Annotated in this window: 77 protein-coding genes, 2 tRNA genes and 1 pseudogene; 27 read left to right on the top strand and 53 right to left on the bottom strand. The window is 72.8% G+C overall.

The window, feature by feature from the left end:
* Positions 1-243: 243 nt before the first annotated feature.
* Both SM573_RS21120 and SM573_RS21125 read left to right on the top strand, forming a co-directional pair.
* Positions 244-1,689 (top strand): alpha-amylase, encoded by a 1,446-nt coding sequence (locus SM573_RS21120; RefSeq protein WP_474616864.1) that lies wholly within the window; start codon positions 244-246, stop codon positions 1,687-1,689.
* A 102-nt stretch (positions 1,690-1,791) separates the two neighbouring features.
* On the top strand, positions 1,792-2,709 hold the full coding sequence (locus SM573_RS21125; RefSeq protein ID WP_474612970.1) for a L,D-transpeptidase: 918 nt from the start codon (positions 1,792-1,794) through the stop codon (positions 2,707-2,709).
* Positions 2,710-2,722: 13 nt separating this feature from the next.
* Here SM573_RS21125 and SM573_RS21130 read toward each other — a convergent pair whose 3' ends face one another.
* From SM573_RS21130 to SM573_RS21150, 5 genes are all read right to left on the bottom strand, one after another.
* A complete protein-coding gene (locus SM573_RS21130; RefSeq protein WP_474612969.1) occupies positions 2,723-3,346 on the bottom strand; it encodes a response regulator in 624 nt (207 codons plus the stop codon).
* Positions 3,343-4,476, bottom strand: coding sequence for a sensor histidine kinase (locus tag SM573_RS21135; protein ID WP_474616865.1), 1,134 nt, complete (start codon positions 4,474-4,476; stop codon positions 3,343-3,345). The genes SM573_RS21130 and SM573_RS21135 overlap by 4 nt, the downstream gene beginning before the upstream one ends.
* A gap of 20 nt (positions 4,477-4,496) precedes the next feature.
* Positions 4,497-5,297, bottom strand: coding sequence for an ABC transporter permease (locus SM573_RS21140; protein WP_474616866.1), 801 nt, complete (start codon positions 5,295-5,297; stop codon positions 4,497-4,499).
* A complete protein-coding gene (locus SM573_RS21145; RefSeq protein WP_474616867.1) occupies positions 5,294-6,199 on the bottom strand; it encodes an ABC transporter ATP-binding protein in 906 nt (301 codons plus the stop codon). Before SM573_RS21145 ends, SM573_RS21140 begins: the two co-directional genes overlap by 4 nt.
* A 107-nt stretch (positions 6,200-6,306) precedes the next feature.
* Positions 6,307-7,773 carry an MFS transporter gene (locus SM573_RS21150; protein ID WP_474616868.1) on the bottom strand — a complete coding sequence of 489 codons (1,467 nt, stop codon included), beginning with the start codon at positions 7,771-7,773 and terminating at the stop codon, positions 6,307-6,309.
* Positions 7,774-7,881: 108 nt separating this feature from the next.
* On the opposite strand from SM573_RS21150, the gene SM573_RS21155 reads away from it, so the two are divergent.
* From SM573_RS21155 to SM573_RS21165, 3 genes are all read left to right on the top strand, one after another.
* Positions 7,882-8,601 carry a TetR/AcrR family transcriptional regulator gene (locus SM573_RS21155; protein WP_474612964.1) on the top strand — a complete coding sequence of 240 codons (720 nt, stop codon included), beginning with the start codon at positions 7,882-7,884 and terminating at the stop codon, positions 8,599-8,601.
* A 115-nt stretch (positions 8,602-8,716) separates the two neighbouring features.
* Entirely contained in the window at positions 8,717-9,571 is an 855-nt protein-coding gene (locus tag SM573_RS21160) for an alpha/beta hydrolase (RefSeq protein ID WP_474616869.1), read from the top strand.
* Positions 9,572-9,639: 68 nt separating this feature from the next.
* Positions 9,640-10,782: a site-2 protease family protein gene (locus SM573_RS21165; protein WP_474612962.1), complete on the top strand. Its 1,143-nt coding sequence runs from the start codon at positions 9,640-9,642 to the stop codon at positions 10,780-10,782.
* Between the two features lie 15 nt (positions 10,783-10,797).
* Here SM573_RS21165 and SM573_RS21170 read toward each other — a convergent pair whose 3' ends face one another.
* The 7 genes from SM573_RS21170 to SM573_RS21200 form a co-directional block, all read right to left on the bottom strand.
* The gene (locus SM573_RS21170) at positions 10,798-11,508 is read right to left on the bottom strand and encodes an NUDIX hydrolase (protein ID WP_474616870.1); all 711 of its coding nucleotides are present in this window, start codon (positions 11,506-11,508) and stop codon (positions 10,798-10,800) included.
* Positions 11,501-13,003, bottom strand: a complete 1,503-nt coding sequence (locus SM573_RS21175; protein WP_474616871.1) for a hypothetical protein — start codon at positions 13,001-13,003, stop codon at positions 11,501-11,503. The genes SM573_RS21170 and SM573_RS21175 overlap by 8 nt, the downstream gene beginning before the upstream one ends.
* Before the next feature lie 131 nt (positions 13,004-13,134).
* Positions 13,135-14,373 carry a D-arabinono-1,4-lactone oxidase gene (locus tag SM573_RS21180; RefSeq protein WP_474613264.1) on the bottom strand — a complete coding sequence of 413 codons (1,239 nt, stop codon included), beginning with the start codon at positions 14,371-14,373 and terminating at the stop codon, positions 13,135-13,137.
* Between the two features lie 50 nt (positions 14,374-14,423).
* A complete protein-coding gene (locus SM573_RS21185) occupies positions 14,424-15,179 on the bottom strand; it encodes a hypothetical protein (RefSeq protein WP_474616872.1) in 756 nt (251 codons plus the stop codon).
* A 388-nt stretch (positions 15,180-15,567) separates the two neighbouring features.
* The gene (locus SM573_RS21190) at positions 15,568-16,497 is read right to left on the bottom strand and encodes an LLM class F420-dependent oxidoreductase (RefSeq protein WP_474612958.1); all 930 of its coding nucleotides are present in this window, start codon (positions 16,495-16,497) and stop codon (positions 15,568-15,570) included.
* Positions 16,498-16,681: 184 nt separating this feature from the next.
* Entirely contained in the window at positions 16,682-17,719 is a 1,038-nt protein-coding gene (locus SM573_RS21195; RefSeq protein ID WP_474612957.1) for a hypothetical protein, read from the bottom strand.
* Entirely contained in the window at positions 17,719-17,988 is a 270-nt protein-coding gene (locus SM573_RS21200) for a hypothetical protein (RefSeq protein WP_474612956.1), read from the bottom strand. Before SM573_RS21200 ends, SM573_RS21195 begins: the two co-directional genes overlap by 1 nt.
* 584 nt (positions 17,989-18,572) lie before the next feature.
* Between SM573_RS21200 and SM573_RS21205 the strand changes: the two genes are divergently transcribed.
* Positions 18,573-19,076 carry an SRPBCC family protein gene (locus SM573_RS21205; RefSeq protein WP_474612955.1) on the top strand — a complete coding sequence of 168 codons (504 nt, stop codon included), beginning with the start codon at positions 18,573-18,575 and terminating at the stop codon, positions 19,074-19,076.
* Here the strand turns inward: SM573_RS21205 and SM573_RS21210 are convergent.
* The 5 genes from SM573_RS21210 to SM573_RS21230 all read right to left on the bottom strand — a co-directional run bounded on the left by SM573_RS21210 (position 19,071) and on the right by SM573_RS21230 (position 24,017).
* Complete coding sequence (locus tag SM573_RS21210) at positions 19,071-19,667, bottom strand: class I SAM-dependent methyltransferase (protein ID WP_474612954.1); 597 nt, start codon at positions 19,665-19,667, stop codon at positions 19,071-19,073. The two genes, SM573_RS21205 and SM573_RS21210, sit on opposite strands and share 6 nt — an antisense overlap.
* A gap of 168 nt (positions 19,668-19,835) precedes the next feature.
* Positions 19,836-20,630, bottom strand: a complete 795-nt coding sequence (locus tag SM573_RS21215) for a class I SAM-dependent methyltransferase (protein ID WP_474612953.1) — start codon at positions 20,628-20,630, stop codon at positions 19,836-19,838.
* A gap of 197 nt (positions 20,631-20,827) precedes the next feature.
* A complete protein-coding gene (locus tag SM573_RS21220) occupies positions 20,828-22,243 on the bottom strand; it encodes an aldehyde dehydrogenase family protein (RefSeq protein WP_474616873.1) in 1,416 nt (471 codons plus the stop codon).
* 148 nt (positions 22,244-22,391) lie between these two features.
* Positions 22,392-22,841 carry a nitroreductase family deazaflavin-dependent oxidoreductase gene (locus tag SM573_RS21225; RefSeq protein ID WP_474612951.1) on the bottom strand — a complete coding sequence of 150 codons (450 nt, stop codon included), beginning with the start codon at positions 22,839-22,841 and terminating at the stop codon, positions 22,392-22,394.
* 270 nt (positions 22,842-23,111) lie between these two features.
* Complete coding sequence (locus SM573_RS21230) at positions 23,112-24,017, bottom strand: AraC family transcriptional regulator (protein WP_474612950.1); 906 nt, start codon at positions 24,015-24,017, stop codon at positions 23,112-23,114.
* Between the two features lie 387 nt (positions 24,018-24,404).
* Between SM573_RS21230 and SM573_RS21235 the strand changes: the two genes are divergently transcribed.
* Positions 24,405-24,887, top strand: a complete 483-nt coding sequence (locus tag SM573_RS21235) for a hypothetical protein (RefSeq protein ID WP_474616874.1) — start codon at positions 24,405-24,407, stop codon at positions 24,885-24,887.
* Between the two features lie 196 nt (positions 24,888-25,083).
* Here the strand turns inward: SM573_RS21235 and SM573_RS21240 are convergent, their stop codons facing one another.
* On the bottom strand, positions 25,084-25,428 hold the full coding sequence (locus SM573_RS21240) for a calponin homology domain-containing protein (protein WP_474616875.1): 345 nt from the start codon (positions 25,426-25,428) through the stop codon (positions 25,084-25,086).
* A 408-nt stretch (positions 25,429-25,836) separates the two neighbouring features.
* On the opposite strand from SM573_RS21240, the gene SM573_RS21245 reads away from it, so the two are divergent.
* The 10 genes from SM573_RS21245 to SM573_RS21290 all read left to right on the top strand — a co-directional run bounded on the left by SM573_RS21245 (position 25,837) and on the right by SM573_RS21290 (position 34,295).
* Entirely contained in the window at positions 25,837-26,148 is a 312-nt protein-coding gene (locus tag SM573_RS21245; RefSeq protein ID WP_474616876.1) for a putative quinol monooxygenase, read from the top strand.
* Positions 26,145-27,359 carry a helix-turn-helix domain-containing protein gene (locus SM573_RS21250; RefSeq protein ID WP_474616877.1) on the top strand — a complete coding sequence of 405 codons (1,215 nt, stop codon included), beginning with the start codon at positions 26,145-26,147 and terminating at the stop codon, positions 27,357-27,359. Before SM573_RS21245 ends, SM573_RS21250 begins: the two co-directional genes overlap by 4 nt.
* A gap of 220 nt (positions 27,360-27,579) precedes the next feature.
* A complete protein-coding gene (locus SM573_RS21255; protein ID WP_474616878.1) occupies positions 27,580-28,005 on the top strand; it encodes a hypothetical protein in 426 nt (141 codons plus the stop codon).
* Positions 28,006-28,093: 88 nt separating this feature from the next.
* On the top strand, positions 28,094-28,549 hold the full coding sequence (locus tag SM573_RS21260; RefSeq protein WP_474616879.1) for a hypothetical protein: 456 nt from the start codon (positions 28,094-28,096) through the stop codon (positions 28,547-28,549).
* A gap of 3 nt (positions 28,550-28,552) precedes the next feature.
* A complete protein-coding gene (locus SM573_RS21265) occupies positions 28,553-29,983 on the top strand; it encodes a P-loop NTPase family protein (RefSeq protein WP_474616880.1) in 1,431 nt (476 codons plus the stop codon).
* Complete coding sequence (locus SM573_RS21270) at positions 29,980-30,627, top strand: DUF2637 domain-containing protein (protein WP_474616881.1); 648 nt, start codon at positions 29,980-29,982, stop codon at positions 30,625-30,627. The genes SM573_RS21265 and SM573_RS21270 overlap by 4 nt, the downstream gene beginning before the upstream one ends.
* Entirely contained in the window at positions 30,624-31,268 is a 645-nt protein-coding gene (locus SM573_RS21275) for a GGDEF domain-containing protein (protein ID WP_474616882.1), read from the top strand. Before SM573_RS21270 ends, SM573_RS21275 begins: the two co-directional genes overlap by 4 nt.
* Positions 31,265-32,980, top strand: coding sequence for a replication initiator (locus SM573_RS21280; RefSeq protein WP_474616883.1), 1,716 nt, complete (start codon positions 31,265-31,267; stop codon positions 32,978-32,980). Before SM573_RS21275 ends, SM573_RS21280 begins: the two co-directional genes overlap by 4 nt.
* A complete protein-coding gene (locus SM573_RS21285) occupies positions 32,977-33,165 on the top strand; it encodes a helix-turn-helix domain-containing protein (protein ID WP_436675399.1) in 189 nt (62 codons plus the stop codon). The genes SM573_RS21280 and SM573_RS21285 overlap by 4 nt, the downstream gene beginning before the upstream one ends.
* Positions 33,162-34,295 (top strand): tyrosine-type recombinase/integrase, encoded by a 1,134-nt coding sequence (locus SM573_RS21290; protein ID WP_474616884.1) that lies wholly within the window; start codon positions 33,162-33,164, stop codon positions 34,293-34,295. The genes SM573_RS21285 and SM573_RS21290 overlap by 4 nt, the downstream gene beginning before the upstream one ends.
* A gap of 14 nt (positions 34,296-34,309) precedes the next feature.
* On the opposite strand, the gene SM573_RS21295 is transcribed toward SM573_RS21290, so the two are convergent.
* The 4 genes from SM573_RS21295 to SM573_RS21310 all read right to left on the bottom strand — a co-directional run bounded on the left by SM573_RS21295 (position 34,310) and on the right by SM573_RS21310 (position 38,192).
* Positions 34,310-34,386: transfer RNA gene (locus SM573_RS21295), tRNA-Ile, on the bottom strand.
* 194 nt (positions 34,387-34,580) lie between these two features.
* Positions 34,581-35,819 carry an NAD(P)/FAD-dependent oxidoreductase gene (locus SM573_RS21300; RefSeq protein ID WP_474616885.1) on the bottom strand — a complete coding sequence of 413 codons (1,239 nt, stop codon included), beginning with the start codon at positions 35,817-35,819 and terminating at the stop codon, positions 34,581-34,583.
* Positions 35,809-37,917: an MMPL family transporter gene (locus tag SM573_RS21305; RefSeq protein WP_474616886.1), complete on the bottom strand. Its 2,109-nt coding sequence runs from the start codon at positions 37,915-37,917 to the stop codon at positions 35,809-35,811. The genes SM573_RS21300 and SM573_RS21305 overlap by 11 nt, the downstream gene beginning before the upstream one ends.
* Before the next feature lie 199 nt (positions 37,918-38,116).
* Positions 38,117-38,192: transfer RNA gene (locus SM573_RS21310), tRNA-Asn, on the bottom strand.
* Between the two features lie 290 nt (positions 38,193-38,482).
* On the opposite strand from SM573_RS21310, the gene SM573_RS21315 reads away from it, so the two are divergent.
* The 4 genes from SM573_RS21315 to SM573_RS21330 all read left to right on the top strand — a co-directional run bounded on the left by SM573_RS21315 (position 38,483) and on the right by SM573_RS21330 (position 44,958).
* Positions 38,483-38,878 carry a hypothetical protein gene (locus SM573_RS21315; protein ID WP_474612947.1) on the top strand — a complete coding sequence of 132 codons (396 nt, stop codon included), beginning with the start codon at positions 38,483-38,485 and terminating at the stop codon, positions 38,876-38,878.
* Between the two features lie 293 nt (positions 38,879-39,171).
* Complete coding sequence (locus tag SM573_RS21320) at positions 39,172-42,516, top strand: ThuA domain-containing protein (RefSeq protein WP_474616887.1); 3,345 nt, start codon at positions 39,172-39,174, stop codon at positions 42,514-42,516.
* 80 nt (positions 42,517-42,596) lie between these two features.
* Positions 42,597-43,667 (top strand): sugar phosphate isomerase/epimerase family protein, encoded by a 1,071-nt coding sequence (locus tag SM573_RS21325; RefSeq protein ID WP_474616888.1) that lies wholly within the window; start codon positions 42,597-42,599, stop codon positions 43,665-43,667.
* A 106-nt stretch (positions 43,668-43,773) separates the two neighbouring features.
* Positions 43,774-44,958, top strand: coding sequence for an ROK family transcriptional regulator (locus SM573_RS21330; RefSeq protein ID WP_474616889.1), 1,185 nt, complete (start codon positions 43,774-43,776; stop codon positions 44,956-44,958).
* Positions 44,959-45,001: 43 nt separating this feature from the next.
* On the opposite strand, the gene SM573_RS21335 is transcribed toward SM573_RS21330, so the two are convergent.
* The 19 genes from SM573_RS21335 to SM573_RS21425 all read right to left on the bottom strand — a co-directional run bounded on the left by SM573_RS21335 (position 45,002) and on the right by SM573_RS21425 (position 70,570).
* Positions 45,002-46,009: a sugar phosphate isomerase/epimerase family protein gene (locus SM573_RS21335; RefSeq protein WP_474612943.1), complete on the bottom strand. Its 1,008-nt coding sequence runs from the start codon at positions 46,007-46,009 to the stop codon at positions 45,002-45,004.
* Positions 46,010-46,335: 326 nt separating this feature from the next.
* Positions 46,336-48,456, bottom strand: a complete 2,121-nt coding sequence (locus SM573_RS21340) for a ThuA domain-containing protein (protein WP_474616890.1) — start codon at positions 48,454-48,456, stop codon at positions 46,336-46,338.
* A gap of 76 nt (positions 48,457-48,532) precedes the next feature.
* Positions 48,533-51,409, bottom strand: coding sequence for a ricin-type beta-trefoil lectin domain protein (locus tag SM573_RS21345; RefSeq protein ID WP_474616891.1), 2,877 nt, complete (start codon positions 51,407-51,409; stop codon positions 48,533-48,535).
* Positions 51,410-51,736: 327 nt separating this feature from the next.
* Positions 51,737-52,804, bottom strand: a complete 1,068-nt coding sequence (locus SM573_RS21350) for a polyprenyl synthetase family protein (RefSeq protein ID WP_474612941.1) — start codon at positions 52,802-52,804, stop codon at positions 51,737-51,739.
* Complete coding sequence (locus tag SM573_RS21355) at positions 52,801-54,207, bottom strand: alkaline phosphatase family protein (protein WP_474612940.1); 1,407 nt, start codon at positions 54,205-54,207, stop codon at positions 52,801-52,803. Before SM573_RS21355 ends, SM573_RS21350 begins: the two co-directional genes overlap by 4 nt.
* Positions 54,204-55,454, bottom strand: a complete 1,251-nt coding sequence (gene eboE, locus SM573_RS21360; RefSeq protein ID WP_474612939.1) for a metabolite traffic protein EboE — start codon at positions 55,452-55,454, stop codon at positions 54,204-54,206. Before eboE ends, SM573_RS21355 begins: the two co-directional genes overlap by 4 nt.
* Positions 55,454-56,314, bottom strand: a complete 861-nt coding sequence (locus SM573_RS21365) for a TatD family hydrolase (RefSeq protein WP_474616892.1) — start codon at positions 56,312-56,314, stop codon at positions 55,454-55,456. Before SM573_RS21365 ends, eboE begins: the two co-directional genes overlap by 1 nt.
* Positions 56,314-56,934 carry an EboA domain-containing protein gene (locus tag SM573_RS21370; RefSeq protein WP_474616893.1) on the bottom strand — a complete coding sequence of 207 codons (621 nt, stop codon included), beginning with the start codon at positions 56,932-56,934 and terminating at the stop codon, positions 56,314-56,316. The genes SM573_RS21365 and SM573_RS21370 overlap by 1 nt, the downstream gene beginning before the upstream one ends.
* Before the next feature lie 232 nt (positions 56,935-57,166).
* Positions 57,167-58,318, bottom strand: a complete 1,152-nt coding sequence (locus SM573_RS21375) for a sugar phosphate isomerase/epimerase family protein (protein ID WP_474616894.1) — start codon at positions 58,316-58,318, stop codon at positions 57,167-57,169.
* On the bottom strand, positions 58,315-59,346 hold the full coding sequence (locus tag SM573_RS21380; protein WP_474612935.1) for an SCO3242 family prenyltransferase: 1,032 nt from the start codon (positions 59,344-59,346) through the stop codon (positions 58,315-58,317). Before SM573_RS21380 ends, SM573_RS21375 begins: the two co-directional genes overlap by 4 nt.
* The gene (locus SM573_RS21385; protein WP_474612934.1) at positions 59,330-60,496 is read right to left on the bottom strand and encodes an inositol-3-phosphate synthase; all 1,167 of its coding nucleotides are present in this window, start codon (positions 60,494-60,496) and stop codon (positions 59,330-59,332) included. The genes SM573_RS21380 and SM573_RS21385 overlap by 17 nt, the downstream gene beginning before the upstream one ends.
* Before the next feature lie 610 nt (positions 60,497-61,106).
* Positions 61,107-62,309, bottom strand: coding sequence for a Gfo/Idh/MocA family protein (locus tag SM573_RS21390; protein WP_474613262.1), 1,203 nt, complete (start codon positions 62,307-62,309; stop codon positions 61,107-61,109).
* 54 nt (positions 62,310-62,363) lie between these two features.
* Positions 62,364-63,425, bottom strand: coding sequence for a substrate-binding domain-containing protein (locus SM573_RS21395; RefSeq protein ID WP_474612933.1), 1,062 nt, complete (start codon positions 63,423-63,425; stop codon positions 62,364-62,366).
* Between the two features lie 95 nt (positions 63,426-63,520).
* Positions 63,521-64,627 carry an ABC transporter permease gene (locus tag SM573_RS21400; protein WP_474612932.1) on the bottom strand — a complete coding sequence of 369 codons (1,107 nt, stop codon included), beginning with the start codon at positions 64,625-64,627 and terminating at the stop codon, positions 63,521-63,523.
* 76 nt (positions 64,628-64,703) lie between these two features.
* Positions 64,704-66,218, bottom strand: a complete 1,515-nt coding sequence (locus SM573_RS21405; RefSeq protein WP_474613261.1) for a sugar ABC transporter ATP-binding protein — start codon at positions 66,216-66,218, stop codon at positions 64,704-64,706.
* Between the two features lie 271 nt (positions 66,219-66,489).
* A complete protein-coding gene (locus SM573_RS21410; RefSeq protein ID WP_474612931.1) occupies positions 66,490-67,668 on the bottom strand; it encodes an ROK family protein in 1,179 nt (392 codons plus the stop codon).
* Positions 67,669-67,831: 163 nt separating this feature from the next.
* A complete protein-coding gene (locus SM573_RS21415; protein WP_474616895.1) occupies positions 67,832-68,884 on the bottom strand; it encodes a YihY/virulence factor BrkB family protein in 1,053 nt (350 codons plus the stop codon).
* 62 nt (positions 68,885-68,946) lie between these two features.
* Positions 68,947-69,756: an ABC transporter permease gene (locus SM573_RS21420; protein WP_474616896.1), complete on the bottom strand. Its 810-nt coding sequence runs from the start codon at positions 69,754-69,756 to the stop codon at positions 68,947-68,949.
* A gap of 13 nt (positions 69,757-69,769) precedes the next feature.
* On the bottom strand, positions 69,770-70,570 hold the full coding sequence (locus tag SM573_RS21425) for an ABC transporter permease (RefSeq protein WP_474613260.1): 801 nt from the start codon (positions 70,568-70,570) through the stop codon (positions 69,770-69,772).
* Between the two features lie 179 nt (positions 70,571-70,749).
* On the opposite strand from SM573_RS21425, the gene SM573_RS21430 reads away from it, so the two are divergent.
* Together SM573_RS21430 and SM573_RS21435 are read left to right on the top strand one after the other, a co-directional pair.
* A complete protein-coding gene (locus SM573_RS21430; protein WP_474612928.1) occupies positions 70,750-71,064 on the top strand; it encodes a PadR family transcriptional regulator in 315 nt (104 codons plus the stop codon).
* Positions 71,061-71,402: a hypothetical protein gene (locus SM573_RS21435; protein ID WP_474612927.1), complete on the top strand. Its 342-nt coding sequence runs from the start codon at positions 71,061-71,063 to the stop codon at positions 71,400-71,402. Before SM573_RS21430 ends, SM573_RS21435 begins: the two co-directional genes overlap by 4 nt.
* 60 nt (positions 71,403-71,462) lie before the next feature.
* Here the strand turns inward: SM573_RS21435 and SM573_RS21440 are convergent, their stop codons facing one another.
* Together SM573_RS21440 and SM573_RS21445 are read right to left on the bottom strand one after the other, a co-directional pair.
* Positions 71,463-71,672 (bottom strand): hypothetical protein, encoded by a 210-nt coding sequence (locus tag SM573_RS21440; RefSeq protein ID WP_474616897.1) that lies wholly within the window; start codon positions 71,670-71,672, stop codon positions 71,463-71,465.
* 149 nt (positions 71,673-71,821) lie between these two features.
* Positions 71,822-72,754 (bottom strand): ABC transporter ATP-binding protein, encoded by a 933-nt coding sequence (locus tag SM573_RS21445; protein WP_474616898.1) that lies wholly within the window; start codon positions 72,752-72,754, stop codon positions 71,822-71,824.
* A gap of 94 nt (positions 72,755-72,848) precedes the next feature.
* Here SM573_RS21445 and SM573_RS21450 point away from each other — a divergent pair, with 94 nt between their 5' ends.
* On the top strand, positions 72,849-75,182 hold the full coding sequence (locus SM573_RS21450) for a TRAP transporter permease (RefSeq protein ID WP_474612924.1): 2,334 nt from the start codon (positions 72,849-72,851) through the stop codon (positions 75,180-75,182).
* Positions 75,179-76,198, top strand: a complete 1,020-nt coding sequence (locus SM573_RS21455; RefSeq protein ID WP_474612923.1) for a TAXI family TRAP transporter solute-binding subunit — start codon at positions 75,179-75,181, stop codon at positions 76,196-76,198. The genes SM573_RS21450 and SM573_RS21455 overlap by 4 nt, the downstream gene beginning before the upstream one ends.
* 224 nt (positions 76,199-76,422) lie before the next feature.
* Here SM573_RS21455 and SM573_RS21460 read toward each other — a convergent pair whose 3' ends face one another.
* A complete protein-coding gene (locus SM573_RS21460) occupies positions 76,423-76,953 on the bottom strand; it encodes a hypothetical protein (protein ID WP_474612922.1) in 531 nt (176 codons plus the stop codon).
* Positions 76,954-78,822, bottom strand: a complete 1,869-nt coding sequence (gene dnaG, locus SM573_RS21465) for a DNA primase (RefSeq protein WP_474612921.1) — start codon at positions 78,820-78,822, stop codon at positions 76,954-76,956. It lies immediately after the preceding gene.
* A 137-nt stretch (positions 78,823-78,959) separates the two neighbouring features.
* On the opposite strand from dnaG, the gene SM573_RS21470 reads away from it, so the two are divergent.
* A complete protein-coding gene (locus tag SM573_RS21470) occupies positions 78,960-80,171 on the top strand; it encodes a low temperature requirement protein A (RefSeq protein ID WP_474616899.1) in 1,212 nt (403 codons plus the stop codon).
* 62 nt (positions 80,172-80,233) lie between these two features.
* Here the strand turns inward: SM573_RS21470 and SM573_RS21475 are convergent, their stop codons facing one another.
* From SM573_RS21475 to ppdK, 8 genes are all read right to left on the bottom strand, one after another.
* Positions 80,234-80,485: a helix-turn-helix transcriptional regulator gene (locus tag SM573_RS21475; protein ID WP_474612919.1), complete on the bottom strand. Its 252-nt coding sequence runs from the start codon at positions 80,483-80,485 to the stop codon at positions 80,234-80,236.
* Positions 80,486-80,495: 10 nt separating this feature from the next.
* Positions 80,496-81,347: an ABC transporter permease gene (locus SM573_RS21480; protein ID WP_474612918.1), complete on the bottom strand. Its 852-nt coding sequence runs from the start codon at positions 81,345-81,347 to the stop codon at positions 80,496-80,498.
* The gene (locus tag SM573_RS21485) at positions 81,344-82,318 is read right to left on the bottom strand and encodes an ABC transporter ATP-binding protein (RefSeq protein WP_474612917.1); all 975 of its coding nucleotides are present in this window, start codon (positions 82,316-82,318) and stop codon (positions 81,344-81,346) included. The genes SM573_RS21480 and SM573_RS21485 overlap by 4 nt, the downstream gene beginning before the upstream one ends.
* A 91-nt stretch (positions 82,319-82,409) precedes the next feature.
* Positions 82,410-84,047: a BCCT family transporter gene (locus tag SM573_RS21490; RefSeq protein ID WP_474612916.1), complete on the bottom strand. Its 1,638-nt coding sequence runs from the start codon at positions 84,045-84,047 to the stop codon at positions 82,410-82,412.
* A 69-nt stretch (positions 84,048-84,116) separates the two neighbouring features.
* A complete protein-coding gene (locus SM573_RS21495) occupies positions 84,117-84,947 on the bottom strand; it encodes a siderophore-interacting protein (protein WP_474612915.1) in 831 nt (276 codons plus the stop codon).
* A 15-nt stretch (positions 84,948-84,962) separates the two neighbouring features.
* Positions 84,963-86,327 carry a deoxyguanosinetriphosphate triphosphohydrolase gene (locus SM573_RS21500; protein ID WP_474616900.1) on the bottom strand — a complete coding sequence of 455 codons (1,365 nt, stop codon included), beginning with the start codon at positions 86,325-86,327 and terminating at the stop codon, positions 84,963-84,965.
* A gap of 9 nt (positions 86,328-86,336) precedes the next feature.
* Positions 86,337-86,687: a VOC family protein gene (locus SM573_RS21505; RefSeq protein ID WP_474612913.1), complete on the bottom strand. Its 351-nt coding sequence runs from the start codon at positions 86,685-86,687 to the stop codon at positions 86,337-86,339.
* Between the two features lie 146 nt (positions 86,688-86,833).
* Positions 86,834-89,542, bottom strand: a complete 2,709-nt coding sequence (gene ppdK / locus SM573_RS21510; protein ID WP_474616901.1) for a pyruvate, phosphate dikinase — start codon at positions 89,540-89,542, stop codon at positions 86,834-86,836.
* A 287-nt stretch (positions 89,543-89,829) separates the two neighbouring features.
* On the opposite strand from ppdK, the pseudogene SM573_RS21515 reads away from it, so the two are divergent.
* A pseudogene (locus SM573_RS21515) lies at positions 89,830-91,649 on the top strand (beta-N-acetylhexosaminidase).
* Positions 91,650-92,247: the final 598 nt, after the last annotated feature.

Genomic DNA, 92,247 nt, shown 5'->3' on the forward strand with positions numbered 1-92,247 from the left:
ATCAGCGGCGGTGGAGAAATTTCCGGCCGGATCGAACCGACCGCCCGCACCGCGCGTGTGCCGGTCCCTTCGGGTCCGGACGGAACCGTCGAGGAGGGACAGTGACGCTTGTCCATGCGTTGACAGCCACTGCAACACGCTTGTAACCTTTCCGAAAATTTCAACGACGGTTGCAAGATTCAGTCAGCTCATCGGCTCTCTCCGCCGCACCGCTCCCGTCCCCCACCCCCGCCAGGAGTCGCGATGTCCCGACGTCGACGTCGATCGGCCGTCCTCGCCACCGGCCTGATCGCCAGCCTGCTCGTCCCCCTGGCCGCGACGGCACCCCCGGCCGCCGCGGCGCCCACCGGCACCAGGAAGGTCATCGTCCAGCTCTTCGAGTGGAACTGGCCGTCGGTCGCCGCCGAGTGCCAGAGCACCCTCGGACCGAAGGGCTACGGCTTCGTCCAGGTCTCCCCACCCCAGGAGCACGTCCGGGGCGCGCAGTGGTGGGTGGCGTACCAGCCGGTCAGCTACCGCGTCGAGTCGCGCAAGGGCACCCGCGCCCAGTTCCAGTCGATGGTGAACACCTGCCACGCGGCCGGCGTGAAGGTAATCGTCGACGCGGTCGTGAACCACATGTCCGGCCAGGACGCGGGCGGCACGGGCTGGGCCGGCTCGTCCTACGGCCACTACGACTACCCGGGCCTCTACCAGTCGCAGGACTTCCACCACTGCGGCCGCAACGGCAACGACGACATCGTGAACTACCACGACCGGTACGAGGTGCAGAACTGCGAGCTGGTCAACCTCGCCGACCTGCGGACGGAGTCGGACCACGTGCGCGGGCGTCTCGCCGCCTACCTCAACGACCTGCTCTCCCTCGGGGTGGACGGGTTCCGGATGGACGCCAGCAAACACATGCCGGCGGCCGACATCGCGGCCCTCAGGGCGCGACTCTCCCGCCCGGCGTACATCGTGCAGGAGGTCATCCACGGCGCGGGCGAGCCGATCCAGCCGGGCGAGTACACCGGCAACGGCGACGTGCACGAGTTCCGCTACGGCAAGGACCTGGCCCGGGTCTTCCGGTCGGAGAAGCTGGCGTACCTGCGCAACTTCGGCGAGGGCTGGGGTCACCTGCCCAGCGGCGTGGCGTCGGTGTTCGTGGACAACCACGACACACAGCGCGACGCGGGCGGGGTGCTGATTTACCGCGACCGGGGCATCTACGCGCTCGCCAACGCCTTCATGCTCGCCTGGCCGTACGGCTCCCCCACGGTGATGTCCAGCTACACCTTCGGCGACCGCGACCAGGGGCCACCCTCGGACGCCGGCAACCGGACGCTGAACACCACCTGCTACTCCGGCTGGGAGTGCGAGCACCGCTGGCCGGTCATCGCCAATATGGTCGGCTTCCGCAACGCCACGGAGGGCGCCGGCGTCGCCAACTGGTACGACAACGGCAACAACCACATCGCGTTCAGCCGGGCCGGCAAGGGTTACATCACGATCAACGACGAGGACCAGGCGATCAACGGTCGCTCGTACCACGCGGGGCTCCCCGCCGGCCGGTACTGCGACGTCATCCACGGCACCTGGAGCAACGGGTCGTGCAGTGGCCCGGTGATCACAGTGGACGCCAACGGCTGGTTCGCGGCGAACATCCCGGCGCACGACGCGGTCGCGATCCACATCGGCGCCCGGGTCTGACGCGGCAGGACGCGGGGCGGGCCGGCGACGACACCGGCCCGCCCCGGCGCGTTTCCGGGCGATCGGCGTTTTCGTCGCCTTGCGGAGTCGTAGAGTGTTTTCGTGCCGTTTGACCGAATGATCTCCCCTGGCCGTCGCCGCTGGCTCGTCGCCGGTGTCGGTGTCCCGACGTTGCTGGTCACCGCGCTGCTCACCGGCATCGCGCTGACCCCCCGGGCGGAGCCGGTCCGGCAGGCCGCACCGCTCACCTCACCGACGCCCGAGCCGGTGCCGAGCGACGTCGACCAGAGCGCGGAGGAGAGCGCCCTGCCCGCCGCGCCGGCCCCGCCGGGACTGCCCGTGGTCACGTACGACCCCGCTCCCGCCGGCTTCCCGGACGACCCGGACACCCTGGACACCACCCCCCTGACCGAGGGCCTGCACCCGACCCGGAAGATCGCCGCGTACGACGCGCCGGGCGGGCGGCCGATCGCGTTCCTCGCCCCCACCATCAGCGAGGTCGAGGTCACCATGCCCATCGCCGACCGGCACGCCGGCTGGACGGCGGTGCTGCTCCCCTCGGCCAACCGGAAGCTCGCCTGGCTGCCGCCCGGCGGATACGAGACGGTGCCGCTGCGCGACCAGATCGTCGTGGAGCGCCGGCACCACCGGCTCACCTGGTACCGCGCCGGCAACGCGGTGCGCTCCTGGGAGATCAGCCTCGGGCAGCGCGGGCAGGAGACCCCGCTGGGCCGAACCTTCATCCTCGGCCGCACCCCGCCGCCGCAGGACGTCTACGGCGGTGTGGACATCTTCGCCCTCGGCTCGGTGCCCGACGACCCCGACTCGGTGCCGACCGGGCTGCGGGGGGCGCACATCGGCCTGCACACCTGGTACCACGACGGGGAGCTGGGCGAGAACACCACGAACGGCTGCATCCGGTTGACCCGCAGCGGTCAGCGGGAGCTGCTCGCCGAGGTGCGCCCCGGCAGCAGCGTGGTGGTGGTCGAGGAGCTGCCCGCCCCGCCGCCCACCGCCTGAGCCGCCGGCCCGCTCAGTCGCCGAGCAGCCAGCCGTTCTGCTCCGCGATCCGCACCGCCTCGGCCCGGTTGCGGGCACCGGTCTTGCCGATCGCCGCGGAGAGGTGGTTGCGCACCGTCCCCTCCGACAGGTGCAGCGCCCGGGCCAGGTCCGCCGCCGTGCCGCCGCCGCGCGCCGCGCGCAGCACGTCGGTCTCCCGCTCGGTGAGCGGGCTCGCCCCGGTGGCCAGCGTCTCGGCCGCGAGCGTCGGGTCGACGACCCGCAGCCCGGCGTGCACCCGGCGGACCGCCTCGGCGAGCTGCCGCGCCGGGGTGTCCTTGACCACGAACCCGTTCGCGCCGGCCTCCATGGCCCGGCGCAGGTAGCCCGGCCGGCCGAAGGTCGTCACGACCAGCACCCGACACGTCGGCAGCGCCGACCGCAGCGCCGCGGTGGCGGAGATCCCGTCCAGCCCGGGCATCTCCACGTCGAGCAACGCCACGTCGGGGCCGGTCCGCCGGGCCTCCGGCACCACCTCGTCACCCCGACCGACCTCGGCCACCACGGACAGGTCCGGTTCGAGGGAGAGCAGCGCGGCCAGCGCGCCCCGCACCAGCGCCTGGTCGTCGGCGAGGAGCAGCCGGATCCGGTCACTCACCGCGCACCCGCCGGCAGGCTCACCCGGAGCAGGAACCCGGGCCCGTCCGGGCGCCGGCCGACCGTCACGATGGCGTCGAGCCGCTGCGCCCGCTCCCGCAGGCCCAGCAGGCCGTGGCCGGCCGCCTCGGCCCGCGCGCTCGGCCCCCGCCCGTCATCGGCGACCTCCACCGCGCCCGGCCGGACCCGGATCGCGCACTGGCGCGCCCCGCTGTGGCGTACCACGTTCGTCACCCCTTCCCGCACCGCCCACGCGAACAGCTCGTCGTGCGCGGGCGGCAGCTCCGGCAGGTCGGCCGGCACGTCGGCCGCGATGCCCGCGGCCATCAGCGCCGACCGGGCGCCCGCCAGCTCCTCGGCGAGACGGACCCCGCGGTACGCCCCGACGGTCCGTCGTACGTCGGCGAGCGCCGCCCGGGCCAGCTGCTCCACCTCGGCGATCTCCGCGGCCGCCCGGGGCGGGTCCACCTCGACCAGCCGGCCCGCGAGCTCGGCCTTGATCGCCACCACGGTCAGCGAGTGGCCGAGGATGTCGTGCAGGTCCCGCGCGGTCCGGGCCCGCTCCTCGGCGACCGCCAGCCGGCCGATCTCCTGCTGCGCCGCCCGCAGCTCGCCGTTGCGCTGGGCGAGCGCGGCCACCCCGAACATGGCGAACGACGCGAGCACCACCGCGAAGAAGACCGTGTCCTCCCCCGCCCAGCCCGGGACGAGGTGCCCCGCCACCACCGGCGTCAACGCGGCGAGGACCACGACGGCCAGCGCCCACCGGCCCGGGAGCAGGAACACCGCCGCCGCGGCCACGAAGACCAGCGTGGTCATCCAGTCCGCGCCGGTGCCGGGGCTGCCGAGCAGGCCGAGGGCGAGCAGCCCCAGCAGCAGGGCGGCGGCGCGGCCGCGCGGGACCGGCCTGCCGACCTGCCGGTGCGACCGCGCCCACTCGAAGAGCAGCACGTACGCCGCGCCGAACGCGACCAGGGTGCCGACCCCGAGCCACTTCCGCCACGGCTCGGCCTGGCGCAGGGCGGTCTCCAGCGGGACGTTGAGGAAGAAGAGCCAGACCGCGGCCAGCAGCCAGCCGGTGAGCCGCCACTTGCGACCCACCGGCGGGCGGCCCCCCGTGATCACGTCCATCGGGTCCACGCTATCGGCGGTCAGACCCGGGCGGTGTCCCGGCGGAACAGCCGCATCGCGCCGAGCGCGAAGAGGACCGTCCAGCCGACCAGGTTGACGACCGCGCCCGGGCTCACGCCGTCCCCGGTCAGCGGGGCACGGGCGATCTCGCCGACGCCGTACACCGGGGTGAAGCGCGCGACGTCGGCGAGCACGTCCGGCAGCACCTCCAGCGGGACGAAGAGCCCGCCGAACATCGCCAGCACCGCCAGGACCGGGCCGATGAACTGCATGACGTTCTCCGCCGGGGCGAGGTAGCCGACGAAGAGGCCGAAGGCCGCGAAGACCAGCGAGCCGAGCCATGCCCCGAGGCCGGCCAGCAGCCAGACGTGGGCGGGCATCCGGACGCCGGCCGCGGCGCCGACGCCGAACTCGACACCGACCGCGACCAGGCCGAGGGCCATGGCGGTGACGACCTTCGTGGCGACGTACGCCGTCGGGCGCAGCGGGGTGAGCCGCAGCTGCCGGCTCCAGCCCAGCGCCCGCTCGGTGGCGACCGCGGCGCCCGCGCTGGTGGTGGCCACCATGCCCGCGTACACGGCGAGGCTGACCATGATGTACGCGATCACGCTGCTGCCGCTGCCGAGCTGCTGGCCACGTTGGGGCACGCCGAAGATGAGGAAGAAGACCGCCGGCATGAACAGCGTGAACGCGAGGGTGCGGCGGTTGCGCAGCACCCGGCGCAGCTCGATGCGCAGCACCGCCGGGGAGAATCCGCCGAGAGCGGGAGGCCGGCGGGTGACGACGGCGGGATCGGCGGTGGCGGACAGGGTGGTGGTCATCGTGCGGCTCCGGCCTGGTCGGTGGTGAGGGCGAGGAAGGCGTCTTCGAGGTTGCGTGAGGTGATCTCGACGTCCCGGGCGGCGGTCCGGGTGAGCAGGTGCCGGGCGACCTGGTCGGAGTCGGCGGTGCGCACGAGGACGCTGTCGCCGCGCACCTCGACGGCGTCGACACCGGGCAGCGCGGCGAGCGCCGCCTGGTCGGCGCCGGGAAGGGTGGCCCGGACCAGCCGCCCGGCGGCCAGGTTCTTGATCTCGGCGGTGGTGCCGTCGGCGACGATCCGCCCCTGCCGGACCAGCACGATCCGGTCGGCGTACGCGTCGGCCTCGTCGAGGTAGTGGGTGGCGAAGATGACGGTGCGCCCGGCCCGGGCGTCGCGCCGCAGCGCCTGCCAGAACTCCCGCCGGCCCTCGACGTCCATGCCGGTCGTCGGCTCGTCGAGCACCATCAGGTCCGGGTCGGGCAGCAGGGCGAGCGCGAACCGCAGCCGCTGCTGCTGGCCGCCCGAGCAGCGCCCGACCACGCGGTCGGCGATGTCGGCGATCCCGGCCCGCTCCAGCACCTCCGCCGCGGGGCGGCTGTGCCGGTAGAAGTTCGCGGTCATCCGCACCGTCTCGCCGACGGTCAGGTCCTTGAGCAGTCCGCCGGTCTGGAGCACGGCGGCGACGCGGCCGAGGGCGACCGCGTCCGCCGGGCTGCCGCCGTGGATCCGCACCGACCCGGCGTCCGGCCGGGCCAGGCCGAGCAGCATGTCGATGGTGGTGGTCTTGCCGGCGCCGTTCGGGCCGAGGAACGCGACCACCTCGCCGGGCTCGACCCGCAGGCTCAGCCCGTCGACCGCGGTGACCGCGCCGAAGGTCTTGGTGAGGCCGCTCAGCTCGACGGCCGGGTGCGTACTGGTCATGACAGCCATGCTCCGGGGCGGACGGGCCCGGTGCCCCGAGCGCCCGTCACGTCCCGGGCATGACATTTGTCAGGGGCCGGGGCGCCTGTGCCGCCCCCGCCCGCGGGTCAGTGCTGTCCCGCCTCCGCCTCGCGCGCGCGCCGGGGCAGCAGGAACGCGGCCGCGACGGTGACCACGAGCAGCGCCGCCTCCACCCAGAGTGTGCTCCGGACGGCCGCGGCGGCACCCTCCCCCGGCAGCCGGGCGAAGAAGACCGTGCCGAGCAGGGCCACGCCCAACGCGCCGCCGAGCTGCTGCACGGCCGTCAGGGTGCCGGAAGCCGAGCCGGTCTCGGCCGGCTCCACGCCGGAGAGCACGATGTCGAAGAACGGGGCCATCACCAGGCCCATCCCGAAGCCGACCAGCAGCAGCGCCGGGACCAGCCGCCACGGCGTGACGTCCGGACCGGCGAGCCGCAGCGTGAGCAGCACGGCGCCGACGCCGGCCAGCACCACGACCAGGCCGGCGTGGATGAGCGTACGACCGAACCGCCGGGCCAGGCCAGCGCCCGCGATCACGAAGGCCGCGACCATGCCGACCGCCTGGGGTACGCCGGCCAGCCCGGCGCGCAGTGGCGAATAGCCGAGCCCGAGCTGGAGGTAGAGGCTGAAGACCAGCGAGAAGCCCGTGAGCGCGGTGAAGAACGCCAGCCCGGCGACGAGCCCGCCGGTGAACGCCCGGCGGTGGAACAACGTCGGCACCACCAGCGGATCCCGGCCGGCGCGGTGCCGGCGCACCTCGTAACGGGCGAAGATCGCGAAGACGGCGGCCGCGGCGGCCAGCATCGCGAACATCTCCCCCGGCCAGCCCTGCTCACGCCCCTGCACCAGCGGATAGACCAGCAGCACGGCGCCGAGCGCGACGAGCCCCACGCCGGGCAGGTCGAGCCGGGAGGCGTGCGTCGAGCGCGACTCCGGCAGAAAGCGCAGCGCGCCGAGCATCGCGAGCAGGCCGAGCGGCAGGTTGATCAGGAAGATCGCTCGCCAGCCGGTGCCGGCGAGGTTGGCGTCGACGAGCCAGCCGGCGAGGATCGGGCCGCCGACCGCGGATATCCCCATGACGGGGCCGAAGGCCCCGAACGCGGCCGCCAGTTCCCGGGGCGGGAAGACCTCCTTGATGATCCCGAGGCCCTGCGGGATGAGCACGGCGCCGAAGAGCCCCTGGGCCACCCGGGACGCGACGAGCATTCCGGGCGCGACGGAGAGGGCGCAGAGCGCCGAGGCGGCCGTGAAGCCGAGGAGACCGATCAGAAACATCCGGCGCCGGCCGTAGAGGTCGCCGAGGCGTCCGCCGGTGACCAGGCCGACGGCCATGGCGAGGGTGTAGCCGGCGCCGAGCCATTGGATGAGGCTGGCCGACCCACCGAGGTCGGCGCGGATCGCCGGACCGGCGAGGTTGGTGACCAGGGCGTCGAGGAGATCCATGACCTCCGCGGCGAGGATGACGGCGAGGGCGAGCCAGCGCCAGCGGTACGGCGCGACTCGGCTGGGTGCGGGCCGGGCGGCAGCGGCCTCGCCCACGGCGGCCTGGGACATCGGATCTCCTGACGCGAATCGAACGCTGTTCGTTAACGAACACCGTTCTATCAACGAACTGCGTTCGTCGGCAAGTACGATGGCGTCGTCCGCACCCGGAGGTGACTCGTGAACGACCTGCCCGACCCGCCCTGGCGCACCCCGGCCCGCCCCCGCGCCAACCGGCGCCCGCTGAGCCAGCAGGCGGTCGTCGACGCCGCGATGACCGTGCTGGGCCGGGAGGGTCTGGGTGGGCTGAGCATGCGGCGGGTGGCGCAGGAGCTGGGCACCGGCCCGGCCTCGCTCTACGCGCACGTGTCGGGCAAGGAGGAGCTGCTGGAGCTGCTGCTCGACCGGGTGAGCGCCGCGATCACCGTCCCCGAGCCGGACCCGCGACGCTGGACGGACCAGATCAAGGAGGTGGCCTGGCAGGCGTACCGGGCCTACGCGACGCACACCCACCTCGCGCTGGCCTCCCTGGCCACTATCCCCACCGGCCCGAACGCCCTACGGGTCACCGAGGGGATGCTGGCCATCCTCATCGCCGGCGGGGTGCCGCCCCAGCCGGCTGCCTGGTTCCTGGACCGGCTCTTCCTCTACATCGCCGGCGACGCCTACGAGGGGGCGCTCTTCGGCGAGAAGGTCCGCGCCTCGGGCAAGGACCTCGAGGGCTACTGGAGCGGGATGCTCGCCCAACTACGCGAGTACTACCTCAGCCTGCCCGCCGACCGGTTCCCGCACACCCTCGCCCACCTCGACGAGATGATGGCCGGCGGCGGCGACGAGCGCTTCGCGTTCGGCCTCGACCTGCTGGTGCAGGGCGTGGCTCGGTACGCCACGCCGGGCTGAGCCCTCGCGGGGGCGCGTCGGGCGGCCCATTCCGCGCCTCGCACCGCCGAGGAATTCCACCGCGCCAGCCGGGTAACCGCCGGGGTCCGTACGTCGCGACCGGGGAGGGACGCCGATGGGCAGCGCGCCGCAGGGGGACGTGGACACCGTCGTACTGATCCACGGGCTGTGGATGACGCCGCGGAGCTGGGAAGGGTGGGTCGACCGGTACTCGGCGCGTGGGCTGCGGGTGATCGCGCCGGCCTGGCCGGGCATGGACCGGGAGGTCGAGCAGTTGCGCGACGACCCGACACCCATCGCCGGGCAAAGGATTCCCGACATCGTCGACCACTACGCCCGGATCATCCGGAGCCTGCCCCGGCCTCCCGTCATCATGGGCCACTCCTTCGGCGGGCTCATCACCCAGCTCCTGGTGGACCGTGGGCTCGGCGCGGCCGCCGTCGGCGTCAGTCCCGCGCCGGTCAAGGGGGTGCTGAAGCTGCCGCTGAGCACCCTGCGCTCCGCGTTCTCGATCCTGCGCAACCCGGCGAACCGGCACAAGGCCGTCCCGTTCACCCAGGACGACTTCGCCTACGCGTTCGGCAACACGATGAGCCGGGCCGACTCCGACCGGGCCTGGGAGCGCTACGCCGTCCCCGGCGCCGGCCACGTGCTCTTCGAGGGCGCCTTCGCCAACCTCGACCCGAACTCGGCCGCCCACGTCGACACGCGCCGGGACGACCGGGCACCACTGCTGCTGATCGCCAGTGGCGCGGACCACGTGATCCCGCCCGGGGTGGTCCGCAGCAACGCCGCCCTCTACACGAAGTCCCGGGCGCTGACCGCCTACCACCCGTTCCCCGGCCGCTCCCACTTCACCGTCGGTGAGGACGGCTGGGAGCAGGTCGCCGACTACGCGCTGGACTGGGCGCTGCGAGCGGCCGCGATTCCCCGCGAGCAGACCATCACCAGCGAGAACCCGCGCCGCTGACGGTCCGATCCACAACACCGGCGGCCTCTGGGGAGCATGGCTGCGGGTGGCGGGGGTACCACCGGTCCATGAGGGCGAGTTTTCGGCTCGGCCGGGTCGCAGGTGTACCCGTGGGGGTCAACTGGAGTGTCCTGGTCATCTTCGCACTGATCTGGTGGGGCCTGTCCGCCAGCCAGTTCCCCCGCTCGTACCCCGACCGGCCGGTGATCCTGTACGTGCTCTCCGGGCTGGTCGCGGCGGTGGTCTTCTTCCTCGGCCTGCTGGCCCACGAGGTGTCCCACGCCATCGTGGCGAAGAACAACGGCCTCGAGGTCGGCGGCATCACCCTGTGGTTGTTCGGCGGGGTGGCGGAGCTGCGCGGTGAGGCGAAGGATCCCGGCGCGGAGCTGCGCATCGCCGGGATCGGCCCGCTGGTCAGCCTGATCATCGGGGTCGTCTTCGGCGCGTTCGCGATCATCCTCGCCCAGGTCGGCTACAGCGGGCTGCTGCTGGGCGTGCTGGCCTGGCTGGCCGGCATCAACATCCTGCTGGCGGTCTTCAACGTGCTGCCGGCGGCCCCGCTGGACGGCGGCCGGCTGCTGCGCGCGGGGGTCTGGCGCTGGACCGGCGACCGGACGAAGGCGTCGGTGGTCGCGGCCCGGGCCGGGTGGGTGCTCGGCGCCGTGCTGATCGCGCTCGGCCTGTGGCAGTTCCTCGCCGGTGTCGGCTTCGGCGGGCTCTGGCTGGCCCTGATCGGTTGGTTCCTGATCGGGGCGGCCGGGATGGAGGAGCGGCAGGCCCGCATGGGCAGCGCGCTGCGCGGCGTACGGGTCGCCGAGGTGATGACCCCGCAGCCGCAGACCGCCTCACCGGAGATGACCGTCGCCGACTTCGTCGACCACTACCTCTTCGCGTACCGGCACTCGGCGCTGCCGCTCACCGAGGACGGGCGGCCGATCGGCCTGGTCACCCTCGACCGGGTACGCGGCATCCCGCCGGACCGCCGCGACGGCACCACGCTGGCCGAGGTCGCGTGCCGGGAGGAGCAGCTGGTGCTCGCCTCGCCGGACGAGCAGCTCAACGAACTGCTCCCCCGGCTCAACGAGTGCGCCGACGGGCGGGCCCTGGTGGTGCGGGAGGGCCGCCTGGTGGGGATCATCTCGCCGAGCGACATCAGCCGGGCGGTGCAGCGGGGCAGCGTCCGGGAGCAGATGGCCGGCGACCGGCGGTGAGGCGGCCCACCTCCGTCACGCCGGGCCGCCGGCCGGACCGCCGAGCAGTCCGCGCAGGGTCGCCCGGGTCCACGCCGCGATGGTGAACGAATCGGTGATCACCCCGTCCCGGATCAGCTCGCCCACGTGCTCCGGCGCGTACGTCCGCACCGCCCGGATGCCCTCGTCGGCGCCGAGGGGCCCGAGCCCGGTGATCTCGGCCAGGTAGAGCCGCACCTCGTCGGTCGCCGTCCCGGTGTCCGGGTGCATCGACCCGAGGTCGACGAGCCGGGCCGGCGCGACCCCGATCTCTTCCCGCAGTTCCCGGGCCGCCTGGTCGGCGGGAGGCACACCCACCTCGCCGAACCCGCGAGGCGCCTCCAGGTGCCACCGGCGGGTCGCGTGCCGGAAGTGCTCGATCAGGACGACCGCGCCGTCCAGCACCGGCAGGAGCACGATGCCGTCCGCCCCGCCGCTGGGCAGCTTCCGGATGTACGTGCCCACACCGCCGTCGGGAAATCGGACGGGGTCGCGCACCAGCGTCAGGTACTCGTCCCGGTAGACCACACCCGTCCGGCTCCACTCGACCGGCAGTCCGCGGGCGCGCAGGAGGGCGGCCTTCGCCTGCTCCGCCGCCGCGACCTGCTCCTCGTCGTCCAGGATCCGGACGGCGGCGTCCGCCGGGTCGGCGAAGTATCCGGGCAGTCGCCTCCGCAGCTCCAGGTAGTCGTCCCAGGCGCTACTCACCGTCGTCCCCCTCCGGTCGGTCGATGTTGGCGTCCGAGTCGCGCTCGGCGCTCCCGCCGGTCACCGGGAAACCGACCTCCCGCAGGCGGCGGACGAGTTCGCGCCAATCCTCCCCCGCCCGGAGCAGGTGGACCCGCATCACGTCGATCCCGGTGCCCAGCTGCCGCTCGGCGCGCCGCTGGTCCCGCCCGACCACCGCGAACCGGACCACGGCGGTCGCGCCGCGGGCCGCCACCTCGGTGGCGACGTCACCGAGCAGCTCGATCCGCGGATCGCCGTCGAAGATGACGGAGGCGCTGGTGCCGAGCACCTCGACGGTGACCCGGATGACCGGCTCCCACGCCTGCGTCCGCTCCAGCCGGCGGTCCCCCACGATGCCGGCGAGGCGGCGGGCCAGGGCGACGTAGCGGTCGTAGACCCGCTGGCCCCGGGCGACGAAGTCGAGCGGGTCGTCGAGCAGCCCGTGGAGGCTGGTGACGTACTCGCGCCACTCGTCGGTCTCCCGCGCCTGGCGTACGTGGTGCAGGTCCAGGCCGGTGAGGTCGAGCCGCAGCGGCAGCTGGGCCAGGTCGAACGCGTTCGGGCGCAGCGCCCGCAGGAGCGCGAGCAGGTCGTCCATCCCCCGCTCGGGCGGCCGCTCCCGGCGGTACTCCTGCATCGCCGTACGCCGCAACGAGTCGGTGGGGATGAGCGCGTAGCCGTCGAGAGCGTCCGGGAGCGTGGTGTTGTACCTGAGGTCGACCAGCTGCTTGAGCTCGGCGACCAGCGGTAGGGTGCGGAACGCGCCGTCGGCCGGGTTGGTGCCGGGCTCGACCAGGAACTCACGGTAGAAGCCGTCGCGGTCGGCCTGCTCCGCGTCCAGCGCCCACTGGTTGACGTCGCGCAGCCGGCTCTTCAACACCGGCACCGCCTCGTCGTCCAGCCGCAGGTCCCGCTGGAGTTCGGCGAGGTTGAACGCGGGCAGTTGGAGCAGGAACTTGCGGAACTCGGCGAACATCAACCGTTCGGTGAGGCGCTCGTTCTCCGTGTCGTCCCAGGACAGCCGGATGCAGCGCAGCCGGTCCACCTCGTCGAGGACGCCGAGCCACGCCGGCCAGCCGGCCTCGTCGACCCCGAACCGGGGCGCCGCGTCCGGGCTCCGTTCGCGCAGCAGGAACGGCACGAGGACGCTCTCTGCCAGCAGTTCGCGGAACGCGTCCCGCTGCGGTCCGGTCCGGGTGAAGTCCTGGTAGACGACCGGGTTGTTGAAGAAGTACGCCCGGTTCACCACGACCTGCTCGGCGTTGAGGACCGAGCGCAGGTACTCCGCGCGCGCGTCCTGCCGGCGCCGGCGCTCGACGTCCCGGTAGGACTGCCGGCGCCGGAGCATCCGCGTGAGGAGGTCCTGTGTCACCCACTGGTTGTCCAGGCACTGGGCGACGACCGTGATCGGCGCGAGGTCACGGTTGTCGATCGGCACGAGCCGACCGCCGAGGCCGGAGATCTCCTGAGTCATGCGACTCCTCAATGGACACGGGCAGGGGACCCGGCCATCATGCCGACCCCGTCCACCGGAACGGAACTCGACCGGAAGGTCGCCCTCCCCCGCCCGGACGCGCGCCGGTCCGGATCGATCGGCCGGGGCGGTCAGCGCGGGAAGTAGCGGTCCAGCAGCTCGGTGCGGAAGGCCCCCCGAGGGTCCAGCCGGGTCAGCAGGGCGGCGAAGTCGGCGTACCGGGGGTAGGCGGCGGCCACCCGCTCCGGGGCCAGCCCGAAGACCTTCCCCCAGTGCGGGCGCGGCGCGAACGGCGCGAGCGCCTCCTCGACGGCGGCCACCACCGGCAGCACGGCCGCGGCGTCGTCGATCCAGGTGAAGTGCACGGCGAGGCTGTCCCGCCCGTGGTTGGGGCTCAGCCAGAGCCGATCGGCCGCCACCGTGCGCAGCTCGCAGATCTGCAGCACCGGGGCGATCCGGTCCGCGAGGGGGTCGAGCGCGGCGAGCACGTCGGCCGCCGCCGCGCGGGGCACGTGGTACTCCGACTGCAACTCGTCACCGCTGCTCGGGGTGAACCCGAGCCGGAAGTGCGGCAGCCGCTCGTGCCACGGCCCGGGCACGCCGAGCTGCGGGGTGCAGTTCTCCGCCGGCATCCCTGGCACCGGGTGCCGGGGAGCGTCCGCCGCCGTCGTCCCGAGCCAGCCCCGCGGCGGGGCGGGCTCGTCGGCCCGCTGCTTGCGCCACACCTGATTGATCCGGCGGGAGCGCCAGTCGGTGAAGAGGCTGACGCTGTACGCCGAGCCCAGCGCCGCGGCCACCTCCTCGCGCGGGAGGTCGAGCCGGACGTACTGCCGCAGCTCGAAGGTGGGCACCACGTCGAGCGTGACCCTGGTGACGACGCCGAGCGCGCCGAGACCGACCACCATGCCGGCGAAGGTGTCCCCGTCGGCGTCGCGGTCGACGCGGAGCACGTCGCCGCCGGCGGTGACCAGCTCCAGCGCGGCGACCGAGGTGGCCAGGTTGCCGTTGCGCTCACCGGAGCCGTGGGTGGCGGTGGCGATCGCGCCGGCGACCGAGATGTGCGGCAGCGAGGCGAGGTTGGCGAGCGCCCACCCCTCGGTGTGCAGCCGGGTCGCCACGTCCCCGTAGCGCAGGGCGGCGGCCACGGTGACCGTCCGTCGGTCCGGGTCGATGCTGATCTCCGGGGGCAGCCCGGCGAGGCTCACCAGGTCGCCGCCGGTGTCGCCGAGCCGGTTGAACGCGTGCCCGGTGCCGACCGCCCTGATCCGGTCGCTCCCGGCGACCAGCCGACGCAGCTCGTCGAGGGTGGTCGGCCGGTGGAACCGGCGTGCCGCGTAGCGGACGTTGCCGGCCCAGTTGCGACGGGGCACGAGGTCGCCGGGCGTGGTCGGAGCGGGGTGGGTGCGTTCGTCCGCGGTGGTCACAGGGTGGGCTCCCGGTCGGTCGAGCGGTCTTCGGCGAGGGCGGCGTCGAGCGCGAGCAGCGCCTCGTCGACCTCCCGCCGACTGTAGCCGCGCGCGTCGGTCGTCAGCCCGCCCGCTCGGGCCTGCTCGACCTCGGCCCGCGCCGACCGCCGCGCCGCGGCGTCGCCCCAGGCCAGTGCCTCCTGGCCGCGCCGGAGGAGCCGGTCGACCCGGTCCGTCCGGTAGCCACGCAGCCCGATCGGGAACTCGTTCAGGGCGAACGCGGCCCGGCGTCGGGCCACCGCGTCGGTGAAGCGGTCGCCGGCGAAGCGGCGCAGTGCGGCGGCCACCTCGTCGGGCCCCTCCCGCACCTGGCTCAGGTCGAGCAGCTCCACGGCCGGTCGGCCGTCGAGCGGGTGTCGCGCGGTCGCCGGTAGGCCGAGCACGACGCCGGGGACGGGCACCAGCAGCAGGCGGGGCGCCGCGGGGCGCCCCTCGACGGGCAGGGGCTCGTCGAGCGCGAGCGCGTCGACCTCCGTCCACCGGACCAGCCGGCGCAGGCCCGGCCGGCGCACGGTCAGCCCTTCGGGGCCGACGGCGAACCGGAACGGCCGCACCGCGCCGAGCAGCACCACGCCGCCCAGGACGACGGCGCCCAGCGCCACGAGGGTACGCAGCACGGAGCCCTCGCTGGGCACCGCGAGCAGGGCCACACCACCGAGCACGCACACCAGCGGGAGCACGAGCGGTCCCCGGTTCCGCCGCAGTTCCACGTCGTGACCCCCGTTCTGACCGTGGCCGTCGGTGTGCTGCATCCTCCGACAGGTCGGGGCCGGCCGACACCGGTCGATCGGGCACGGTTGGTCCCGGCATCGGGGGGAAACCCCATGCCCATGAACGGCTACCAGGATTCCGCCCCGCACGGCGACGCCGTCCAGGCCTCGTCACCCGGTCCTCGGCCGACGCCGGCGCCCCCGCCCGCGCCGACCCCGGTGCCCACGCCCTCCCCGGCACCCCGGGCGCGGCGGCGAGGCGGCGCCCGAGCCGGCGGGGCGCGCTGAGGCGATCCGCGCGGCCGGGGCGCCGGCCCGGCCGACGAAGCCCGCTGCCCGGCCGGCGGCCCGGCCCGCCGACGCGGACCGGGTCACCGCACGACCGCGGTCACACCTTCGGCATCACCTCGGCCGCGACCAGCTCGATGTGGTCCAGGTCGCTGAGGTCGAGCACCTGGAGGTAGAGGCGCTGGGCGCCGACGGCCGCGTACCGGCCGATCTTGTCGACGATCTCGGCGGGGGTGCCAGCCAGGCCGTTGGCACGCAGCTCGGCGGGCTCCCGGCCGATCGCCGCGGCCCGCCGCGCGACCTCGGCGTCGTCGCGCCCGCAGCAGAGCACGAGCGCGTTGGACCAGCGCAGCTCGGCGGGGTCGCGGCCGATCTCGGCGCACGCCGCCCGTACCCGCTCGAACTGGGCCGCCGAGTCCTCGACCGAGGCGAAGGGGAGGTTGAACTCGTCCGCGTAGCGGGCGGTGAGCTGCGGGGTGCGCCTCTTGCCCATGCCGCCGAGCAGGATCGGCGGCCGCGGGTCCTGCACCGGCTTCGGCAGGGCCGGGGAGTCGGCCACCGGGTAGTACCGGCCGGCGTACCCGAAGGTTTCGCCGCGGGGCGTCGCCCAGAGGCCGGTGATGACGGCGAGCTGCTCCTCCAGGCGGTCGAAACGCTCCGTCAGCGACGGGAACGGGATGCCGTACGCGGTGTGCTCCTCCGCGTACCAGCCGGTGCCGATGCCCAGCTCGACGCGGCCGCCGCTCATCTGGTCCACCTGGGCCACCGTGATCGCCAGCGGGCCGGGCAGCCGGAAGGTGGCGGCGGTCATGAGCGTGCCGAGCCGGATCCGGTTGGTGTCCCGGGCGAGGCCGGCCAGGGTGGTCCACGCGTCGGTGGGGCCGGGCTCACCGCTCACCCCGCCCATCTTCAGGTAGTGGTCGGAGCGGAAGAAGGCGCCGTAGCCGGCGTCCTCCGCGCAGCGGGCCACAGCGAGCAGCTCGTCGTAGGTCGCCCCCTGCTGGGGTTCGGTGAAGATCCGCAGTTCCATGCTCCGAGCATATGGAGCCGCTCCGGGGGCCGGCGCACGACCTGCGCAGGGGGGCCGTACGCCTGACCGAGGTCTGCACGAGGCGGCAGTCCGCCAGGGCCTGCGGGCCGTTGGCCCGCCGGGAACGGTCCGGGGCACGGCCGGCCGGGCGCCACGGCCGGCCGGGCACCGGCGCCGGAGGTGCTCAGACGTACGGGCGGGTGGCGTAGGCCGCCTTCAGGGCGGACAGCCCGGTCGCCTTCGGCGACAGGGTGCCCCAGCCCGAGTTGAAGTAGTTCGTCCGCACGATCCGCGGTCCCCGCTCGGCGTTGAGCCTGGCGACGGCCGCCGGCACCGTGGCGATCCAGGCTGCCTGGTTCGGGATCTCGGCGACCCGGACGCCCCACTCGGCGATGATCACCGGGCGGGAGAGCGCCACCGGGCCGAGGTCGGCCACCGCCCAGTCCTTCGTGCGCCGGAAGCGGTCCAGCGCCGTGTGGCTGGCGTTGGTCGCGTACACGTTCCACTGCAGGTAATCGAGGCGCGCCATCAGCGACTCCGGGTGGGTGCGCTGGAAGCAGGCCCGGTCGAAACCGCCCAACCCGACGGAGAAGGTGCTACCCGCCGGCAGCGAGCGCGCCTTGAACCAGTTCACGATGTACGTCATCGCCTGCACGGCCCGGGCGTCCGACTCCGCCCACGTGTAGGCCCGCCCCGCCTCGGACGTGCCGAACTCGTGGTCGGTGTCCAGCTCCGAGGCGAGCTGGATGTTCACCGGGAACCCCATCGCGCGGTACTGCGACAGCGCGCGGGCCAGGAGCCCGTCGCACTGGCCGGCGAGCACCTGGCCGTAGCCGTACGCCTTGGGCCAGGTCGTTCCCGGGCGCTGCTGGATGGTCATGGCGGGCGCCGGGACCGTGTACGACACGCCGTCCACCGTGAAGGTCTGCGGACCGGCGTTGGGCGCTCCGTAGTGCTTCAGTTCGAGCACCATGTTGACCTGGATGCCGGACTTGCCGAGCGTCGTGAGCCACTGCCGCTGGTAACCGGGGAAGACGTACCCGTCCGCGAAGCTGCGGTACTGGGTCAGTGACCGGAAGTTCCCGCCGGCGATGTCGGCCGTCGGGTCGGCGCCGCCGGAGAGGTAGTAGCCGCCGAGCACCGGTGGGGCGATGGTGTAGTTGGCCGCGGCGGTGGCGGTACGCCCACCGGAGTCGCGGACCGTGACGGTCACCCGGGGCATCACGCCACCGCCCGGTAGACGGCCACCGAGCCGTTGTCCGACAACCGGGTCCAGGCGCGGCCCGAGTCGTCGGCGACGGTGACGGTGAGCGGGTCGATGACCGCCGTGACGCGCACGGGGGCGCTGCTGTTGCCCTGCGCGTCGCTGACCACGATCGTGAGGGTCAACGGTCTCGTGTCGGCGTCGCCGTAGGTGACGGTCAGGGTCATCTGGTCACCCGGTGAGTAGGTGGACGCGTTCAGGGATGCGGTCGCGGTGGGAGCGGCCATGCCGGCCCCTCCTTCCTTGCTCTGCGCCGGACCGGCTGGTGGCCGGTGGGCCGGCGGCTGTCCTGGGTTGCGGCGACGACCGGAGCCGCCGGGGATGCCGGGCGGCGGTTCGTCGCGTACGACCGGCCGGCCCGTCGTCCCACCCGGGGGCGGTGCCGCGGTGCGGCAGGGGCGGGTGCGGTGGATGCCGGTCGGTCCGGCCGTGCCCGGCCGCGACGGCGCGGCCGGCGCACGGCGATGCCGGAGGTGGTGACGTCGGTGTCGTGGGCGGTCCCGGGCGCCCGGGACGGTGTCACCGGGCGCGACCTCAGGGGGACGTGCGGGCCGGCGCTGCGCTACGCCGGGACCGCCGCCGTGGCGTGGCCGGGCTCGGTGGTCGCGGTGCCGGCGGGGACGCTGCTGTCGCCGCCGGACCGGAGGAATCGGATGTGGCCCGCCATCCGCACGCCTCTCACCTGCTACAACAGTGCGACGGAAAGACCCCCGGCGTCCTGTCAGCTATCGGACAGCGAGGGACGAGGGCGGGCCCGGACGCCCCGATCGGGGCGAGGTTTGGCGCACGTGCCCGTGGGCAAGCACGGTCGATGATCCGCCTGCCCGAGAAGCCGGTCGAGGCGAGCGTGACCGTGGACCGCCCCGTCGCGGACGTCTTCGCCTTCTACCGCGACTTCGCGAACCTGCCCCGGTTCCTGGGCGACGTCATGGCCGTCGAACGGCTCGGTCCCACCACGTTCCGGTGGACCATCGAGGGTCCGCTCGGCATCCGGGTGAACTCCACGGTCCGGGTGACCGAGGAGCGCACCGACGAGCTGATCCGCTACGAGACGGCCGGCATGCCGGGGACGAGAGCCCACTGGGAGGTGCACTTCACTCCCGGCCGGCACTGCACCGAGGTGCGCGAGGTGCTGAGGACCCCGCTCGGCGGGCTGGGCCACAGCGTGCTGACCCTCCTGCGCAAGCCGCCCGACGCGGAGGTGGCGGCGAACCTGCGCCGGCTGAAGCAGGTCATGGAGACGGGGCGGGTGACGGACACCGACCACGCGGTCGCGGGCAAGTTCGACCGGTCCGGTGACGGCACACCCTCATGACGTCGGCGTCGCGGTGACGCAGGTGAGCGTGCGGCCCCGCCCGCGAGCCTCGGACGACCGGGTGGTGGCGAACCCCCGGCCCCGGAGCAACCGCTCCGTCGAGCTGAGGTTCGCCGCGGAGTGCGCGGACCCGGGCCGCTCGCCGAACACGTAGAGCCGGCCCTCGGGAGCCAGCAGGCTCCGCACCCGGTCGACCTGGCGCGCCGCGTCACCCAGCCAGAACAGGCTGACATTCACCGCGTAGATCTTGGTGAAGTAGCCGCTCGGCAGGTCGGCCGACTCGAACTCGGCGGACCGGATCTCGACGGTGCCGGACCTGATGTGGCCGGCGTTGCGTTCGGTCGCGAGCCGCGCCATCGTCGCCGCCCGGTCGATCGCCACGATCCGGCCGGTGGTGAGGCGCCGCGCGACCAGGGAGACGGCGACCCCGCGACCGCATCCGATCTCCAGAAGCCGGTCGTGGGGTGCGACGCCCATCGTCTCCACGGCCCACCGCTGCCGGTAGGTGGCACCCGGCTCCCGCGCCGCCGGGTCCGCCGACGCGACGGGGTCGCCGATTCCCCGATGGTGGGTCGGCAGGCCGCATCTCATCACATCACCCGCCGGGCCGGATTCCGCTCACACACCGATTGCACCTCTCTGCCGGCCGCGCCGCACCGTGCCCTCGGTCACCCCGCACGCGCGACGCGAGCTGCCGCCCACCGCGACGCTCACCTCGCCGCCCGACCCGTCCGGCGGCGAGGTGACGCGGCCGACCGGTCAGGAGGCCGCCGCCCCGCGTACGGCCCAGGCACGGGCGGTCAGCCGGATCGCACCGTCGGCGCCGGCCGGCACCCGGACGGCCAGCAGGTCCCGCAGCGCGGCGCGGTGCGCCTCGGGCAGCGACGCCACGTACGCCGGGGCCGCGCCCTGCCCGCCCAGGAACGGTGACCAGTAGTCGTCGAAGTCGGCGAAGTCGGTCGGAACCTCGACCGGACGCACCGACACCGACCGCAACCCCGCGTCGACCCAGAGCGCCCCCAGGGCGTCCGGGGCGCAGACCGCGAAGCGGCGGGCCTCGTCCAGCTCGGACACCGCCGGGTCCAGCTCGACCGCCGCGTCCCAGAAGTGACGCATCAGGGCCATGCCGTCGGCGTAGTCCCAGACGTACGCGGCCGCGACACCGCCGGGCCGCAGCACCCGGGCGAACTCGGCGGCGGCAGCCGACGGGTCGGGTACGAAGTTGAGCGCCAGCCCGCTGACCACCACGTCGACGCTGCGCTCCGGCAGCGGTAGCGCCCGGGCGTCACCGACCTGGAAGGCCACCCGCGGGTCGGCGACCCGGGACCGGGCGTCGGTCACGAACCCGTGGGACGTGTCGACGCCGACGACCTGCCTCGGGTCGGCGAGGGCGAGAACGGTGGCCGACAGCGCGCCGGTGCCGCAGCCCACGTCCAGCCAGCGCCGGCCGGTCGGCACCGCCAGCCAGCGGACGAACTCCTCCGCGACCCGGCGGCTCCACCGGCCCACGTACGCCTCGTACGCCTGCCCGTCCGCCCACACCTCGCGCGTCATCCCGGAACCCTACGGCACGTCGGGCCCGCGGAACACCACGGCACGGGCGAGGGGGTACGCGCGCGACGACGCCGCCACCGGTGAGCCGATCGGTTGCCGGGCGGTCGACGACCGGCCGCGGCCGGACCCGGGCCGGACGCGCCACGAGCCGCGGATGCGCTCGTCCGCGTGCCGGCCACGGGTCCGGCCCGTGGCCGTCACAGCATGACGGCCCGGGGCTCCAGGAAGCCTTCGAGACCGAAGCTGCCGTATTCGCGGCCGAGGCCCGACTGCTTGAACCCGCCGAACGGGGACAGTGGCTCGTAACCGCCGTTGATCGACACCCGGCCCGCCTCCAGGCGGGACGCGACCCGGCGTGCCCGCGCGGCGTCGCTGGAGAAGACGTAGGCGTACAGACCGTAGGTGGTGTCGTTGGCGATCTCGACGGCGTGGTCCTCGTCGCGGTAGGTGATGACCGACAGGACCGGCCCGAAGATCTCCTCGCGTGCGATCGTCATGTCGTTGGTGACGTCGGCGAACACCGTCGGGCGCACGTAGTACCCGTCGGGGAGCCCGTCGGGGCGACCGGGTCCGCCCACGACGATCCGGGCGCCCTCCTCGACACCGCGGTGGATGTAGGACTGGACACGTTCCCACTGCCGCCGGCTCACCATGGGGCCGATGGCGGTGGCCGGGTCGCGCGGGTCGCCGACCGGGTGGTCGGCCACCAGCTTCGTGACGAGCGCGAGGACGTCGTCGAGTTGGTTCTCCTGCACGAGGATGCGGGTGCCCGCGGCGCACGCCTGGCCGCTGTTGACGAATCCGGCCCCGAGCGCGCCGGTCACGGCCTCCTCGAGGTCGGCGTCGTCGAGGATGATCGACGGTGACTTGCCACCGAGTTCGAGCGTCAGACTCTTCAACGTGTCGGACGCCTCGCGCATGATGATCTTGCCGACGTCGGTGGAGCCGGTGAAGGAGATCTTGGCGATGTCGGGGTGCCGGGTGATGGTGGTCCCGACGACGTCGCCCCGGCCGGTCACGATGTTGAACACGCCCCTGGGGAGTCCGGCCGCGTGCAGCGCCTCGGTCAGGACGTGGGTCTGCGTCGCGCTCATCTCGCTCGGCTTGACGACGACGGTGCAGCCGGCGGCCAGTGCGGTGGCGAGCTTGTCGGCGATGAAGAACGCGTCCGAGTTCCACGGGCTGATCAGGCCGGCAACGCCGATCGGTGCCATCTCCACGACGGCGTTGCCGACCTGCCGGGTGAACTCGAACCCCTCCAATGTCTTGATCATGTGGGCGAACGCGCCCACGACCCCCTCGACCAGGTACGAGTTGCGCACCGGCCCGCCGTACTCCACCACGACAGCTTCCCGGATGTCCTCCAGCCGCGCGGCGACCGCGTCGTGAAGCCGGCGTAACGCGTCGATCCGCTCTTCTCGCGACGTCGCGGACCACCCCGGCAAGGCACGCTTCGCGGCCGCGACGGCGGCCTCGGCGTCCACCTCGTCGGCGAGTTGGACCTGTCCGACAACCTGCCCGGTTGCGGGGTTGTACAGGTCGAACAGTTCCGTGCCGTGCGGGGTGACGAACTGTCCGTCGACATAGATCTTGTTGATCATGTGGTATGGCATGGTGATCGGTCTCCTGGTGTGTCTCACCGCCGGATCCAGGGAGATTCGGCCGGCGTGTGTGGTCGACGGCCCGCGGGGCTCGCCCCGGGCGCGTCGGTGTCAGCGGCCCGCGCGGAACGCCACGCCGGGCCGGTCAGTGGGATGTGACCTATTCGGACCGCGCCGCGGCCGCCGCTCGCAACCGCTCGTCGTCGAAGACGATCTCGACGAGCGGGCTGTGGGCGAACCACACGTCGAAGCTCTGGCGCCGGCCGACCCGCGCCGCGACATCGGGCCGGTTCTGCAGGTCGAGGACCGCGGTGATCACCCGCCGCCGCGTCTGCTCGTCGACCGGCACCGCGGTCGCCGGCAGGTCGGCCGTGACCCCGTGCTTCAGATGGACCACGAACCGCGGATTGGCTCGCAGGTTCGCGTACCAGCTACGGGGAACAGGCATGCCGGTCAGGTACCAGCGGCCGTCGACCCGGTGCAACCACACCTCGACGCGGCGGGGGACTCCGCTACGTCGGCCCACTGTGGTGATGTCGATCGTGCGCTCGGCCGGGGAAGAGTCCGGCCCGACAGCGAGGGCGCGGATGACGGCGTCGTCCACGGTCACGGCCGGCTCGACTGCTCGTCGCCGAGAGGCAGGTGGCCGCCCTTGGCTCCGGGCCGCCCCGACGTGCGGTGCTTCATGTTCTCCCCTTGAACGGGCGGCGAGCGTTCGACGATCGGTCAGCGGCCTCATCACTCGCCCCTTTCTTCTTCGTTGGAATTGCTTCCCGAATCCGTGATGGCCTTCGGTGTCTCCAATACAAGCGACGCCGAGACACGGGGGCTAGCGCGATTCTGTTGCCTTATTGCACGATCCTCGTCGCCCGGGCCGCCGTCAGGGCAGCGCCGCAGGAGCGGGGACGGCTCCAGCGCGCATACGGGCCGCGTCGACGCTGGGCGGAGCACCGAACTGACGCCGGTACTCCCGGCTGAACTGGGACGGATTGTCGTACCCGACATGTTTGCCGACGCCGGTGACATCGTGCGGACGGGTCGCCAGCAGCAACCTCGCCGCCTGCAGCCGGATGTGCTTCTGGAACTGGATGGGGGCCATTCCCGTGACCGCCTGGAAGTTCTTGTGGAACGCGGGCACGCTCATTCCCGAAAGCCGTGCCACCTCCTCGACCCGAAACGGCCGGTTGTAGTTCTCCCGGATCCACCGCACGGCCCGCCTGATGTGCGCCAGGCTGCTGTCGGCCAGGCCGAGCTGACGGACGACGTCCCCCTGCTCGCCGGTCATCAACCGCCAGAGAATCTCCCGCTTCACCAGCGGGACCAGTACCCTCCGGTCCCCCGGCCGGTCGAGCAGACGCAGGAGCCGCACGATCCCGTCGAGCAGATCGTCCGAGGCGTCGGTGACCGCGATTCCCGGGCGCACCACACCACGGGATCTCGGTAGATCCCCCGGCCCGGCCTCCAACAGCAGCTCCGCGATAGCGGCGGGTTCCAGAGTCATTCCGAAACCGAGTGCCGGCCGGCCCGGCGCGGCATCGACGAACTGCCCTGTCACGGGCAGGTCGACCGAGGCGACGAGATACTGACCGGGGCCGTACTCGTAGACACGGTCTCCCACCGCCAGCCGCTTGACGCCCCGGGCAACGAGCGCCAAAACCGTGCCGGACATCGACGAGCCCGGCTGAACCGTATCGTCGGCCTTACAGATCCGGACACCCTCGATGGCAGTGGTCAAATCCGGACGCGCATGCCGTTCCAGCAGGCCGCTGAGCTCGCCTGACACCATTTCACCAGTGCAGCACAGAACCCGCGCCAGCCGCCGGGCGGCGAAAGAATCGTGCAGGCATCGGAGAGTTACGTGCAACGCGGGGCGGACGGAACCCGCCCGAACTCCGGGTAGCGCCGCATCCGCCGTCAGGTTCTCCCACGTCGGGCGCTGTTGGTGGGGCGGGCGGGACTCGAACCCGCGACCGAGGGATTATGAGATCAAGATGAGCAGCCCGGTGAGCTGCGCGGATGGCGTTCTAGAAGCGGAAACGGCTCTCGGCATCTCACACTGCTTGCCTGCCTTTCGCCGTCCTTCTGCGGACTGGATGCGGACCGCACCCCTCCTGAGGGTCTGTGGCCGATTGCGGGGCTACCGGACTGGCAACCCGAGCCTACGATCCAGCGCATGAACGTGACGCGGGTCCGCCTGCTTGCCTGCATGGTCATGCCGCTCCTGGCGGCCTGCGACGCCGCGCCCTCCGGCCCGCTAACGGCCGCGTCGGTCACCTACAGCTGCTGTGAGGCCCAGGACGTCGACAGGCCGTACCAGCCTGGCCAGACCTTGACTGTGCACTGGACCGTCGAGTCCCCGGAGGAGCCGGGACGAACCCCACCGCAGGTTGAGTTGACCGCACGCCTGACCGGTCCGTTCGCCACCGTAGGTGACCTAAAGGCCGCCACCGAAGGCACCCCAAACCTTCCGGGGCTGGTCACCTTCGTGGCCGCGCCGGTTCGACCATCCGGCACGCCCGATGAACGTCCCGTCAGCACCGTCGTTATCGGTCCCGACGCGAAGCCGGGTTACTACAACCTGGTCACCTCCGTGGTCGACGGCGGCAACACGGCGAGCGGCGGCGGCAGCGTCGTCCAGGTAGTGCCCAAACCCTGAGCGTCGTGGCTCGCGTCCCCATATGCGTCAGGCAACTGACCGACCTGGGGATTAGAAGAAGATCGCGGATGGCTGGTCAGGTAGCTGCTTCCCAAGTCAGCCCATCTGTCGTTGTCGGATGGCGTCGCCGTCAGCCGGTGGTCTTGGCTGTATGGCTGGCTGTACAGCGCTCAGTCCTCGCGTCGGCCGCAGGGCGCTAGGTGCGCTCGTAACCACAGACGTCGTGCAGCCAGTGATCGAGATATCGCTCGACCGCACAGCGGTCCGCCTGGTCCACGCCAAGCCAATCCTGCGCTGCCTGCCTCATTGCGGCTTCAGCCTGGTCCGCCTCGTCCGGCTTCAGCTCCACCCAGTCGGTCAGGGCTCCCCATAAAGCGCAGAGATCTCCCGCAAGCTCCCCCGCCTCGACTGCGCGTCCAGCCTCCTCCCACAGCCGCAAGCCAGCCGCGTACACGTCACTCGCCTCGCCAACCTCTGTTGCCAGGAGGTGCATGCGAGCAAGGAACGCCGGCTGCTCTGGGATCGGAGGGACCTGCGTCATGCGGGAACCATACGGCCTTAAAGCGGATCTCCTCGTCGGGCAGTCGTAGACCTTCCAGCCTCCCTGGACGGGGACAAGGTGGAGCGCCCTACTGGACGAACGACCTTGGCCCCGTCCAGGGAGGCTGGTAGCCCTTGTGGTGCCCGTCGAGGTGATCTGCGGCGGCATCTCTGAGGAGGGCCGGGGTTCGGGGCAGAGCCCCGAGGTCTTCTGATTGTGTCGTCCCTCAGCGTGGCCGGCCGGCCCGGCCGATGCCGGCCGAAGGTCGCCAGCAGGCCGGGGCCGGGCCGGCGCGGCCCGCTTGCGGGCCGCCTTGATTCTGTAGAGGGCAATTCGGCAACCACCTATGCCCAGCATCGCCGGTACCATGGCGTACATAGAGTGCGGCTCACTACCCGGAGGTTGCCCATGTTCGCGTTGGTAGTCCGTTTCGACCTCAAGGATGAGGATGCTGCGGCTGGCTTCGATCGGCTCGCGGCGGAGACGCTGCCCGGCATCCAGCAGGACGAGCCGGGCACGCTCGTGTACGCCACTCATGGGGTAGAGGGTGAGCCGTTGGCGCGAGTCTTCTACGAGGTCTATCGGGACCGTGCGGCCTTCGACGCACACGAGCGTCAGCCTCACACCCTGCGGTTCCTGGCAGAGCGCGAGCAGTACTTGTCGGGCGTCCGGGTGGAGTTCTTGGACCCGCTTGGGAGCAAGGGTGTGAGTGGGTCATGAGTGACGGCACACCCTCGGAGCGGGCCGTTGGTCGACGGATCGCCTTCTACCGGCAACGTCGTGGGCTGTCGCAGCGGGAGTTCGCCCGCCTGATCGACCGTTCGGAGACGTGGCTATCCCAGGTTGAGCGCGGTGTGCGGAAGATCGACCGGATGACGGTCCTTGAACGTCTTGCGGGCGTTTTGGAGGTGCCGCTTTCCGAGCTGGCCCCCGAGGCACCGGTTGTCGCTGCCGCTCACGAGGAACTACCCGCCGCGACCGAGCTGGGCCTCGCGCTCAGTTCCAGTCACGCCCTGGCGGCGGTGCTCGGCACGAGCCACGAGCCGGCTGACGTCGATGAGCTGTCGGCCAGAGTCGCGGAGGCCTGGACGTACACGCACGCCTCCGAATTCAGCCAAGTGGGCGCCATGCTGGTGGGCCTACTGCCAGACCTGGAAACCGCAGCGCGGACGACGGAGGGTGAGGCGCAACAGGCAGTCTTTGCGGCTCTCGCGCGGGCTTACCATGCCTGCGCTGCGGTGCTCGCCAGGATGGCCGAGCCGGGCGCGGCTTGGGTGGCCGCCGACCGGGCGATCAGTGCCGCTGAGCGATCCGGGGACACGCTACTCATGGCCGAGGGAGCGTTTCGCCTGACACTGGTATTTCAGGCTGCTCGGAGGCTCGATCGCGCACAGCAGACGGCCGCCACAGCAGCTGCCGCCCTGGAAGATCGGGCGGAGGCGGGCGAGCCGGAAGCGCTCTCGATCTGGGGTGCCCTTCACCTGCAACTAGCCGTAGTGGCTGCCCGGCGGAACGATGCGGAAGCGGCCTATGAAGAGCTTGCGATCGCGCGTCGCGCAGCGGAACGGCTCGGGGTGGATCGGAACGACTACAACACTGAGTTCGGCCCGACCAACGTCGCGCTTCACGAGGTTGCGGTGGCGGTCGAGCTGGGGGACGCGGGTCGGGCGTTGCGGAGCGCCGCGAACGTCGATCCGTCCGGCCTTTCGCCTGAGCGACAGGGTCGTTTCCTCATCGATGTGGCTCGCGCTCATGCTCAGCGACGGAACGTGGCTGGTGTGGTCGAGACGCTTTCTCGTGCAGTCGAGGTAGCGCCGGAGCAAGCGCCCGCTCATCCACTGGTGCAACGGCTCATGACGGACATGCTGCGGTCGGATCAGGCCGATGAGCCGGGGCTTCGCGAACTTGCGGACCGGCTTGGCCTGAGCTGAGCTGAGCCAAGCCCACGTAGGACGAACTCGATCCCAACCCAATCGCCCGTTACCAACCCATCCGGTTGGTAACGGGCGATTTCTATGCGCGATCTTCGATCTCCCACACTCTAAGTCTTGCCCCGCACTAAAAGTGCGGCTAGCGTGATGGCATGCGGCGCGAGCCGCATCGAACGCCAGAGCCGGCCGAAGGTCGGCGGCAGATGAGAGGGAGTGGACAGTGGCTGTCCCGAACACGATCAAGGTTCCGGTTCCGTTCGACTACGTCTTCCCGCACGGTGCGCTGTGTCTGGGTGTGGAGCCGGTGACGGACTTCGACAAGCGCGGCCAGGGCGACGACCAGGCGCGTGACAAGGAGTCGGGCGAGCGCCTGTGGGTGGTCAAGGTTCTGGACCTGGACCCGGAGGCGGGGAAGTTCGGCGGGTCGAAGGAAGTGAAGGTGAAGATCGCCGCCCCGGTGCAGCCGGTGCCGCCGGCGTCGAAGATCCCCGGCTACCCGCCGGCGGTGGAGTTCACCGACGTGACCCTGACCCCGTATGTGGACTCGCAGCGGTGCAAGGACTCGGGAAAGTGCCGGGCGCGCCAGGCGTGGTCGATCCGCGCCGGGGCCATGAGCGAGCCCGCCGCGATCAAGCAGGCGGCCTGACCAGAACAGAACGCGCGGGGCGGGCTTCCTCCGCCAAGACGACTCCCGCCCCGCGCCTCACCTCGATCTCCTCGAAAGGAGTGGGTTGATGCCCACGCTAGCTGACGCTGCCCGCATCGCCGGAAACCCGCGCCCCGGCCCCCGCCGCACGACACACCGCCGCACGGTGATGCGCCTGGCCGGCCCCGGTATCCGGGCCGCCCGCGAGGTCTACACCACCGTCCCCGCCGACGCGGTCCGCGTCGCCGCGCTGGTGGAGATCTCCGCCGCCGCTGCTGCCCTCGCGCGGACGGTGGTGAAGCTGCGCCACCTCGACCCGGACTTGATCGCCCCGCACGTCGCAGACCGCGTCGACCTGCGGGCGGTCCTCGGGCGTGGCCGGTGGCTGCCGACCATGACCCGCCACGTCCCCGCCCCGCTGTCCGGACCCGTGGACCTGGCGGCGCTCACTCCGGCTCGCCCGTCCCCGCGCCGCCGGGTGGTACGCCGTCGACCGGCCGTCCCTGGGCAGGGTTCGCTGCTCGCCTCCATGCGGGAGGGCTGAGCGATGCCGCTGGTCAACGTGATCCGGGGTGACCGGATCGACTCCGCGCCGATCAACGTGCGTACCCCGTTCATCCGCATCCCGATGTGGCTGGCCCTGACTTGGTGGACCCTCAAGGGCCTGGTCCGTCTGGTCGTCGTGGCAGTGCGGTTTTGGTACGTCACCACTCCGGCCGTGTTCTTCGCCTGGCTCTACCTGCGGTGGGAGTGGCTCGGCCCGGTCGGCTTCCTCGCCCTCGTCGCCGTCGTCGCCACCGGCTGGGCCTTCGGGCACCGGCCGTCGTTCCTGCGGTTCGGGTGGTGGCCCGTCCTGGCCTGCTACCGCCGCATGGTCTACCGCCGGAAGTGGATGGCGGCGATGGTCACCGCGAAACTCGCCGTCTCGTTCGACGGGCACACCGTCCTGCCCGTGCTCAAGCGCGTCCGCTGCGGCGGCGGCGTCGACGTGGTGACGGTGCGGATGGTCACCGGCCAGATTCCTGACGATTTCGCCCGCGTCGCCGAACGGTTGGCGCACACGTTCGGCGTCCGGCAGGTCAAGGCCGTGCCCGGTTCTCGGCCGGATGTGGTGCTGCTGCACCTGTTCCGCGGTGACCCCCTCGCCAAGCTCGTCCGGCCGGTGCCGGTGCCCGCCGTCCCGGAGTTCACTGCCCTCCCGGTCGGCCGACGGGAAGACGGCGACGGGTACGAGCTGCGGTTGTTCGGCACTCAGGTCCTGGTCGTTGGGGCGACTGGCGCGGGGAAGGGCTCGGTCATCTGGTCCGTGGTCCGCTCGCTCGCCGCCGGGGTCGCCTCCGGGCTGGTGCAGATCTGGGGCCTGGACCCGAAGGGCGGCATGGAACTCGGGATGGGTGCACCGATGTTCACCCGCTTTGCCTGCAAGGACTACACGGCCATGTGCGAGCTCATCGAAGAAGCCGCCGCCGTCGCCAAGGACAGGGCGAGCAAGCTCTACGGGCGGACCCGGCAGCACACGCCGACGCCGGATGAGCCGTTGATCGTCCTGGTCATCGATGAGCTGGCCAACCTCACCGCCTACCTGACCGACCGGCAGTTGAAGGACCGGATCAAGGCCGCCCTCTCGATCCTGCTCTCGCAGGGCCGCGCGGTCGGCGTACACGTCGTCGCCGCGATCCAGGACCCGCGCAAGGAGGTGCTGCCGTTCCGCGACCTGTTCCCCACCCGCATCGGCCTGCGCCTCGCCGAAGCCGCACAAGTGGATCTGGTGCTCGGGGACGGGATGCGCGACCGGGGAGCCCTGTGCGACCGGATCCCGCAGAGCCTGCCGGGTGTCGGGTTCGTGGTCATCGACGGGGACCCCACTCCGATGCGGGTGCGGTTCTCCTACCTGACTGATGACGAGATCCGCGACATGGCCCACACCTACGGCCGCCTGCGCGTCATCGACGGCGAAGTCCTGGACGGTGCCGCATGAAGCCACACCCCACCCACACCCGCGCCGAACGTGTTGAGGGCCTGGTCCTGGTGCTCATCCTCCTGGCCGTGGCCGGCTTCGCCGGGGCCGCCTCGTTCACCCACGTCAAGGACTGGACCCTCGACAACTCCCCGCCCGGCACCGGCGAATGGTTCGGCTGGGCCAACGCCGTCATCAGCGAACTCGTCCCCGTCGCCGCCCTGCTCACCATCCGCCGCCGCAAGCGCACCGGCGGACCGATCGGCTACCCCATGTTCCTGCTCGTCGCCGCCGTCACCCTCTCCCTCGCCGCGCAACTCGCCGTCGCCAAGCCCGGCCTCTCCGGATGGCTGCTCTCCGCCGTCCCAGCCCTCGCCTTCATGGGCCTGTCCAAACTCATCCTCACCACCACACCCGCCCCGGTCCCCGCCGACGAACCCGCCACCGCCCCGGCTCCGTCGGCTGTCACCCCACCGGCTCGCCCGGTCGAACCACCCGCCCGGCCCGTCCAGCCGGCTCCGGTCCTCGCGTCGACCGCGCCTGAGCCCGTCGTCCTGGTCGACGCCGAGCCGACCCGCCCGACCCCGGCTCCGGTCGCCCCGGTGCCCTCCACCGCGTTCGTCCGCCGCAACGGCACTCCGCTGACCCGCGAGGTGACCCGATGAAAGAGCACTTCTTCTCCACCCTGTTCCTGGTCGCCGGCCTCGCCGTCTTCTGCTGGGACCAGTACCGGCTCTCCGCCACCCGCTACGAACTTGCCACCCTGCAACGCGCCACCCGCCGCGACCCGCTCACCGGCCTCGCGAACCGCACCGGGCTGGCCGACGCATGGGACCAGCTCGCCCCGCTGCGCCCGTGGGTCCTGGTAGTGGACCTGGACGGCTTCAAGCCCGTCAACGACATCCACGGCCACGCCGCCGGGGACCTAGTGCTCACCGCCGTCGCGCAACGCCTGCGCACCGTTCACGGTGTCGCTGCCCGGCTCGGTGGAGACGAGTTCGCCGCCCTGCTCCTCGACCCGAACCCCGCCGCGGCTGCCCGCCAGCTGGCCGCCGCCATCGCCGCCCCGGTCCCGTTGCCCTCCGGGGTCTCGGTGTCGGTGACCGCCAGCATCGGCCTCGCCCCCGCCCACCCGGCCGGGCTCGCCGCCGCCCTAGGCGACGCCGACGCAGCCATGTACCGGGCCAAAACCACCCGCGCCGGCGTCGCCGCCTACGACCCGCTACGCGACGACCACACCACCACCAACCCCCGCCCGGCCCTGCGGGTCCGCGACCTCACCCCGACGCTGGGGGTGGGCCGATGACCATCACCCCGACGCTGCCCGGCCTCGAATCCGCCCCCGTGGTGGAGCCGAGGCCGGGCTCCCGGGCCGCCCGGATGCTCATGCCCCGCTCCGTCGACGTTGTCAAAGACCTGGCCGCCGACTACGGCGTCTGCACCCGCCCCGTGAGCCTGCGCCGCACCGACCTCGACTCCGGGCAGACCGAAGTCATTGACATGCCCTGCGGCGCGACGCAGGAAGCCAAGTGCCCCGCCTGCGCCAAGCGGGCACGGAAGCTGCGGCAGCAGCAGATCCGTGAGGGCTGGCACCGTGACGACGAACCCGACCCCGGTCCCGCCCCCGCCACCGACGCGCAACGCGGGCTGATCGTCGCCCGCGCTCACCTGGAGTTCGCCCGCGACGAAGCTGCCCGCGCGTCGCAGTGGGATCAGGTCGCGGACCTGGACGAGGCAATCGCAGAACTGGAAGGCCAGATCACCACCGAGGGCATGCGCGGCCGACCTGCACCACCGCACGCCACCGAGGACCAGGAAGACGGCGACGGCAAGCGGCGGGTCCGGTCGACCAAACGGCGGCAGGACGCCCCCGATCTGCCCCGCCTGCCCGTGGAGAACCGGACCGTGGGCCGGACCTTCGAGGGGCACGGCGGGCAGGTGTTCCGGCCCTCGATGTTCCTCACCCTCACCCTCGGCTCCTACGGGCGCGTCCACACCGACGGGACCCCCGTCGACCCGGACAGCTACGACTACCGGCGGGCCGCCTGGGACGCGGTGCACTTCCCGCGGCTGCTCGATCGGTTCTGGCAGAACCTGCGCCGCGCGGTCGGCTGGAACGTCCAATACGCCGGTGCCGTCGAGCCGCAACGCCGGCTGGCCCCGCACGCCCACTTCGCCATCCGGGGCACCATCCCCCGCGCCCTCGTCCGTCAGGTCGCCGCCGCCACCTACCACCAGGTGTGGTGGCCCTCGGTCGACGTGCGCGTCTACGAACTGGGAAGGGCGCCGCAGTGGGACGCCGACGCGGGCGGCTACACCGATCCGACCACCGGTCACCTCCTGCCGTCTTGGGATAACGCCCTGGACCTGCTCGACGCTGACCCCGACGCCGAACCCGTGCACGTCGTCCGCTTCGGGAGCCAGGTCGACGCCAAGGGCGTCCTCGCCGGAACCAAGGACGCTGACCGGTGCGTCGGGTACATCACCAAGTACCTGACCAAGCAGGCCGCCGACTGCCACGACGTCACCACCGGCCGGCAACGCGCGCACCTCGAACGGCTGTGGCACGAGTTGCGGCACACACCGTGTTCCGAGCGGTGCGCCAACTGGCTGCTCTACGGCGTCCAGCCCAAGAAGGCACGGCCCGGGTTGAAGCCGGGCAACTGTAAGAACAAGGTCCACAAGCGGGAAACCCTCGGCATCGGCGGCCGGCGGGTGCTCATCTCCCGCCAATGGTCCGGCAAGACTCTGGCCGACCACCGGGCCGACCGGCGGGAGTGGGTCAAGGCACTCCTGGGCGTCACCACCGACGCCGACACCGCCCCGGCCGGCGGCGAACAACGCCACGCCTGGGAACTCGCCAAACCCACCGACCCCGACGTTGCCCCGCTCGGGCACCGGGTCCTGCGCGCCATCTCCGAACGGATCCAATGGCGCGCCCAGCTCGACGCGGCCAGACAGGCCGCCGACCCGCCCGATGTTTCGGCAACCGCGACGGCTCAGGAGGGAGCAGCATGAAGACCCGGACCATCGAACCGCTGTGGACGGCTGAGGACGTGTCGACCTTCCTCGGCATCCCGGTGAGCACCCTCTACCAGTGGCGGTACCGCAGGATCGGGCCGAAGGCGTCTCGCGTGGGCCGGCACCTGCGGTACAACCCGGCCGACGTGCGGGCGTGGCTGGAAGAGGCGGCAGACCGATGAGTGTGGTCAAGCGCCCGAACGGCAAGTGGCGTGCCCGGTACCGGGATGCTGCCGGCAAGGAGCACGCTCGGCACTTTGACCGCAAGGTCGACGCCGACCGCTGGCACGCCTCGATGAAGACGGCACTCGCCCGCGGTGAGTGGGTCGATCCGGCTCTAGCGCGGGTCACCGTCGGCGATTGGGCTGCTCGATGGTTCGCCAATCAGGTGCAGCTCAAGCCGTCGACTCGCCAGCGGTACGGCAGTCTCCTTCGGCGGCAGGTGCTCCCGGTGTGGGAACGCGTCCCGCTTTCGGCAGTCACGCACGCGGACGTTGGCGAGTGGGTGCGCCGCATGACGCAGGCGGGTCTTGCGCCGTCCACCGTTCGGCAAGCCCATCGGGTGTTCTCGCTGCTGCTGGCTCTGGCCGTTCGGGATGGTCGGCTGACTCGCAACGTCGCGGCGGGCGTGCGGTTGCCACGGGTCGGACGGTCGGAGAAGGTGTTCCTGACGCACGGCCAGGTGGGCGAGCTGGCGGCAGCGGCGGAGCCGTACGGGCTGATCATCCGGGTGCTGGCCTACACCGGGCTGCGGTGGGGCGAGCTGGCAGCGCTTCGCGTGCGGCGGGTGGACCTGGTGAAGCGGCGGCTGCTGGTGGCGGAGTCGGTGACGGAGGTCAACGGTCGGGCGGTGTTCGGTACGCCAAAGACGCACCAACGCCGGTCGGTGCCGCTCCCCCGGTTCCTGGTCGAGCCGATCGCCGCGCAGATCGCCGGCCGTTTCGGTGACGAGCTGGTGTTCACCTCCCCGACCGGCGAGGTGTTGCGCAACAACAACTTCCGTCGCCGGGTTTTCGACAGGGCTGCGGAGTCGGTCGGGCTCGCCGGCCTGACGCCGCACGAGCTGAGGCACACGGCGGCCAGTCTCGCGGTAGCTGAGGGTGCCAACGTGAAGGCGGTGCAGCGGATGCTCGGGCACGCCTCGGCGGCCATGACGTTGGACGTGTATGCGGACCTATTCGAAGACGACCTGGACCAGGTGGCCGATCGCCTCGACCGGGCGGCAGGTCGTGCTGCTGCGGACTCAGTGCGGACTGAGGGTGTCGGTCCGGATCTTGACGCGGTTCGCCCGGGCCGTCGACAGCATGGCTGACCAGCGTGTTTACCTGGTGGGGCGGGCGGGACTCGAACCCGCGACCGAGGGATTATGAGTCCCCTGCTCTAACCGGCTGAGCTACCGCCCCGGCACCGCGCCGGATCGTATCCCGGGATGATCTGGCTGGACCAGCGCCACATCGACCGGGTTCACCCGCGCCGTCAGGACCTCCGCGGCAGAAGCGCACGAAGGGCAACGCGAGGATAACAGCGAGCGTCCGGCCGAACCCGCTCAGGACCACCGGACGCGACCAGGCGGCGTCAGGCGCGCGGTCGTCCGCGCTCACCTCAGGCGCAGCTGCGCGAGGACCGCTCCGGCGGCCCGCCATCCGCTGGCGAGGGCACCCTGGATCGACGGGCTGTCGCGGTGGTCGCCGGCCACGAACAGCCCGTCGCCGAGCGCCACCGGTCTGCGCAGGCGCCCCTGCGGCGGTGGCGCCGCGGGGAGGGCCGCCGGCACGTGCACGGTGGTCAGGTGGGTCCAGTCCGCCGTGGACCGACCGTAGAGGCGGGTCAGCTCCGTGCGTACGGTGGGCTCGGGCGGCGGCGTCGGCCCGACCACCGAGGTGGCGACCAGGTGCCGCCCGGCGGGGGCGTACGTGGGCGCGGCCCGGCTCACCACCACCGTGTTGGCGATCAGCTCGCGACGGTCCCCGTCGAGGAGCAGGATCGGCTCGTCCAGCGGGGGCTGGTCCGTGCTGTGGTAGTAGGTCGTGTAGCTGTGCATCCGTACCGCCGTCAGGGCCGGCAGCAGCCTGGTCGCCGCCGGCGGGTCGACGGCGACCACGACGGCCCGGCAGCGGATGTCACCGGCCTGGGTGCGGACCCGGCCGGGCGTGACCTCGGCGACGGGGGTGTCCAGCGTGAGCAGGTCGGCCGGGAGCGGCGCGGCGACCGCGCGCGGCAGCGCCGCCATCCCCTCGGCGGGCAGGCCGATCCGCCCGCGGGCGAACGAGCGGAGCACCATCGCGAGGACCCGGCTGGAGGTCTCCAGTTCGCGGTCGATGAAGACGCCGGAGAGGAACGGGCGGATCAGCTCCTCGATGATGGCGTGGGAGAGGCCGGCGCGGCGCAGCGCGACCTCGGCGGTGGTCTCCGGGGCGTCGAGCAGCCGCCCGGCGGGCAGGGTGGCGCAGCCGGCGGCCAGGCCGGCGAGCCGGAGCCGGTCGAGCAGGGAGCCCACGCCGGCGAACGCGGCGCCGGCGGCGCCGGTCGGCTCGCGCAGCGGGTTGACCAGCCGGACCAGCTGGTCGCCCTTGCGCACCAGCACGCCGGAGGTGAAGTGTCCGAGGCGCAGCCGGCGCAGGTCGACCAGGGCGCCGACGCGGGGATAGGCGGTGTTGAGCACCTGGAAGCCGCGGTCCAGCAGGTAGCCGTCGACGGCGTCGGTGGCGATCCGGCCGCCGAGCCGACCGCCGGCCTCCAGGAGCCGCCAGGGCACGCCGGCCCGGTGCAGCCGCCGCGCGGCGGCGAGCCCCGCCAGGCCGCCGCCGACGATGACGACGTCGGTATCAGCCAGCACGGTGCCGACCCTCCGCTCGGCTCGTCCGGGCCAGCCGGCCCGGCCACCAGATGGTGGGCCCGATGTCGTACGCGAGCGCCGGGACCAGCAGCGAGCGTACGACGATGGTGTCGATGAGGACGCCGACCGCGACGGCGGTGCCCAACTCGACCAGCACCACCAGCGGCAGCACGGTGAGCGCGGAGAACGTCGCGGCGAGCACGATGCCGGCGGAGGTGATGACACCGCCGGTGACCGCCAGGCCGGCCAGCACGCCGGCCCGGGTGCCGCGCCGCACCGACTCCTCGCGGACCCGGCTCATGAGGAAGATGTTGTAGTCGATCCCGAGGGCGACCAGGAAGACGAAGGCGAAGAGCGGGAACGCCGCGTCCACGCCCGGGAAGTCGAAGACGTGCCGGAACAGCAGGCCGCAGAGCCCGAGGGTGGCCGCGAACGAGAGCAGGACGGTCCCGATCAGCAGGAGCGGGGCGAGCAGGGAGCGCAGCAGCAGGGCCAGGATGACGGCGATGACCGCCAGCACCACGGGGATGATGACGTTCTGGTCCCGCTCGGCGGCCGTGGTGGTGTCCACGTTGATCGCCGTGAAGCCGCCGACCACGGCGTCGGCTCCCGGCACCCGGTGGACCGCGGCGCGGAGGTCACGGATGGCCCGCTCCGCGCCGTCGCTGTCCGGTGGGTCGCTCAGCGTCGCCTCGAGCTGGACGCGGCCGTCGACCACCAGCGGTGGGCCGGAGCCGGCGGTACGGTCCCGGGTGACCGGCCGGACGGCCGAGATCCCGGGCGTGCCCTGGGCCGCCTCGGTGACCTGCCGGGCGGCCTGCTGGTTCGCGATGATGGTGGCCGGGCTGCCGGTGCCCGCCGGGTAGTGCCGGGCGATCACCTCCTGACCGGCGACCGAGTCGGTGCGCTTGGTGAACAGGTCGGACTGGCTGAGCGTGGTGGTGCCGAGCTGCGTGAGACCGAGTGTGAGGAGGCCCAGCAGCACGGCGGTGACGATCCAGACCGGGCGGGCGCGGCGGGCCACGAAGCCCGCTATCCGACCCCAGAGGCCGTGCTCCACCTGCGGGTCGGCCCGGTCGTTGCGGGGCCGTCGCGGCCAGAACGCCCACCGGCCGCCGATCACCAGCAGTGCGGGCAGGAAGGTGAGCATCACGAGCAGGGTGGCGGCGATCCCGACCGCGGCGACCGGCCCGAGTGCCCGGTTGGAGTTCAGGCCGGACAGCAGCAGGCAGAGCAGGCTGAGGATGACGGTGCCGCCGGAGGCGATGATGGCCGGCGCGGCACCCCGCCACGCGGCACGCATCGCGCCCCACGGGCGCTCGTGCCGGTGCAGCTCCTCGCGGTAGCGGGCGACCAGCAGCAACGCGTAGTCGGTGCCGGCGCCGAAGACCAGCACGGTGAGGATTCCCTGCGCCTGCCCGTTGAGGGTGATGAGGTCCGCGTGGGCCAGCAGGTAGACGAAGAGCGACGCCAGGGCGTACGACATCCCGGCGGCGAGCAGGGGGAAGGCCCAGAGCACCGGGCTGCGGTAGACGACGAGCAGGATCACCAGCACCACGCCGAGGGTGACGAGCAGCAGCGTCCCGTCGATGGCGGAGAAGACCTCGATGAGGTCGGCGAGCAGGCCAGCCGGCCCGGCGACGTCGACCCTCATCCCGGCGCCGTCACCGGCGATGTCGCGCAGCTGTTCGACGATGGCGCCGATCCGCTCCCCCTCGTCGTCGTCGATCGGCACCACGACCTGTAGCGCCTGCCCGTCCCCGCTGGGCAGGGGTGGCGGCAGGGGCCCGACCACGCCGGGCACCTGCGCGAAACGGGCGGCGTCGGCGGCGACCTTCTGCCGGTCGGCCTCGGTGAGCCCCGAGGTGCGTTCGTAGACGACGAGGGCGGGCGTGGTCTCCCGTTGGACGAACCCGCGGGATAGCTCCTGCGCCCGGGTGGCCTCCGCATCGGCGGGGAGGAAGGCGGCGTTGTCGTTCGTCGCCACGTCGCCGAGCCGCCCGGAGTACGGGCCGGCGACAGCGCCCACCGCCAGCCACGCGAGTACGACCAGCGCCGCGATCAGCGTGGCCCGGCCGCGGCCCACCGCTCCGGACATCGCCCCCACCCGTCAACCGACGCGAGTGATCACCCCCGCGGTACGTCGCGGTGGGCAGACCCGATTCCGACAGGCCCATCCTGCCGGTCGATCACCCGTTTTGAGGGGAAATGACGGGAAGGGCCGGCGGGCGGGTGCCTCGCGCCGGGCGGGTCGGAGACGGCGAACGCCCGCAGGCCTCGGGCCGGCGGGCGTCGGGTGGCTCCCCCGATTGGACTCGAACCAATAACCTGCCGGTTAACAGCCGGCTGCTCTGCCAATTGAGCTACAGGGGACCGCCGTGCACGGGCGGCGGATTTCCCGACGCCGTGCGACGGGGACAAGAGTACAGGACTCACGGGGGTGTTGGTCCAGGGGGTTCCCCGAGCGGATCGAGCCCACCGCCGGCACGGCCGACCGGGCGAACATCCAGCAATTCAGACAAATCGCCATCACGGCACACGGAGGTATGAGCGCGGAGCAGGATGGGTAGTTAGCTGCGGACACAGAACGCAGGCGCGAGTTGGTCGCACCCGGCGGGAGCACCCGACGGGGCGGCGGCGCGTCAGGTACGGAAGGAGCCGCCATGCGCGGAAAGATCATGTTTCTTGGCGGGCTGGCTGCGGGATTCGTCCTGGGCGCCCGTGCCGGCCGGGAGAAGTACGAGGAGCTGATGATGCGGGGCCGCAAGGTGCTCGACCACCCCACCGTGCAGGAGGCGGCGGGGGTCGCGCAGGCCCAGGCGACCAAGCTCTACAGCGAGGGCAAGGACAAGCTCGGCCAGACCAAGCTGGGCGAGAAGCTGAGCGGCAACGGCAGCAAGCAGGGCCTGACCGCCGCCGACGACGCGTTCGCCGGGTCGCCGGCCACCGTCGGCGCGAAGTCCGGCACCAACTCGGCCAGCAGCGGCTCGGCCTCCGGGTCGACCGCGTCGACCACCACCCCGCGCTCCAAGCCGTCCGGCTCGGGCAGCAGCATGTAGTCGAAGCGCCTACGGGCCCGGCCGCCGACTCGGCGGCCGGGCCTGTTGCATTTTCGAGCGCCCCGGCGCTGTTCACACAGACGGCTCTCCCCGCACGCGAACGGGGCCGAGGAGACTTTCTCCGATTTGGAGCAAAAGTTCGGACGATCAGACAGAAACTTTTGCTCAGATGCTCTTCTCTTTAGTGTCACTCGCAAATATCGTCCTGCGTAGAACCTGGCCAGGCTCTCGGTAATCCCCCGAAACCGCCTCAGCGCCGCTGAGGCGGACACCCCCGACCAGAGCGAGGTTCGATGCGCAGACCCATCGGCCGAAGAGCGGGCGCCTGTCTCAGCCTTCTCACCCTCGTCGGCGCGACCTTCGTGGCGACCGAGTCCCGGCAACCCGCACCGGCACAGGCCGCACCGCTACAGGCCGCACCGGCGGAGCAGAGCAACGGGATCCAGTACAAGGTCCTCGTCTTCACCGGGTCGACAGGCGGCGACCGCGCCGCCACGGACGCCGGGGTGGCGGCGATCCGGCAACTCGGCGACGACCGACGGTTCACCGTCCAGGTGACCGACGACCCCCGGAAGTTCGACGAGGCCCATCTGAAGCAGTTCCGCGCCGTGGTCTTCCTGAACACCGCCGGCGACGTGCTCGACGAGGCGCAGCAGGCCGCGTTCGAGCGGTACTACCGCGACGGCGGCGGTTTCGTCGGCGTGCACTCCGCCATCGAGGCGGAGCCCGGCTGGGCCTTCCTCGACAACGTGCTCGGCACGCGCGCCGCCGGCGCCGCCACGACGGCCAGCGCCGCCCGGGTGACGGTGGCCGACCGCGTTCACCCGGCGTCCGCGCCACTGCCCGAGCGGTGGACCACCACGGACCGTTGGTACAACTTCGCGGCCAACGTCCGGGGCGTCTCCCATGTGCTGGCCACGGTGGACGAGAAGACGTACACCGGCGGCAGCATGGGCTTCGACCACCCGATCACCTGGTGCAAGGACTACCAGGGCGGCCGCTCCTTCTACACCGGCCTCGGCGCCACGGCGGAGAGCTACGCGGGGCCCGACCTGCGGGCGCACCTCGCCGGTGCGATCCAGTGGGCGGCCGGCGTGACGGACGGCGACTGCGGCGCGACCGTCCTCGCCAACTACCAGATGACGGTGATCGGCGCGCAGCCCAACGTGAACGAGCCGATCGGCTTCGACGTGCTGCCCGACGGCCGGGTGATCCAGACCGACCGCCGCGGCGGGGTACGGCTGCACGACCCGGAGACCAACGAGACGAGCGTCCTGGCGCAGATCCCGGTTTACACCCACAGCGAGGACGGGATGTACGGCCCGGCGATCGACCGGGACTTCGCCACCAACAGGTGGGTCTACCTGTACTACGCCCCGCCGCTGGACACGCCCACCGGCAGCGCGCCCACCACCAGCACCGACCCGGCGGCCTGGGACGTGTGGAAGGGCTACTTCCAGCTCTCCCGGTTCCGGTTCGTCGACGGCGAGAACCCCACCCTCGACCTCGCCTCGGAGCAGAAGATCCTCCAGGTGCCGGTGGACCGGGGCGCCTGCTGCCACGTGGCCGGGGACATCGCCTTCGACTCGCACAACAACCTCTGGCTGGTCACCGGGGACGACACCCCGGCCGGGGGTGGCGGCTCCGGGGGCTTCTCCCCGCACAACGACTCGGTGAGCGCCACCGGCGTTTACCAGGCCCCGTTCGTGGACGCCCGGCGCAGCTCGGCCAACACCAACGACCTGCGCGGCAAGGTCCTCCGCATCGCGGTGCGGCCGGACGGCAGCTACACGATCCCGGAGGGGAACCTCTTCCCGGAGGCGCAGGACCCGGGTGACCGGACGCGGCCGGAGATCTACGCGATGGGCCTGCGGAACCCGTTCCGCATCACCCTCGACAAGAACGACGTCGCCTACGTCACCGACTACTCCCCGGACTCGTCGACCGCCGCGGTCGGCCGGGGCCCGGCGGGCACCGGCCGGATGATGGTGGTCGACAGGCCGGCCAACTACGGCTGGCCGATGTGCGTGCAGCCGGATCTGCCGTACATCGAGATGAACTGGACCACCAGCCCCATCTCACCGGTCGCGCCGTTCGACTGCGCGGCGCCGAGGAACACGTCCCGGCACAACACGGGGCTGACGGAGCTGCCGGCGGTGGCCGAGTCGGAGCTCTGGTACTCGTTCCAGGCCCCCACGCCGTGCCCGGAGTCCTACCTGTCCACCCCGACGCAGACCTGCCCCGTGCTCTTCCCCGAGTTGGGCACCGGCGGCGTCGGACCGCACGGCGCGGCGCGCTACGACTACGACCCGGAGCTGAGGTCGGAGACGAAGTTCCCCGCGTACTTCGACGGTTCGATCTTCTTCGGGGAGTTCACCCGGGACACCCTCAAGGAGATCCGGCTCGACGGCCAGGGCGACATCCTGAAGATCAACAACGTGTTGAACTGCGGCCAGGCGCCCACCACTCCGTCGCGGCCGTTCCTCTGCGACAACCCGATGGACATGAAGTGGGGCCCCGACGGCAACTTCTACCTGCTGACGTACGGGGACGGCTTCTTCAACATCAACCCCGACGCGGCGATGTTGAAGTTCAGCTACGTCAAGGGACTCCGGGCGCCGATCGCCGCGCTGAAGGCCGACCGCACCAACGGCATCGCGCCGCTGACGGTCGCCTTCAGCAGCGACGGCTCCAACGACCCGGACCCGGCGGACTCCATCTCGTTCGCCTGGGACTTCGACGGCAACGGCACCACCGACTCCGTCGACCCGAACCCGACCCACACCTACACGGCCAACGGCGTCTACACCGCCCGGCTCACGGTGACCGACTCCAGCGGCAAGACCGCCTCGGCCAACACCACCATCACGGTCGGCAACACCGCACCGACGGTGACCGTCGAGACCCCGCTGGAGGGCGGCTTCTTCAGCTGGGGTGACAGCATCCCGTGGTCGGTGACGGTGACCGACCCGGAGGACGGGCCGATCGACTGCGCCCGGGTGGAGGTGACCTTCGTCCTCGGCCACGACAGCCACGGCCACGGGCAGGCGAACCAGTTCGGGTGCTCGGGCGTCCTGCCCACGGACGCGGACGACGCCTCGCACGGCGGCTACATCTACGGCGTGGTGAGCGCGTCCTACACCGACGAGGGGGCCAACGGGCAGCCCGCGCTGACCACGGTGGACCAGCAGATCGTGCAGGACAAGCTCCAGCAGGTCGAGTTCGCCGCCGACCAGTCCGGCACGACGGTCGGCACCACCGCCGACACCGGTGGCGGGCAGCAGCGCGGCAGCCTCGACCCGGGTGACTGGATCGCGGTCAACAACACCGTGAACATGCACCGGACGCAGTCGGTGACGCTGCGCACCTCCGGCGGCAACGCGGCCACCGCCGGGCAGCCCCGGTTCGGCGTCGAGCTGCGGCTCGACTCCCCCACCGGCCCGCTGCTGACCACCGCCGTGGTCAACGCGACCAGCGGCAACAACGCCTTCACCAGCACCACCGTGCCGATCACCGATCCGGGCGGCACGCACCGGCTCTACCTCGTGTTCACCACCGTCCCCGGCGGCCCGACCAGCGGTTTCGGCAACCTCAACTGGATCGAGTTCGCCGGTCAGGGCATCGGCGCCACGCCCTGACGACGCCGTGGCCGGGGGCCGCCACGGCGGCCCCCGGCTCCCGCGCCACCCGTCAGCACGACACAGAGAGGCAGCAGCAGATGAACGACAGTCAGCACGGAATGAGCCGCCGCCGCATGCTCGGTGCCCTCGCCGGCCTCGCCGGCGCGGCCGCCGTGGGCGGCGCCGGTCTGGCCTCCCCGGCCTTCGCCGGCAACGGCCTGCTCGTCCCGACCGGCAAGCGAGGCATCATCCTCTACAGCGTCCGGGACCGGATCAGCGCCGCCCCGGACGCCAGCGGAGTTCCGTACGGCTTCGAGCGGGTGCTCGCACGGCTCGCCGAGATCGGCTACAAGGAGGTCGAGTTCGCCGGGTACACCCAGCACACCTCCATCCTCGGCCGGCAGATCACACCGGCCGAGATCCGCAAGATCCTCGACGACAACGGCGTGCGCGCCAACGGCTCACACGCCTCGATCCCGAGCACGGTCACCCCGGCCACCGTCGCCCAGTTCGAGCAGACGCTCGACACCGCCGAGATCCTCGGCATGACGCACATCGGCACCGGCAGCGACCCGACGGGCAGCAACTACAAGGCCGACTGGGACGCCGCCGTCGACCGGTGGAACACGTTCGGGGAGATGGCCGCCGCCCGAGGGCTGAAGCTGTACACGCACAACCACGACGCGGCGTACAACTTCCTGCTCGACAGCGGGCCGCTGGACGCGCAGGGCCGGCCCACCCGGTCCAGCGGCGTACGCAAGCTGGAGTACTTCATCGCGCGCACCAACCCGGAGTGGGTCTGGTTCGAGATGGACATCTACTGGGCGCACGTGGCGCAGCACCGCTTCCGCACCTACACGGACCCGGACGGGGTGGCCCGGACCAGCGTCTTCGACCCGCTGGCCGTGGTCGCCGCCCAGCCGATCCGGTTCCCGCTGTTCCACGCCAAGGACGGCGCGTTCAACCCGGACAGCAGCGCCGGCTACGAGATGGTGCCGCTCGGCAAGGGCGACATCGACTACGGGCACTTCTTCGCCAACATGGGCGCGAAGGGCTACCACAACCCCATGTGGGAGCAGGACAACGCGCCGGGCGGGGCCGCGGACCCGGGCCGGTCACTGCGGTACGCCGAGATCAGCTACCAGCACATGTCGGGTCTGCGGGGCTGACCGACCCGACATCACACACCAGGGGCCGCACCCGTGCAGGGGTGCGGCCCCTGGCCGCTACCGGACCGAAACACCGACCTGCGAGACTCGATCCGGAGGTGGTGACATGGTCCTCGTCCGGCCGGAGAACGCACATCAGGCGCGACTGGTCCGGGTGCTGCGCGACGACGGCCCCCGGTCCCGGGTGGAGTTGGGCGACGTCCTGGGCCTGTCCCGGTCGACGCTGGTCGCCGAGGTGGACCGGCTCGTCGCCCGCGGCCTCGTCGAGGTCGCCGGGCCGGCCGCGTCCCGTGGCGGGCGGCGGTCCGCCCTGCTCCGGCTCTCCAGCGCGATGCGCTTCGCGGGCGTGGTCGTCGAACCGACCCGCATCGGCGTGGCGGTGACCGACGGCGAGCTGAACGTGCTGGCCGAGACCGCCGAGCCGGTGGACGTGGCCGACGGGCCGGACGCGGTGATCGGCCGGGCCGTCGAGTTGGTCGAGAAGCTCCGCGCCGAGCTGGGCGTGGACGAGCTCACCGGGGTGGGCCTCGCCCTGCCCGGCCCGGTGGACGTCGACGCCGGCAGCTCCGCGGCGCCCGCGGTCCTGCCGGGCTGGCAGCGGTTCCCCGTCCGGGACGCGCTCACCGCCGCGCTGCGCTGCCCCGTGGTGGTCGACAACGACGCGAACGTGCGGGCCGTCGCCGAGCAGCACGCGGGGACCGGCCGGACGTTCGACGACTTCCTCTACCTGAAGCTCGGCACCGCCATCGGCTGCGGACTGGTGCTCGGCGGGACCCTGTACCGGGGCGCGACGAGCAGCGCGGGCGACATCGCGCACCTGCCGTTCGGTGAGGACGGCCCGCCCTGCGCCTGCGGCGAGAGCGGCTGCCTCGAGGCGTACTGCGGCGACGCCGCGCTGGTCCGGTCGGCACTGGCCGCGGCCCGGTCGGGGCGGTCCGCCGCGCTGGCCGACCGGTTGGCCGCGGCCGGCACCCTTACCGTGGCGGACGTCGCCGCGGCGGCCACCGCGGGCGACCCGGCCGCGCAGACGATCGTCCGCGACGCCGCCCGTCGCCTCGGCCGGCTGCTGGTCGGCCTGGTCAGCTTCTTCAACCCCGGGATCGTCGTGATCGGCGGGGCGGTGGACGGGCTCGGCCACATCCTGCTCGCCGAGATCCGGGCCGTGGTCTACCGGCGCTCGGCGCCGCTGGCCACCGGCACGATGCCGATCGTCCTCTCCGACCTGGCCGGCCGGGCCGGGCCGGTGGGCACGGCACGGCTGGTCAGCGAGCACCTCTTCGCCGCCGGCTGACCCGGGGACCGCGCACGGTCGGCCCCCGGGCCCGCCGCGGGCCTCAGTCCTTGCTGCTGAACGCCGCGTCGAACGCGGCCGACGGGGCGTCGAAGGCGAGCTTGCGGACGAACTGGAGCGCCTCGGGGGCACCCACGAGCCGGTCCATGCCGGCGTCCTCCCACTCGATCGAGATCGGGCCGTCGTAGCCGATCGCGTTCAGCGCCCGGAAGCAGTCCTCCCAGGGCACGTCGCCGTGGCCGGTGGAGACGAAGTCCCAGCCGCGCCGCAGGTCGGCCCACGGCAGGTGCGAGGAGAGCCGGCCACGTCGCCCGTCGCCGGTGCGGACCTTCGCGTCCTTGCAGTCGACGTGGTAGATCCGGTCGGCGAAGTCGAAGATGAAGTTGACCGGGTCAAGCTCCTGCCAGACGAAGTGCGACGGGTCCCAGTTCAGCCCGAACGCGGGCCGGTGCCCGATCGCCTCCAGGGTCCGCTTCGTGGTCCAGTAGTCGTACGCGATCTCGCTCGGGTGCACCTCGTGCGCGAAGCGCACCCCGACCTCGTCGAACACGTCGAGGATCGGATTCCACCGGTCGGCGAAGTCCTGGTAGCCGCGCTCGATCATCGACGGCGGCACCGGCGGGAACATCGCCAGGGTGTGCCAGATCGACGAGCCGGTGAAGCCGACGACCGTCTTCACGCCGAGCTTCGCCGCCGCCCGGGCGGTGTTCTTGATCTCCTCCGCGGCCCGCTGGCGGACCCCTTCGGGCTCACCGTCGCCCCAGATCCGCGCCGGCAGGATGTCCTGGTGCCGCTCGTCGATGGGGTGGTCGCAGACGGCCTGCCCGACCAGGTGGTTGGAGATCGTGTAGACCTTCAGGTTGTGCTTGGCGAGGGTCTCCCGCTTGCGGTCGACGTACGAGTCGTCGGCGAGGGCCTTGTCGACCTCGAAGTGGTCGCCCCAGCAGGCGATCTCCAGCCCGTCGTAGCCCCACTCGGAGGCGAGCCGGCACACTTCGTCGAACGGAAGGTCGGCCCACTGGCCGGTGAAGAGCGTGATGGGTCGCGCCATTGTCCTTCTCTCCCCTGTGGTGATGGGGATTCCGTGCGGGCGGACCGGGGCGAGGGGACCGGTCGAACCGGTGTGTGGCGTGACCGCGAGGCCCGCCGGCGGGTGCGGGAGCACCTGGGCCCGCCGGGTTGCGCCTCCCGCCGGGTCGCCGGCGACCGGAACGGCCGCCGTCCCCAACTCTAGGTGCCCCGGCGGGCCAAGAAAACCCCCGCCCCGCTCCTGCCTTCGCTCCCTGCCCTCCCCGCGATCCCGCGGTATCGGCGCCTCGTCCCCCGGTGCCGGCCGGAGCTTCGGGGCACGAACCGCGAGATCGCGGAGGGCTCACGCTAGGGCAGGGTCCACTTCTGGTTCGCCGCGCCCGTGCAGGTCCACAGGTGCACCGGCGTGCTGTCGGCCGAGTTGTTGCCGGAAACGTCCAGACACTTGCCCGACTGCGGATTACGCAACGTCCCGTCGACCTGCGCCGACCAGTTCTGCGCACCCGTACCGTTACACGTCCACAACTGGATCTTCGTACCGTCCGCCGAACCACCACCCGACACGTCCAGACACTTCCCCAACGCCCGCACCGTCGAGTTCGGCGTCACCGACCACGTCTGCGCCGCACTCCCGTTGCACGTGTAGATCTGGATCTGCGTACCGTCAGCCGTGCCGCTGTTGCGCACGTCCAGGCACTTGCCCGCCAGACCCCGGATCGGCCCGGTGCCGGGCGTGCCGCCACCGCCGCCGTCCCGCACCAGCGTGAAGTCGTCCACGTCGAAGAGCCCGGTGCCCGACCCGGTGAAGGTCAGGTAGAGGTTCTGCGCCCCGGACGGCACACCGGAGAGGGCGGTGCTGACGTCGGCGAAGGTGTTCCAGCCCCCGGTGTTGGGCACCGCCACCGAGCCGAGCACGGTGCCGGTCGGTGACCCGGTGCGGACCTGGATGGTGCCGCCCGGTCCGCCGGAGACGACCCGGGCCCGGAACGAGGTGACGCCGGTGAGGTCGACACCGTTGTACGCCGCCCAGTCGCCCGGCTCGATGTAGCCGATCGTCTGCCCGCCGTTCGCCCCGCCCTTGCCGACCGGGCTGACCCCGTTGGCCGAGCTGTACGCCTCGGCCTGCACGGTCACGTTCCCGGTGGGCGGGGGCGTACCGCCGAGCTCCTTGATCCGGATGTTGCGGAAGGAGACGTCGTCCCCGGTGCCGTGGTTCTGGATGCCGATGTGCCCGGCGAGCGAGCGGACCGGATCGGTGTTGGTGAAGTCGTTGATCTTCACGCCGTTGAGGAAGACCTGGAGCCGCTCGCCCTCGACGAGCAGCTCGTAGGTGTTCCACTCCCCGGCCGGGTTCAGCGCCGCGTCCCGGGCCGCGATGTCGGCCGACTTGAACGTGTAGACCGCGCCGGTGGTCCGGTCGACCGCGTCGGTGGGGTCGATCTGGATCTCGTAGCCGTTGTTGACCGCCGACCAGGGGTCACTCGACGGCGGGAAGCCGATGAAGACACCGGAGTTGTCGTCGCCGGCGAGACGCCAGTCCAGCTTCAGGGAGTAGTTGGTGAACTGCTTCGCGCTGTACCAGAACAGGCCCATCCCGCCGACCGAGGTGAGCGTGGCGTCGGCGTTGGTGAAACTGCCCGGCCCGGCCTGCGACCAGCCGGTGGTCGAGCCGTTGTAGAGGGTGGTGTAGCCCGTCTCCGGCCGGCAGTCGGCCTTCGCCCGTCCGGCGGCGTAGCGGATGCCGCCGAGGAGGTGGGCACGGAAGGCCGGCTCGGCGTACGACGCCTGGGTGTGGCCGCCGCCGGTGTAGAAGGACCGGCCGCCGTTGTACGTCTTGCACCACGAGTGCGGGTGGTCGGCGCCCATCGAGCCGCCCGAGTAGGAGGACTCGTCGAGGGTCGCCAGCACGCGCGCCGTGGAGCGGGCGTTGGTCTGGTAGTTGTACCACTCGTCGGTGCGGGTCCAGGTCTGCGGCAGGTGCGCGGTCGCCGCGTGCCCCCGGTGCTCCACCTTCACGTTGGCCTGCTGGATGGCCGGGTGCGAGGCGAAGTACGCCCCGACCAGGTTGCCGTAGAACGACCAGCCGTACTCGGTGTCGGCGGCGGCGTGCACGCCGACGTACCCGCCGCCCGAGCCGATGTACGACTCGAAGGCGGTCTGTTGGCTGGCGTTGAGCACGTCGCCGGTGGTGTTCAGGAAGACCACCGCCTCGTACTGGGCGAGGTTGGCGGTCGTGAAGGCGCCGGCGTCCTCGGTCGCGGTGACGGTGAAGCTGTTGGCCGCGCCGAGGTCACGGATGGCCTGGGTGCCGACCGCGATCGAGTCGTGGCGGAAGCCCGCGGTCTTGGAGAAGACCAGGACGTCGTAGGGGGCGTCGGCGGCGCTGGCCGGGGTGGCCGGGGTGGTGCAGGCGATGACGGCGAGGGCGGCGGTGGCCCCGCCGAGGACGGTACGCAGGAGTCTGCGCATCTCAGCTCTCCTCAGGATCGGTCGGGAGGGGCCCCTCGTCCACGGTACGCATCGACGGGGGCCCGCTCCGCTCAACTCAGGGCAGGACCCACTTCTGGTTCGCCGCGCCCGTGCAGGTCCACAGGTGCACCGGCGTGCTGTCGGCCGAGTTGCTGCCGGAAACGTCCAGACACTTGCCCGACTGCGGATTACGCAACGTCCCGTCGGCCTGCGCCGACCAGTTCTGCGCACCCGTACCGTTACACGTCCACAACTGGATCTTCGTACCGTCCGCCGAACCACCACCCGACACGTCCAGACACTTCCCCAACGCCCGCACGGTCGAGTTCGGCGTCACCGACCACGTCTGCGCCGCACTCCCGTTGCACGTGTAGATCTGGATCTGCGTACCGTCAGCCGTGCCGGCGTTGCGCACGTCCAGGCACTTGCCCGCCAGACCCCGGATCGGCCCGGTGCCGGGCGTGCCGCCACCGCCGCCGGTCACGAGCGTGAAGGTGTCCACGTCGTAGAGCGCGCCGGTGCCCGACCCGGCGAACGTCAGGTAGAGCGTCGTGGTGCCGGCGGGCGGGTTGGTGACCGTGCCGGTGACGGTGGTGAAGGTGTCCCAGGCGCCGGTCACGGGGACGGTGGCCGAGCCGATCACGGTGCCGGTTGCCGAGCCCGTCCGGAGTTGGAGGGTGCCGCCGGCCCCGGCCGACGAGACCCGGGCGGTGAACGAGGTGACGTTGCTGACCTGGTACGGCTCGAAGGCGATCCAGTCGCCGTTGTTGATGTCGCCGACGGTCCTGCCGCCCTCGGCCGCGGCCTTGTCGAAGGTGTTGATCCCCGACGAGGTCTTGAAGTGCTCGGCCTGGCGGTGGCGGGGCTGGAGGATGTGCTGGGTGTGGGTGGTCAGCCCGCCCGCGTCGGTGTACTCGGCGTCGAAGATGGCGAAGATGTTCGCCGCGTAGTCGTGCTCGCCGTCGACCGGGATGGTGATGGTCCCGGAGCAGCCGTTCTGCGAGGTGATCTGGTGCCCGTGCTGGTCGTGACCGAGCACGTAGGTCATCTTGACCTTGCCGCAGTCGACGGCGCCGTCCTCCGGGTCGGTGACGGTGATGCTGAACGGCACCGCGTCGCCGAAGGAGAAGAGCTTGCCGTTGCCGGGGCTGGTGATGGTCACCGTCGGCGCGGTGTTGCCGACGTTGATCGTCACGCTGGCGTTGCCGGTGGCGCCCTGCGGGTCGCGTACCGTCAGCGTGGCCGTGTACGTCCCGTTGGCGGTGTAGGTCTTCGTCGGATTGGCGGCCGTGGAGGTGGTGCCGTCGCCGAAGGCCCACTGGTAGGTCAGCGCGCCGCCGTCGGGGTCGGACGAGCCGGCCGAGGAGAACGCCACCGTCAGCGGCGCCGCCCCGGACGTCCGGTCGGCCGTCGCGCGGGCCGTCGGCGCGCGGTTGCCGCCGCCGATGTGGTCGAACCGGTAGAGCGCCGAGTTCGCGTCGCCGTTGAAGTAGCCGGTGCCGTAGTCGAGCACGTAGTACGCGCCGTCCGGGCCGAAGGCCGAGTCCATCACCTGCTTGCCGGTCCACGGGAAGCTGTCGATGGTGCCCCGGCTGCCGTCGGCGTTGACGTGGATCGGCTTGATCCAGCCGCGGCCGAACTCGGTGGCGAAGAACTGCCCGTCGAAGGACTGCGGGAACTTGGTGGTCGAGGGGTTGGCGGCGTCGTACCGGTAGACCGGGCCGCCCATCGGCGACTCGGAGCCGCCGCCGAACTCGGTCGGGCTGCCGGCGTCGCCGCCGTAGCGGATCCAGGCGGGCTGCGCGGGCGGCAGGGTGGCGCGGCCGGTGTTGCGGAACGAGTTGTTGGTCGGCCCGCCGGTGCAGTTGAACTTCGGGCCGGTGGCGTTGGTGGCGAAGTTCCACTCGTTGTACGTCTCGGAGCTGGTGTTGGTGCCCGTGCAGTACGGCCAGCCGTAGTTGCCCGGGCCGGTGACCCGGTTGAACTCGACCTGGCCGGCGGGGCCCCGGGTGGCGCTCGTGGAGCCGGCGTCCGGGCCGTAGTCGCCGACGTAGACGATGCCGGTGGCCTTGTCCACGCTCATCCGGAACGGGTTGCGGAAGCCCATCGCGTAGATCTCCGGGCGTGCCCCGCTCGTGCCGGCCGGGAAGAGGTTGCCGGCCGGGATGGAGTACGTCCCGTTGGCGTTCACCTTGATCCTGAGGATCTTGCCTCGCAGGTCGTTGGTGTTGCCGGCGCTGCGCTGCGCGTCGTAGCCGGGGTTGCGGTTGGTGCGCTCGTCGATCGGCGCGTACCCGGCGGAGTCGAACGGGTTGGTGTCGTCGCCGGTGGAGAGGTAGAGGTTCCCGGCGGCGTCGAAGTCGATGTCTCCGCCGACGTGGCAGCAGAGGCCGCGGTCGGCGGGCACGTCGAGCACGTCGACCCGGCTCGCCTGGTTGAGCGTGAAGTCGGCGTTGAGGGTGAAGCGGGACAGCCGGTTGACGCCCTGCCAGGCGGAGAAGTCGGTGCCGGTGGCCGGCGCGTCACCGGCGGGGGTGCTCAGCGGCGGGGCGTAGTAGAGGAAGATGTGCCGGTTGCTGGCGAAGCCCGGGTCCACCCCGACGCCCTGCAGGCCCTCCTCGTCGTGGGTGTAGACGGGGACCGTGCCGATCACCGTGGTGGCGCCGTTGGCGTCGGTGCGGCGCAGCGTGCCGTTGCGCGCGGTGTGCAGCACCGAGCGGTCCGGCAGCACGGCCAGCGACATGGGCTCGCCCATCTCGGCGACGCCGCGGGCGAGTTCGACCTGCTGGAAGTCGGTGGCGTTGATCGGATGGGCCTGGGCCGGCGTGGGGCCGCCGAGGGCGGCCGGACCGGCGCCGAGGGCGACCGTGCCGGCCGCGGCGACCAGCAGCAGCGCCGAGCCGGCGGAGAACCATCGTCGGGGTCGGTGGTGGTGTCTGTCCGAGATGGACATCGAGGTGTGTCCCTTCCTGACGGTGGACAGCCAGGGCGGGGCGCGCGCCGACGCGCCGGAAGCCGTAGCGGAGTTGCGGCGGGGCCGCCGGGAGGTGCCGACCCGGGCGGCCGTGAGCCTCCGACGGTGGAGCCACCCGCGCGGAGGTTCACCTGTCGATGGGTTACCGCGCCGCCGGTTCACCTCGACGAAACAGTGTGGTATTGGCCACGAGGTTAAGTGGCATACGTCGATGTGTCCATACCTTCTGGTGAACCATCCCGGACTTTCGCTCGATCGGTCGAAAGTCGCGCACGCGTCCCCCGCCGGCCACCGTCCGCGCGCCGGTCAGGAACGGCGGTCGATCGCCTGCTCCGCCAGACTCTGGAGGGCCGCCCGGGTCTCGGCGTCCACCGGCGCGCACCCCAGGGCAGCCAGCGCCGCGTCCGTACGGACCCGGATCATCTGCTCGATGCGTTCCCGCGCGCCGGTCGCCTCGATGATCGCGCGCAGCTCCGCGGCGCCGTCGGCGTCCAGGTCCGGATTGCCGAACAGCTCGCGCAGCCGGGCCGTCTGCGTCCGGTCCGCCGCGCTGCGGGCCAGCGCCATCATGACGGTGGGCTTGCCCTCCCGCAGGTCGTCCAGGATCGACTTGCCGGTCACGGCCGGGTCGCCGAAGACGCCGAGGACGTCGTCCCGCAGCTGGAACGCGTCGCCGAGCGGGTCACCGAACTCGGCGAACGCGTCGACCAGCTCCGGCGGCCCGCCCGCGAGCGCGGCGCCGATCTGCAGGGGGCGGGTCACGGTGTAACGGGCGGCCTTCATCCGGATCACGGTCAACGCGCTGGCCACCGAGCCGTCCCCGACACCGGAGACCAGGTCCAGGTACTCCCCCGCGATCACCTCGGTACGCATCACCGCGAACATCGCGTACCCCCGGTGCACCTGCTCGGTGGGCAGGCCGCACTCGTGGAACATCTGGTCCGACCAGGCGGCGCAGAGGTCCCCGCAGAGCAGCGCCGTGTTGCGTCCGTACGCCTCCGGATCGCCCCGCCACGAGGAGCGGGCGTGCAGGTCGGCGAAGAGCCGGTGCACGGACGGCTCACCCCGACGGCGGTCGCTGCCGTCGAGGATGTCGTCGTGGATCAGCGCGAACGCGTGGAACAGCTCCAGGGCGGCCGACGCCACCACGATCGGGGTGCCGTCCTCACCGCCGGCGCCACGCCAGCCCCAGTAGCAGAAGAGCGGGCGCAGCCGCTTCCCGCCGGCCAGCACGAAGCGGTGCAGCGCGGTGAAGACCCCGCGGGGGGCGCCGTCGGGCCAGTCCGGCCCCTGACGGTCGAGGAACGCGGCCAGCTCGGCGTCGAAGCGGGCGCGCAGCCCGCTCGCGTCGGTCGGCGCGACGGTGACCGTCACCGCCCCTCCCCCGGTGCGGTGCCCGGGAGCCCGGCCAACTCCAGCAGGAGCCCCTTCACCTCCGTGGCCGCGATCCGCTCCCGCGCGGCGGCCGGGTCCGAGCAGAGCAGCACCGGGGCGTCCGCCGGGTGGGCCGGCAGCCGGCCGTGGGAGCCGCGCACGGCCCGCGCGCCCGCGTCGAGACCCACGGCGCTCATGAGGTAGCGCATGCCGAGCTTCTTGCGGGCCAGCGCCACGGCCGCGCGGCGCTTCGCGGCACCCGGGGCGGCCGGGTCGAAGAAGAGCTCCGCGGGGTCGTAGCCGGGCTTGCGGTGGATCTCCACGAGCCGGGCGAAGTCCGGCGCCCGGGCGTCGTCCAGCCAGTAGTAGTACGTGAACCACGCCTCCGGTTCGGCGACCAGCACCAGCTCCCCGGCGCGCGGGTGGTCCAGGCCGTGCGCCGCCTTGCCCTCGGCGTCCAGCACCTCCGCCACACCGGGAAGGCCCGCGCAGAGCTTCGCCACCGCCGGCACGTCCGCCGGGTCCCGGACGTACACGTGCGCGACCTGGTGGTCGGCGACCGCGAAGGCCCGGGAGGTCCACGGGTCCAGGTACTCCATCCCGGCCTGGGTGTGCACCCGCAGCAGTCCCTCGGCCCGCAGCAGCCGGTTGACGTCGACCGGTCGGGAGACGTCGGTGATGCCGTACTCGGAGAGCGCCACCACGGTCGCGTCCCGCGCGGCGGCGGCGTCCAGCAGCGGGCCGAGCACCTCGTCCAGCTCGGCCGCCGCGGCGGCGGCGCGCGGCGACGAGGGGCCGTGCCGTTGCAGGTCGTAGTCCAGGTGCGGGACGTACACCAGGGTCAGGTCGGGCGCCTGGTCGGTGAGGATCTGCTCGGCCGCCCGGCAGATCCACGCCGACGAGGCCAGCCCGGCGCCCGGGCCCCAGTAGCTGAAGAGCGGGAACGTGCCGAGCCGGCCGGTGAGCGCCTCGTGCAGCTGCGGCGGGTCCGTGTAGCAGTCCGGCTCCTTGCGCCCGTCGGCGTAGTAGACGGGGCGCGGGGTCACCGTCCAGTCCACGTCGGCGCCCATCGCGTACCACCAGCAGACGTTCGCCACGGTGTAGCCGGGCTCGGCCCGGCGGGCCGCCTGCCACAGCTTCTCCCCACCCACCAGCGCGTTGTGCTGCCGCCAGAGCAGCACCTCACCTAGGTCGCGGAAGTACCAGCCGTTGCCCACGATGCCGTGCCCGGAGGGCAGCTCCCCGGTCAGGAAGGTCGACTGCACCGAGCAGGTCACCGCGGGCAGCACCGTGCCCAGCTCCGCCCGGAAGCCCCCCTCGGCGACGGCCCGTAGCCGCGGCATGTGCGCCAGCAGCCGCGGGGTCAGCCCCACCACGTCCAGCACCACCAGTCGACGACTCATGCCGGCACCTCGCTCCGCTCCACGCCGCTTCGCGGCACTGGTCGATCCACTCGCGAAACCCCCGTGGGCGGCGAGCCGGCCGGCGCGAGCCCGAGCGCGGTCAGCTCGGTGTGCGCGAAGGCCAGCTCGGCCGCGATCCCCGCGGCCAGCTCCGCGTCGGTGCGCGGCCGCCGCGCCGGCGGCAGCACACCCCACGTGTACGTCTCGACGTCGAGGTGGTCGCAGCCGGCGTCCGGGCCGGCGTAGAGCGCGGCCAGCGCGGCGCGCAGCACCGGCACGGTCGACTCCAGCGGCGGCTCGGGCGGGGCGTGCAGGGGTACGTGGTAGTGCACCCGCCAGCGCCCGGGCAGCCGCGCGTCGAGAGCGGCGTCGAGGTCGTCCGCCGCGTACGCCGGGTCGGCCGGGTCACCGCCGCCCGCGCAGGCGGCGGCCCGCGTCTGGTGCAGGAAGCGGGGCTCGACCCAGCGCCGCAGCGCGTCGGCGGAGGCGACCGGGTCGGCGGCCTCCAGCGCGGCCGAGACCTGCACCTTCACCACCGGCAGGCCGGCGGCGCGCAGCCGGGCCAGCGCCTCGGCCGGCTCCTCCCAGGCACACGCGAGGTGCGCCAGGTCCACGCAGACCCCCAGCCGCTCACCGTCCATGCCGGACAGTATTCCGACGGTCTGTTTCGTGCTCTCGACGAGACAGCCCGGCTCCGGCTCGAATCCGACCCGGATCCGCCGGCCGGTGTCCCGCTCCACCTCGGCCAGGCCGGCGGCGAGCTGGTCCAGCCGGTGACGGGCCGCCTCGGCGCGCGCGTCGTCCCACGGCTCCCGCCACGCCAGCGGCAGGGTGGAGATCGAGCCGCGGGCCGCGTCGTCCGGGAGCAGGTCCGCGAGCACCCGGGCCAGGTCGAGGGTGTACGCGAGGCGCCGCGGCGTGGTCCAGTCCGGGTGGTACACGTCGCCCTTGACCACCGGGGCCTGGAACGCCGCGTACGGGAAGCCGTTGAGCGTGACCACCTCCAGACCCCGCGCGGTCAGCTCGGCCCGCAGCCGCCGGCGGGCGGCCGGCTCGGCGGCCAGCTCGGCCGCGACCGGGGCGGCCAGCCAGAGTCCGAGGCCGAGTCGGTCGGCGCCGAGCGCCTCCCGGACGGGCACGGCGTAGGTGTCCAGTTGGGCGAGGATGCCGGCGAGGTCCTCGGCCGGGTGCACGTTGGTGCAGTAGCCGAGGTGCACGATCTCGCCGGAGGGGTGCCGTAGTCGCATCAGCTCCCCCCGCGCAGGATCGAGTTGCCGGCGAAGGTCGCGGCCGGCGGGTCGCCGAGGTCCGCCTCGGCCAGGTCGAGCCGCCCGGACTGGCCGTAGAACTCGACCGGGTTGCGCCAGAGCACCCGGTCGACGTCGTCGTCGCCGAAACCGGCCGCGAGCATCACCTCGGCGGTCGCCCGGGTGAGCAGCGGGTCGGAGCGCCCCCAGTCGGCCGCCGAGTTCACGAGCATCCGCTCGGTGCCGTACTCCCGCAGGATCTCCACCATCCGCGGCGGCGACATCTTGGTGTCGGGGTAGATGGAGAAGGCCAGCCAGCAGCCGGTGTCCCGGGCCAGCTTCACGGTCACCTCGTTGAGGTGGTCGAGCACCACCCGGCCCGGCTCGATGCCGGACTCGCGGACCACGGCGAGGCTGCGCTCCACGCCCCGGGCCTTGTCCCGGTGCGGGGTGTGCACCAGCGCCGGCAGGTCGTGCGCCACGGCGAGGGCGAGCTGGGCGGCGAACGCCTCGTCCTCCTCCGGGGTCATCGAGTCGTACCCGATCTCCCCGACCGCCACCACCCCGTCCTTCTCCAGGTAGCGGGGCAGCAGGTCGAGCACCGGGCGGCAGCGCGGGTCGTTGGCCTCCTTGGGGTTCAGGGCGATGGTCGCGAAGTGCCGGACGCCGAACTGGCCGGCCCGGAACGGTTCCCAGCCGACCAGGGAGTCGAAGTAGTCGGTGAAGGAGGCGGGGCTGGTGCGGGGCTGGCCCAGCCAGAAGGCCGGCTCCACCAGCGCGCGGACCCCGGCGGCGGCCATCCGCTCGTAGTCGTCCGTGGTACGCGAGGTCATGTGGATGTGGGGGTCGAAGATGCGCATCACGCCTCCCTGGCGGTGGATCGGCCGGAGCCGGCGGTGAGCCGGTCGAGCAGGTCGGTGGCGTCGGCGGGCATGTTCCGCCCGGCGGCGTGCCGTTCGGCGGCCAGTCCGGCGAGCATCATGGCCAGCTCGGCGTCGGCGCGGGTGTCGAGGTCGGCCACGACGGCGAGCGGCACCCCGGTGAAGACGCACTTCAGCACGGCCTGCCGCCAGGCGGCGTCCTCGAGGTGGCGGGCGTACGGGCCGAGCGCGGCGGCGAGCAGCCGCGTGTCGTTGGTGCGGATGGCGTCGTGGAGCAGGGGCACGGCGTCGGCGCCGACCGGCAGCAGCGGCAGGGCCTTCAGGACGGCGCGCTTCTCGGCCGCGTCGCCCTGCCGGTAGAGGGTGTCGGCGTACCGGGCGTGGTCGGCGGGGAGCGCGGCGAGCAGCAGGGCCCGGGCGGCCTCGTCGGCCGTCCAGCCGGGCGCCTCGGGCAGCTCGTGCCGGCCGCAGCGGCGACCGGCGGCCGGAAAGAACCGGTTGACCGTCGTCGGCTCGGCCGCCACCTGGCGCACGGCCGTCTCCAGCCAGTCCGGGTCGGGTACGCCCCGCAGGGCCGCCCGGAGATGATCCACTGTCATCGTGCCTCCCCTCGGCGCCGCTCCTGGAACGGGAGCCTGCGCGGTATCGCCGTGGGCGCCCGGGCGTCCCCTCGCCCCGACGCCGCGTCGCGGGCACGGCGGTCGTGCGGCCGGTGCCGGGGTGGCACGGCGGCTACCGCCGCGCGCCACGTCGCGGACCGGGTCACGACGCGCCGGCGGCCGAGACCGCGGGCGCCGGCGTGGGTACGCCTCGGACCCCTCTGCTCCGTACCTACATACGCACCGGGGCCGTTCCGGTCGGCGGCGCGTCGGCGGGTGCGGAGCTGAGGGGCGCGGTGGTGCCCGCGCGGGCCGTCCGGGTCGCGGCGGGCGGCACCCGACGCTCCGGTGCGGCTCGGGTGTGGAGGTGCGGCGCCCGGTCCTCCGGTGCGGCTCGGGTGCCGGCTGCCGGGCGCGAGCCATCGGCGGCCTGGGCGGGCAGGACCGGGGAGGCCGCGCGGGCCGGCGGGCCGGCCGGGGCCGGCAGGGTGCGCGCCCGGGCGGCGGCCGCGCGCAGGAACTCCAGCGAGCGCGCGGCGACGGCGGGCGCCGCGTGGGAGTGCCGGGGCAGCTCCACGGCGACCAGGCCGCGGTAGCCCGCGTCGTCCAGCGCGCGCAGCACCGGCGGGAAGTCGATCTCGCCCTCGCCGAACTCGAGGTGCTCGTGCACACCCCGGCGCATGTCGTCGATCTGCACATTGACCAGGTGCTCGGCCACCTCGTGCACGCAGTCGGGCACCGGCGCCGGCTCCAGGCAACGGCAGTGCCCGATGTCGAGGGTGATGCCGAAGCGGGGCGGGTCGTCGAGGGCCGCGCGGAGCCGCCGCCAGCCGGCGATGTCCTCCACCAGCATGCCCGGCTCCGGCTCGAAGCCGAGCCGCACCCCGGCCCGGTCGGCGGCGTCGACCACGGTCGCGCAGCCGGCGACGAGCCGGTCCCAGGCGGCCCGCGGCGGGACCGTCTCGGGGCGTACGCCGGCCCAGAACGAGACCGCCTCGGCGCCCAGGTCGGCGCCGACCCGGACGGCCCGGCGCAGGAACTCGACGCGACGGGTCGGATCGTCGTGCAGCAGCGTCGGCGCGTGCTTGTGCCACGGGTCGAGCAGGTAGCGGGCACCCGTCTCGATCATGACGGCGAGGCCGAGGGCGTCGAGGCGTCGCCGGAGCGCGGTCACCCGCCGGGGCAACCCCGGCGCGAAGGGGTCCAGGTGGTCGTGGTCGAGGGTGAGCGCCACCCCGTCGTAGCCGAGGTCGGCGATCACGGCGAGCGCGTCGTCCAACCGGTGGTTGGCGAAGCCGTTGGTGCCGTACCCGAAGCGCAGCCCCGCTCCGTCGCCCGCCCGGATGCTCCGGCGGGTGGCGGGATCGGGGGTGGGGGCGGTCATGTCGGGGAGACCTTCCGGGCCAGCCGCCGCCCCAGCGGGGCCGCGGCGGCGACCGCCAGCCCCAGCAGGCCGGCCCCACCGCGCGCGGTGAGCGCGCCCTGCAACGCGGGCAGCCCCGTGATGCCGGCGCCGACCGCGGCGCGCACGCGACCGGCGGTGGGCTCGGCGACCACCCGGGCCTGCGCCGCGCCGTAGCCGGCGGCGTACCACGCGGCCAGCGCCGCCGGCACGACCGCGGCGAGCGCGGCGCGACGCGAGCCCGGTGCGGGCCCGTGCGACGCGCCTCGGCGGGACCAGCGTCGGCGCGCCCGGGCCGGCGCCGGACCCGCCTCGGCCGCCGCGAGGTGCGCCGGGTCAGGGCCGGCGGGGCCCGGCCAGGACGCGCCGCCGGCCGGGGCGGATTCGCCCCGGAACGGGCGGCGGCGCGCGGCTCCGGCGGCGGTCGCCGCGACCACGGCGGTGCCCGCGAGGGTGCCCAGCGGCAGGGCCGGGTCGGCGCCGGTGACCTCCCGACGGGAGAGCGCGGTGACCGTCCAGGTGTGCGCGGCCACGGTGAGCGCCGCCGGCAACGCCCGGCTCAGCCGGCCACCGCTCGCGCCGAGCAGCACGTCCAGCCCCCGGCACGCGGCCATCACGGCGGGGCCGGCGGCGGTGTTCTTCGCGCGCAGGTCGTACCCCCAGACGCTGGCGGCCAGCGGCACCGCGACCGCCGCCGCGCGCCGGCCGCCGGCAGCGCCGGCCAGGGCGAGCCCGGCGGCGGTGAGGCCCGCCGCCAGGCCGACCGCGGCGCCGGGGCTGACCCGGCCGCTGGGGATCGGCCGCTCCGGCCGCTCGACGGCGTCCAGGCCCCGGTCCGCCCAGTCGTTCGCGGCCATCCCGGCCCAGTAGAGCAGCACGGAGGCGCCGGCGAGGGCGGGCGTACGCCGGTCGAGCACGCCGGCAGCGGCGGCGCCGGCGACGACGTCACCGGGGACCGAGAGCGCGGCCGGCGCGCGGACCAGCTCGACGAGGTCAGCGAGCGTGGCCATCGGCGCTCCCCTGCCCGGCGTGCAGCTCGCGGGTGAACTCCGCCAGCCGGGCCCACTGCTCGGCCAGCGAGTGGGTCGACGCGCCGAGCGGGTCCTTGAAGAAGAACGCCAGCTCGGTGAGGGGGCCGACCCGGCCGGCCGCGTGGGCGGCCGCGGTGAGTCGCGCCAGGTCGAGCACCAGTGGCGCGGCGAGCGCCGAGTCGCAGCCGTGCCAGGTGAACTCCATCCGCATCCGGGTGTCGAGGAAACCGGAGAAGGTCACCAGGTCCCAGGCGGTCTTGAAGTCGCCGAGGTCCTCCACGAAGTCGATGCGGGTGTCGCCCTGCGGCACGTAGCCCAGCGTCTCGCCGAGCACCCGCTGCTTGCTCTCCACCTTGGCCGCGTTGGCGGCCGGGTCGGCCAGGTTGGCGCCGTCGCCGCCGCCGAGCAGGTTCACCCCGGACCAGGAGCGCACCCGCAGGTGCCGCATCGCGAACATCGGGGCGAGCACGGACTTCACCAGGGTCTCCCCGGTCTTGCCGTCGTGCCCGGCGTAGGGCAGGCCGCGCTCGACGGCCAGCGCGCGCAGCGCCGGCAGCCGGGCGCCCGTGGACGGGGTGAAGTCGACGTACGGGCAGCCGGCCTCCAGCGCCGCGTACGCGTAGAGCGAGCTGGCCGGCAGCACCTCGTCGGGCCCGGCCAGGGCGGCGCGCAGCGCGGCGGGGTCGGCGTGCCCGGGGTGCGGGTGGGCGGCCGGTTCGGTGGCCGAGACGTTGACGACGACCACCCGGTCGAGCCGGTGCCGGTCGCGGAAGTCGGTGAGGTCGCGCGCCGCCGCGGCGGCCCGGTCGGCCTGGGTGGGCCCGGCCGGTGCGGGACGCAGCTCCTCCTCGACCGCGGCCAGCTCGTCGGGGAGCGCGGCGACCAGCCGGCCCGGCACGACACCGGCGGCGGCCAGCGCCTCCGCGCGCTTGGCCAACGGGGTGGTGACCACGTCGTGGCCGCCGAAGACGAGGTCCGCGAAGGCGGGAAGGGCGGGACCGCGCAGGTCGGGAAGCTCGGTGACGCAACCGGTCGGCCCGGCGAGACCGGCCCGCAGCGCGAGCCCTCCGACAACGCTCGTGGTGGCGACCGAGCCACGCGCCCCTATCAGCCAGACACCCGTACGCATGGCACCCCTTCCCCGATCAGGAGAACCGTTGTGCATCGAATTTAATTAATATCAGAATTTGCTTCCGAAAGATATGGGTTTGAGGGGATGGGCCCCGTCCGCCCGTCCGCTCCGGACGGTCCGGCGTCGAAGTCGGCGGCGACGGCGCCGGTCCGGCCCCGGTGCGGGTGCGGACGGACGGGGCTGGCAGGCAGGGTCGGTCGGCGTCTCGACCCTGCCTCCCCCGCATCCGCTCGGGGCGGTGGCCCTCCGCCCCGGCCGGACGTCTCAGTGGCGGCGGCGCGCCGCGGGCCGGCGGGAACAGTCGGTGACAATCGCGCGAGAGGTGGACGGTGCCATCTGGTCCTCCGCATCGTCGAGAGGTGGTGGCGGCCCTCCGGTGCGGCCGGGGAATCCCGGTCCGGCCGCACCGGACAGCCGTCCTGCGTGTGCCACCGGGCGTCGCGGCCCGGGTGCACGCCCTCCGGGTCCGACCTCGTACCGGCCGCGGGGCGCAACCGCGGCCGGCCCTCGCCGGTCGGTCCGGAAAGCTGGTCGGGCGGGGCGGCGTCGCCGCCACCGCGGGGTGGATCGGGGTTCGTGGCCCGGCCGGGAGCGCCGGCCGGGCCGGTCAGACCGCCACCGCGGTCAGTGCCGGCTCCACCTCCGTCCAGGAGGAACCCAGCTCCGCCGAGCGCGTCACCGCGTCCAGCACCAGCTGGACCTGGAGCGCGTCGGCGAAGGACGGCGCCGGATCGGTGCCGGTGGCGATGGCCTCGACGAAGTCGCGCATCTGGTGGGTGAAGGAGTGCTCGTAGCCGATGATGTGCCCCGGCGGCCACCAGGCCGACATGTACGGGTGCTCGGCCTCGGTCACCAGGATGCGACTGAAGCCCTGCTCGGTGCTGGGTCGCGTCGCGTCGTAGAACTCCAGCTCGTTGAGGCGCTCCAGGTCGAACACCACGGTGCCCAACGAGCCGTTGATCTCCACCCGCAGGGCGTTCTTGCGGCCGGTCGCGAACCGGCTCGCCTCGTAGGTGGCGAGCGCGCCACCGTCGAGCCGGGCCAGGAAGAGCGCGGCGTCGTCGACGGTGACCGGGCCGGTGACCGGGCCGGCGCCGTCGAGCACCTGACCGTCGGACGCGCCGTCCACGGTGGCCGCGAGCCCGCTGGAACCGGCCGGCAGCGGCCGCTCCTTGACGAACGTCTCGGTCACCGCGCTGACCCCGGTGATCCGCTGGCCGGTCACGTACTGGGTCAGGTCGATGATGTGCGCGCCGATGTCGCCGAGCGCGCCCGAGCCCGCCCTGTCCTTCTGCAGCCGCCAGACCAGCGGGAACTGCGGGTCCACGATCCAGTCCTGCAGGTACGTCGCGCGGACGTGCCGGATCACCCCGAGCCGTCCGTCGGCGACCAGCTGGCGCATCATCGTGACCGCGGGCACCCGGCGGTAGTTGAACCCGCACATCGACCGCACGCCGGCGGCCTGGGCCTTGGCCGCCGCGGCGGCCATCGCCCTCGCCTCCTCCACCGTGTTGGCCAGCGGCTTCTCACACAGGACGTGCTTACCGGCGGCCAGCGCGGCGAGTGCGATCTCGGCGTGGCTGTCACCCGGGGTGCAGACGTCGACGACGTCGATGTCGTCCCGGTTGACCAGGTCACGCCAGTCCGTGGTGTACGCCTCCCAGCCGAGCCGGTCGGCGGCGTCGGCCACCTTCCCGGCATCCCGGCCGCAGATCAGCGACATCCGGGCCCGCGCCGGCAGGTCGTACACCCGGTTCACGGTGCGCCACGCCTGCGAGTGCGCGGCGCCCATGAACGCGTAGCCGACCATGCCGACCCGCAATTGTTCATCCGTAGTGGACAAGGTGGGTCTCCCCCCAATGTGTCAGAACCCGAGCTTGATGTAGTTGCTCGCGTTCTCCTTCGTGATCGTCTCGGAGGCGAGGATGATCTCCTTGGGCACCTGGAGCTCCACCAGGTCGGACATGCCCTTGCCCTGAGCGATCAACCGGGCCAGCGAGATGGCCGAGGAGGCCATCGACGGGCTGTAGGTGACGGTCGCCTTCAGCACGGTGTTGTCGGCCTGGATGTCCTCGATCGCCTTCTTCGAACCAGCGCCGCCGACCATGAAGAACTCCTTGCGGTTGGCCTGGTTGATCGCGGCCAGCACGCCGATGCCCTGGTCGTCGTCGTGGTTCCAGATCGCGTCGATCTTCGGCAGCGCCCGGAGCAGCTGCGACGCCTCCGCCTGCCCGGAGTCGGCGGTGAAGCGGGCCGCGCGGCGGTTCGCCACCTTCAGCCCGTTCTGGGCGAGGGTGTCGGCGAAGCCCTTCGACCGCTCCTGGGTCAGCTCCAGCTCGTCCATGCCCGCGATCTCGGCGATCACCGGGTTGGTGACGTTCTTGGCCTTGAGCTGGTCGACGATGTAGTGCGCCGCGGCGACACCCATGCCGTAGTTGTCGCCCTTGATCTGAAGCCGGTAGGCGAGGGCGTCGGGGAAGGCCCGGTCCAGGTTCACCACCGGGATGTTGGCCTTCATCGCCTCCAGGCCGGCGGCGTTCAGCTCCTTGCCGTCGTGCGGGAGCATCACGATGATGTCCGGCTTCTGGGAGATCAGCGTGGAGATCGCCGCCCGCTGGGCCGCGGCGTCCGCGCCGGCCTCGACGGTCTTGAACTCCACGTCGGAGTACGCCGCGGCCTGCGCCTTGGCGTTGGTGGTGATGGCGGCGAGCCAGCCGTGGTCGGCGGCCGGGGCGGAGAAGGCCACGACCACGCGCTTGCCCGGCTCCGCGTTGCCGCCCGCCGCGGCGTCGGCGCCCTTGGTCTGCGCGGTGGTCGGCTCGTTGCTCTCGTTGCTGGTGCAGCCGGCCAGTAGCACGCCGGCGCCGACGGCGGCCCCGCCGAAGAGCAGGCGGCGGCGGGACAGGTCGCGATCGTGCTGGGTCATGACGACCTCCTGTATTCGCGGTGGTGGGAGCGGAAAGGGGTGTGCGGGGCCCGGCCACCGTCGCCTGCACGGTGGCCCGGGTGTGGTGCGGTGGGTCAGCTGGTGGTGAGCCTGTTGCGTCCGAGGAACTGGGTGAGGCTGCGGAACTGCAGCTGCTGGAGCAGGACGGCCGCGACGATGATGCCGCCCTTGACCATGTTCTGGGCCTCGGTCGTGAGGCCGTTGATCGCGAAGAGGTTGGTGATCGTCGAGAAGATGATCACCCCGAGCAGGGAGCCGATGATGGTGCCCCGCCCGCCGCTGAGCAGCGTGCCGCCGATGATCGCGGCGGCGATCGCGTCGAGCTCGTAGAGGTTCGCCATCGCCGCCTGGGCGGAGGTCGCCTGGGCGGTGAGCATGATCGCGGCGATGCCGCAGCACAGGCCGGAGAGCGCGTAGAGCATCATCGTGTGCCGCTTCACGTTGATGCCGGCCAGCCGGGCCGCCTCCGGGTTGCCGCCGACCGCCACCGTGCGCCGCCCGAACGTGGTGCGGTTGAGCAGCACCCAGCCGGCGAGCACCACCGCGGCGAGGATGTAGACCAGCAGCGGGATGCCGAGCAGGTTCGTGCTCGCGATGCTGTTGATCGTGTTGTTGTCGGAGACCTGCGTCTGCTTGCCGGAGATCTCGGCGGCCAGACCCCGCGCCGCCACCAGCATCGCCAGCGTGGCGATGAACGGCACCAGCCGCCCGTACGAGATGAGCAGCCCGTTGACCAGGCCGACGGCGAGACCGACGGTGAGCGCGCAGAAGATCATGCCGCCGGCGCCGTAGCTCTGGGTGGCCACCGTGGTCGCCCACACCCCGGCCAGCGCGACGATCGCGCCGACCGAGAGGTCGATGCCACCACCGATGATCACGAAGGTCATGCCCACGGTGACCACGCCGACCACCGAGGCGAGCTGGAGGATGCTGAGGAAGTTGTCCCAGACCCAGTCGGGGTCCGAGTAGAGGTCGGAGCGGGTGAGAGCACCGATCACGATCAGTGCCACCAGCACCCCGATGAGGCCCAGGTTGCGCCGGGCACCCTCGCCGCCCTCGCCGCGCCACCAGGAGAGCTGGCCCGCCGGCCGCTGCCCGGCGAGCGCCGTCTCCGCCGGATCCACCGGCGGAGACTGTGCCGGCAGCTTCGCCGCCCGCTCCGGAGTGGACGTCTCGCTCACGCCGCCACCTCGCTCCACCTCACGCCGGCCCGGGGCTCGACCGCGCTGTATTGACTGTTCGCTCGCTCAGGCTCACTCATGCCGCCGCGCCTTCCATGAGGGACCCCGCCATGACGAGGTCGAGGACGGTGTTCTCGTCGAGTTCGCCGGCCGGGGCCTCGCGGACGACCCGCCCCTCCCGCATGACCAGCACCCGGTCGGCCAGGCCGAGCACCTCGGGGACCTCGCTGGAGACCAGCAGCACCCCGACGCCCTGCTCGGCGAGGGCGCGGATGACCTGGTACAGCTCGGCCCGGGCGCCGACGTCCACGCCGCGGGTGGGCTCGTCGAGCAGCAGCAGCTTCGTGTCGCCGAGCAGCCACCGCCCGACCACCACCTTCTGCTGGTTGCCGCCCGAGAGGGTGCGCACCGCCCGGCGGACGTCACGCGGGCGCAGCTCCAGGCTCTCCGCGATCCGGTCGGCCTCGGCGCGCTCCCGCCCCACGTCCGTGAAGCCCGCCCGGGCGTACCGGGCGAAGGTGGCCAGCGTGACGTTGCGGTAGATGGGCTCGCCGAGCAGCAGCGCCTGGCTCTTGCGCTCCTCCGGCGCCATGCCCATCCCGGCACGCACGGCCGCGCCGACGCTGCCGTTGCGCAGCACCCGGCCGGCCATCCTCACCGTGCCGGCCTCCGCCCGCCGGGCGCCGTAGATGGTCTCCAGAAGCTCGGAACGGCCCGAGCCGACCAGGCCCGCGATGCCCACGATCTCGCCGGGCCGCACCCGCAGCGACACGTCGGCGAACTCGCCGGCGCGGGTCAGCCCGTCGACCTCCAGCAGGTCGGCCTCCGCCGGCTCCGCGTCCGCGGGGCGCTCCGGGAAGACGTACTCGATGGTGCGGCCGGTCATCCGGCTGACCAGGTCGCGGGTCGGAGTGTCCCGGGCCGGCAGGTTCGCCGCGGTGGTGCGGCCGTCCTTGAGTACGGTGACCCGGTCGCCGATCTCGCGGATCTCCTCCAGCCGGTGGGAGATGTAGATGACGGCGATGCCCTGCGCGGTCAGCTCGCGGATGATACGGAACAGGTTGCCGACCTCGTCGTGCGCGAGCACGGCGCTCGGCTCGTCCATGATGATCAGCCGTGCCTCGTGTGACAGGGCACGGGCCATGCTGACGACCTGCTTGCCGGCGGCGGGCAGGGACCGGACCATCCGGTTCGGCGGGATCTCGGCGTGGCCCAGCCGGCCGAGGATCTGCCGGGTGCGCCGCGCCATGTGGCCCCGGCGCACGAAGCCGAACCGGCGCGGCTCGTGCCCGAGGAAGGCGTTCTCCGCGACCGAGAGGTCCTCGACGAGGTCGAGCTCCTGGTAGATGGTGGCGATGCCGGCCCGCATGGCGGCCTGTGGGTTGGCGAAGCTGGTCTGCTCGCCGCGCCACTCGACCTCGCCCGAGTCGGGCCGGTGTACGCCGGAGAGGACCTTGATGAGGGTCGACTTGCCGGCACCGTTCTGGCCGAGGAGGCAGTGCACCTCGCCGGCACGGACCTCCAACTGCACGCCGTCCAGGGCGCGTACGCCCGGGAAGGTCTTGACCACGTCGGTGAGCCGCAGCACCACCTCGCCCGCGACGGTGTCGGCCGGCGCCTCCACGAGCGGCGCGTCCGGCGCGCCGCCCTCCGCGCCGCCGCCCACCGGGGTCGCTTCCCCTTCGGTCACCACGCCCTCCTCCCGCTCGGTCACCGCGTCACCTCCGGCCCGCTCCTCGCGCTCACCGCGCCGCTCTCCGTTCGCGACTGCGGGGCTCGCAAACCCGGCTCACTCCTCGCGCTCACCGCGCCGCTCTCCGTTCGCGACTGCGGGGCTCGCAAACCCGGCTCACTCCTCGCGCTCACGAGGCCTCCCCGAAGGCGACGTCGCTCGCGAGCACCGCGGCGCCGGCGACCCCGGCCCGGGGACCGAGTTCGGAGAGGACGACAGGCAGGTTGCCGGTGGCCAGCGGCAACGACCGGCGGTATACCACGCTGCGGATCTCGGCGAGCAGGATGTGACCGAGCTGGGCGAGACCGCCACCGATCACGATCATGGAGGGGTTGGCGAAGCTCACCAGCCCGGCCAGCACGCCACCGACCCGCCGCCCGCCGTCGCGGATCAGCTGGATGCAGGTCACGTCCCCCTCGACGGCGCCCTCGGCCACGTCGAGAGCCGTGACCTGCCCGTGCGCGGCCAGCCGCTCGGCGAGCGCGGGTGAGACACCGTTGCGCGCCGCGGCGGTCGCGTCCTTGGCCAGCGCGGCGCCGCTGAAGAGCGCCTCGAGGCAGCCCACGTTGCCGCAGGAGCACATCGGGCCGTGCGAGTCGACCTGGATGTGCCCGATGTCGCCGGCGCAGCCGTCGGTGCCCCGGTAGACCTCGCCGCTGAGGTAGATCCCGCAGCCGATGCCGGTGCCGATCTTCACGAACAGGAAGTCGTCCACCGAGTGGGCGACCCCGCCGTGCCGCTCGCCGATCGCCATGATGTTGACGTCGTTGTCGACCACCGCGGGGCAGCCGTGCTCGCGGGTGAGCAGCTCGCGCACCGGGAAGCGGTCCCAGCCGGGCATGATCGGCGGCGAGACGGGCACCCCGTCGCGGAAGCTCACCGGCCCGGGCACGCCGACACCGACGGCGTCGAGACGCTCGTAGGCACCGTCGACCTTGGCCTTGTGCAGCAGCTCGTTGACGCGCTGGAGCGTCACCTTCGGACCCGAGCGGATGTCGGCCGGCTCGGCGTAGGCGGCGACCGGTTCGAGCCGGCCGTTGACCACCTCGACGTCGATCGAGCTGGCGCCGAGGTCCACGGCGGCGAAACGCAGGCGCGGGTTGAGCTCGACCAGGGTGGACCGACGTCCACCGCGGGACGCGGCCAGCCCGGCCTCGGCCACGTAGCCCAGGTTGACGAGCCGGTCCAGCTCGGCCAGGAGTCGCGGGCGCGGCATCTGCAACCGGTCGCCGAGCTCGGCCCGGGACACCGCTCCCTGGTCACGCAGCAGCCGCAGGAGGCGTACGTGCAGCGGGTCCTCCGTCCGCACCGGGACTCACCTCCGCATCGGCGTCCTTCACATCGACGCAACGGCGATGTGTTGTGCCCGACACAGTAGGAGCGTTCCGCGCTGCGTGTCCAGAGCTTCAAGCGATCTGACATCAACTTTTGTCCGAACGAACAAAAGCTAATTGTGGATCAAGGAAAGATCGTCACCCTCGTTCGCGCTTCTTGCGCAGCTTGCGATCGTCACGTAGCTCCACGTACGGCTCCTCATCGGCCGGATGACCGGCCGAGATCGCCCGGCCGCGTTCCAGCTCGGCGTCGAACTCCGCGCCGAGCAGGATGGCGATGTTGGTCAGCCAGAGCCAGACCAGGAAGATGATCACCCCGGCGAGGGTTCCGTACGTCTTGTTGTAGGAGCCGAAGTTGGCCACGTAGGCGGCGAAGAGGGCCGAGACGACCAGCCAGACCACCACCGCCAGCACCCCGCCCGGGCTGACCCAGCGGAAGCCGCCGTGGCGCGCGTTCGGCGAGGCCCAGTAGAGGATGGCGAACATCAGGCTGACCAGGACCAGCAGCACGGGCCACTTGGCGATGTTCCAGACCGTCACCGCCGTCGAGCCGAGCCCGATCGCCTCGCCGGCCGCGCGGGCGAGGCGGCCGGTGAAGACCACGATCACGGCGCTGGCCAGCAGCATCACCCCGACCACGGCCGTCACGCCGACCCGGATCGGCAGCGTCTTCCAGATCGGCCGTCCTTCCGGCACGTCGTAGATCGCGTTGGAGGCCCGCATAAACGCCGCGATATAACCGGAGGCCGACCAGAACGCGGCGAGCAGACCGAGGACGGCGGCGAGGCTGGCGAGCCCGCCGGAGCCCTGCGCCTGGGTGATCGCGTTCTCCAGGATGGTCTGGATGTTGCCCTCCGGAACGGCGTCGCGGACGGTGTCCTTGACGCCCTCCGTGGTCTCCCGCCCGAGCAGGCCGAGGATGGAGACGAGCACCAGCAGGCCGGGGAAGATCGAGAGCACCCCGTAGTAGGTCAGCGCGGCCGCCCAGTCGGTGAGGCTGTCCTCCTGGAACTCTGTGATCGTCCGGCGCGCCGCCGCCTTCCATCCGGCACCCGGCAGCTTCGCCGGGCTCTCCGGGCCCGCGTCCGGGTCGACCGGCCCGCGACCCCGATCGGGGGCCCGGTCGGCGGCCGCTCGCGCAACCGTGTCGTCGTGGTCGCGCCCGCGGCGGTCAGACTCGTCGGCGGCCATCGCCCCTCCTTGTCGTCGCGTATCCCTGCGGGACATGCCCCGACAAAGGCGGCGGTAACCACCTAGCGGTAGAGCAGGCGCCCCATCCGACGCGAGGAGACCAGCAGACCCACCGCAATCATCACCAGCAGGTAGAGCACGTCGAGCAGCCACGCCCAACCCGCGGTGCCGAGCGAGACACCCCGGATCAGGTGCACCGCCCGGTAGAGCGGGGTGAGCTCGACAAGCCAGCGCAGCACGGCCGGATACGCCTCGGCGGGAACGAACGTGCCGGAGAAGAGGAAGAGGGTGAACTGGGCCGAGCCCAGGAGGTCGAAATCCTGCCAGCTGCGCATGAACGTCGCCACGGCCGCGCCCAGCGCGCCGAACGCGAAGCCGACCAGCACCGCGGCCGGCAGGGCCGTCACCGCCCGGGCGACGGTCGTCAGATCCATGGCGGCCATGACCACCAGGAAGGCGGCGGAGTAGGCGCTGCCCCGCAGCATCGCCCAGCCCAGCTCGCCGAGCGCGATCTCGAACGGCCGCACGGGGGTGGCGATCACCCCGTCGTACAGCTTCATGTACTTCATCTTCCCGAAGAAGTTGAAGGTGGTCTCGGCGAGCGCCCCGGTCATCGCCGACGAGGCGAGCATCGCGGGAGCGACGAACGCCGCGTAGGTGACCAGCCGACCATCCGGCAGGGTGAGGTCGCCCACCAGCGCGCCGACTCCGACGCCGATGGAGAGCAGGTAGAGCAGCGGCTCCAGGAACCCGGAGAGGAGCAGTAGCCAGTAGACCGACTTCAGCGCCGCGACGTTCCGCTCGGCCACCGAGGCCGAGCGCCGGTACGCGGCGGAGACGTCGACGAGCCGGGGCAGGACCAGAGCGACCACGACAAGGCCCTTCCTAGACGACGAGCTTGCGGCGGAACACGCGGCGCGCGAGCAGCGCGCCGCCGAGCGCCCAGGCCGCGAGGTAGAGCAGGTGGCCGGCGGCCGACCACTCGGGGGCGACACCGAGGGTCGCGGCCCGGCACAGGTCGACGGCGTGCCAGAGCGGCGTCGCGTACGCCAGCCAGCGCAACCCTTCGGGCAGGCCCTCGACCGGGAAGAACACGCCGGCGAAGAGAGTCATGGGGATGACCGCGAAGCGGAACAGCATCGCCAGCCAGCTGTCGCTGTCGACCGTCGCGCTGTAGGCGAAGGTCGGTGCGGCGACGGCCAGGCCGAGTAGCGCCGACACCGGCAGGGCCGCCAGCGCCCAGGGCGAGCGCAACGCGCCGAAGAGCCCGGTGACCAGCAGGAACGCGGCGATCGTGGTGAGCACCCGGAACAGCACGTAGAGCAGGTGACCGGCGAGGATGTCACCGACCCGCAGCGGGGCGGCGCTCTGCGCGTAGTACGTCTTGATCCACTGGAAGTTGCTGAACACCGGCCAGGTCGCGTCGCCGAGCGCCACCTGCAGTGCGGTCGAGGCGATCAGCCCCGGCACCAGCCAGTCGAGATAGGGCACGCCGTCCACGCCCTGGTCGATGTAGGCGCCGACACCGATGCCGAACCCCAGCACGGTGAGCACCGGCAGCAGGAAGGACGAGAACACCCCGGCTCGCCAGGTGCGCCGGTAGCCCACGAGGAAGTAGGTGAGCACGGCGAACGCCGGCACCCGCGGCAGCGCGTGCCGCGGCCGCTCCCGCACCGGTGACGTCACGTCCACCACGACCACCACCCCGCTCCCGTCCGTCCACCACGGCCTTCCTACCTCCGGGGTACGACAGGCCGCAGCCACCCTATGACCGGCCGGCGTACGTGTCGCGGGAGTTTCGGGAGCGCGGGGCGGGTTCGGACGTTCCCCTGGACGGGCTTAATCTACATAGGTAGCCTGAGGGTGTGGAACCGCTCGGACGCATCGGTGGCGCGACGGTCGACGTCCTGCGCGTGCTGCTCGACGCCGACCGGCCCCGCTGGGGGCTGGAGATCATCAAGGTCACCGGCCGGCCCTCCGGCAGCGTCTATCCCCTCCTGGACCGGCTGGAACGCCACGGCTGGGTCACGTCGCACTGGGAGACGGAGCCCGAGCGGCGCGGCCCACGGCGACGGATGTACGAGCTGACGGCCGACGGTGCCCTGGCGGCGCGCCGGGTGTGCGCCCGGGCGTCGGCGCAGGAGGCGCGGCGGCCGGCGCGACTGCGGGAGGCGCGATGACACCGTCCACCCGGGTGGCGCTCGTGATCGTGCGCTGCACCGCGGCGCTGCTCCCCCGCGGGCTGCGCGCCCGCCACCTCGAACAGTGGCAGGCCGACGTGCACGGCGCGGCGTTCCTGCGGATGTCCCCGGTGCGGCTCGCCATCGGCACCCTCGTCGCGGCCGCCCGGATCACCAACACCGACCGGAAGGAGACCCGGACCATGCAGCCCATCGGCCCTCTCGCTCTCGCCCTGCGCCTGGTGGGCGGCACGCACGCCCGTCGTCGCGCCGCCACCCTCGCCGCCGTGTTCGCACTGGCCCTGCTGGCCGGCACCGGCCTGCTCGTCACGGGGTGAGCCCGCGGTCACCCGGTGCGGGTCGGCGGGGGCGCAACGCCTCCCGCCGTCCCGGGCGGGTCAGTCGCGGACGCCCCGCACCAGCGACCGGAGCGCGTAGCCGAGCAGCAGCACGCCCGCGCCCGTACCGACCACCAGGCCCGCCGACACCGCCGTCGCGAGACCTACGACCAGACCGGCCAGCGCGACCACGTACATCACCAGGCCGAGCGGTCGCAGCAACGGATCGCCCAGCAGCGGCGCCAGTGGGAGGAGGTGCAGACCCACCACGGCGCACACCAGCACCGGGATGCACTCGGACCAGCCGGCGACGGCAAGCGCCGCCGCGGCACCTCCGATCGCTCCGACCGGCCGAGACCGATCGGGCGTCCGCACGATGCTATGGGCCGCGACCCCGGCCGCAGCCCGCGCCGACCCGCTCAGTCGACGAGCGTACGGCCGGTGAGGTGCAGGAAGACGTCCTCCAGGCTGCTGCGGCGGACCAGCACGTTGGCCGGAGTGAGGCCGATCGCCTGCACCTCGGCCAGCGCGGCGTCACCGTCCGCGACGTAGAGCAGGATCCGGTCGGGCAGCACCTCGACCCGCTCACCCAACCCGTCGAGCTTGCCCGCGAACGCCTCCTGCGAGTCGGCGGCGAAGCGCAGCTCGACCACCTCGCGCGTGGAGTAGCGCTCGATCAGCGTCCGGGGCGAGCCCTCGGCCACGATGCGGCCACCGTCCATCACGACCAGCCGGTCGCAGAGCTGCTCGGCCTCGTCCATGTAGTGGGTGGTCAGCACCAGCGTCACGCCCTGCTGCTTGAGCCGGAACAGCCGCTCCCAGACCAGGTGCCGGGCCTGCGGGTCGAGGCCCGTGGTCGGCTCGTCGAGCAACACGATCTCCGGCTCGTTGACCAGCGCGCGGGCGATGGTGAGCCGGCGCTTCATCCCGCCGGAGAGCGGCTCGACCTTGCTGTCGGCGCGCTCGGCGAGCTGGACGAAGTCGAGAAGCTCGCCCGCCCGTTCCCGGGCCACCCGGCGCGGGATGCCGAAGTAGCGGGCGTAGGTGGTCAGGTTCTCGCGGACGGTCAACTCCGGGTCGAGGTTGTCCAGCTGGGGGCAGACCCCGAGCCGGGCGCGGATCGCGGGCCCGTCACGCACCGGATCCATGCCGAGGATGCGTAGCTCCCCGCCGCTCGGCGGGGAGGTGCAGCCGATCATACGCATGGTGGAGGACTTGCCCGCGCCGTTGGGGCCGAGGAAGCCGAACGCCTCGCCCGGGAGCACCTCGACGTCGATGCCGTCGACCGCGGTGAAGTCGCCGAACCGCTTCACCAGCCCCCGCGCCTGGATGAGAGGTTGAGCCGTGGTCACCGCCCGACCCTAACCGCCGCGTCCGACACCTCCATCCGATTTAGCGGCGCGGCAGCGCCCCCGGCGTACGCACATCGACGTGTATCGTCCTTCTGTGGCGCCCATCCGCTCCCCCGACGGTTCGCCGCCGACCCCGCGCCGAGCCGAGCGGGCCACGGCGGAGCCGTCCACTGTCGACCTCCCCGACGACGCCGCCCACCGGCCGCCCACGACCGTCGAGGCGGCCGCCGGGCGAGAGCCCGCGGAGGCCGACGTCGCCGCCCGGCAGCCGCCCACGACCACCGAGGCGAGCGCGCCCGCCGTCGCTCGCGTCCCGTCGCCCCGGCCGCCGGACGGGACGCCCGATCTCGCCGCCCAGTTCGAGGACGAGAAGCCGGGCCGCGCGCTCGCCGGAGCGGCCGGCCTGCTCGTCGGCGCGGCGGCGCTGGCGGTCGCCGCGCTCGCCCTCTGGCAGGTGTTCCGGCCGTTGCCGCAGGGCAGCAAGTACTACCTGATCGTGTTCCTCGCGGGCGTCCTCCCGCTGGTCTTCCTCGCCTACCCGGCCGAGCTGCGGCTGCGGGCCCGGCTGCGCCGGCCCGGCCGCCGCGACGCGCCGCCGGCCGGGCCGGAGGCCACCGTGACGGCGGCGCCCCCCGTGGCCTCGCGCCCCACGGTGTCGGACTGGGCGCTCGCCGCGCTGGCGCTGGCCGCCTGCCTCTACCCGATCCTGCCGATCCCGCTCGGTTCCGGCGGCGGCGGCTACAACGCCTTCCTCGACCGCCAGGGGCTGCTCGCGCCGGCCGACCTGGTGCTCGGCACCGTCCTGCTCCTGCTGCTGCTCGAGGCCTGCCGCCGCACCACCGGTTGGATCCTGCCCGCGGTCTGCCTGCTCTTCCTCGGCTACGGCTACTACGGCGGCCTGCTCCCGCAGTCCTGGCCGGTGGCCCACGCCGGGCTCGACTTCGGCCAGTTGGTCGACGCGTTCTACAACTCCGACAGCGGCTTCTACGGCACTCCGCTGGACGTCGCGGCGTCCTACATCGTGCTCTTCACCATCTACGGCGCGGTGCTGAACTTCTCCGGGGCGGGCCGGTTCTTCGTCGACCTCTCCGCCGCGGCCTTCCGCCGCTCGCGCACGGCGGCCGGGCGTACGGCGGTCGCCTCCGGCTTCCTGCTGGGCACCGTCTCCGGCTCGGGGGCCGCCACCACGGTCAGCATCGGGGCGGTGACCTGGCCGATCCTGCGGCGGGCCGGCTACCCGGCGGAGCGGGCCGGCGGCATGCTGGCCGCGGCCGGGGTGGGCGCGATCCTCTCCCCACCGACGCTGGGCGCGGCGGCGTTCATCATCGCCGAGTACCTCGGCGTCTCGTACCTCCAGGTGCTCGGCTGGGCGACCGTGCCCACGGTCCTCTACTACCTCGGCATCCTGCTCTCCGTGGAGATCGACGCCCGCCGCTCGGGGGTGCGTCCGGTGTCCATCGACGCGGCGTCCCCCTGGCGGCTGCTGGGCCGCTTCGGCTACCACTTCGCCTCGCTGGTCGTCATCATCGCGCTGCTCGCCACGGGCATGTCGGCCACCCGGGCGGTGGTGCTCGCGACCGCGGTCGCCGCCGCGCTCTCCTTCCTGGACCGGGCCCACCGGCTCACCCCGGAGCGGCTGCTGACCGCCCTGGTGAGCGGCGTACGCGGTGTGCTCGCGGTGACCGCCGTCTGCGCCGCCGCCGGCATCATCACGGCCACCACCACCAAGACGGGGCTCGGCCCGCAGGCGGCGGGCCTGCTGGTGGACGGCGCGCGGGCGCTGAGCAGCGACCCGGCGGTGGTCCTGGTGCTCACCGCGGTGCTCGCCGCGGTCGCGCTCAGCCTGCTCGGTCTCGCCGTCCCGGTCACGGCGTCGTTCGTGATCGGCTGGGTGATCATCGGGCCGGCGCTGCTCGACCTGGGGGTCGCGACGCCGGCGGTGGCGATGTTCGTCTTCTACTTCGCGGTGCTCTCCGAGGCGTCCCCGCCGACCGCGCTCGCCGCCGTCGCCGCCGCGGCGGTCACCGGCGGTCGGCTGGTGCCGACCATGTGGCACACCCTGCGCTACGCGCTGCCGGCGTATCTCACCCCGATCGCCTTCGTGATCACTCCCGCCGGGCTGGGCCTGCTCGGCATCGGCGGGCCGCGGCGGATCGCGGTGGCCGCCCTGGTCCTCGCGCTGAGCGTCGCCGTGCTCGCCGTCGCCGCCGGAGGGTGGCTGCCCGGCGTGGGCCGGGCCGGAGTCGCCGAACGCGTGCTCGCCGCGCTCGCCGGGGTGGTGCTGCTCCGGCTGGAGCCGGTGTCGGTGGCGATCGGCGTCGGGCTGGCCGCCGTGGCGGTCGCGAGCGTGGTCGTACGACGTGGATCCGCCGGCCGGTCCGACGGACCGGCCGGATCACCGGCGCAGCTGAGGGAGGTAGGACAGTGAGCGGGAGGAATGTTCGGCTCCTCGCCGGGGTGGGCGTGCTCGCCGTGCTCACGGCGGGGACGGTGGGCTGCGGCGGCCGGCAGGGCGGCGCGGCGCGGGACGACACCGCGAGCGAGGTCACCTGCGACGTCACCCGGGACACCCGGGTCGGCATCGCGACGGGGAACGCGACGGGCGTCTACTACGTGGTCGGCAACGCCCTGGCCGGGCAGCTCTCCGATGCCACCGGCGGCCGGTTGACCGGCACCGCGGCCGAGACCGGCGCCTCGGTGCAGAACGTCGAGCAACTCGTCGCCGGCCAGTACGACGTCGCCTTCTCGCTCTTCGACACGGCCGTCAACGCGGTGCAGGGCAGGGAGACGTTCGACGCCGCGCAGCCGGTGCAGGCGCTCGCCCGGATCTACGACAACTACACGCAGGTCGTGGTGCGCAACGACGCCGGCATCGCCTCGGTGGCCGACATGCGCGGCAAGCGGATCTCCACGGGCTCGCCGAAGTCCGGCACCGAGGTGATCGCCAACCGGCTGCTCCAGGCGGCCGGTCTCGACCCCGCGAAGGACGTCCAGGCGCAGCGGCTCGACCTCACGAAGACCGTCGAGGGGATGAAGGACGGCAGCATCGACGGCTTCTTCTGGTCGGGCGGCCTGCCCACCGGAGGGCTGACCGACCTGTTCACCACCGCCGGGGACCGGGTGCGGTTCCTCGACATCACCCCGCTGCTGCCGAAGATGGCCGAGCTGAACCCGGCCTACCAGGCCGGCACGATCAGCCGGGACGCCTACCGGACGGCGGCGGACACCCCGACGATCGTGGTGCCGAACGTGCTGCTCGTCCGCCGGGACCTGGACGCCAACGTCGCCTGCGCGATCACCCGCACGCTCTTCGAGCGCCGGGACGCGCTGGCCCGGGCGAACCCGGCGGCGAAGGGGATCACGCTGGAGAACGCCCGCCGGACCGACCCGGTGCCGCTGCACCGCGGCGCGGAGAAGGCCCTCCAGGACCTGGGCGCCCGCTGACGGCTGCCCGCGACCCGGCCCGCCGGCACGGGACGCGCTGTGCCCGCCGACGGTGACCGTTGGTCGCCCCGGTCCGCCCGGCGGGACGCCGAGCGTGACCACTGGTCACCCGTCGGCCACCGGGTCGGCGCGGCCGTGATCGCTGGTCACCCGGGTCGACGCCGGCCGTGGCCGCTGGTCACCCGGGTCGACGCCGGCCGTGTCGCTGGTCGCTTCGCGTCGGCTCAGACGTCGGCGGGGGCGGTCCCGGCCCGGGCGGCGGCGACCAGTTGGTCGGTCAGGGCCACCACCTCGGCGTCGTCGGCCGGCGTGCCCGGGTCGTAGCGCACCGTCCAGGTCAGCCCGTCGACGCCGGGCACCCGCCGGGCGGCGATCCGGCCGCCGGGCACGGAGTGGTGCTGGGTGTAGGCCACCGACCGGGTGACCCGGGCGCGCACCTGGTGCGGCAGGTCACCCGGATCGAGCAGCAGGTAGGTCTGCGGGACGCCGTCGGCGACCACGAGGTAGCCGTCGCGCTCGCCGACCTGCTCCGCGGGTGTGACGGTGAGTTCCCGGCCGGACCAGACCGCCTTGATCAGCTCGTGCCAGCCGAGTCGTTGCTGGTGGCCGGGCAGCCAGAGCCCGAGGTTGCTGGCGACCAGGACGCCCCCACCCTCGCCGTCGCCGACCGCGGCCCAGGCCAACACGCGCTCGTCGGGCGACAGCGGCGGGCGGTCGACCGGGCGCAGCTTCGGCCGGCGGCTGAACAGTCCCATCTAGAGCCCTCCCGCGGCCTGTTCGCGCAGTGCCCGGGCGTGCTGCTCCAACGAGAGCAGCTCACCGAAGAGCGCGAAGTACTCGTCCTTGTTGCTCACCGGGTTGATCCGCTGGATCCGCGACTTGAGGTCCTTGATCCGGCCGGTGACCGACCCCCACTGCAGGCGGGCCATGGTGACCGAGACGTACCGCGGATCCGGCTCACCGTCGATCCGCAGCGGCTCGACGGCGAGTTCGCCCACGAGGGCCTGGCCGGCGAGGTCGGCGCAGGCGTCCCGGACCGACTCGATCCACACCGCGCCGCCGGTGGCCGCCGCGGCACCGCCGGTGGCGGCGATCGCCTCGCGCACCGCGACGTGGACCGGGTGGCGGTACTCGCCCGCCTCCACCGCGTCGAACATCGGCCCGGCGAGCACCGGCTGCTGGAGCGCGAGCTTCAGCGCCTCCCGCTCGACCATCGACTGCGGGCTGTCCACCGTCGGCGCGGCGACGGCCGGGGACGCCGGGGCGGGCGCCGGTCGGCCGGTGGCGCCGGCCGCGGCGGCCTGCACCGCCCGCTGCACCGGCTCGATCTCCATGCCCAGGTCGCCGGCGAGCTTACGGACGTACTCCGGGCGCTTCTCCCGGTCCTTGATCTTCGCGACCAGCGGGGCGGCGCGGCGCATCGCCTCCACCCGGCCGTCGACGGTGTCGAGGTCGTAGCGGCTGATGACGTGCCGCAACGCGAAGTCGACGAGCGGCTCGCGGCGCGCCACCAGGTCGCGGACCGCGAGGTCTCCCTTGGCCAGCCGCAGCTCGCACGGGTCCATGTTGTCGGGGCTGACGGCGATGAAGGTACGCCCCACGAACCGCTGGTCGTCGTCGAAGGCCCGCAGCGCGGCCTTCTGGCCGGCGGCGTCCCCGTCGAAGGTGAAGATGATCTCCCCGGCCCGTTCGTCGCTGTCGAAGAGCACCCGGCGCAGCACCGCGATGTGGTCCGCGCCGAACGCCGTGCCGCAGGTCGCCACCGCCGTCGGCACGTCGGCCAGATGGCAGGCCATCACGTCGGTGTAGCCCTCGACCACGACCACCTTGCCCTGCTTGGCGATCTCCCGCTTCGCCTGGTCGATGCCGTAGAGCACGTGCGACTTCTTGTAGATCGGCGTCTCGGGGGTGTTCAGGTACTTCGGGCCGTCGTCATCGTCGAAGAGCTTGCGCGCACCGAAGCCGATCACGTCACCGGTGATGTCCCGGATCGGCCACATGAGCCGCCGCCGGAACCGGTCGATCAGGGTGCCCGAGCGCGACGGCCGCGACAGCCCCGCCGTGGTCAGCTCGTCGGCGGTGAACCCCCGTTGGCGCAGGTGCTTGGTCAGGTGGTCCCAGGCGTCGGGGGCGAAGCCGCAGGCGTAGCGCTCGGCGGCCGCCCGGTCGAAGCCGCGTGCGGCCAGGAACTCCCGGGCCGGCCGCGCGCCGGCGGTCGTGAGCTGGGACTGGTAGAACTCGACGGCGGCGGCGTGCGCGGCGACCAGGCGCTGACGCTGCCCCTGCTGGGGGCGGCCCCGCGCCGGGGTGGAGTCGCCCTCCACGTAGCGCAGCTGGATGCCGGCGCGGGCGGCGAGCCGTTCGACCGCCTCGACGAAGCTGAGGTGGTCGGCGTCCATCAGGAACTTGATGGCGTCGCCGCCGGCGCCGCAGCCGAAGCAGTACCAGACGTTGCGCGCCGGGGAGACGTTGAACGAGGGGCTCTTCTCGTCGTGGAACGGGCACAGCCCCTTCAGGTTGCCGCCGCCCGCGGACCGGAGGGTCACCGTCTCGGAGATGATCTCCTCTATCGAGGTGCGCTCCCGGACCAGCGCGATGTCCTCGTCCCGGATCCGCCCCGCCATGTCCGCCACCTCCTCCGGCGTACATCCTGCCCTGCCGGACCGACGTTCCGCCGTCGGGGGCACGCCGGGTGAGCCGGATCGCGAGCGACTCGCCCATTTCGCCCCAGGCACCGCCCCGCCGCGGCGAGCATGAGCAGATGTGGCGGAGGAAGGGGCGCGGGGCGCGATGGGGCGGCCGGCTCGCCGGCCGGCTGGCCGTACGTCCGCCGACGGCGGCCACCGACGAGGCCGGTCACCGGCACGCCACCTGGTTCGAGCTCTTCTTCGACGTGATCTTCGTCTTCGCCCTGGCTGCCGTGGTGGACCGGCTCGGCGGCGACACGAGCCCTCGACCGCAGAGCGTGCTCGCCGCGTTCGGGCTCTTCCTGGTGGTGCAGTGGGCCTGGGTGGGGCACGCCTACTACGCCACCCGCTACCAGGCCGACGACCTGCCGCACCGGTTGTTGATGCTGTTCGCGCTGCTCGGCGCCGGAGCGATCACCCTCGGGGTGGACGAGGTGCCCGACGGCGAGATGCTGCCGATGGGTTACCTGATCGTCCGTGGCGTGCTGATCCTGCTCTACCTCCGGGGCCGTCCCGCCTCCGGGGTGGCCCGGGCGGGCACCCTCGTCTACCTGATCGGGTTCGGGCTCGGCTGGCTCATCTGGCTCGCCTCGCTGGCCGTCCCCCCGCATCTGCGGCCGGTCCTCTGGATCATCGGGACGACGGTCGAGCTCGCCACGCCCTGGGTCGGCTACCGCTGGCTGAGCCGGTGGCCGGTGGACGTCCGGCACCTGCCGGAGCGGATCGGCCAGTTCATCATCATCGTGCTCGGCAGCACGGTGGCCAACCTGCTCGCCACGGTGCCGGACCACCCGGACCGCAGGATGACCCTCACCGCGGCGCTGGCCTCCACCGTGCCGGCGTCGATCTGGTGGATCTACGCCACCTTCGTCACCAGCGGCATCCCGATCCACCGGCTACGCGGCGGCCAGCCCTACGCCTACCTGCACTACCTGCTCGGCGGCGGCCTGCTGCTGCTCGGGTGGGCGCTCGGGCAGACGGTCCGGGCCGTTGACGGCGAGGCGATCCTCACCAAGGAGGTACGCCTGCTGCTCGCCGGCTCGGCCACCCTCTGGATCGTCTGCGGTCTGGGCCTGTACTGGCTGTCGATCCGGGTCTCGCTCCGCGCCGCGCTGCTCTACGGGTCCGCCGCCGCCGCGGTCTGGGCGATCACCCTGGCCGTCTCCCCGCCGTTCCTGGTGCTGGTGTCGCTCAGCGCGGCGATCGCCACGTACGCGGTGCTGTTCACCGTCCTGCTGGGCGGCGAACGCTCGGAAGAGGGGACGGCGCTCACCTCCGCCGAGTGACCGGGACCGTATCCGGATCACCGCGCCGGGCGGCACGCCAGCGGCCACCGCGAGCCCGGCGGTCACGCCGAGCGGCCGGCCTCCGCGGCGGCGCCGCCGATCCGGGGGAACGGCTCGATCGAGAAGACGACCTCGACGGGCACCTCGAAGTACGCCGCGATGCGCAGCGCCAGGTGCAGGCTGGGCCGGAACTCACCCCGTTCCAGGTAGCCCACCGTCTGGTAGTGCACCCCCAGCGCGTCGGCGAGCTGCCGCCGGGAGATGCCCCGCTCGGCCCGCAGCACCGCGATGCGGTTGTGCACGGTCTCGCTCATCGACGCCCTCTCAGATCACCTGCTGCATGGCTCGCTCCCGGCGCGCGGCGACCCGCGAGCCGGACTCCCGGCGGGCCATCCGCCGCAGCACGACGGGCGCGAGCACGAGCCCGAGCACGGCCCAGGCGCCGAGCACGCCGAGCGTCTCCAGGTGCCGCCACGACCCGCCGAGCTCGACCGCGGCCAGACCGTCCGGCAGCAGCGCCGAGCGCATGCCCAACCCTAGCCAGTAGATCGGGAAGACCTGGGCGACGGCCTGGAGCCAGCCGGGGTAGCCGTTGATCGGGTAGAAGATGCCGGAGAGCGCGATCAGGCCCATCATCGGCAGCATGACCAGCCCGAGGTTGCGCGGGTTCTCGATCAGGGAGCCGATGACCGCCCCGATGGGCAGGGTGGCGACCAGGCCGAGCACCGTCACCCAGAGCAGGGTGACCCAGGCGGTGGCGCTGGTCAGCTGGAGCCCGTCGACGAGGAACAGCGCCGGCACGAGCTGCACGACCATGCTCACCAGCGCGACCGTCGACATCAGGGTGAGCTTGCCGACGAGATAGCCGAGCATCCCGTTCGGGGTGGCCTTGGCCCGCAGCAGCGTGCCGTCCTCCCGCTCGACGACGAGCTGCTGGGCCAGGGTGATGAGGCCACCGAAGGCCAGCCCCATGCCGAGGACGCTGGGGAGCGTGCGCGCGCCGAGCGAGAACTCGGTGCCGGGCACCGTGGACCCGCGCATGAAGAAGATGGTCACCAGTAGGACCACCGTCGGGAAGATGTAGCCCCACAGGTCCTGCGAGTTCGTGAAGGTGTTGCGCAGCTCGATCACGCCGCGCCGGAGACCGGCCCGGACGGCGACTCTGGTCGGGTTCATGCCTGGCTCCCCTGCTGCCACGCCCGGGTCGCCGTGCCGACCCGCGCACCGGACTCCTGCTCGTGGACGAGCGCCAGGTACGCGTCCTCCAGGCTCGCCCGGCGGACCTCCAACTCCTGGACGCCGTCGCCGTGCTGTCGGAACAGCTCCCGCACGAACGCGGTCGCGTCGACCGCCGAGTGCACGAAGCGTTCCCCGTCCCGGGTCCACCGGATCTCGGTGTGCCCGGCGACCCGGCGGGACAGCTCGTCGGGCGAGCCGTCGGCGATGATGCGCCCGCCGGCCAGGATGAGGATCCGGTCGGCGAGCTTCTCCGCCTCGTCCAGGTCGTGGGTGGTGAGCAGGATCGTGGTCTCGTCCAGGTCGGCGAGGCGGTGCACCAGCTCGTGGAACTCGCGGCGTGCCGCCGGGTCGAAGCCGACCGTCGGCTCGTCCAGGAAGAGCAGCTCGGGACGGCCCACGATGCCGACCGCCACGTCCAGACGGCGGCGCTGCCCGCCGGAGAGCCGGTTCACCCGCTGGCCGCCGTGCGCGGCGAGGCCGACGGCCTCCAGCAGGTCGTCCACCGGCCAGGGCCGGCGGATCCGCTCGGTGGAGTAGGGGGCGTAGAACTCGCCGAGGTGGGCCAGCACGTCCCGCACCCGCCACTTGCCGTGGTCGCGCCAGGACTGGAGCACCACGCCCATCCGGGCACGCCAGCGCTCGTCGCCGCGCGCCGGGTCGACCCCGAGCACCCGGACCTCACCGGCCGAGCGCATCCGGAAGCCCTCGAGGATCTCGATGGTGGTGCTCTTGCCGGCGCCGTTGGGCCCGAGCAGCGCGAGCACCTCGCCGCGCCGGGCGGTGAAGTCGACCCCGTGCAGCACGTCGACGGTGCCGTACCGCATGCGCAGGTCGCGGACGTCGAGCACCAGCTCCCCGTCGGGCGGGTGCGGGGTCTGCACGGACCCCGGTAGTTCGACCGCAGTCATGGTCACCCCTGTTTGACGAATCACTACGGCAGAATGTAGCACCTCTGCTACATACGGAGGTACACCCACTCCCGCTTCGAGGTGCGACAGGTCATCGCGGAGGGCGGCCGAACCAGCGCGTCACCGGGGGCGGGTCCTCCTCGTCGTACGACCGGGCGGCGCGCACGGCGGCGGCCAGGCCGGCCCGGCGCCGCCGGGCCGGCGGATGGACCGCCGGGTCCCGGGCCATCTCCCGGAACAACGCGACCGCGAGGCCGAGCATCACCACCACGAACGGCAGCGCCACCAGGATGGTGGCCTGCTGCAACGCGGCGAGTCCACCGGCGAGCAGCAGTGCCGCGGCGACCGCACCGATGAGCGCGCCCCACAGCACCACGAGCAACCGGTGCGGGCGCAGCGCGCCACGGGAGGTCAACGAACCCAGCACCAGGGAGGCCGAGTCGGCGCCCGTCACGAAGTAGAGCGCCACCAGCACGATCGCCAGCACGCTGGACGCCGCGGCCAGCGGCAGCGCGTCCAGCAGGTTGAACAGCGCCTGCTCGGAGCCGGCCGCGACGTCGCGCACCAGGTCGCGCGTGCCGGTGGCCTGGGTCCGCAGCGCGGTGCCGCCCAGCACCGCGAACCAGACGGCGCTGGCGCCGCTCGGCACCAGCAGCACGCCGATGACGAACTGCCGCACAGTACGGCCCCGGGAGATCCGCGCGATGAACGTGCCCACGAACGGCGCCCACGAGATCCACCACGCCCAGTAGAAGATCGTCCACGAGCCGAGCCAGGCCGGATCGGAGAACGCCCCCGTCCGGGTCGACATCCGCAGCAGCCCGCTGAGATAGTCGCCGACCGCGGCGGGCAGCACCTCGAGCGTGTAGACCGTCGGCCCCACCACGAAGACGAAGAGCAGCAACGCCACGGCGAGCAGCACGTTCGTCGTGGACAGCCACTTCACCCCGCGGTGCAGACCGGAGGTCGCCGAGACGACGAAGGCGAGGGTGAGCGCCCCGATGACCACCAGCTCCAGCGCCCGGGTGTCGGGCAGGCCCGCGACCAGCTCCAGGCCCGCGGCCACCTGGAGCGCGCCGAGCCCGAGGCTGGTCGCCGAGCCGAACACGGTGGCGAAGACGGCCAGCAGGTCGATGGCGCGGCCGGCCGCACCGTCCACCCGGGAGCCGAGCAGCGGCTGGAAGGCGGAGGAGATCCGGTTGCCCCGCCCCTTCCGGAACGTCGAGTACGCCAGCGCCAGCCCGGCGAGGGCGTAGATCCCCCACGGGTGCAGGGTCCAGTGGAAGAGGGTGTACTGCATCGCCGCGGCGGCGGCCGCGCCGGTCTCGGCCGGCACGCCGGACGCCGGCGGTGGGGACGCGTAGTGCTGGATCGGCTCGGCCACGGCGAAGAAGACCAGGCCGATCCCCATACCGGCGCTGAACATCATCGCGACCCAGGCGAGGGTGTTGAACTCCGGTTCGTCGTCGTCCGACCCGAGCCGGATCCTCCCGAACCGGGACGCCGCGATCACCACGGCGAGGACCAGGAAGGCGTCCGCCGCCAGCACGAAGAACCAGCCGAACGTGTCGATCGCCCAGCTGAGCCCGGACGCCCCGAACCGGGCGAGCGAGTCGCGGGCCAGCACGCCCCAGGCCACCACGCCCAGCACGCCGCCGACGCCGAGCGCCAGGACGACCGGATCGAGACGTCCCGGACGCGACGTCGCCTCCGGCTGCTGCTCGGCCATGTCCACCCCTGGACCCATGGTCCGGCCCCACGACCTCGCGGGGGGTGGAATACGACAAACGTCGCGCCGTCAGGCGGCGAGCTTCTCCTCGGCCTCGACCTGCTTGTTCCACTCGGGCTTGACGGCCCGCCAGCCCTCGTCGTCCATGCCCCGGCGCCAGTAGCCGGAGATGGAGAGCATCTCGCGCGGGACCCCCCGCTCGATGCGCAGCAGCCGGCGCAGCTCCTTGACGAACGTCGCCTCACCGTGCACGAAGGCGTGCACCGCGCCGGGCGGGAAGTCCAGCGCCCGCACCGCGGCCACCAGCGCCTCGCCCACCGGGCGGCGGGAGCGGTGCAGCCAGCGCACCTCGACCACGCCGGCGCAGGTGAGCGGCATCTCGTCGGCCGGGCCGTCGACCTCCAGAAAGACCTTCGCGGGGGCGCCGGCCGGGAGCCGCTCCAGCGACGCGGCGATCGCCGGGAGCGCGCTCTCGTCGCCGACCATCAGGTGCCAGTCCGCCTCCGGGCTCGGGGCGTACCCGCCACCCGGGCCGACGAAGTGCACCGGGTCCCCGGGGCGCAGCGTCGCCGCCCACGGCCCGGCGAGCCCCTCGTCGCCGTGGTAGACGACGTCGACGGTCAGCTCCGCGGTCCGCGGGTCCCACGCCCGCACCGTGTACGTGCGCAGGCGCGGCCAGTCCGCGCGCGGCAGGGTGCGCCGAGCCACCTCCAGGTCGAACGGGGACGGATAGGCCACGCCGGGCTGCGGGAAGACCACCTTGATGTAGTGGTCGGTGAACTCGCCCACGGGCAGCCCGACAAGCTCCTCACCACCGAGGACCAGCCGGATCAGGCGCGGGGCGGGCCGCTCGGTCCGCAGGACCCGGGCGCTGGTGACCTTCGTACGGCGCTCCGTCATATTGGTTAGGCTATCCTAACCTGCTGCCGTGGGCAGTGGGGGTGCCCCGGAACCGGTCAGGCGGGCGTGCCAGGCCACCGCGACCGGGTCGGTGAGCGAGGCGACCTGGTCGATCACCACCCGCAGCCGGGCGGCGTCGTCCGGGGCGGCCCGCCACAACGGCGCGAAGACCGGATCCAGCTCGTCCGGCGCCCGCTCGACCAGGGCCGCCACCAGTTCGGCCAGGATCTGCCGCTGCCACTCGTACCGGGCGTGCGCCCCCGGCCGGCGCATCACGTAGCGCAGCGCGATCCCCTTCAGCAGCGCACAGCGTGCCCGCACCTCCCGCGGCACCACCAGGTCGGCGGCGTACCGGCGGTGCGGGCCCGGGCCGGACCGCTCCTCCGTGGCGGCCACCGCCGCCGAGACGAAGCGCCCGGTCAGCACGCTGGTGGTGGTCTTGAGCGCGGCCTGGGCGCGGTGGCTGCCGTCGTAGAAGGCCAGCGGTGCGAGCACCGGGTCGGCGAGCAGCTCGACGAGCACCTCGCCGAGGTCGGCCGGGGACTCGCCGGAGTAGGTCGCGGCCACGTCGGCGCAGAGGGCCGCCCGCTCGTCGGCGTCGGCCAGCAACGGGCGCAGGGTGACGTACCCGCCGTGGATGCCGTCCTCGACGTCGTGCACCGAGTACGCCACATCGTCGGCCCAGTCCATCACCTGCGCCTCCAGGCACCGCCGCTCCCCCGCCGGCGCACCGGCCCGGACCCAGCCGAACACGTCGGCGTCGTCGGCGTACACCCCGAACTTGCGCCGCCCCGACCGTCGCGGCCAGGGGTACTTGCCGACCGCGTCGAGCGAGGCGCGGGTGAGGTTCAGCCCGGCGGACGACCCGTCCGGGGCGAACACCTTGGCCTCCAACCGGGTCAGGACCCGCAGCGTCTGGGCGTTGCCCTCGAAGCCGCCGCACGGGCCGGCCAGCACGTCGAGCGCGGCCTCGCCGTTGTGCCCGAAGGGCGGGTGCCCGAGGTCGTGGGCCAGCCCCGCGACGTCCACCACGTCCGGGTCGCAGCCCAGCCGGGCGCCCATCTCGCGGGCGATCTGCGCGACCTCCAGCGAGTGGGTCAGCCGCGTGCGCAGGAAGTCGTCCGTGCCGGCGGTATGCACCTGGGTCTTGGCGGCCAACCGGCGGAAAGCGGCCGAGTGCAGCACGCGAGCCCGGTCCCGCTCGTACGGGGAGCGGCCGTAGCCGGTGTCCTTCGGCGGCTCCGGGACCCGCCGCTCGTCGTCCGGCGCGGGTGACGGCGACCTGCCGTGGCCCGCGTCGGCGGCCCGAGGCCCGACGTCGCCCGGGCCGGCGTCGTGCGGGCCGGCGTCGTGCCGGCCGGCGGACGGGTGCCCGCTCAACCGGTCACCCTAGGCACGTTGCCGGAGCACGCAGAACTCGTTGCCCTCCGGGTCGGCGAGGACCGTCCACTCGACGTCGCCCTGGCCGATGTCGACGTGCCGGGCACCCATGTCGACCAGCCGCTCGACCTCGGCCTCCTGGTCGGTCGGCCGCAGGTCGATGTGCAGCCGGTTCTTGGTCTCCTTGCCCTCGGTGACCGGCACGAAGACGATCCCGGGCAGCCGGTCCGGCGCCTGGCGGATCTCCACCTCGTCCAGCTTCTCGGTGACGATCTGGTAGCCGAGGGCCTCGGCCCACCAGCGCGCCAGCCGGGGCGGATCATGGGCGTCGACGGTCAGGTTCTCCCAGACGCTGGTCATGCAGCCACCCTTCCGCATCGACGGATTACGAGCGAGCCAAGATTACGCCCGACGCCGCCGGACGGCTCGGCAGCCGTCTCCGGGTGACGGACCGGTGGCGACGGCCGAGCGGCGGCGGGACGCGTGCCCGCCCCGCCGCCCCCGCGTCAGCGGCTGTCCGAGCCGGCCGTCTCCACGGCCGCCCGGCCAGCCTCCAGGCGGGCCACCGGCACCCGGAACGGCGAGCAGGAGACGTAGTCCAGGCCGACCGCGTGGAAGAAGTGCACCGAGTCGGGGTCGCCGCCGTGCTCGCCGCAGACACCGAGCTTCAACCCGGGTCGCGCGGCGCGGCCCTCCTCGGCGGCGATCCGGACCAGCCGGCCGACGCCCTCGGCGTCGATGGACTCGAACGGCGAGATGCCGAAGATGCCCAGTTCCAGGTAGCGCCAGAAGAACGCCGCCTCCACGTCGTCGCGGGAGAAACCCCAGCCCATCTGGGTGAGGTCGTTGGTGCCGAAGGAGAAGAACTCGGCCGCCTCGGCGATCTGACCCGCGGTGAGCGCCGCCCGCGGCACCTCGATCATCGTGCCGATCAGCACCTCCACGCCGCTCTCCCCGACCACCTCGGCGATGATCTTCTCGGCTTCGGCGCGTACGGTCTCCAGCTCCTGCACCGCGCCGACCAGCGGGACCATGATCTCCGGGTGGGCGGACCCGCCCTTCCGCACGACCGTGACCGCGGCCTCGGCGATCGCCCGGACCTGCATGGCGAACAGGCCGGGGATGACCAGGCCGAGGCGTACGCCGCGCAGGCCGAGCATCGGGTTCTCCTCGTGCATCCGCCGGACGGCGGCGAGCAGCGCCTCCTCCTTGGCCACGTCCTCGCCGCGCTCCTGGGCGACCGCCACGTTGACCGCGAGCTGCTCCAGCGGCGGCAGGAACTCGTGCAGCGGCGGGTCGATCAGCCGCACGGTGACCGGAAGCCCGTCCATCGCCGTGAAGATGTCCACGAAGTCGGCCCGCTGCAACGGCAGCAGGGCGGCGAGGGCCGACTCGCGCTCGTCCTCGGTGCGGGCCAGGATCAGCCGCTCGACCAGCTCCCGCCGGTCGCCGAGGAACATGTGCTCGGTGCGGCACAGCCCGATGCCCTCCGCGCCGAACCGCCGGGCCCGGGCCGCGTCGTCGGCCGTGTCGGCGTTCGTCCGCACGGCCAGCCGCCGTCGCTGGTCGGCGTGCGTCATGATCCGGTGTACGGCCCGGACGAGCGGATCGTCGCTCTGCTCCGGGTCGAGGGTGCCCTCGAAGTACTGCACCACCTCGGACGGCGTGACCGGCACCTCGCCGAGGTAGACCTTCCCGGTGGTGCCGTCGATCGAGATGACGTCGCCCTCGGCGACCGTGTGCCCGCCGACGGTGAACCGCCGCTGCGGCACGTTGACGTCCAGCTCGTCGGCGCCGGAGACGCAGGTCTTGCCCATCCCACGGGCCACCACGGCCGCGTGGCTGGTCTTGCCGCCCCGCGAGGTGAGGATGCCCTTGGCGGCGATCATGCCGTTCAGGTCGTCGGGGTTGGTCTCGCGGCGGACCAGGATCACCGACTCACCCTCGGCGGCCAGCTCGACGGCCCGGTCCGAGCTGAAGACGGCCTTGCCGGACGCCGCGCCCGGCGAGGCGCCCACCCCCTTCGCCACCGGCTCGAACTCGTGGTCGAGCCGGAACCGGGGGAACATCAGCTGGGCCAGTTGCGCGCCGTTGACCCGGTGCAGCGCCTCGTCCAGGTCGATGAGGCCCTCGTCGACGAGCTGGCCGGCGATGACGAACGCGGCGGCCGCCGTACGCTTGCCCACCCGGGTCTGGAGCATCCAGAGCTTGCCGCGCTCGATGGTGAACTCGATGTCGCAGAGGTCCCGGTAGTGCTCCTCCAGCCGGGCCATGTAGCCGAGCAGCTCGTCGTAGGACGTCTTGTCGATCCGCTCCAGCTCCTGCAACGGCACCGTGTTGCGGATGCCGGCCACCACGTCCTCGCCCTGGGCGTTGGCGAGGTAGTCGCCGTAGATGCCCTGGGCGCCGCTGGCCGGGTCGCGGGTGAACGCGACGCCGGTGCCGGAGTCCGGCCCGAGGTTGCCGAAGACCATCGCCACCACGTTGACCGCGGTGCCGAGGTCGGCCGGGATGCGCTCCTGCCGCCGGTAGACGATCGCCCGCTCGGCGTTCCAGGACTCGAAGACCGCGCGGATGGCCAGGTCGAGCTGCTCCCGGGGCTCCTGCGGGAACTCCCGCCCGGTGTGCTTCGCGAAGATCTTCTTGTAGGCGTCGACCAGCCCGCGCAGGTCGTCGGCGTCGAGGTCGAGGTCGTTCGTGGTGCCCTTGGCGCGCTTGGCCTCGTCCAGCGCGTGCTCGAACTCCTCGCCCGGCACGTCGCAGACGGTCTTGCCGAACATCTGGATGAGCCGCCGGTACGAGTCCCAGGCGAACCGGTCGTTTCCGCCGGCCTGGGCGCTGAGCCCGACGACGCTGCGGTCGTTGAGGCCGACGTTGAGGACGGTCTCCATCATCCCGGGCATGGAGAACTTGGCGCCGGAACGGACGGAGACGAGCAGGGGGTCGTCGGCGTCGCCGAGCCGCCGCCCCATGCCCCGTTCCAGGGCCTCCAGGTGCGCCTCGATCTGGTCGGCGAGCCCGGGCGGCTCCTCACCCGTGGCGAGGTACGCCTTGCACGCCTCGGTGGTGATGGTGAAGCCGGGCGGCACCGGCAGGCCGAGGTTGGTCATCTCGGCCAGGTTGGCGCCCTTGCCGCCGAGCAGGTCCTTCAGATCCTTGTTGCCCTCGGCGAAGTCGTACACGTACTTGCGATCGACCGTCTCTTGCGCTGCCACCAGAGCCTCCCACGCGCGCCATTGACACTTAACGAAGGTTCAGTTCGGACATTCCCCGGGAGCGACCGCCGGTAATCCGGCGTCGTCAGCGGTCGGTGGGCGAAGGTTAAGCGAACATCGGGTGGCCTGGGAGCGTTCGGTGACAATAGGCACAGCCATCACCACTATCCGCGTTCGTACCGGTTTTTGGGAACGCTTCCACGTGCAGGATCACGCAAACGCGGTTCCCCTCGTACTCTTGACGGCACTCGTTTCGATGGACCTGACCATTGCCACATCCCGCCCGAATACACCCCGGAGCCGTCGCCGTGCCGACCACCCCCGCCACCCCGTCCGAGACCGGTCCCGAGCCGCTCGACGGCCTGGGCCTGCCCACCCGGCAGCCGGCCACCGCCGAGCTGGCCCGGGCCGCCGCCCAGCACGCCGGCGACCTGCTCGCCCCGCCGGCCCCGGTCCGGCTGGGTGACGTCGTTCCCGCTCCCGAGTTCGTCGCGCCCGACACGGCGGCCGACTTCACCCTGACCGCTGGCACGGTCGTCCGAGTGAGCCCCGCCGGCCGCGAGGTCGCCGAGCAGCTCGCCGCGCTGCTGCGGCCCGCCACCGGCTTCCCCCTGCCCGTCGCCGACGGCGTCGGGGACGGTTCCCTGACGCTCACCCTCGCCGACGCGGCCCATCCGCCGGCGGCACCCACCGCGAGCCGGGCCGGCGGCGCGGAGCTGGGCGACGAGGGCTACCGCCTCGACGTGACCGGGAGGGTGTCCGGATCGTCGCGGCCACCCCGGCCGGGCTCTTCTACGGCACCCAGACCCTGCGTCAGCTCCTGCCGCCGTCGATCGAGAGCCGCGCCCGGGTGCAGGAGCGCTGGACGCTGCCCGGCGGGTCGATCGTCGACCGGCCGCGGTACCCGTACCGGGGGGCCATGCTCGACGTGGCCCGGCACTTCTTCCCGGTCACCGACGTGCTCCGGGTGATCGACCACCTCGCCCGGTACAAGCTCAACCACCTGCACCTGCACCTCACCGACGACCAGGGCTGGCGGCTCGCCGTACCGGGGTGGCCACGGCTCGCCGAGGTGGGCGGGGCGATCGAGGTCGGCGGTGGGCCCGGCGGGCACTACACCGCGGGCGACTACCAGCGCATCGTCGGCTACGCGGCGGCCCGGCACGTCACCGTCGTGCCCGAGATCGACCTGCCCGGCCACACCAACGCCGCGCTGGTCGCGTACGGCGAGTTGGCGCCGGAGGGCGTGACCCCGGAGCCGTACACCGGCACCGAGGTCGGCTTCAGCTACGTCGACCCGGCCAACGAGCGGACGTACGACTTCGTCACCGACGTGGTCGGCGCGGTGGCCGCGCTGACCCCCGGGCCGTGGCTGCACATCGGCGGCGACGAGGCGTTCAAGGTGAAGGGCGAGTCCTACACCGGATTCGTCGAGCGGGTGCAGCGCATCGTCGCCGACACTGGCAAGATCGTGGTCGGCTGGCACCAGATCGCCCCGGCGGCGCACGCCGAGCGCCGAGTGCTCCAGTGGTGGGGCACGAACGGCGAGGACCCCGTCACCGCCGAGGCGGTACGCCGGGGGGCCCGGCTCATCCTCTCTCCCGGCAACCACGCGTACCTGGACATGAAGTACACCGCGGACACACCGCTGGGGCTGGACTGGGCCGGCCTGATCGACGTGCGCCGGGCGTACGACTGGGATCCGGGCGCACACCTCGCGGGCGTGCCGGCCGAGGCGGTGCTCGGCGTCGAGGCGCCGCTCTGGACCGAGACGGTCACCTCCCTGCCGGAGATCGAGTTCATGCTCTTTCCCCGGCTGCCCGCCGTCGCGGAACTGGGCTGGTCGCCACGGTCGACCCACGACTGGGCCGGCTTCCGGGAGCGGCTCGCCGGGCACGGCCCCCGCTGGGCCCTCGCCGGCATCGCCTTCCACCGCTCGATCGAGGTGCCGTGGCCCGCGCAAGCCGGCCCGGCCGCGGCCCTGGACGCCGAGACGGAGGCCCCCGCCATCCCTGCCCCGACCGGCGCCCCCACCGCCCCCGCCCCGACCGGCGCGCCCACCGCCCCCGCCCAGCCGGGACCGGACACCGCACCCGAGCCGGTGTGATCGCGTAGGCCCGGTCGCGCCAACCGCCCGACCGGGCACCCGCCTGGTCCGCGGGACGTCCCCAAAGCTGACGACCTAGACGACCAGCCTGGCAGGATCAGCGCGCAACTTCCCGGACGTAGTGGCCTCACGGCCCGGCGGAGGCAACAAGATCCGTGATGCTGTGCGGATCTTGCGCCCCGGCGGACGGATCCCGGCGTTCGCGGTGCGGCACGGCGTTCGCGACGCGGTCGACCCCTCTGGGGTCAGCTGTCCGTTCCAGCCTGTGACTGGATGGGCGCGGTGTCCGGTTCGCGTCCGCTCGTCCCGTGGCCGGCGCCACCGCCGGGACGGAATCATGGCCCCGCCCGGGTCGTTGAACATGGTCGAGCCACGCGGCCTCCGGTCGCCGGCAGGGAGACGACCCGCGGCGGGAACTCACCGCCACCCCGGTGCGTTGACACCCCCGGGCACCGGACCGCTCGTCGGAATGACCGGCCGGCCCACGTCGTTACACCCTCGGCACCACGCGGGCCCCGCCCCGGAATCACCGGCCGGCCCACGTCGTTACACCCCGAGGCGCCCGAGCAGGCACAGCCGCCAGGCGCACTCCCCCGAT

The sequence above is a fragment of the Micromonospora xinjiangensis genome (genome assembly GCF_056150165.1).

Bases quoted from the DNA above. Each gene is read 5' to 3' on its own strand.
- SM573_RS21195 (WP_474612957.1), bottom strand. From the start codon at position 17,719: ATGCCCCGGGTGACCGTCACGGTCCGCGACTCCGGTGGGCGTACCGCC.
- SM573_RS21495 (WP_474612915.1), bottom strand. From the start codon at position 84,947: ATGACGGAGCGCCGTACGAAGGTCACCAGCGCCCGGGTCCTGCGGACC.
- SM573_RS21355 (WP_474612940.1), bottom strand. From the start codon at position 54,207: ATGAGTCGTCGACTGGTGGTGCTGGACGTGGTGGGGCTGACCCCGCGG.
- SM573_RS21260 (WP_474616879.1), top strand. From the start codon at position 28,094: ATGCCCACGCTAGCTGACGCTGCCCGCATCGCCGGAAACCCGCGCCCC.
- SM573_RS21325 (WP_474616888.1), top strand. From the start codon at position 42,597: ATGAACGACAGTCAGCACGGAATGAGCCGCCGCCGCATGCTCGGTGCC.
- SM573_RS21320 (WP_474616887.1), top strand. From the start codon at position 39,172: ATGCGCAGACCCATCGGCCGAAGAGCGGGCGCCTGTCTCAGCCTTCTC.
- SM573_RS21270 (WP_474616881.1), top strand. From the start codon at position 29,980: ATGAAGCCACACCCCACCCACACCCGCGCCGAACGTGTTGAGGGCCTG.
- eboE (WP_474612939.1), bottom strand. From the start codon at position 55,454: ATGCGACTACGGCACCCCTCCGGCGAGATCGTGCACCTCGGCTACTGC.
- SM573_RS21305 (WP_474616886.1), bottom strand. From the start codon at position 37,917: ATGTCCGGAGCGGTGGGCCGCGGCCGGGCCACGCTGATCGCGGCGCTG.
- SM573_RS21235 (WP_474616874.1), top strand. From the start codon at position 24,405: ATGAACGTGACGCGGGTCCGCCTGCTTGCCTGCATGGTCATGCCGCTC.
- dnaG (WP_474612921.1), bottom strand. From the start codon at position 78,822: ATGGCGGGGCGGATCCGGGACGAGGACATCGCGCTGGTCCGGGAGCGC.
- SM573_RS21340 (WP_474616890.1), bottom strand. From the start codon at position 48,456: ATGCGCAGACTCCTGCGTACCGTCCTCGGCGGGGCCACCGCCGCCCTC.
- SM573_RS21265 (WP_474616880.1), top strand. From the start codon at position 28,553: ATGCCGCTGGTCAACGTGATCCGGGGTGACCGGATCGACTCCGCGCCG.
- SM573_RS21435 (WP_474612927.1), top strand. From the start codon at position 71,061: ATGACACCGTCCACCCGGGTGGCGCTCGTGATCGTGCGCTGCACCGCG.
- SM573_RS21215 (WP_474612953.1), bottom strand. From the start codon at position 20,630: ATGACGCGCGAGGTGTGGGCGGACGGGCAGGCGTACGAGGCGTACGTG.
- SM573_RS21395 (WP_474612933.1), bottom strand. From the start codon at position 63,425: ATGACCCAGCACGATCGCGACCTGTCCCGCCGCCGCCTGCTCTTCGGC.
- SM573_RS21120 (WP_474616864.1), top strand. From the start codon at position 244: ATGTCCCGACGTCGACGTCGATCGGCCGTCCTCGCCACCGGCCTGATC.
- SM573_RS21375 (WP_474616894.1), bottom strand. From the start codon at position 58,318: ATGACCGCCCCCACCCCCGATCCCGCCACCCGCCGGAGCATCCGGGCG.
- SM573_RS21250 (WP_474616877.1), top strand. From the start codon at position 26,145: ATGAGTGACGGCACACCCTCGGAGCGGGCCGTTGGTCGACGGATCGCC.
- SM573_RS21480 (WP_474612918.1), bottom strand. From the start codon at position 81,347: ATGAACCCGACCAGAGTCGCCGTCCGGGCCGGTCTCCGGCGCGGCGTG.
- SM573_RS21135 (WP_474616865.1), bottom strand. From the start codon at position 4,476: ATGGACGTGATCACGGGGGGCCGCCCGCCGGTGGGTCGCAAGTGGCGG.
- SM573_RS21150 (WP_474616868.1), bottom strand. From the start codon at position 7,773: ATGTCCCAGGCCGCCGTGGGCGAGGCCGCTGCCGCCCGGCCCGCACCC.
- SM573_RS21160 (WP_474616869.1), top strand. From the start codon at position 8,717: ATGGGCAGCGCGCCGCAGGGGGACGTGGACACCGTCGTACTGATCCAC.
- SM573_RS21280 (WP_474616883.1), top strand. From the start codon at position 31,265: ATGACCATCACCCCGACGCTGCCCGGCCTCGAATCCGCCCCCGTGGTG.
- SM573_RS21460 (WP_474612922.1), bottom strand. From the start codon at position 76,953: ATGGGACTGTTCAGCCGCCGGCCGAAGCTGCGCCCGGTCGACCGCCCG.
- SM573_RS21290 (WP_474616884.1), top strand. From the start codon at position 33,162: ATGAGTGTGGTCAAGCGCCCGAACGGCAAGTGGCGTGCCCGGTACCGG.
- SM573_RS21205 (WP_474612955.1), top strand. From the start codon at position 18,573: ATGATCCGCCTGCCCGAGAAGCCGGTCGAGGCGAGCGTGACCGTGGAC.
- SM573_RS21380 (WP_474612935.1), bottom strand. From the start codon at position 59,346: ATGGCCACGCTCGCTGACCTCGTCGAGCTGGTCCGCGCGCCGGCCGCG.
- SM573_RS21200 (WP_474612956.1), bottom strand. From the start codon at position 17,988: ATGGCCGCTCCCACCGCGACCGCATCCCTGAACGCGTCCACCTACTCA.
- SM573_RS21485 (WP_474612917.1), bottom strand. From the start codon at position 82,318: ATGACTGCGGTCGAACTACCGGGGTCCGTGCAGACCCCGCACCCGCCC.
- SM573_RS21220 (WP_474616873.1), bottom strand. From the start codon at position 22,243: ATGCCATACCACATGATCAACAAGATCTATGTCGACGGACAGTTCGTC.
- SM573_RS21140 (WP_474616866.1), bottom strand. From the start codon at position 5,297: ATGACCACCACCCTGTCCGCCACCGCCGATCCCGCCGTCGTCACCCGC.
- SM573_RS21315 (WP_474612947.1), top strand. From the start codon at position 38,483: ATGCGCGGAAAGATCATGTTTCTTGGCGGGCTGGCTGCGGGATTCGTC.
- SM573_RS21165 (WP_474612962.1), top strand. From the start codon at position 9,640: ATGAGGGCGAGTTTTCGGCTCGGCCGGGTCGCAGGTGTACCCGTGGGG.
- SM573_RS21345 (WP_474616891.1), bottom strand. From the start codon at position 51,409: ATGTCCATCTCGGACAGACACCACCACCGACCCCGACGATGGTTCTCC.
- SM573_RS21385 (WP_474612934.1), bottom strand. From the start codon at position 60,496: ATGCGTACGGGTGTCTGGCTGATAGGGGCGCGTGGCTCGGTCGCCACC.
- SM573_RS21275 (WP_474616882.1), top strand. From the start codon at position 30,624: ATGAAAGAGCACTTCTTCTCCACCCTGTTCCTGGTCGCCGGCCTCGCC.
- SM573_RS21415 (WP_474616895.1), bottom strand. From the start codon at position 68,884: ATGGCCGCCGACGAGTCTGACCGCCGCGGGCGCGACCACGACGACACG.
- SM573_RS21470 (WP_474616899.1), top strand. From the start codon at position 78,960: ATGTGGCGGAGGAAGGGGCGCGGGGCGCGATGGGGCGGCCGGCTCGCC.
- SM573_RS21230 (WP_474612950.1), bottom strand. From the start codon at position 24,017: ATGGTGTCAGGCGAGCTCAGCGGCCTGCTGGAACGGCATGCGCGTCCG.
- SM573_RS21335 (WP_474612943.1), bottom strand. From the start codon at position 46,009: ATGGCGCGACCCATCACGCTCTTCACCGGCCAGTGGGCCGACCTTCCG.
- SM573_RS21330 (WP_474616889.1), top strand. From the start codon at position 43,774: ATGGTCCTCGTCCGGCCGGAGAACGCACATCAGGCGCGACTGGTCCGG.
- SM573_RS21190 (WP_474612958.1), bottom strand. From the start codon at position 16,497: ATGGAACTGCGGATCTTCACCGAACCCCAGCAGGGGGCGACCTACGAC.
- SM573_RS21210 (WP_474612954.1), bottom strand. From the start codon at position 19,667: ATGAGATGCGGCCTGCCGACCCACCATCGGGGAATCGGCGACCCCGTC.
- SM573_RS21370 (WP_474616893.1), bottom strand. From the start codon at position 56,934: ATGACAGTGGATCATCTCCGGGCGGCCCTGCGGGGCGTACCCGACCCG.
- SM573_RS21505 (WP_474612913.1), bottom strand. From the start codon at position 86,687: ATGACCAGCGTCTGGGAGAACCTGACCGTCGACGCCCATGATCCGCCC.
- SM573_RS21175 (WP_474616871.1), bottom strand. From the start codon at position 13,003: ATGACTCAGGAGATCTCCGGCCTCGGCGGTCGGCTCGTGCCGATCGAC.
- SM573_RS21245 (WP_474616876.1), top strand. From the start codon at position 25,837: ATGTTCGCGTTGGTAGTCCGTTTCGACCTCAAGGATGAGGATGCTGCG.
- SM573_RS21365 (WP_474616892.1), bottom strand. From the start codon at position 56,314: ATGCGCATCTTCGACCCCCACATCCACATGACCTCGCGTACCACGGAC.
- SM573_RS21145 (WP_474616867.1), bottom strand. From the start codon at position 6,199: ATGACCAGTACGCACCCGGCCGTCGAGCTGAGCGGCCTCACCAAGACC.
- SM573_RS21240 (WP_474616875.1), bottom strand. From the start codon at position 25,428: ATGACGCAGGTCCCTCCGATCCCAGAGCAGCCGGCGTTCCTTGCTCGC.
- SM573_RS21490 (WP_474612916.1), bottom strand. From the start codon at position 84,047: ATGGCCGAGCAGCAGCCGGAGGCGACGTCGCGTCCGGGACGTCTCGAT.
- SM573_RS21285 (WP_436675399.1), top strand. From the start codon at position 32,977: ATGAAGACCCGGACCATCGAACCGCTGTGGACGGCTGAGGACGTGTCG.
- SM573_RS21475 (WP_474612919.1), bottom strand. From the start codon at position 80,485: ATGAGCGAGACCGTGCACAACCGCATCGCGGTGCTGCGGGCCGAGCGG.
- SM573_RS21390 (WP_474613262.1), bottom strand. From the start codon at position 62,309: ATGGTCGGCTACGCGTTCATGGGCGCCGCGCACTCGCAGGCGTGGCGC.